Here is a 115343-nt window from a genome sequence, read left to right as displayed (position 1 = left end):
ACGAGGCCCGAGCAGTCCCAGGAGTTGGGGCCGGTGCCGCCGGAGACGTAGGCGTCACCGACCTGTGCCTTCACGAAGGCGATGACGGCCGCGGCCGAACCGGTGGCGGTGGACGAGCTCGTGGAGACACTGGCGCTCGCCGAGGCGGACAGCGTGGTCCGTTCGGCGCTGCGCGAGGCGGCTTCCTCGGCTGCGGCCTTGCGGGCCTCCTCGGCCTTCTTCTTGGCCTCCGCCTTCTTCTTGGCCTCCGCGAGGTCCGCCTTGGCCTGCTTCGCGGCCTTTGCGGCGGCCGCGTCACGCTCGGCCTGCAGCTGGTAGTTGGCGGCCGCCTGCTGCATCGCGTCGGCGGACTCGGCGACCTGGCTGCCCAGATCGGCCGACAGGGTGGGCAGTTCGAGGGTCTGCGTCGTCGACTCGGCGGCGAACGCCGAAGCCGACGCGCCCGCCGCTGCCATGCTGAGCACGCCACCGGCGACGCCGGCGCGGACGGCGATCGAAGTCGTCGCGCTGCGGCGGGGTTTCCGGTGACTGCGTATGTGAGCGGTGTGGGACATGAGACCAACTGGTATCAGGGGCTCCTCCATACCTTCAAGAAACGTGTGCTGCGCCACAGTTGTTCAATCGGTGGCCCGAATCTCCGGTGCCCCACTCTTTATTGACGCCGTAACGGACATTGCGGACGCTCGTGATCAAGCCTGTGATCATGGCCTTTCGCTGTTACGCCCTAATTGCCCCGCATCTACCATCGGTTGAGGCCGATGGCCAAGCCCCCTTCTTAGGAACCTCTCATGTGTGTGGTGGAGGTCACGCAACGGTTACGGCGGCGGCTGCGTCCGGAGGTGGCCGGTGCTCGTGAATGTGTGCACGCGTCCACATCGGTCCTCGCGGGTCCCACTGAGGTGTGAATGCGGTCCTCTATCAAGCACTCGCGTCCAGCACCAATTTGCATGCAGGGGAAGTCTCTTGATATGGAGACGCCTCTTCCGACCTGCGCCGACTAGCGGAAATGTCACCTCTGGTGATCACTTGGACGCTTCTCGTGTGAAGATCACCACCGATCCGACGTCATGATCCTTCGTCTGGTGGTGGAGATCACAAAGCTTGTGCAATACCCCGTGTCGCAGATCACAGACCGGCAGGCATAGGATGCGGGTCAGTTGGGCTTGTGACCTGCTTCACATGTTCGCGATCTTCGTCGAGACGGACGGAGGTCAGAGGGACGTGTGAGTCGGGTGTGAGTCCGATGCCATCGCCAGCAGTCAGTGCCGACTGAGAGGAGCGAGGAGCGGTGAACGCTTATGCGCCCATCCTCGTACTGGGAGCCCTCGGGGCAGGCTTTGCGATCTTCTCCGTGGTCATGGCCACGCTGATCGGTCCGAAGCGGTACAACCGGGCCAAGCTCGAGGCCTACGAGTGCGGGATCGAGCCGACCCCCACGCCGGCCGGCGGCGGGCGCTTCCCCATCAAGTACTACCTGACGGCGATGCTCTTCATCGTCTTCGACATCGAGATCGTCTTCCTCTACCCCTGGGCCGTCACCTTCGACGCCCTGGGTGTTTTCGGGCTCGTGGAGATGCTGCTCTTCGTGCTCACCGTCTTCGTCGCGTACGCGTACGTATGGCGGCGCGGCGGCCTGGAATGGGACTGAGGGGCCTTTAACTCATGGGACTCGAAGAAAAGCTGCCGAGCGGCTTCCTGCTGACCACCGTCGAGCAGGCCGCGGGCTGGGTGCGTAAGTCGTCCGTCTTCCCGGCCACCTTCGGCCTGGCCTGCTGTGCCATCGAGATGATGACCACGGGCGCCGGACGCTACGACCTGGCCCGCTTCGGCATGGAGGTCTTCCGCGGCTCACCCCGCCAGGCGGACCTCATGATCGTCGCCGGCCGGGTCAGCCAGAAGATGGCGCCGGTGCTCCGGCAGGTCTACGACCAGATGCCGAACCCCAAGTGGGTCATCTCCATGGGGGTCTGCGCCTCCTCGGGCGGCATGTTCAACAACTACGCGATCGTGCAGGGCGTCGACCACATCGTCCCGGTCGACATCTATCTGCCCGGCTGCCCGCCACGGCCCGAGATGCTGATGGACGCGATCCTCAAGCTCCATCAGAAGATCCAGACCTCCAAGCTCGGCGTGAACGCCGAGGAGGCGGCCCGCGAGGCGGAGGAGGCGGCGCTCAAGGCCCTGCCCACGATCGAGATGAAGGGGCTGCTGCGGTGAGCGACGCGAACGGCACGAGCAACGGCGCGGGCGGGGCGTCGAACGGGGTGAACCCCGAGAAGGACCTCGCCGCCTCCAACCTCCCCGGCCAGCGCGGCGACGGCGGTGAGGAGATCCGCGTCCAGCGCGGCATGTTCGGCGCCAACAACGGCGGCGACACCTCCGGCTACGGCGGCCTGGTCCGCTCGGTCCGCCTCCCGGGACCGGCGGCCCGCCCCTACGGCGGATGGTTCGACGAGGTCGCCGACGAGCTGGAAGGCGCCCTGGAGGAGCAGGGACTGCTCCCCGGCAACGCGATCGAGAAGACGGTCGTCGACCGCGACGAGATCACCTTCCACATCGAGCGCGAGCACCTGCTCCGCGTCGCCCGCACCCTGCGCGACGACCCGGCCCTGCGCTTCGAGCTCTGCACCGGCGTCAGCGGGGTCCACTACCTCCACGACAAGGGCCGCGAGCTGCACGCCGTCTACCACCTGCGCTCGATCACCCACAACCGGCTGATCCGCCTGGAGGTCAGCGCTCCGGACGCCGACCCGCACATCCCGTCCCTGGTCTCCGTGTATCCGACCAACGACTGGCACGAGCGCGAGACCTACGACTTCTTCGGGATCGTCTTCGACGGTCACCCGGCCCTGACGCGGATCATGATGCCGGACGACTGGCAGGGCCATCCGCAGCGCAAGGACTACCCCCTCGGCGGCATCCCCGTCGAGTACAAGGGCGCCCAGATCCCGGCTCCGGACCAGCGGAGGTCGTACTCATGAGCACGCAGCACGCAACTCCGCGTGAGACCACCGAGGGCACCGTGTACACGGTCACCGGTGGCGACTGGGACGAGGTCGTCCAGTCCGCGGCCCGCGCCGACGACGAGCGCATCGTCGTCAACATGGGCCCGCAGCACCCCTCCACCCACGGAGTGCTCCGCCTGATCCTGGAGATCGACGGCGAGACGGTCACCGAGGCCCGCTGCGGCATCGGCTACCTGCACACCGGCATCGAGAAGAACCTCGAGTTCCGCACGTGGACGCAGGGCACCACGTTCGTGACGCGCATGGACTACCTGACGTCCTTCTTCAACGAGACCGCCTACTGTCTCGCCGTCGAGAAACTCCTCGGCATCGAGGACCAGATCACCGAGCGGGCCGAGATCATCCGGGTGCTCCTGATGGAGCTGAACCGGCTCTCCTCGCACCTGGTGTGCATCGCCACCGGCGGCATGGAACTCGGCGCCACCACGATCATGATCTACGGATTCCGTGATCGTGAAATGATTCTCGACATCTACGAGCTCATCACGGGCCTGCGGATGAACCACGCGTACATCCGCCCCGGCGGACTCGCGCAGGACCTGCCGCCCGGCGCGGTGGACCACATCCGCGAGTTCGTGAAGAAGATGAAGAAGAACCTCCCGGAGTACGACAAGCTCGCCACCGGGAACCCCATCTTCAAGGCCCGCATGCAGGACGTCGGCTACCTCGACCTGGCGGGCTGCATGGCCCTCGGCGCCACCGGTCCGATCCTGCGCTCCACCGGCCTGCCGCACGACCTGCGCAAGTCGCAGCCCTACTGCGGCTACGAGAACTACGAGTTCGACATCCCGACCGCCGACACCTGCGACTCCTACGGCCGCTTCCTCATCCGGCTCGAGGAGATGCGCCAGTCGCTCAGGATCGTCGAGCAGTGTCTGGACCGGCTGCAGCCCGGCCCGGTCATGGTCGCCGACAAGAAGATCGCCTGGCCCGCCCAGCTCGCCCTGGGTCCTGACGGGCTCGGCAACTCCCTCGACCACATCAAGAAGATCATGGGCACCTCCATGGAGGCCCTGATCCACCACTTCAAGCTGGTCACCGAGGGCTTCCGCGTCCCGCCGGGACAGGCGTACGTGGCCGTCGAGTCGCCCAAGGGCGAACTCGGGGTGCACGCCGTGTCCGACGGCGGCACCCGCCCCTTCCGGGTCCACTTCCGGGACCCGTCCTTCACCAACCTTCAGGCCATGGCGGCGATGTGCGAGGGCGGCCAGGTCGCCGACGTCATCGTCGCTGTCGCGTCCATTGACCCCGTGATGGGAGGCGTCGACCGGTGACCACCAGTTCTTCCGAGCGGGGCGTCAGCCTGGGCATGCCCGAACTGCCCGCGCCCGCGTACCCGGACGACGTTCGAGAGAGGCTCGAGACGGACGCGCGCGAGATCATCGCCCGCTACCCGGACTCCCGCTCGGCGCTCCTGCCGTTGCTGCATCTCGTGCAGTCGGAGGAGGGGCACGTCACGCGCACCGGAATGCGGTTCTGCGCGGACGTGCTGGAGCTGACCACGGCCGAGGTCACCGCGGTGGCCACCTTCTACACCATGTACCGGCGCAAGCCCTCGGGTGACTACCAGGTGGGTGTGTGCACCAACACCCTCTGCGCGGTGATGGGCGGCGACGCGATCTTCGCGGAGCTCCAGGAGCACCTGGGCGTCGGCAACGGCGAGACCACCGACGACGGCAAGGTCACCCTGGAGCACATCGAGTGCAACGCGGCCTGCGACTTCGCGCCGGTCGTGATGGTCAACTGGGAGTTCTTCGACAACCAGACCCCGGCGAGCGCGAAGGCCATGGTCGACGACCTGCGCGCGGGCCGTCCGGTGGAGCCCACGCGCGGGGCCCCGCTGTGCACCTTCAAGGAGACCGCGCGGATCCTCGCCGGTTTCCCCGACGAGCGGCCGGGGGCCGTCGAGGCGAGCGGCGGAGCGGGACCCGCGTCGCTGGTGGGCCTCCGCCTGGCCAGGGGAGAGACCGCACCCGCGCGCGTGGTCCATCCGCGCGACGGCGCACCGCAGGACCGGGACGTCCACGAGCCGTCCCCGTCGGAGCACCTGAGCTCACACGACGCGCCACAGGACACGTCGGCCTCCGACCCGGCCCATCCGGCCGGGCCCGCCGCCGAGGAGGGGGAGTGATGACCTTGGCACCCGAACTGAAGGACACCAGTCCCGAGAAGCTGCTCGCACCCGTGCTGTCGGCCTTCTGGGACGAGGACAAGTCCTGGTCGCTGGACGTCTACAAGAGGCACGAGGGGTACGAGGGGCTCCGCAAGGCGCTCGCCATGTCGCCGGACGACCTGATCGCGTACGTCAAGGACTCCGGTCTGCGCGGCCGCGGCGGTGCGGGATTCCCCACGGGAATGAAATGGCAGTTCATTCCGCAGGGCGATGGAAAGCCGCACTATCTAGTTGTCAACGCCGACGAGTCGGAGCCCGGGACGTGCAAGGACATCCCGCTCCTCTTCGCGAACCCACATAGCCTCATCGAGGGCATTGTCATCGCGTGTTATGCCATCAGGTCGTCGCATGCCTTCATCTATCTGCGGGGTGAAGTCGTCCCAGTACTGCGGCGGCTGCACGCGGCCGTGAGCGAGGCCTACGCGGCCGGCTACCTCGGACAGAACATCCTGGGCAGCGGCCTCGATCTCGAACTCACCGTGCACGCGGGCGCAGGCGCGTACATCTGCGGTGAGGAGACCGCACTGCTCGACTCGCTCGAAGGCCGCCGTGGTCAACCGCGGCTCCGTCCCCCTTTCCCTGCGGTCGCGGGCCTGTATGCATGCCCGACTGTGGTGAATAACGTGGAATCGATCGCGTCGGTTCCCGCGATTCTGACCCGGGGCAAAGAATGGTTCCGGTCGATGGGCAGCGAGAAGTCCCCGGGCTTCACGCTCTACTCGCTCAGCGGCCATGTCGCCAGTCCCGGACAGTTCGAGGCCCCGCTCGGCATCACGCTGCGCCAGCTCCTGGAGATGAGCGGCGGGATGCGGCCGGGGCACCGGCTCAAGTTCTGGACGCCCGGCGGTTCCTCGACGCCGATGTTCACCGACGAGCACCTCGACGTCCCCCTCGACTACGAGGGTGTCGGCGCCGCCGGCTCGATGCTCGGCACCAAGGCCCTGCAGTGCTTCGACGAGACGACCTGTGTCGTGCGCGCCGTCACCCGCTGGACCGAGTTCTACGCCCACGAGTCCTGCGGCAAGTGCACTCCGTGCCGTGAAGGCACGTACTGGCTCGTGCAGTTGCTGCGCGACATCGAGGCCGGCAAGGGCGTCATGTCCGACCTCGACAAGCTGAACGACATCGCCGACAACATCAACGGCAAGTCGTTCTGCGCCCTCGGTGACGGCGCCGCCTCGCCGATCTTCTCCTCGCTCAAGTACTTCCGCGAGGAGTACGAGCAGCACATCACGGGCCGCGGCTGCCCCTTCGACCCGGCCAAGTCGACGGCCTGGGCCGACCGCACGGAGGTGAACGCATGACTGTGACCACCAACGCTCCCGCAGGCGGGGGAGAAGCGGCGGTCCCGCCGGAGGATCTCGTCACGCTGACGATCGACGGCGCCGAGATCAGCGTGCCCAAGGGCACCCTGGTCATCCGGGCCGCCGAAGAGCTCGGCATCGAGATCCCCCGGTTCTGCGACCACCCCCTCCTCGACCCGGCCGGCGCCTGCCGCCAGTGCATCGTCGAGGTCGAGGGCCAGCGCAAGCCGATGGCCTCCTGCACCATCACCTGCACCGACGGGATGGTGGTGAAGACCCACCTCACCTCGCCGGTCGCCGAGAAGGCCCAGCACGGTGTGATGGAGCTCCTCCTCATCAACCATCCGCTGGACTGCCCGGTCTGTGACAAGGGCGGCGAGTGCCCCCTGCAGAACCAGGCGATGTCCCACGGCCAGGCCGAGTCCCGGTTCGAGGGCAAGAAGCGGACGTACGAGAAGCCCGTCCCGATCTCCACACAGGTGCTGCTCGACCGCGAGCGGTGCGTGCTGTGCGCCCGCTGCACCCGCTTCTCCAACCAGATCGCGGGCGACCCCATGATCGAACTGGTCGAGCGGGGCGCGCTCCAGCAGGTCGGTACCGGCGAGGGCGACCCCTTCGAGTCGTACTTCTCCGGCAACACCATCCAGATCTGCCCCGTCGGCGCGCTGACGTCGGCGGCGTACCGATTCCGCTCCCGCCCCTTCGACCTGGTGTCCTCCCCGAGCGTGTGCGAGCACTGCTCCGGCGGCTGCGCCACCCGCACCGACCACCGGCGCGGCAAGGTCATGCGCAAGCTCGCGGCCAACGACCCCGAGGTCAACGAGGAGTGGATCTGCGACAAGGGGCGCTTCGCCTTCCGGTACGCGCAGCAGCGGGACCGGCTGGAGCACCCGTTGGTCCGCAACCCCGAGGGTGAGCTGGTGCCGGCCTCCTGGCCGGAAGCCCTCCAGATCGCCGCCCAGGGACTGCTCGCCTCGCGCGGCCGGGCCGGAGTCCTCACCGGCGGCCGCCTCACCATCGAGGACGCCTACGCGTACAGCAAGTTCGCGCGTGTGGCGCTCGACACCAACGACATCGACTTCCGCGCGCGCGTGCACAGCAGCGAGGAGGCCGACTTCCTGGCCGCGCGGATCGCGGGCCGCGGACGTGACCTCGACGGTACGGGCGTCACGTACTCCGCTCTGGAGAAGGCACCGGCGGTCCTGCTGGTCGGGTTCGAGGCCGAGGAGGAGGCGCCCGGCGTCTTCCTGAGGCTGCGCAAGGCCTGGCGCAAGCACGGACAGAAGGTCTTCTCGCTCGCCACCCACGCCACCCGCGGTCTGGAGAAGGCCGGCGGCACGCTGCTGCCCGCCGCTCCCGGCACCGAGACCGAGTGGCTGGACGCGCTGGCCGGCGAAGTCGGACTGGAAGGCGACGGCAGCAGGGCCGCCGAGGCGCTGCGCACCGCGGGCGCGGTGATCGTCGTCGGCGAACGGCTCGCCGCAGCGAAGGGCGGACTGACCGCCGCCGTACGGACCGCCTCCGCGACCGGCGCTCAGCTGGTGTGGATCCCGCGGCGGGCCGGAGAGCGCGGCGCCCTCGAGGCGGGCGCGCTGCCCTCGCTCCTACCGGGTGGCCGTCCGGCCACCGACCCGCGCGCGCGTGAGGAGGTCGCCTCGGTCTGGGGCGTGGCCGACCTCCCGCACCGCTACGGGCGGGACACCGGTCAGATCGTCGAGGCCGCCGCATCCGGCGAGCTCCAGGCCCTGGTGGTCGCGGGCGTCGAGCTCGCCGACCTGCCCGATCCGGCACGCGCGCGAGAAGCGTTCCAGGAGGTCGGGTTCGTGGTGTCGCTGGAGTTGCGGCCCGGTGAGGTCACCGCGCTCGCGGACGTCGTCCTGCCGGTGGCCGCGGTCGCCGAGAAGGCCGGCACCTTCCTCAACTGGGAGGGCCGGGTGCGCTTCTTCGAGGCCGCGCTCAAGCCCGACCAGATGACCCGCGGCCTCGCACCCACCGACGCACGGGTCCTCCAGATGCTGGCCGACGCCATGGACGTACACCTGGGCCTGCCCGATCTGCGCACCACGCGCGCGGAGATCGACCGGCTCGGTCCCTGGGACGGACCGTACGGCACCGAACCCCTGGAGACCGGGGCCCAGTTGCCGCGGCCCGCCGCCGGAGAGGCCGTACTGGCCGGGCACCGGCTGCTGCTCGACCAGGGTCTCCTCCAGCAGGGCGACGAGGCGCTCGCCGGGACCCGGCACGCGGCACGCGCGCGTGTGTCGGCCGCGACGGCCGCCGAGGTGGGCGTCAAGGAAGGCGACCTCCTCGCCGTGACCGGCAAGACCGGAGTCGTCGAACTGCCTCTGCAGATCACCGAGATGCCCGACCGCGTGGTCTGGCTCCCGCTGAACTCCACCGGCGGCGGCGTCGCCTCCGACGCCGGGGCCCTGCCCGGCTCCCTCGTCCGCATCGGCCCGGCCTCGCTCGCCACCGAAGCCCCCAAGGAGGTGGAGGCATGAGCCCGTACCTCGCTGCGGAAGACCTCTCGATGTTCGGCACCGACCCCTGGTGGCTCGTCGTCATCAAGGCCGTCTTCTGCTTCGCCTTCCTGATGCTGACCGTGCTGTTCTCCATCGTGTGGGAGCGCAAGGTCGTCGCCTGGATGCAGCTGCGCATCGGCCCCAACCGGCACGGCCCCTGGGGCATGCTCCAGTCGCTCGCCGACGGCATCAAGCTGATGCTCAAGGAAGACGTCATCGTCAAGCGCGCGGACAAGGTGGTGTACATCCTCGCGCCGATCGTCGCGGCCATCCCGGCCTTCATGGCGATCGCGGTGATCCCCTTCGGCCCGTCCGACAACGAGGTCTCGATCTTTGGCCACCGCACGGCGATGCAGCTCACCGACCTCCCGATCGCGATGCTCTACATCCTCGCGGTCGCCTCGGTCGGCATCTACGGCATCGTCCTGGCGGGCTGGAGCTCCGGCTCCACGTATCCGCTGCTCGGCGGTCTGCGCTCCTGCGCGCAGATGATCTCGTACGAGATCGCCATGGGCGCCGCCTTCGCCTCGGTGTTCCTCTACTCCGGGTCGATGTCCACCTCGGCGATCGTCGAGGCCCAGCAGGACCGCTGGTACATCGTCCTGCTGCCGGTCTCCTTCATCATCTACGTCATCACGATGGTCGGCGAGACCAACCGCGCCCCCTTCGACATGCCGGAGTCCGAGGGCGACCTGGTCGGCGGCTTCAACACCGAGTACTCGTCGATCAAGTTCGCGCTGTTCATGCTCGCCGAGTACGTGAACATGGTGACGGTCTCGGCCGTGACGACCACGCTCTTCCTCGGCGGCTGGCGGGCTCCCTGGCCCATCAGCACCTTCTGGGAGGGCGCGAACCACGGCTGGTGGCCGCTCCTCTGGTTCGTGATCAAGGTGCAGCTGCTGCTGTTCTTCTTCATCTGGCTGCGCGGCACGCTCCCGCGGGTCCGCTACGACCAGCTGATGAAGCTCGGCTGGAAGGTCCTCATCCCGGTCTCCGTGGTGTGGCTGATGCTCGTCGCGACCGTGCGGACCCTCCGCAACGAGAACTACGACTTCGCCGACATCGCCCTCTACGTGGGCGGCGGAGTCCTGGTCCTGCTGCTGCTCTCCTTCGTCGCCGACATGTTCCGCGAGAAGTCGAAGGCGGCAGCGCAGCCCGCCGAAGAACCGGCCGGATTCGACCCGATGGCGGGCGGATTCCCCGTCCCGCCGCTGCCCGGACAGGAGTTGCCGCCGGTACCTCGACGCCCCTCGCGCCAGGAGCGGGAGCTCATTGTCAGTGGCGGGCCCGATACTCAGAGTGACGGATCTCTGGATGGAAAGGAGGCGTCCGATGGCTGAGGAGCCCAAGGAAACCAAGCCCGGTTTCATGAACCCCGTCGCCGGCTTCGGCGTGACCTTCAAGGCCATGTTCAAGAAGCGGCTGACCGAGCAGTACCCGGAGCAGCAGAAGACCACCGCTCCGCGGTTCCACGGACGGCACCAGCTCAACCGCCATCCGGACGGCCTGGAGAAGTGCGTCGGCTGCGAGCTGTGCGCCTGGGCCTGCCCCGCCGACGCCATCTATGTGGAGGGTGCCGACAACACCGACGAGGAGCGCTACTCGCCGGGCGAGCGGTACGGCCGCGTCTACCAGATCAACTACGCCCGCTGCATCCTGTGCGGCCTGTGCATCGAGGCGTGCCCCACGCGCGCGCTGACGATGACCAACGAGTTCGAGCTGGCCGACAGCAGCCGCGCCAACCTCATCTTCACCAAGGACCAACTGCTCGCCGGCCTCGAGGACGGCATGGTCGACTCGCCCCACGCCATCTACCCCGGCACGGACGAGCAGGACTACTACCGGGGCCTGGTGACCGAGGCCGCACCCGGCACCGTCCCCCAGGTCGCCGTCTCCAAGGGCGAGGTGGTCCAGGAGGCCGACTCCACCTTCGGTGAGGACGAACCGGCGTCGGAGAAGGTGATCGGGCGATGACCGCACCCCTTCAGCTCGCCGCCACAACCACCCTGGCTGCCGGCACCTCCACCGGCGAGGCCTTCCAGTTCTGGATCCTCGGCACTGTCGCCGTGATCGGCGCCCTGTGCACCGTCTTCATGAAGAAGGCCGTGCACAGCGCGCTCTGTCTCGCCGGCACCATGATCATCCTGGCGGTGTTCTACCTCGCCAACGGCGCCTACTTCCTCGGCGTCGTACAGATCGTCGTCTACACCGGCGCGATCATGATGCTGTTCCTGTTCGTGGTGATGCTCGTTGGCGTGACCGCGGCGGACTCCCTGAAGGAGACCATCAAGGGGCAGCGCTGGCTGGCCCTGGTGTGCGGGCTCGGCTTCGGCATCCTGCTGTTCGCGGGCATCGGCAACGCCTCCCTCAACGAGTTCAACGGCCTCACCCAGGCCAACTCCGGCGGCAATGTCGAGGGCCTCGCCACCCTCATCTTCACCAAGTACGTCTTCGCCTTCGAAATCACCGGCGCTCTGCTGATCACGGCCGCCGTCGGCGCCATGGTGCTCACCCACCGCGAGCGCACCGAGCGCGCCCTGACCCAGCGTGAGATGGCCGAGAAGCGCGTCCGCGACGGCAAGCACCTCCCGCCGCTGCCCGCCCCCGGCGTCTACGCCCGGCACAACGCGGTGGACATCGCGGGCCTGCTGCCCGACGGCACCCCCTCCGAGCTCACGGTCAGCAAGATGCTGCGCCAGCGCGGTCAGATCCGTGACGTCTCCGCCGAAGCTCTCAACGACCTCAAGGCGTTGGAGCAGCGCGCGGAGGAGCGCCTGGATCGGACCGAGATCGAACCGGCCACCTTCAAGAGGGAGGCGTCGAAGTGAACCCGGTCAACTACCTCTACCTCGCCGCCCTGCTGTTCACGATCGGCGCCACCGGCGTGCTGATCAGGCGCAACGCCATCGTCGTGTTCATGTGCATCGAGCTCATGCTCAACGCCTGCAACCTCGCGTTCGTCGCCTTCTCCCGGATGCACGGCAATCTCGACGGCCAGATCATCGCGTTCTTCACGATGGTCGTCGCCGCCGCGGAGGTCGTGGTCGGGCTCGCGATCATCGTGTCGCTGTTCCGTTCCCGCCACTCGGCCTCGGTCGACGACGCCAGCCTGATGAAGCTGTAAGGGGTCGCTGAATCGTGGAGAACCTGATCGCGCTGCTCATCGCGGCGCCTCTGCTCGGAGCGGCGGTCCTGCTGACCGGCGGCCGGCGGCTGGACGCCGTCGGCCACTGGATCGGCACGATCCTCGCCGCCGTTTCCTTCGTGTTCGGCGCCATCCTCTTCGCCGACCTGCTCGGCAAGAACGCCGAGGACCGCACGCTCATCCAGCACCTGTGGACCTGGATCCCGGTCGAGGGCTTCCAGGCGGACGTCACCTTCCGCCTCGACCAGTTGTCGATGACGTTCGTGCTGCTGATCACCGGCGTCGGCTCGCTGATCCACCTGTACTCGATCGGGTACATGGAGCACGACGAGCGCCGCCGCCGCTTCTTCGGCTATCTGAACCTGTTCCTCGCGGCGATGCTGCTGCTCGTCCTCGCCGACAACTACCTGCTGCTGTACGTCGGCTGGGAGGGCGTCGGTCTCGCCTCCTACCTGCTGATCGGCTTCTGGCAGCACAAGCCGAGTGCGGCCACCGCGGCCAAGAAGGCCTTCCTGGTCAACCGCGTCGGCGACATGGGCCTGTCGATCGCGATCATGCTGATGTTCACGACGTTCGGCACCTTCGCCTTCGGCCCGGTCCTCGGCAGCCACGAGAAGCCCGGACTCGTCGAGGGCGCCTCCGAGGCCACGCTCACGGGCATCGCCCTGATGCTGCTGCTGGCCGCCTGCGGCAAGTCCGCCCAGGTGCCGCTGCAGTCCTGGCTCGGGGACGCCATGGAGGGCCCGACCCCGGTCTCGGCCCTCATCCACGCGGCGACCATGGTGACCGCGGGTGTCTATCTGATCGTCCGTTCCGCCAACATCTTCAACCTCGCTCCGGACGCCCAGCTCGTCGTCACCGTCGTCGGTGGCGTCACGCTCCTGTTCGGTGCGATCGTCGGTTGCGCGAAGGACGACATCAAGAAGGCACTGGCCGGCTCGACCATGTCGCAGATCGGCTACATGGTCCTCGCCGCGGGCCTCGGCCCCATCGGCTACGTCTTCGCGATCATGCACCTGGTGACGCACGGCTTCTTCAAGGCCGGGCTCTTCCTCGGCGCCGGCTCGGTCATGCACGGCATGAACGACGAGGTCGACATGAGGAAGTACGGCGGCCTGCGCAAGTACATGCCGGTCACCTTCGTCACCTTCGGCCTCGGCTACCTCGCCATCATCGGCTTCCCGGGCCTGTCCGGCTTCTTCTCCAAGGACAAGATCATCGAGGCCGCCTTCGCCAAGGGCGGCACCGAGGGCTGGATCCTCGGGGGCGTGGCCCTGCTGGGCGCGGCCATCACCGCCTTCTACATGACGCGCGTGATGCTGATGACGTTCTTCGGCGAGAAGCGCTGGCAGCCGGACGCCGAGGGCCACGAGCCGCACCCGCACGAGTCCCCGAAGTCCATGACGATCCCGATGATCGTGCTGGCGTTCGGATCGGTCTTCGCCGGTGGGTTCTTCAGCATCGGCGACCGCTTCCTGCACTGGCTGGAGCCGGTCACCGGGCACTCCCACGGCGACTCCCCGGTCAGCGCCCTTACCGTCACCCTCGCCACGATGGTGGTCCTGGTGATCGGCGTGGCGATCGCCTACGCCCAGTACGGCCGCCGCCCGGTCCCGGTCGTCGCCCCGCGCGGGTCGCTGCTCACCCGGGCCGCCCGGCGCGACCTGCTCCAGGACGACTTCAACCACGTCGTCCTGGTCCGCGGCGGAGAGCACCTCACGCGCTCCCTGGTCTACGTCGACCACACCCTGGTCGACGGTGTGGTCAACGGCACGGCGGCCTCGGTCGGCGGCCTCTCCGGGCGGATGCGCAAGCTGCAGAACGGCTACGCGCGGTCGTACGCGGTCTCGATGTTCGGCGGCGCGGCGATCCTCGTCGCCGCGACCCTGCTGATGAGGGCGGTCTGATACCGATGTCCTTTCCTCTGCTGACAGCGACGGCGGCGCTCCCGGCGATCGGGGCGATCGCCACGGCCGCCGTGCCGGCCGCGCGACGCACCGCCGCCAAATGGCTGGCGCTGCTCGTCTCCCTCGCCACACTCGCCCTCGCGATCATCGTCCTGGTCCGCTTCGACCCGGACGGCGCCCGCTACCAGCTCACCGAATCGCACGCCTGGATCGCGGACTTCGGGGTCCGGTACGAACTGGGCGTGGACGGCATCGGAGTGGCGCTTCTCGCGCTGACCGCGCTGCTGATCCCGTTCATCATCCTGGCGGGCTGGCACGACGCCGACCCGCTGGAGACCGGAAGCAAGCGGTGGCGGCCGACACAGGGCTTCTTCGCCCTGATCCTGGCCGTCGAGGCGATGGTGATCATCTCCTTCGAGGCCACCGACGTCTTCCTCTTCTACATCTTCTTCGAAGCCATGCTCATCCCGATGTACTTCCTCATCGGCGGCTTCGGGGACCGTGCCCACGCGGGCTCCGACGAGAAGGCGGCGGCCCAACGCTCGTACGCCGCCGTGAAGTTCCTCCTCTACAACCTGGTCGGCGGTCTGATCATGCTGGCCGCGGTGATCGGCCTCTACGTGGTCGCCGGGAACTTCAGTCTCCAGGAGATCGCCGAAGCGCGTGCCAACGGCTCGCTCGACATGGCGACGAACACCGAACGCTGGCTGTTCCTCGGGTTCTTCTTCGCCTTCGCGGTGAAGGCGCCCCTGTGGCCGCTGCACACCTGGCTGCCCAACGCGATGGGGGAGGCCACCGCCCCGGTGGCCGTGCTCATCACGGCGGTCGTCGACAAGGTGGGCACCTTCGCGATGCTCCGCTTCTGCCTCCAGCTCTTCCCGGAGGCCAGCAAGTGGGCGACGCCCGCGATCCTGGTCCTGGCGGTGATCAGCATCATCTACGGGGCGCTGCTCGCGGTCGGCCAGCGGGACATCAAGCGGCTGGTGGCCTACGCGTCGATCTCGCACTTCGGCTTCATCATCATGGGCATCTTCGCGATGACCAGCCAGGGCCAGTCCGGCGCGACGCTCTACATGGTCAACCACGGGATCTCGACGGCCGCGCTGATGCTGGTGGCCGGCTTCCTGATCTCGCGGCGCGGCTCGCGGCTCATCGCCGACTACGGCGGTGTCCAGAAGGTCGCCCCGGTGCTCGCCGGCACCTTCCTGATCGGCGGTCTGGCGACCTTGTCCCTGCCGGGACTCGCACCCTTCGTCAGTGAGTTCCTGGTCCTGGTCGGCACGTTCGCGCGCTACCCGGTGATCGGCATCATCGCGACGTTCGGCATCGTGCTCGCCGCGCTCTACACCCTCGTCCTCTACCAGCGGACGATGACGGGCCCGGTGAAGCCGGAGGTCTCCGCGATGCCCGACCTGCGCGCGCGTGAGCTCCTGGTCGTCGCCCCGCTGGTCGTCCTGTTGATCTTCCTGGGCGTCTACCCGAAGCCCGTCACGGACATCGTGAACCCGGCGGTGAAGTCGACCATGTCCGACGTACACAAGAAGGACCCCAAGCCCGAGGTGGAGGCGGCCAAGTGAGCGCAGTAGCCGTCCACAGCCTGTGGACAACCGCGGCCGACCCGATCTCCAAGATCGACGCGCCGAAGATCGAATACGGGCAATTGTCACCCACCCTGATCATCCTGGGTGCGGCGATCATCGGAGTGCTGGTCGAGGCGTTCGTCCCGCGCAAGTCCCGTTACTACGCCCAGCTGTTCGTGTCCGTCGTGGCGCTGTGCGCCGCCTTCGCGGCGGTCGTCGCCCTCGCCTCCGACGGGTACGCCACCACCAAGGCGGGCATCGCGGCGATGGGCGCGATCGCCGTCGACGGACCGGCCCTGTTCCTCCAGGGCACGATCCTGCTGGCGGGCCTGGTCGGCCTGTTCACCTTCGCCGAGCGCCGGCTCGACCCCGAGACACACGGCAACCGCGTCGACTCGTTCGCCGCCCAGGCCGCGTCCGTGCCGGGCAGTGACAGCGAGAAGGCCGCCGTGAAGGCCGGGTTCACCACCACCGAGGTGTTCCCGCTGCTGCTCTTCGCGGTCGCGGGCATGCTGATCTTCCCGGCGGCCAACGACCTGCTGACGCTGTTCGTGGCCCTGGAGGTCTTCTCGCTCCCGCTGTACCTGCTGTGCGCCCTGGCCCGCCGCAAGCGGCTCATGTCGCAGGAGGCCGCGGTCAAGTACTTCCTGCTGGGCTCGTTCGCCTCCGCGTTCACCCTGTTCGGCATCGCGCTGCTGTACGGCTACGCGGGCTCGGTGTCGTACGGCACCATCGCGAAGGTCGTCGATGGCACGATCACCACCGTGGACCCGGCGCTCGTGGACACCATGGGCAACGACGCGCTGCTGCTGATCGGCGCCGCGATGATCGTCATGGGCCTGCTGTTCAAGGTCGGCGCCGTCCCCTTCCACATGTGGACGCCGGACGTCTACCAGGGTGCGCCGACCCCGGTGACCGGCTTCATGGCGGCGGCGACCAAGGTGGCCGCGTTCGGCGCGCTGCTGCGTCTGCTGTACGTGGTCCTGCCCGGCCTGCGCTGGGACTGGCGGCCGGTGATGTGGGCCGTCGCGATCGTCACCATGCTCGGCGGTGCGATCGTCGCGATCACGCAGACCGACATCAAGCGGCTGCTGGCGTACTCGTCGATCGCGCACGCGGGATTCATCCTCGCGGGCGTCATCGCGACCACGCCGGACGGGGTGTCGTCCGTCCTCTTCTACCTGGCGGCGTACTCGTTCGTGACGATCGGCGCGTTCGCCGTGGTGACGCTGGTGCGCGACGCCGGTGGTGAGGCGACACACCTGTCCAAGTGGGCGGGCCTGGGCCGTCGTTCGCCGCTGGTGGCCGCCGTGTTCGCGGTGTTCCTGCTGGCCTTCGCCGGTATCCCGCTGACCTCCGGCTTCGCCGGGAAGTTCGCCGTGTTCAAGGCGGCGGCGGAAGGCGGCGCGGCGCCGCTCGTCGTGGTCGGTGTGATCTCGTCGGCCATCGCCGCGTTCTTCTACATCCGGGTGATCGTGCTGATGTTCTTCAGCGAGCCGCGCCCGGAGGGGCCGACGGTCGCCGTGCCGTCACCGCTGACGATGACGGCGATCGGGGTCGGCGTGGCCGTCACGCTGGTGCTCGGTGTGGCGCCGCAGTACTTCCTGGACCTGGCGAACCAGGCGGGAGTGTTCGTGCGCTGATCCGCGGTGCCTGAACCGTGTTTCATGCGGCGGGCCCCGGTTCCCTTCGAGGGAGCCGGGGCCCGCCGCGTACGGTCAGGGGGCCGGGGTCGCCGGACACGTCACGTCGGGGTGCGTGGCGTTGAAGAGACCGCTCGGGTTCGGCTTGTAGAGCCAGGCGTGCAGGGTGTGGCCGGAGCCCACGTCGGGCACGTTCTCGCGTACCTGGAACGTCTGGCCGAACATCGTCGGCGGGGTGACGCCCGACCCGGCCTTCACGACCCACTCCACGGCGACGAGCCGGAGTCCGTCCGGGCCCTTCTCGTAGAGGAGCGCCGCGGGCTTCTCGGGGTCCGTCTCCCCGACGTTCTCCTCGTTGACGTAGGGGTAGCCCATGCCGGGCACGCAGCTCGTGGGGGTGTAACCGTCGGCGACGGCGTACGGCTCGTAGCCGTACATGCCGGTGGCCACGTATGTGCCGGCCAGCTCGGTCCAGACGAACGGGTCCGGCTCGGCCGCCTGTGCGGGTGCGGCGGTCAGTGTGACGGCGGCCGCCGATGCGACGGTGAGGGCTGCCTTCAGGGGCCGAGGGGCCATGGTGGTTCTCCTTGAGGCGGGCGAGGCGCGCGCACGGTGCGCCGGTCCGTGGCGAGGGGAGCGGGTCTCCCCGGCCCGCCCCAGCAGCATGTCCCCGCCTCGAACGAATGCGCCATGTGACAGCAGCCGATCGAATGACCACGGAACGTCACAGATCCGGCCTGTGGATAACTCCGACGCTGTCGGTCCCGGCACCTATCGTGGAGGCAGTGGTCGAGGGACGACGTACGGGGGACGGGACTATGGGCGGGATGGGCGGTATCAGCGAGATGCCAGGGATCACCGGGACACCGGACGCGAGCGACAGCGAGGCACTGGCCACGCTGCAGCGGGTCTTCGGATACGACGCCTTCCGCGGCGAGCAGGAAGAGATCATCGAGCATGTCGTGGCCGGCGGCGACGCCGTCGTGCTCATGCCGACCGGCGGCGGCAAGTCGCTGTGCTACCAGATTCCGTCCCTGGTCAGACCCGGCACGGGCATCGTCGTCTCACCGCTCATCGCGCTCATGCAGGACCAGGTGAACGCGCTCAGGGCACTCGGCGTGCGCGCCGGGTTCATGAACTCCACGCAGGACTTCGACGAGCGCCGCGTGGTGGAGGCCGAGTTCCTGGCCGGAGAGCTGGACCTGCTCTACCTCGCGCCGGAGCGGCTGCGGCTGGACGCCACTCAGGACCTGCTCTCCCGCGGCAAGATCGCCGTCTTCGCCATCGACGAGGCGCACTGCGTCTCGCAGTGGGGCCACGACTTCCGTCCCGACTATCTGACGCTGTCGGTGCTCGGCGAGCGCTGGCCCGACGTCCCGCGGATCGCGCTCACCGCGACGGCCACGCGTGCCACGCACAACGAGATCACCCAGCGGCTGAACATGCCGACGGCCCGGCACTTCGAGGCGAGCTTCGACCGGCCCAACATCCAGTACCGGATCGTGCCGAAGGCCGACCCCAAGAAGCAGCTGCTGGCCTTCCTGCGCGAGGAGCACGCGGGCGACGCGGGCATCGTGTACTGCCTGTCCCGCAAGTCGGTGGAGGCCACGGCCGAGTTCCTCTCCCGCAACGGCATCGAGGCGGTCCCGTACCACGCGGGCCTGGACGGGGGCACCCGCGCCGCCCACCAGTCCCGCTTCCTGCGCGAGGACGGCCTGGTGGTGGTGGCGACCATCGCCTTCGGCATGGGCATCGACAAGCCGGACGTCCGGTTCGTCGCCCACCTCGACCTGCCGAAGTCGGTCGAGGGCTACTACCAGGAGACGGGCCGCGCGGGGCGGGACGGACTGGCGTCCACGGCCTGGATGGCCTACGGCCTCAACGACGTCATACAGCAGCGCAAGATGATCCAGTCGAGCGAGGGCGACGAGGCGTTCCGGCGCCGGGCCGCCGCCCACCTGGACTCGATGCTCGCGCTGTGCGAGACCGCCCAGTGCAGGCGCGGACAGCTCCTGAACTACTTCGGCCAGGAACCGGAGCCGACGGGCTGCGGCAACTGCGACACCTGCCTCACACCGCCGGAGACCTGGGACGGCACAGTCGCGGCCCAGAAGGTGCTCTCGACGGTGGTGCGGCTGCAGCGGGAGCGCGGGCAGAAGTTCGGGGCGGTGCAGATCGTCGACATCCTGCTCGGCAAGCGCACCGGCAAGGTCATCCAGTTCGACCACGACCAGTTGTCGGTGTTCGGCATCGGCGAGGAGCTCTCCGAGGGCGAATGGCGAGGTGTCGTACGGCAGTTGCTGGCCCAGGGGCTGCTCGCGGTCGAAGGGGACTACGGCACGCTGGTGCTGACCGAGGCGAGCGGTGCGGTGCTGCGGCGGGAGCGGGAGGTGCCGCTGCGCAAGGAACCGAAGAAGCCGGTGAGCGCCAAGGGCTCCTCGTCCTCTTCCGGTCGGGGCAAGGCCAAGGCCGTGGTGGCCGAGCTGCCCGAGGCGCTGGTGCCGGCGTTCGAGGCACTGCGGGCCTGGCGCGCCGAGCAGGCCCGTGAGCAGGGCGTCCCGGCGTACGTCATCTTCCACGACGCCACGCTCAGGGAGATCGTCACGGTGTGGCCCACGTCCGTGACGCAGCTCGGAAGCGTCGGCGGGGTCGGTGAGAAGAAGCTGGTGACGTACGGAGAGGGTGTGATCGAGGTGCTCGCCGGGCTGGCCGACGGCGGTGCGGCCGCGAAGACACCGGACCAGGCCGGCGACGCGGATCCCGGCGCGGACCACTGGCCCGAGATGGACGCGGAGCCGGCGCCCGAAGACGACTGGATATAGCCGCCGCCGGGCGCCGGCGGGGGGGGGCGACGGCTGTGCCGCGCGGGCCTCACATCACAAGGCCCGCGCGGCATACGCCCTGACGTCCGCGTCCGAGTCCGTCGTCGCTGTGGCCAGGGCCGCGCGGGCGTCGTCGGTGCTCGTGTGCCGGGTCAGGGCGAGGACGGCGGCCTTGCGGACGTCGGCGTTCGGGTCGGCGAGAGCCTTGGCGAGGGCGGGGACGGCCACGTCGGAATCGGCGGCGGACAGCGCCGTCGCAGCACCCGACCTGACCTGCCACGCGACTGCCGACAGGGCGGCGACGGCGCGGGTGGCGAGAGGTGCGGGGCAGCCGGTGGTGCCCAGTGCTCCGTAAGCGGCCCCCCGTACCAGGGCATCGGGGTCCTCGGTGAGACGGGCCAAGGCGTCGAGGACGACGTCGAGCGGGCGCTCCGCCGACACCGTGGCCAGTGCCTTGGCGATCGTCACGCGGACCTCGCGGGACGGGTCGGTGGTCGCAGCCTGGGCGAGTTCCGTGGCGGCGTCCACCGAGACGAGGGCACGAACGGCCTCGATGCGGACGGCGATGTCCGAGTCGGTGAGGACCGCGGCGAACAGTGCCGTGTCGCCGAGGCGCAGGGCACGCAGCACGTCGAGGGCGGCGGCGCGGACGACCGGGTCGGACTCGGCCAGGGCGGCGGCGAGACCCTCGCGGAGGGCGGGCTCGGGCGGGAGCGTCTCGACGAGTTCACGCAGGGACGCGGCCGCGGCGGCACGGACACCGGGGTCGTGGTCGGTGAGGGCCTTGGCGAGGACCGGCCCGGTACCCGGTGGCGCGGTCTCCGTCAGGACGGTGACGGCCGTACGGCGGACAGCGGGCTCGGGATCGGACAAGTAGGCCCGGACGACAGCGAGTTCGGGTTCCTGCTCGGCGAGAGCGAGGAGCTCGAGCAGACGGGGTGAGACCGGCGCGGAAGAGCCGGGGGCGACCGGGGCGTCCGTCACGGTGTCGGCACCGGGGCGGTCGGCGGCCGTGTCGCTCGTGGCACCGAACTGCCCGACGGCGACCGGAGCCACCTCCCGCGCCCCCGCCGTCGCCACCACCTCGGCGTGCACCTCGCCGAGGTGCCGGGAGGCGCCGCCGACGGGGGTGAACTCGTCGATCGGGACCAGGTAGGGAGCCACGGGGCGGGCCGTGAACTCCATCGCACCGGAGGGGGACTTGTGCAGGTCGAGATGGTGGAACCAGGAGGTGTCGTCGCGATGGGGGTGGTCGAGACGGTCGTGGTAGAGGCCCCAGCGGGACTCCGTGCGGGCGAGGGAGGCGCGCGCGGCCATCTCGGCGCAGTCGCGGATGAAGGAGACCTCGGCGCAGCGCATCAGCTCGTGCGCGGTGCGGGCACCCATCGAGGCGATGTCGGTGCGCATCCGCTCGAAGGACTCCAGGGCCAGCGACAGCCGCGCCCCCGACTTCGGTGGGGCCACGTAGTCGTTCACGAAGCGGCGGAGCTTGTACTCGACCTGTGGTTGCGGCGGGCCGTCCGGGTTGCGCAGCGGGCGGTAGATCAGTTCGTGCGCCTCACGGAGCTGGTCGAGCGGCAACTCCCCTTCGTACGGCGCGTACTGGGAGGCGTCCGCGCCCGCCAGGTCACCGAAGACGAATGCGCCGATCATGTAGTTGTGCGGGACGCAGGCCAGGTCGCCGGCGGCGTAGAGGCGGGGGACGGTCGTACGGGCGTGGTCGTCGACGCGGACACCGGAGGCCGAGTGGCCGCCGCACAGGCCGATCTCGGAGATGTGCATCTCGATGTCGTGGGTGCGGTAGTCGTGACCGCGGCCCTCATGGAACGTCCCGCGCGTGGGCCGTTCCGTGGAGTGCAGGATCGACTCCAGGGACGAGATCGACTCCTCGGGGAGGTGGCTGAGCTTCAGGTACACCGGTCCCCGGTCGGACGCGACCTCCGCCGCGAACTCGGCCATCATCTGACCGGACCAGTAGTCGGAGTCGACGAAGCGCTCGCCGTGCCGGTTGACCTGGTAGCCGCCGAAGGGGTTGGCGACGTAGGCGCAGGCGGGCCCGTTGTAGTCCTTGATCAGCGGGTTGATCTGGAAGCACTCGATGCCGGTGAGCTCGGCGCCCGCGTGGTAGGCCATGGCGTAGCCGTCACCCGCGTTGGTCGGGTTCTCGTAGGTGCCGTACAGGTAGCCGGAGGCGGGCAGGCCCAGGCGGCCGCAGGCGCCGGTCGCCAGGATCACCGCTCCCGCGCGGACCGTGACGAACGCGCCCGTACGCGTGTTGAAGCCGACCGCGCCCACCGCACGGCCGTCCTCGGGAGAAGTCAGCACCCGCACCGGCATCACCCGGTTCTCGATGCGGATCCGCTCCCGCATCTCGCGCCGCCGCAGCTGCCGGTACAGGACCTTCTTGACGTCCTTGCCCTCCGGCATCGGCAGCACGTACGAACCGGAGCGATGGACCTGTCGGACCGCGTAGTCGCCGTGCTCGTCCTTCTCGAACTTCACGCCGTACGACTCCAGACGCTGCACCATCCCGAAGCCGCGGGTGGCGGTCTGGCGGACGGTGGACTGGTCGACGATGCCGTCGTTGGCGCGGGTGATCTCGGCGACGTAGTCGTCCGGTTCGGCGCGGCCGGGGATGACCGCGTTGTTGACGCCGTCCATGCCCATGGCGAGGGCGCCGGAGTGCCGGACGTGGGCCTTCTCCAGCAGCATCACGTCCGCGCCGTGCTCGGCGGCGGTCAGGGCGGCCATGGTGCCGGCGGTGCCGCCGCCGATGACAAGGACGTCGCAGGTGAGTTCCTCGGCGTCGGTGAGCGCGGGGATCTCCAGGGGCGGGTTCACGGAGGTGGTCACCGGGGGGCCTTTCAGGTACCGAGCGAGGAGAGGACGTCGCGCCGCAGCGCCAGGCGTGCCGGGTCGTCGTGCGCCGAGCGGTCGCGCGGGCGGGGCACGTCGCGTACGGCGGTCAGGCGGCCGGAGCCGATGAGCGCGACCCGGTCGCCCAGGAAGAGGGCCTCGTCCACGTCGTGGGTGACGAAGACGACGGTGGCCCCGGTGCCCCGCAGCACCTCGACGAGGAGGTCCTGCATTCCGGCGCGGGTCTGGGCGTCCAGGGCGCCGAAGGGTTCGTCCATGAGGACGGCGCGCGGCGCTCCCGCGAGGGCGCGAGCCAGCTGGGCGCGCTGGCGCTGTCCGCCGGAGACGCGGTGCGGCAGGTGCCGGGCGTGTTCGGCGAGGCCGACGCGCTCCAGCCACGCCGCCGCCTGCCGCCTGCGCTCCGCACGCGGCAACCCCTTGATGGCGAGGGGGAGTTCGACGTTCGCGCGCAGGGTGCGCCAGGGCAGGAGGGCGTCCTCCTGGAAGATCAGGGCGCGGTCGGCGGCGGGGCCCGTCAGCGGGCGTCCGTCCTGGCCGACCTCTCCGGCGAGCGGAGACAACAGTCCGGCCAGCGTGCGCAGCAGCGTCGACTTGCCGCACCCGGAGGGCCCGACGAGGGTCAGGATCTCGCCGGGAGTCACCACGAGGTCCACTCCGTCGAGTACGGGCGCGTCGGGCCGCCCGAGGGTGGCGCCGCGCAGCGCCAGTGCCGCGCCGGTGCGGGCGGGCGAACGGACGTCAGACGAGCTGGTCATGGGGCACGCCCTCCCGAGTCGTGGGACTCACCGGCACGGCGGCCGCGGCACGGTCCACCCGCCGCGGGGACCTGCCGGCGGCGACGTACGACGTCCTCGGCAGCCATCGCGTCAGGCGGCGCCCCAGGAGTTCCACGGCCGTGGAGGTGAGCCAGCCGAGGACGCCGATGGTGACCATGCCGACGAAGACACCCGCGTAGTTGACGACCGTGTAGTCCTGCCAGGTGCGGTAGCCGACGCCGTACTGGCCGGAGATCATCTCGGCGGAGATCACACAGATCCACGAGACGCCGATACCGACGGACAGGCCGCCGAAGATGCCGGGCAGGGCGCCCGGCAGGACGACCGAGGCGAGGATCCGCCACCGGCCGCCGCCCATGGTCAGCACCGCCTCCTCCCACATGGGGGTCAGCGCGCGGACCGCGTGCCGGGTGGAGACCAGGACGGGGAAGAAGGCGGCGGTGAAGGTGATGAAGACGATGCCCTGTTCGTTGGAGGGGAACAGCAGGATCGCGACGGGTACCAGGGCGATCGCCGGGATCGGGCGGACCACCTCCAGGACCGGGCCGAGCAGGTCCTCGGCGAGGCGGGAGCGCGCCACGAGCACGCCCACCGCCACACCGAGCACCGCGGCCAGCAGGAAGCCGGTGAGGATGCGGGTGAGGCTGTCGGTGAGGTCCGTCCAGTAGTCCGGGCCGGACAGCCGGTCGGCGAAGGTACGGGCCACGTCGGCGACCGTGGGGAACTGCGAGAAGCGCAGCCACAGGTCGATGTCGAGACTGGTCAGCAGCTGCCACACGCCGAGGGCGACCGCGAGCGAGGCCGCCCGCAGCGCGTACCGGCCGAGCCGGGGCACCCCCCGGCCCCGGCTCGCGCGCTCCTTCCCGCTCACGACGCCTGCTCCAGCGCCTCGGCGTACGTGACGACACGGGCGCCGCCGTGCGTGGAGACGTAGGCCCGCGCGGTCTCCGGGGCGACGAAGGGCAGCAGTTCGTCGCCGTCGGCCACCCAGACCGCCTTGTCGGCGAACCAGAGGGTGCCGGTGGTGGCGTCGGGGACGTAGGCGGCGCGGATGCCGTCCTGGTGCGCGGAGACGTACGCGAGGAGTTCGGCGGGCGTCTTGAAGCTCTGCGTCCTGGAGGCGCCCTTGGGCCAGACCTCGCTCGCGGAGGCGGACGGCTTCAAGGCGAGGCGACCGGCGTAGTCGGACCCGAGGGCCTTCTTGACGTACTGGTCGTCGACGAAGGAGTCCACGTCCACGTCACCGGTCAGCTTGGCCGCCTTCAGGACCGACACGTCGGCCTTCAGGGCGGAGACCAGCTGGGGCTTGATCGCCGGGTCGAAGGTGGCGATGCCGTGGGCGCCGTTGTAGAGGTAGACGACCTCGGCGGGCAGGCCGGTGGCCTTCGCGACCGACTCGGCGGCGGCGACCGGGTGGGCGTTGAGGTAGTCGGTGGCCTCGGCCTGGGCTTTGAGGAACGCCTCCAGGACCGTCGGCCGCTGCTTCGCGAAGTCCTCGCGGGCGGTGACGCCGTGGAAGGTGGGGAGGTCCAGCTCGGCACCGTCGTAGAGCGCCTTCGCCTTGCCCTGGTAGGCGAGCAGACCGGGCCAGGCGACGAACTGCGACAGGGCGTCCGCGCTGCCCGCCGACAGGGCCGAAGCACCCACCGCGGGCTGCTGGTTGAGCTTCTCGATGCCCTTGTCGGCGTCGATGCCGGCGCGCTGGAGGGCCCGCACGAGGGTGCCGTCGGCGGCGGAGCCGACGCTCGTGGAGACCTTCTTGCCCTTCAGGTCGCCGAGGGAGGCCAGTTTCGAGTTCGGGGAGGTGACGATCGTGTTGAGACCGCCGCGCAGGTTGTAGCCGGTGACCGAGACCAGGCGGGTGGGCTTGCCGAGCTGCTTGCCGCGGGCCGCGTTGATGAGGAGCGGGAAGTCGCCCATCGAGCCGATGTCGATCTTCCCGGCGGTCATCTGGGCGGTGATGGGGGCGCCGGTGGCGTAGTCCTGCCAGTCGACCTTGTAGGTGTGGCCGTCGTGGAGGGAGTTGAGCTGCTTCTCGAAGGAGCCGAGTGAGCGAAGCAGCGTCCCGGCCGTGACCGTGTTGATGGTCTTGGACTGGTAGCCGACGGTGACGGTGACCGTGGAACTGTCGCCCGCCTGGGCACTGCCGCAGGCCGTGGCCGTCAGCGGCGCGAACAGCAGCAGTGCGGCGACAACCGGTTTGTGTTTCATGGGAGTTCTGGACCTCTCACCGGAGCAGATAGGGCATGTTGACCGTGACGGCTCCGGTGGGACAGCGGGCCGCGCACGGGCCGCAGTACCAGCACTCGTCCACGTGCATGTAGGCCTTGCCGCTGCTGGTGTCGATGGCCAGGGAGTCCAGCGGGCACATGTCCACGCAGAGCGTGCAGCCGTCGATGCACTTCGACTCGTCGATGGTCACGGGCACATCGGCCCGCTGGGGCGCCAAGGGCATGGCTGTCTCCAGGAAACGGCTCGGAAAGAGGTCAGAGGGAGCGGTGCAGCAGACCGCTCATCGTGATGCGGTCGCCGCGGAAGCGGATGAACTCCAGGTCGACGGGGCGGCCGTCGGCGAGGTGGGTGAGGCGTTCCAGCATCAGGACGGCCGCGCCGCGCGGGGCTTCCAGTACGGCGGCGGAGTGGGCGTCCGCGTTCACCGCCTCCAGGGTGATCTCGGCGTGGCCGAGGCCCTGGCCGGTGATCGTCTCCAGGAGGCGGAAGACGTCGGTGTTCTCCAGGTCGGCGCCGAGCAGGGCGGTGCCGATGTCGAGGGGGATGTAGGTGAGGTCGAGGGAGAGGGGCAGGCCGTTCAGGCGGCGCAGACGTTCGATGTAGAGGACGTCGGTGCCGGGGGCGATCTGGAGGCGCTGGGCCACCGGGTGGGGGGCGGGGGCCGGGCCCATGGTGCGGACCTCGTTGGTGACCGTGCCGTGTTCGTGCAGGGTTTCCGCGAGGCCCATCAGACGGTCCAGGCCATGGGGGTACTTCTGGCCCACGACCACGGTGCCGACGCCGGGGAGGCGTTCGACCAGGCCTTCGGCGCGGAGCAGGTCCAGGGCTTGGCGGACCGTGTTGCGGGAGGCGCGGTAGTCGGTGGCGAGGGTCGTCTCGTGGGGGAGGGTGCCGTCCTCGAAGCCGCCGGTCAGGAGCTGGTGGCGCAGAAGGTCGGCGAGTTGTCGTGCCTGGTCCGCACGCAGCCGGCGCCGGGCGCGGGCGGCGACGGTGGTCGCGCCTTGGCCGGCGTGGTCCCGGACACGGTCGGTGGGTGACATGGCTGGAACCATACCGAGCTGGTAGGAAAAGCAGTGTTGCCGGATTGTTGCGCCACCTGACGGTGTGACGGTTTGGTGGCTGACCTGCGGTTTCTGCAGCTGTGGGGTGAGATGTGCCACCTGGCACCGCTACACCAGCGCCGACAACCCCGGCCCGAAAACGATCAGCAGCGGCAGCAACGGCACCAGCGCCGCCGTCGCGGACGTGAGTGCCCGCTGCCGGCGCAGCAACCGCGGCGGCGGCTCCAGCAACCGGTCCACCCGCTCACCCAGCAACCGATGACTGGAGGCGCACGACAGCACCCCCCGATGCTGGTTCAGCTCGATCAGCGCCAACGCCGTCGTCAGGTGGCCGCACCGCCGCGACGCCGTGTCGTCCGCCGCCAGCTCCACCAAGCGGTGCGTCTGGTCGCAGAAGTGGGCGAAGAGCGGCACCCGGGGAAATCCCGTGGCCAGCGCGGTCGACAGATGCAGCAGCCAGTCGTGGCGGGCCCGCGCATGTCCGCGCTCGTGGGTGAGGACGGCGTCCAGCTGGTGATCGGTCAGCCGGTGCAGCGCACCGGTCGTCACGATCAGCTGCGGCGGATTCCCCGGCATCCACCAGGCGTCCGGATACTCGTCCTCCAGCACCAGCAGGGGACCGCGCGCGACAGCACCCAGCCCGGCCGGCAGATCCGGCGCCCGCTCCCGCAGATGCTCACGGGCGAGCCCCTGGCGCCGACGGGCCTCGACCAGTTCACGGGCCAGCATCGCCGTGGTCCACGCGGCCCCGCCCGCCAGCAGCAGGGTCAGGGCGACCGCCCAGAGCGGCGCCGCCGAGAGGTCGTACGCCGCGGTGACGGCCGGCGGCGCCGGGGCGAACACATGGTCGCGGACCGTGTGGAAGACCGCCGCCGCCCCCAGCACCAGCGCCGTCAGACAGCACAGCAGCACCGTGGCGACCAGGCACTGCCACACCCACAGCCCGACCACCGGTTCCCGTTCGGGCCACGCTGACCGGGTGAGCGCACGCGGCACCGGCACGGCGGCCGCTACGGCGACGGTGCTCAGCAGGAGCAGGCAGAGAGTCATGCCACGGGCTCCGCTTCCTGATCGGAGACAGGGAAGGTGGGGCAGGGTGGTGAGGTGCTGCGGGGCGGCCGGTACGTCGTCCCACGTATGCCGCCCGCCGCCAGTATGCCGTGAGCGGACGCCCTGCGGCAGGACTCGAACAGCACCGGACGCCTCACACCTCCCCGGGCACCACCCGTCCCGTCACTTCCCCGAGCCCCACCCGGACCCCGCCCGGGCCGGGAGCCCACGCCGACAGCGTCACCACGTCCCCGTCCTCCAGGAACGTCCGCTTACCGTCGGGGAGTTCGAGCGCGTCCCGGCCGTTCCAGGTCAGCTCCAGCAGCGAACCCCGCTCGCCCGCCGAGGGCCCGCTCACGGTCCCCGAGCCGTACAGGTCACCCGTCCTCAGCGACGCCCCGTTCACCGTCATGTGAGCCAACTGCTGGGCCGCCGTCCAGTACATGGTGGAGAACGGCGGCTCCGACACCACGTGGCCGTTGACCGCGACGGAGATCCGCAGGTCGTAGCCACCCGGTTCCACGTCGGACGCGGTGTCGTCCAGATACGGCAGCAGCTCGTGCGTCCGCTCCGGCGGCGCCACCCGCGCCTCCTCCAGCGCGTCCAGCGGGGTGATCCACGCCGACACCGACGTGGCGAAGGACTTGCCGAGGAACGGGCCGAGCGGGACGTACTCCCAGGCCTGGATGTCCCGCGCGGACCAGTCGTTGAGCAGACACAGCCCGAAGACGTGCTCCCGGAAGCCGTCGAGCCCGACCGGCCGGCCCAGCTCCGAGGGTGTCCCGACCACGAAACCGACCTCCGCCTCGATGTCGAGCCGCACGGACGGCCCGAAGACGGGAGAGGCGTCGGAGGGGGCCTTCCGCTGCCCCGAGGGCCGTACGACATCCGTCCCCGACACCACCACCGTGCCCGCGCGGCCGTGGTACCCGATCGGCAGGTGCTTCCAGTTGGGGGTCAGGGAGTCGGCGGCGTCGGGCCGGAACATCTGGCCGACGTTTCGCGCGTGGTTCTCCGAGGCGTAGAAGTCGACGTAGTCCGCGACCTCGAAGGGCAGATGGAGGGCGACCGACGACAGCGGGTGGAAGAACCCCGCGACGGCCTCCTGGTGCGCCGGCACGGTCACCCACGCGGTGAGCGCGCGCCGCACGTCCGACCAGGCCGTGCGGCCGGCGGCGAGGAGCGGGCCCAGGGAGGGCCGGGCGAGCAGGGAGACGTACGGGGAACCGAGGGCGGCGGCCGCCGCGCCCGCGTCGAGGACGTGGTCACCGAGGCGGACGCCGACGGTCCGGTCGGACGAACCCGGCGGCGAGAACACTCCGTACGGAAGGTTGTGCGGGCCGAAGGGGTCGCCCTCGGGCACGTCGAAGGGGACATCGAAGGGGGGCATGAGGTGCTGCCTCACTCTCGCGCATGCCGTGCGGTGCAGGTGGTCGCGGCACACGTTACGTCCGAGTCGCCTGTCGCGGCAGTGCATGAAGGGACAGCAATGCGGCTAAAGAGTTCGCAATGTCCTGTTACGGGACACTCGGAGGCTTCCATTCCGGCTTAGCGTCCTTTGCGAGTACGGACGGGATGGGTGGGGTCGCGTCCGTGGGGGGACGCGTGGGGGGACCGTGGCCAGGAGCGCGAGCAGTGTGCCATTCGAGGCCGATCGTGAGGTACCGGCCCTGATCGTCAAGTTCGGCGACTACCCGCTGCACCACGGCGGAGTCGGCGCGATCCGCAGTCTGGGCCGCCTCGGCGTGCCCATGTACGCCATCACGGAGGACCGCTACACGCCCGCGGCCGCCTCCCGGTATCTCACCCGCGCGTTCGTCTGGCCGACGACCGGCACCGAGGACCCGGGCCGGCTGATCGAGGGACTGATCCGGATCGGGCGCCGCATCGGCCGTCCCGCCGTCCTCGTACCGACCGACGAGGAGGCGGCGGTCCTGATCGCCGAGCACCAGAGCGACCTCTTCGGCCGCTTTCTCTTCCCGCGCGTGGAGCCCGGCCTGCCACGCCGGCTGGCGAGCAAACAGGGCCTGCACGAACTGTGCGTGGAACACGGGATCGCGAGCCCGGAGGCCGCCTTCCCGCAGTCGTACGACGACATCGTGGACTTCGCCGAGAAGGCCCGCTTCCCGGTGGTGGCCAAGAACCGCGAGGCGTTCGTACGGCGCCGGCGACCCGCGGTGAACGGCACCACGCGCATCGCCACCCGTGAAGGGCTGCTCGCCCTCGCCCGTGACTGGGGCGAGCGGCCCGGGGTGATCCTCCAGGAGTACCTGCCGCGAGAGGAGGCCGAGGACTGGATCGTGCACGCCTATTTCGACCGCAACTCCACACCGCTGGCCCTGTTCACCGGCGTCAAGGTGCGCTCCTGGCCGCCGCACGCGGGCATGACGGCCAACGCGTACGTCGTCGACAACCCGGAACTCGCGGATCTCGCCGCACGTTTCATCAAACAGATCGGCTACACCGGCATCATCGACCTCGACCTGCGCTTCGACCGGCGCGACGGTCAGTACAAACTGCTCGACTTCAACCCACGCATGGGCGCCCAGTTCCGGCTCTTCGAGAGCGAGTCGGGGGTGGACGTCGTCCGCGCCATGCACCTGGATCTGACCGGGCGTGCCGTTCCGGAGGGGGAACAGCGGGCCGGTCACCGCTATGTCGTGGAGAACATCGACCTGCCCGCCCTGCTCGCCTACCGCCGCAGCGGCTATACGACACCGCACGCGCCGAAGCGGCCCAGCGGGACCGAGCTGGCCTGGTTCGCGGGTGACGACCCGCTGCCGTTCCTCACGATGCTCGGGCGCTTCGTGCGGCCGGGCGCCAAGCATCTCCACCAGCTGTGGCGGGCCAACCGCCGTGGCAGCGCGACCAGTTGAACAGCGGAACCACCACGAAGTGACGAAGTGACGTCCTGGGGAGGGACTTCGTGATCCATCCGGTAGCAGTCATCGGCGCCGGGCCCTTCGGCCTGTCGACCGCGGCCCATCTGCGGGCGCGCGGCATACCCGTGCGCGTCTTCGGCGACCCCATGGTCAGCTGGCGCGACCACATGCCCGCGGGCATGCTCCTCAAGTCGACCCCGGCCGCCTCCAACCTCGACGCGCCCCAGCCCGGGCACACCCTCGTCGACTACTGCGACGCGGCGGGGATCCCCCGGCTGGTGACGGACGAGGACATCGTCCCCGTGGAGACCTTCATCGCCTACGGCCAGTGGTTCCAGCAGAAGCTGGTGCCCGGGCTGGAGCAGGTGCGGGTGGTGTCCGTGGACCGGAGCGAGCAGGGGGGTTTCCCGCTCAAGCTCGACTCGGGGGAGTCGTTCACCGCGCGGGCGGTCGTCGTCGCCACCGGTCTGTCGGGGCTCTCCCACCTGCCCCCGGAGCTGGCCGCCGCCGCGGCCGACGGACCCGCCCCGACCGGCCCGGTATCCCACAGTTCCCAGCACCACGACCTCACCCGCTACTCCGGCAAGGAGCTGATCGTCGTCGGCGCCGGCCAGTCGGCGCTGGAGACGGCCGCCCTGGCGGCGGAGGCGGGCGCGCAGGTCAGGGTGGTCGCCCGCGGCCGCGGCAACGTGGACTTCGGCGCACCGCCGTGGAAGCAGCCCAGGCTGCGCCCCGAGTCGCCCTTCGGCCGGGCCTGGTCGCTGTGGGCCCTGACCTACTACCCGCACCCCTACCGCCACCTCCCGGCCGGCACCCGCCACTACCTGGTCCGACGGGTCCTCGGCCCGCTCGGCGCGTGGTGGCTGCGCGACCGTTTCGAGGGGAAGGTGCGGGTCACCGAGGTGGACCGCATCCTCAAGGCGGACACGTCACAGGGGCACCCGAGCCTGGAGGTCCTCACGGACGCCGGGACCGTGGACCGCCTCGCCGCCGACCACGTCATCGCGGCCACCGGTTACCGCGTCGACCTCGCCGCGATGGGCTTCCTCGGGCATGAACTGCGCACCGCCCTCGCCGTCAGCCGGGGCACGCCCCGGCTCGGCGCCGGATACGTCTCCTCCGTACCGGGCCTGTACTTCACCGGTCTGCCGGCGGCGGCGTCCTACGGCCCGGTGATGCGCTTCGTGTGCGGCACGGAATTCGCCTCCCCGAGGCTCGCCCGGCATTTGGCGGCGGCCCACGGCTAGTGCCTCGGCAGGCACCGTTCGCCCCGTCGCGACGCCCGGCACGCCGAGAGCACGCTCCCCCACGAGGGGGCTCCTCGACGGGCCAACGTCACGTGGCGGCGGCCCACGGCCGGCCTCACGACGTGCACACGTCCTTCAGCCGGTCGGCCGCCGCGTCGATCCTGCCGGTGTCCGGGTGGGTGTCTCCGTCAAGGATGGACCTGTTGTAGTCCTCGATCGCCTGGTCGAGGTCCTTGACGGCCTTGTCGACCTTGCTGCCGGCCGAGTCGTCGTGGGCCTTGTTGATCTCGTCGACGTTCTTGTCGATCGTGGCGATGGATTCGTCGGTCTTGGAGGGGTCCTTCACCGCGTCCCAGCCGGCCTCGTGGATGGCCTTGACGCTGTCGGCGATGGTGTCGGCGTTCGACACGCAGTCCAGGGAGTTGTCCACGTCGTCGGGGTCGCAGCCGGTGGCGAGGACGGCGGTGAGGGCGACGGCGGTCAGGGCGGTGGCGATGGTGAGGCTACGGCGCATGGCTGTGGCCAACCCTTTCTCGGGGCGGATTCGATACCGTCCACGATTCCGTCGCCCGCCCACCGCCACGAGGGAGCTGCCCGGCGTATGCACGGTGTAGCGGGCTACACCGCTCCTCTTGACTGAGCAGGAGTGAGTCCGGCTCAGCCGCACGCCCCGAACGGTCTTGGGCGAACCATCACACGATCGAGCTGGTACGGGGTTCTTCAACGAGCCGTTGCAACCCCGCGGCCCGCCCTACGACCGATAGCGCCCCAGCGTCCGCAGCCCCGGCAGCGCCCGGTCCTGGAAGTCGAACAGCGCCAGGTTCTCCCACGCGTTGCCCGAGGAGGAGTCCGTCGGGTCCCAGCCGCTGCCCGCGCGGTAGGTCCACAGGCCCTCCCAGTAGCAGTAGCCCAGCCCCTGCCCGTCCGGCACACCGGCCGCGAGGTCGGCCACCTCGCGCAGCCATGCGGCCTGGCCGGCCGGAGTGGCGGGGAAGCCCTCGGTCAGCTGCGAGGGGTCGTTCAGGATGTCGTTGACGTCGTCCTCGCTCTCCAGCATGAACGGGTACGCCGTCTCGGCTATCACACACGGCTTGCCGTAACGCGCGGTGATGTCCGCTATGTTGGCGGCCGCGTTCGCGATCGGGCCGTGCCAGAACGGGTAGTAGGAGAGCCCGATGATGTCGAAGTCGACGCCGTACGCCACCATGTTGTCGAACCACCAGCGGTACAGCCCGTTGTCGCCGCCGTTCGCCAGGTGCAGGATCGTGCGGATCCGCGGGGTGGTGTCGTGCGCCGCGCTCAGACCGGCCTTGAGGAAGGCGGTCATGGTGTCGAAGTGCTCCCAGTTGCCCTCGGGCCAGATCAGACCGCCGTTCAACTCGTTGCCGATCTGAACGAGTTGAGCCGGGGTGCCCTGCCGCTTCAGCGCTCCCAGGACGTCGGCCGTGTGGTCGTACACCGCGCGCGTCAGGCCCGCCACGTCCAGGTCCGCCCAGGCGGCCGGCTTGGTCTGGTGGGCAGGGTCGGCCCAGCTGTCCGAGTAGTGGAAGTCGATCCAGATGCCGACCCCGGCCCGCTTGAGGCGCCGGGCGAGCGGCAGGACGTGCGCCTTGTTGTTGTAGCCGTCGGCCGGGTTCACCCACACCTTGAGGCGGGCGTGGGTGACGCCGGCCTGAGCGAGCAGGCGGACGGGGTCCTCGCGGCGGCCGTCGGCCGTGCGGTAGACGGCGCCGTGGGCCTCGTTCTTCGGCAGCGAGGAGATGTCGACGCCCCGGATCTCCAGGCGACCGCCGCCGGAAGAGCTGGACGAGCCGGACGCGCCGGGAGCTGCCACGGCCTGGGTCGCCCCCAGCACCGGAACGGCCAGCGCGGCGGCTCCGGCAGCGGTGAGAACACTGCGTCTGCGCATGTCAAGGGGTCCTTTCGCGGACGGTCACGGGGATACCGGCCCTGCGGTGACTTCGGCGGCCGGGGGTAGGCCGGGGAGCGGGGCGAGGGGAGTCGGCGTAACGCCTGACGATCACAGAAAACCCTCATTTTCTGTGATCGTGCACAGCTCCCCTCGCCCCTGTCATCGGCGAGCAACAAGTAGGTAACCCCACGCCCCCGCCATTGACAAGGGGCCGAAACAATTCTCTACTGTGCACGATCACAGAGCCGCGCGGCCCTCGCGCACAGCCTCTCGGTCACGTCCGCAGAACCTCCCCCCACGGCGGTTGCCGCGTACGCGGGACGTGCGGGACGGCTGGTTCCAAGTCAGGGGAGATGAAGATGTCGATCAACCGCCGCCAGATCAGCAGGCGCAGCATCCTTGCCGGGGCCACAGCCCTCGGCCTCACGAGCACCCTCGCCGCCTGCGGCGGTTCCGACGACAAGGACTCCGGCGGGAGCAGCGGACCGGTCAAGCTGACCTACTGGTCCTGGGCTCCGAACATGGAGAAGGTCGCCGCGATCTGGAACAAGAAGAACCCGGACATCACGGTGACCGTGTCCAAGCAGGCCAGCGGTGGCGAGATCGTCTCCAAGCTGATCACCGCGAAGAAGGCCGGCAACGCCCCCGACCTCATCCAGGTCGAGTACCAGTCCCTGCCGACCCTGGTCTCCAACGACGTCCTGGCCGACATCACCAAGTACGCGGGCAGCACCAAGTCCGAGTTCGCCGAGGGCCTTTGGGGCATGGTCACCCTCGGCACGGACGCGCTCTACGCGATCCCGCAGGACGCCGGGCCGCTGATGTTCTACTACCGCGAGGACCTCTTCAAGAAGCACGGACTCAGCGTCCCGAAGACCTGGACGGAGTTCGCCGAGACCGCCCGCGCCGCCAAGAAGGCCGTCCCGGACGCCTACTTGACCACGTTCTCCTCCAACGACCCCGGTCTGTTCGCGGGCCTCGCCCAACAGGCCGGCGGCAAGTGGTGGACCGTCGACTCGGCCGGCAAGTGGACCGTCGGCATCGACGACGCGGCCACCAAGCAGGTCGCCGAGTTCTGGGGCGGCCTGGTGCAGGAGGGCGTCATCGACAACCAGCCGATGTACACCCCGGCCTGGAACAACGCCCTCAACAAGGGCACCCACCTGGCCTGGGTCTCCGCCGTCTGGGCGCCCGGTGTGCTGGTCTCCTCCGCCCCCGACACCAAGGGCAAGTGGCGCATGGCCCCGCTGCCGCAGTGGAAGTCCGGCGAGAACGTCACCGGCAGCTGGGGCGGTTCGTCCACCGGTGTCTCCACCGACTCCCAGCACGCCGAGGCCGCCGCCAAGTTCGCCACCTGGCTGAACACCGACCCGGAGGCGCTGGCCGCCCTGGTCAAGGAGGTCGCGATCTACCCGGCCGCCACGAAGGGCCAGTCCGGGAACGTCCTCACCACACCGGAGTTCTTCTCCAACCAGGCGGACTTCTACACGACGGCCGGCGAGATCGCCGCGACCACCGCCGCCGCGGCCTGGGGCCCCAACGTCAACACGGCCTACACCACCTTCCAGGACGCGTTCGGCAAGGCCACCAAGGCGAAGAAGGAGTCCCAGTTCGACTCCGCCCTCGCCACCGTGCAGTCGAAGACCTTCGGCGACATGAAGAAGCAGGGCTTCGAGGTGACCGAGGCATGACCAGCGCTCCGCTCAAGGGCTCCGACCTCACCGAGGTCGGGCCCTTGGCGGACGGCACCGGCACCGCCCAGTCCGTCCGCCCCAGCCGCCCCCGCCGCCGTGGTCGCGGTCGCAGCGCACCGTACTGGTTCCTGGTGCCCACCCTGACCCTCTTCGCCGCCTTCACCGTGGTGCCCATCGGGTACGCGATCTGGCTGAGCCTGCACAGGGTCCAGGTCAAGGGCATCGGCCTCGGCAAGGGTGCCCGCTCACAGGTCTGGAACGGCATCGGCAACTACACCGACGTCCTCAAGGACTCCGAGTTCGGCCACAGCGTCCTGCGCGCCTTCGGCTACGGCCTCATCGTCATCCCGACCATGCTGGGGCTCGCGCTGCTGTTCGCGCTGATGCTGGACACCCCGAAGGCGCGCAGCGCGCCCTTCGCCAGGCTGATGATCTTCCTGCCCTACGCGGTGCCGGGCATCATCGCCGCCCTGATGTGGGGCTTCCTCTACCTGCCGGACGTCAGCCCCTTCTACTACCTGCTCGACAAGTTCGGCCTCCCGCAGCCCGACCTGTTCGACGGCGGCAACCTCTACCTCTCCTTCGCGAACATCGCGGTCTGGGGCGGCACCGGCTTCAACATGATCGTCATCTACACCGCCCTGCGGGCGATCCCGCCGGACATCTACGAGGCGGCCAGGATCGACGGCGCGTCCAACCTCAACATCGCCCTGAGGATCAAGATCCCGATCGTGATGCCCTCCCTGGTGCTCACCTTCTTCTTCTCGGTGATCGCCACCCTCCAGGTCTTCACCGAGCCGATGGCCCTCAAGCCCCTGACCAACGGGCTGCCCAGCTCGTGGAGCCCGCTCATGGCCATCTACGACAAGGCCTTCCTGCAGTCCGACATCTACGGCGCCTCCGCCACCGCGGTCGTCCTGGCCCTGGCCACGTTCGTCCTCTCCTTCACCCTGCTGCGCATCTCCGACCGCTACACCCGGGAGGACCGGGCATGACCCCCCTCACCCTCACCGCCGACACCACCGGCAGGGCCGCCAAAGCACGGCGCACGGCCTGGGTGCCCACGCTCGTCCTGCTCCTCGGCGCCCTGTACTGCCTGATCCCCATCGCCTGGGTGGTCATCGCGGCGACCAAGGACCGGTCGGAGCTCTTCTCCACCTTCACCTTCGCTCCCGGCAGCGGCTTCCTGCAGAACCTGAGCGACCTGACGGACTACCGCGACGGCATCTTCTGGAAGTGGATGGCCAACTCGGCCTTCTACGCCGGTTTCGGCGCCCTGCTCTCGGCCGCGGTCTCCGCCGCCGGCGGCTACGCGCTCGGCCGGTTCGCCTTCCGGGGCCGTGAGGCCATCTTCAAGATGATCCTGGCCGGCGTCCTGGTGCCGTCCATCGTGCTCGCCGTACCGCAGTACCTGCTGCTGTCGAAGCTGGGCATGGCCGACTCGTACTGGTCGATGCTGCTGCCCTCGATCCTCTCGCCGTACGGCGTCTACCTGGTCCGCATCTACGCCGCCGCCTCGGTGCCCGCCGAGCTGATGGAGGCGGCCCGCATGGACGGCGCGAGCGAGTGGAGGATCTTCTCGCGGATCGCCGTACCGATGATGATGCCGGGCCTGATCACGGTGTTCCTCTTCCAGTTCGTCGGCATCTGGAACAACTTCCTGCTGCCCTACGTGATGCTCGCCGACGACGAGAAGTTCCCGATCACCCTCGGCCTCTACACGCTGCTCGCGCAGGGCGCCTCGCAGCCGGCCCTCTACACCCTGGTCATCACCGGCTGTCTGCTCGCGATCCTCCCGCTGATCGGGCTCTTCCTGGTGATCCAGCGGTTCTGGTCCCTGGACCTGCTCAGCGGCTCGGTCAAGGCCTGAGGCCCCGGACCCCCTTTCACGAACGAGGAACATGACCACCAGCGCGAACGGACGCCGAAGGCCCCCGACCATCCACGACGTGGCCCGGGAGGCGGGCGTCTCGCGGGGCACCGTCTCCCGCTTCCTGAACGGCGGCCACTACGTCTCGCCCGCCGCCCGGCGGGCCGTGGAGGCCGCCATCAGGAAGACCGGTTACGTGGTCAACCGGCATGCGCGCAGCCTCAGCACGGGCCGGTCGGACTCGGTGGCGTTCCTGCTGACGGAGCCCCAGGAGAAGTTCTTCGAGGACCCCAACTTCAACGTCCTGCTGCGGGGCTGCACCGAGCGGCTCGCCGGGCACGACATCCCGCTGCTGCTGATGCTGGCCGAGAGCGACGACGACCGGCGCCGGCTGACCCGGTACATCACCTCGGGTCACGTCGACGGCGTGCTGCTGCTCTCCAACCACAGCGGTGACCCGGTCGCCGCCGAACTCCACGACGCCGGGATCCCGTTGGTGGTCTGCGGCAAGCCGATAGGGCTCGGTTCCAAGGTGAGTTACGTGGCGGCCGCCGACCGCGAGGGCGCGCAGGAGATGGTCCGCCATCTGCTCACGGGGGGCCGGCGCCGCGTCGGCATGGTCACCGGGCCGCTGGACATGCCGGGCGGCCCCGACCGGCTGGCCGGCTACCGGGACGTGCTCGCCGAGGCGGGCCTGCCCTACGACCCGGCGCTCGTGGTCGAGGGCGACTTCCGGCGCAGCGGCGGCGAACGGGCGGCCCGTCGCCTGCTGGCCCAGGCCCCCGACATGGACGCCGTCTTCGTCGCCTCCGACCTCATGGCCCTGGGAGTCGTCAACGTCCTTCAGCAGGCCGGGCGTTCGGTTCCCGGTGACATCACCGTCGGCGGCTTCGACGACTCACCCGCGGCCACCGCCATCGCCCCCGCCCTCACCACCATGCGCCAGCCCTTCGACCGCATCAGCGCCGAGATGGTCCGCATGCTCCTCGCCCAGATCGCCGGCGAGGACACGGCCGGGGTGATCCTCCCGACGGAACTGGTGGTCCGGGACTCGGCGTAGGCGCTCCGCCGGCGGCGCGGTGTGATGGGTGAGCCGCACGACGCAGGTGGGGGCACGGCGACGCGGCGCACGCCGGCCTTGGCCGTTGCGCGCCGCTCCCCGGCCGACCGCCGCGTCAACAGGGCGGAGCCGCACGGGACATGCCCCTGCCCGGCCCTGCCCGCTCTCGTGGCGCATGCCGGCGGGCCGTCAGCGCTGCCGCACCCCCGGAAACCGGAACTGCGGTCAACGGATGTGAAAGCAGCAGCCGTCCGGTTCGCGTCGAGTCGCAGGGGCCAACCATCCGTATTCTCTGATCATGGCCGCCTCCCCCGCATATGCACTGATCGCCACCGACCTGGACGGCACGCTGCTCCGCGCCGACGACACCCTCTCCGACCGGTCGTTGACCGCGCTCGCGCGGGCGGCCGCGAGCGGCGCCCGGCATCTCGTCGTGACGGGACGGCCGGCGCCCAGAGTGCGGCCGCTGCTCGACGACCTGGGCAGTACGGGGCTCGCGGTGTGCGGGCAGGGCGCGCAGGTGTACGACGCCGGCGCGGGCCGTCTGCTGTGGTCGGTGACCCTGGACCGGGAGCTGGCCGAGACCGCCCTCGGGAAGATCGAGGCCGAGGTCGGCCAGGTGTACGCGGCCGTCGACCAGGACGGTGTCGACGGGCTCACGCTCATCGAGCCGGGCTATCTGATGCCCCATCCGACCCTGCCGGCCGTGCGGGTCGGCCGGCGCGACGACCTGTGGTGCGAGCCGATCAGCAAGGTGCTGCTGCGCCATCCCTACCTGTCCGACGACGAGTTGGCGGTGACGGCGCGCTCGGTGGTGGGCTCGCTGGCCACGGTCACCATGTCGGGGCCCGGGACCGTCGAACTCCAGCCATGCGGCATCACCAAGGCGACCGGTCTCGCGCTGGCCGCCGAACACCTGGGCCTGGGACCGGAGATGACGATCGCCTTCGGGGACATGCCCAACGACATCCCCATGTTCGACTGGGCGGCCCACGGCGTCGCGATGGCCAACGCCCACCCCGAACTCAGGGCCGTGGCCGACGAGGTGACCCTGTCGAACGAGGACGACGGCATCGCCGTCGTCCTCGAAAGACTGTTTCCCGAGGCCTAGTAGGCGCCCCAGACGTTGTCGATGGACCCGTACCGCTGGGCCGCGTAGTTGCAGGCCGCGGTGATGTTCGCGACCGGGTCGTACGGGTCCCACGACGTGTTGGCCACGTGGTAGGCGTTGAAGGTCGGGTCGATCACCTGGAGCAGGCCCTTGGAGGGGGTGCCGGCGGCCGCGTTGGAGTCCCAGAGGTTGATGGCCCAGGGGTTGCCGGAGGACTCACGGATGATGTTGCGGTAGATGCTGTCGTAGGAGCCGGGAATCCCGTGCTCCGCCATGACGGCGAGCGAGGCGCGGATCCAGCCGTCCAGGTTGTTGGGGTAGCCGAGCGTGGCTGCGGTCTGCACGGTCGGGGTGGCCGCGGACGCGCTGGTCGCGCCGATCAGGGGGAGCGCGAGCACGGCGACTCCGGTGCCGGCGACGGCGAGCTTGCGGACGAGACGGCTGGTGCGGGTACGTCGGTGCTGAGCGGCAGCAGACATGGCGAAGTTCCTCTCCGGCGCCTGCGAGGTGAGCTGTCGGGTTCGGGCTGGAGTTGCCCGGCCACGCCTACGAAAGGCGTGACTTCACCCCGAGCCGTACCGGTATGTCCGAAGACGCCCGGTCCGGCGGCTTACCTGGGTCCCCCGCTCCTGCCCTGGTTTCTCGGTGGGTGTACGGGCGGTGGCAGGATTCGGCGTCCGCCCGACAGGCCGGGAACGTATGCGAGAGCACATGTCCGGAACAAGTGGCGAATTCACATGCGATGCCTATTGACCTTGGTCTGAGGCATTTGGGGCACTTGATCCTTTGCGGTCGCCAAGCTCAACTGATGCTTTGGCAAAGGCGGATCGCAAGATTCCGGATCGGTGTCTGTTCACCTGCCCGCGTGGGCCAAGTCACAGCCGAGCACAAGAGGGGTAAAACGGTCAAGAGTGCCCAACTCGTGGTCAACCGCCCGTCCGTGGGATCCGCTTCTCCCAGGTCCGGTGGAAGACCACCTCACCGCCGTCGGTGCAGACGACCTCGTTCGAGGTGTGGAAGTCCGTCCCGTCGCAGGTGATCTCCGAGCGGGTCCGGACCGTCGTGTCCCAGGCGAGCTCCGGGCGGTGCAGCCGGATCGACCAGTCCGAGCGGGTGCGGGCGGACAGCGGGTCGTGCTCGTCGATCGTGTACGTCTCCCGCGCGTCCTCGGTGAACTCCAGACCGTCGGGGTACACGCGCGTGCCGCCGTACCGCGGGTCGACCTCGAGACGCCACTCGCCCTTGGCCACGTCACGGACGACCAGGCGCTCGGGGCGCGGCTCGTCGAAGGTCGCGGGGTGGCTGACGCCGAGCGGCTCGGACTGCTCCGGCTCCTCGAACGCGATGTCCGAGGCGGCTTCACGCGCGCGTACCGGCAGTTCGAGGAAGCTCCCCGCGGGCTCCAGCGTGAATCCCGCCTGTGAACCGGGCTGCGGCCAGATCCACGGCCAGTACGCCGAGGAGACGGCGAGCCGGATGCGGTGGCCGGGCGGGAACGCGTGCCCGATGCCGTTCAGTTCGAAGCTCACCTCCTGCGTCGCGCCCGGCTCCCAGGGCACCGCCCGGTCCCGCCCATGGCGTGCCGAGAGGTTCAGTACGCCCCGTGTGACCAGGGTCGACGACCCGTCCGGGGCGACATCGCACAGCCGCGCGACGACCTGCCCGCGCGACACCTCCGAGGTCACCCGAAGCCGCACCCGCGGCCGCCCGAGGACCCACGTCTCCTCACCCACCGCGAACTCGAAGCAGGCCGAACGCGCGTCCTCCTCCCGCTGGTCCGGCGGCAGGTCGGCGTCGTTCCCGAACGGGAAGAAACGGCCGGCGTCCACGCCCGTGTGCTGCGGGGAGCGGACCTGGACAGCGGGGCCCTGGAGGCCGTACGACACCGTCGTCACGTTCGGGGAAGGCCACGCCGGCTCGCCGACCCAGCGGCCGGGCAGGGTGTCGTAGACCGTGGCCGGGGGATGGGAGTCGCTCACGTAGGCCCTCAGGAGCGGTTCCCGCATGACGCCGGTGTCGACGCCCTTCAGGTGCTGGTCCCACCAGCGCAGGGTCTCCTGGAGGAAGCCGATCGCCGGGCCGGGCGGCAGACCGCGGTCCGGGTACTGGTGGGACCACGGACCGATGAGCCCCCGTACGCGCTCGGCGGGGAGGTGCTCGACGAGTCTGAGGACCGTGTCGCGGTACGGGTCGTGCCAGCCGCCCACCGCGAGGACGGCCGCGTCGATCGCGCCGTAGTCCTCGCAGACGCTGCCGTGGCGCCAGTAGGCGTCGCGGGTCTGGTGGTCGAGCCAGGTGTGGATGAACGGGTCGACCTGTTCGAGCCGCCCCAGCCACATGTCCCGCCACGCGTCGCCGACATGGAGCGGATCCGGCGGCCGGGAGACGAAGGCGAGCATCGTCGCCGCCCAGGCGTGCATGTCCACTGCCAGGACGGAACCACCCATGTAGTGCACGTCGTTGTCATAGCGGTCGTCGGTGGAGCAGACCGTGACGACCGCCTTGAGCGGCTCGGGCGCGAGGGCCGCGACCTGGAGGGAGTTGAAGCCGCCCCAGGAGATGCCGAACATGCCGACCCGGCCGTCGCACCAGGGCTGCGCGGCCAGCCAGTTGACGACCTCGACCCCGTCGGCGAGCTCGGTCGCGGAGTACTCGTCACCCGGCACGCCCTCGCTGTTGCCGTGCCCACGCACGTCGACGCGGACGGAGGCGTAGCCGTGGCCCGCGTACCAGGGGTGGCGCTGCCCGTCGCGGGGAGCGGTCCAGTCGGTGAGCCGATGGGGCAGGTATTCGAGGATCGCGGGTACCGGTTCGGGGGTGAGGGGCCGCCACACGCGTGCGTACAGGAGCGTCCCGTCCGGCAGCGGGATGCGGACGTCGTCGTGGGTCGTCTCGTAGGGGAAGGACGTACGGATGTGCATCGGTGGGGTCCCGTCGGTTTCAGTGCACCGGGTGCATGGTGCGGCGCAGCCGGGGCGCGGCGGCCATCACCGCGACGATCAGCCGCACCGCCCGCCTCATCGCCGCGGGCGCGAGGGCGAGCTCGGCGGTCTCCCTGCGTTCGGCCAGGTGGCGGCGGCCCAGGACGTACTGGATCAGGCCGAAGGTCAGGCCGATCGCGGCCGCCGAGAAGCCCCAGTGCCAGCCCTTGTGGTCGCCGAGCCGGCCGGTGATCAGCAGGCCCGCGAAGGCGCCGATGTTGATCGCCATGCAGTACGGCGCGAAACCCGCGTCCCGGCGGTCGTCGTCCGTGGCGTAGAGCTTGCCGACCATGGTGGCCGCGTTGGGCTTCAGGAGTCCGGTGCCGGCGCCGATGAGGCCGAGGCCCACCCAGGTCATGGTGCCGGTCGGGACGGACATGGCGTAGTGGCCGCAGGCGATCAGGACGCCGCCGCACAGCGCGGCGCGGTACGAGCCGAGGATGCGGTCGGCGAGCCGGCCGCCCGCGACGGAGACCGGGTGGACGAGGGTGCCGTGGGCCGCCGAGACGGACGCGGCGGTTCCGGCCGACATGCCCAGACCGCCGTGCGCGAGCGTGTCGGCGAAGTACAGGACGAGGATGGCCTGCATGCCGCTCGATCTCGACTGCGGTTCGGGACACGGGCGGCTACTTCCCTACAAGTCGATAGATATCCGTTCTTTTCAGGTGATCAAAAACATACCGGTCGTGATCCGATACCGCCTGGCATGGACGGGGCGGGCGCTATCGGTGATCCAAAGATGACCGGATACGCTGACTTGAGTGATGGCAGCGACCTATCGACATTCCGTATAACCGCCAGTGGGACACCAGCAGACAGGAGACCCCTCGTGACCGTCGTCGGGCCGTTCGGGCTGAGCGTGCGGGACCAGGCTCTGGAAGCCGATGTCCAGGCCGGAATGGCGGCTGTCGAGGAGGGATTGCTCGAAGCCACCAAGAGTGAGGTTCCCTTCATCACCGAGGCCGCCCAGCATCTGGTGCGCGCGGGTGGAAAGCGGTTCCGTCCGCTCCTCGTGATGCTCGCTGCCCAGTTCGGGGACCCCTATACGCCGGGCGTGGTGCCATCGGCCGTGGTGGTGGAGCTGACCCACCTCGCGACGCTCTACCACGACGACGTCATGGACGAGGCCGAGGTCCGGCGCGGCGTCGACAGCGCCAACACCCGCTGGGGCAACTCGGTCGCCGTACTGACCGGCGACTTCCTGTTCGCCCGCGCCTCGCACATCCTGGCCGACCTCGGGCCCGAGGCGGTCCGGGTGCAGTCGGAGGCGTTCGAGCGCCTGGTCACCGGCCAGATCCTGGAGACGGCCGGGCCGCAGGACGGCCGGGACCCGGTCGAGCACTACCTCGACGTGCTCGGCGGCAAGACGGGCTCGCTGGTCGCGGTCTCGTGCCGCTTCGGGGCGATGATGTCCGGTGCCGACGAGACGGTCGTGGACGTCCTGACCCAGTACGGCGAGCGTCTCGGCGTCGCCTTCCAGCTCGCCGACGACGTCCTGGACATCGCCTCCGACTCCCACGAGTCCGGCAAGACGCCGGGCACGGACCTGCGCGAGGGCATCCCCACGATGCCGGTACTGCGGCTGCGCGAGCGGGCCGCCCGCCTCGGTCTGGCCGACGACATCGCCCTGTGCGAGCTGCTCGACTCCGACCTCACCGACGACGCCCGGCACGCGGAGGCGCTGGCCGCCCTGCGGACGCACCCCGCGCTGGAGCAGGCCCGCAAGGACACCGTGCGCTACGCCGAGGACGCGCGCGCGGCGCTGGCCCCGCTGCGGGAGTGCGATGCGAAGGCGGCGCTGATGGAGCTGTGCGACGCGGTGGTGCACCGCGCGGGCTAGGACCCGCTGACCTTCCGGCAGAGCGACGCCCCCTACGGGTAGTAGGGGGCGTCCGCATGTCGTGTCATACCCCAGGTGTACACGGAGTTGGCCCCGAGGGCTGACGCATGCTCATGGCCGATTTGGTCAGATGGACATCACAGAAAACACCACTCCTCACCGATTCGGGTGAGAATGGCGGCTACAGGGTGGACGCACGGGAGTGGAAAGCCGCCGCCGACGACGGAGGTAAGGCACACATGGCACCGTACGAATCCGACGACAACGTGACCGCCGCGGACGCCGAAGAGCTGCGCTCCGCGCGCCGCCGCAAGGCCGCGCGATACGTCGTGCCGGCCACGGTGGTGGGCATCGCCGCGGCGACCATCGGGCTCGTCCCGGCGCTCGCCGACTCCGGCGACCCCGACCTGCCGAAGATCAGCGCACAGGAACTCATCGAGAAGATCGCCGCATCGGACGTACAGCAGCTGTCCGGCACGGTGAAGATCACCACGGATCTGGGACTGCCGGACCTCGGCGGCCTGGAGAGCTCGCTCGGCTCCGCCGCCGGGCCCTCCGGCTCGGGCGACGGCTCGTCCGCCGACCCCTCCACCAAGCTCACCGAGCTCGCCTCCGGCACGCACACGCTGCGCGTCGCGTCCGACGGCGAGGACAAGCAGAAGGTCTCGCTGCTGGAGGACGCGGCCGAGTACAGCCTCATCCACAACGGCAAGGACGTCTGGGGCTACGACAGCAAGTCCAACTCGGTCTTCCACACCACGGCCTCCGAGAGCGACGGGAAGCAGAAGGAAGAGCTCCCCGCCACGCCCAAGGACCTCGCCGAGGAGGCTCTCAAGGCCGCCGACAAGACCACGTCGGTGACGGTGGACGGCACCGCGCAGGTCGCGGGGCGGGACGCCTACCGGCTCGTCATCAAGCCCAAGGACGAAGGGTCGACGGTCGGCCAGATCACCGTGGCCGTGGACTCGAAGACCGGGCTGCCGCTGAAGTTCACGCTGACGCCGGCGAGCGGCGGCTCCGCCGTCGTGGACGCGGGCTTCACCCAGGTCAGCTTCGCCAAGCCGGCCGCCTCGACCTTCGACTTCACCCCGCCGAAGGGCGCGAAGGTCGAGGAGGGGGACGCCGCGAAGGCGCCCGAGCGCTCCGAGCGTTCCGAGCACCCCGGGGACTTCGGCAAGGGTTCGGTCGACGAGCTTGGCAAGGGCGGCCCCGAGGGTCTGAACGTCATCGGGGACGGCTGGGACTCCATCGCCACCTTCGACACCGGCGGCCAGGGCGTCCCGTCCGGCTCCGAGGTCGGCGGTGACGTCGGCGGCTTCCTGGACTCGCTCGGCGACAAGGTCTCCGGCAAGTTCGGCGAGGGCACCGTCTTCAAGACCCGCCTGATCAACGCCCTGATCACCGACGACGGCAAGGTCTACGTCGGCGCGGTCACCAAGGACGCGCTGGTGAAGGCGGCCGAAGCGGCGAAGTAGGACTCGGCACGACGAATCGAGGGAGCCGATGGACCAGCCGTCCGCCACGGAGCCGGATCCGGAGGGGGCCGGCGGGGGCGCGGGTGACGGCGTCATCCACACCCACGCCCTCACCAAGCGCTACCGCGGCGGACAGCTCGCCGTGGACGGTCTCGACCTGACCGTCCCGGCGGGCAGCGTCTTCGGCTTCCTCGGCCCGAACGGCTCCGGCAAGACCACCACCATCCGCATGCTGATGGGCCTCATCGAACCGACCTCCGGCTCGGCGCGCGTCCTGGGCCATCCCATGCCGCGCGCCTCCCGGACCGTGCTCCCGCAGGTCGGCGCGCTCATCGAGGGCCCGGCCCTCTACGGCTTCCTCTCCGGCCGCGACAACCTCATCCGCTACGACGCCGCGGACCCCACCGCCGACCCCCGCACCCGCGGCACCCGCGTGGCAGCGGCCCTGGACCGGGTGGGCCTGGCAGCCGCCGCCGGCAAGAAGGCGAAGGCGTACTCACTGGGCATGAAGCAGCGCCTCGGCCTGGCGGCGGCCCTGCTCCAGCCCCGCAGACTCCTGGTCCTGGACGAACCGACCAACGGCCTGGACCCGCAGGGCATGCGCGAGATCCGTTCCCTGGTGAGGGAGCTGGCCTCGGACGGCACCACCGTCTTCCTCTCCTCCCACCTCCTCGACGAGATCGAACAGGTCTGCACCCACGCAGCGGTGATGGCCCAGGGCCGCCTGATCACCCAGGGTTCGGTGAGCGACCTGGCGGGGGGCGCGAGGGGCAGGCTGGTGGTCACGACACCGGACACGGCGGACGCGGCGCGGGTGCTGAAGGAGCAGGGGGTCGGTGATGTGGTCATCGCCGAGAACCGGGTGACGTCCGACCCTCCGGAAGGCGAACCGGCCGCCATCAACGCCGCGTTGGTGACGGCGGGGGTACGGGTACGGGGCTTCGGTGTCGAACGAGCCTCCCTGGAGGACGCATTCGTGGCGCTGACGGGGGAGGGCTTCGATGTCGCAGGTTGAGGCAGGGGCTCTCGGTCCACAACCGGCCCGCAGCCGCCGTACGACCTTCCGGGCCACCCTCTTCCGCAACGAACTGCTCACCACCTTCCGCCGCTGGCGAACCCTCGCCCTCCTCGCCGTACTCGCGGCGGTCCCGATCCTCGTGGGCATCGCGGTGAAGATCGAAACCGGTGACGGCGACTCGGCCGGCGGTGGTGGCGGACCCGCCTTCATCTCGCAGATCACGAACAACGGCCTCTTCCTGGTCTTCACCGCCCTCGCCGCGACCCTCCCCTTCTTCCTTCCGATGTCCATCGGCGTCATCGCGGGGGACGCGATCGCGGGCGAGGCCAACGCCGGCACCCTGCGCTATCTCCTGGTCGCCCCGGCGGGCCGCACCCGTCTGCTCCTCACGAAGTACACGACGGTGATGGCCTTCTGCCTGGTCGCCACCCTCGTGGTCGCGCTCTCGGCGCTGGCCGTGGGGGCCATCCTCTTCCCGCTCGGGGACCTGACGACGATCTCCGGCACCCGAATCACGTTCGCGGAGGGCCTGGGAAGAGCCCTGCTGATCGCCCTGGTGGTGGCCGCCTCACTGACCGGGGTGGCGGCGCTGGGCCTGTTCGTCTCGACGCTCACCAACAGCGGCATCGCGGCGATGGCCACGACGGTCGGCCTGCTGATCACGGTCCAGATCCTTGACCAGATCCCCCAGCTGCACGCGCTGCAGCCGTACTTCTTCTCCCACTACTGGCTGTCCTTCGCCGACCTCATGCGCGAACCGGTCTACTGGGACGACCTGGTGAAGAACCTCGGCCTGCAGGCCCTGTACGCGGCGGTGTTCGGCTCGGCGGCGTGGGCGAGGTTCATGGCGAAGGACATCACGGCGTGAGCTGCTCATAGGGGAAGCGCGCGAGCGGTGCCTCCTGCTCGAAGAACGTCTTGGCGCGGCTGAGGGCATCGGTGTCCCTCAGCACGTCACCCGGCTTGCTGCCGTTGCCGAGCAGTACCCCGCCGAAGCGCATGCCCATGTACGCGGCCGAGTTGGTGAGGGTGCCGACCAGCGGGTCGGCGACCTCGGACTCCTCGTGGGCCAGCGCGGTGACACCCCACAGCGTGCGTCCCGCCATGGTCGCCTTGAACTCGACGCCCGGAGTGCGCAGCCAGCCCGCCCAGTGGTCCAGATAGCGCTTGACGTGGGCGGAGACCGAGTACCAGTACAGCGGGGAAGCGATCACGATGTCCGTCGCCGCGAGCGTCGCATCGAACAGCAGCGCCGTGTTGCCGATCGTCGGACGCACGTGGTCGGTGTCGTGGCGGAGGTCCTCGAAGTCGGGCAACGGATGCTCCGTGAGGTCGATCCAATGCTGCTCGACATCAGGGGGCAGTTGTTCGGCGGCCCGGCGGGCCAGCAGTTCGGTGTTGCCGTCGCTGCGGCTGCTGCCGAGCACGAACAGGAAACGGCGTGTCATGGAGATCCCCCAGGTGATCCACGGTGATCGACGGTGATCGGCGGTGATCGCCGTACGGCAAATACTCGCACATGCATTATATGCGTGCGCAATTACTTGTCCAGGGGTTGGTCCCAGACCTGCGCCTGTGCCGCCCGCGCCACCTCCAGCAGCAGCGCTTCGCCGCCGTGCCGGGCCACGAGCTGCAGTCCCACCGGGCAGCCGTCGGGGCCGAGACCGGCCGGGAGGCTGAGCGCCGGGTGCCCGCTGAGGTTGAACGCCCAGGTGAGGGCGGTGGAGTAGCGCTCACCCGGGCCCTCGTGACCGTGCGGCGGATGGGGGGTCGTGGGTGTCAGCAGCAGGTCGGCGTGGTCGAAGAGGTCCTGGAGACGACGGTCGTTGGCGGCCCGGATCCGGTAGGCCTCCCGCAGGTCGGAGCCGGGGGTGCGCAGGGCGAGCCAGGCTGGGGCGGGGTCGAGCAGGCGGAAGGGGGCGCGGGACCGGGCCGGCCGTACGACACCGGCGTCGGCCAGCCGCCCGGCCGCCGCGCGGGCGATCCGGACGATGTCGGGGTCGGGGTCGGCGAAACCGAGATCGGGGGACCAGACGACGGTGAAGGGAAGAGCGGCGGGGGGTGCGGTGCGGGCCCCGTCGCCGTTGCTGTCTCCGTCCGCTGAGATCGCGTGCCAGTAGGCGGCCGCGTCGGCGGCGTGGCGGGCGAGGATGCCGGGGGCGGTGAGGTCGGTGCCGCCGCGGCTGAAGTTCGTGGTTTTCAGGCCGATCACCCCGCACCACGCCGCAGGGATCCGTACCGACCCCGCCCCGTCGCTCCCCGTCGCCATCGGGACGAGGCCCGCGGCCACCGCGGCCGCGGAGCCCGCCGAGGAGCCACCCGGGGTGCGGTCGGCACGCCAGGGATTGACGGTACGGCCGTGGGCGCCGAGTCCCCAGGTCTGCCAGGGAGTTCCGGGACCCGGCACGGAGGTCGTGCCGACGGGCACACAGCCGGCCGCGAGGAGCGGTGCCGCACTGCGCAGCCCGTGCCGCCCCTTCACCCCGAGCGGCACCCCGGCGAGCGGCGGCCGCTCACCCGCGTCGACGCGGAGGTCTACCTCACGGGCCCGCCGTAGTCCCTCCTCCTCCCACACCTCGGCGAACGCGCACAGCTCCGCATCCACCCGCCGGATCCGCTCCAGGGCGGAGGCGACGACGTCGACGGCCCGCAGCGAGCGCGCACGTACCGCTGAAGCGATGTCCCGGGCGGACAGGGAAGCCAGGTCGGAGTCCCCGGCCGTCACGGGGCGGCGGCCCGGGTGAGCCGGACCAGCGCCTCGGTTCCGCGAGGCGGGGTTCCGTTCAGGTCGCCGAGGCGCCACGCGGGGACCCAGGGCACGCGGTACACGTCCACCGTGGACTCGATCTCCTTGACCTGCCGGGCGAGCGGGCGGGGGAGCCGGCCAGGGGCGTCCGCGACGAGGACGACGGCGTCCAGATCGAGCCCGGGCGGGTGCTCCCCGCGCCGGAAGAGCTCCAGGCCGCGGCGGGCGGCGAGCAGACCCGAGGCGTGCGTACGGGCGACGAGCAGGACGGAGGTCGGAGCACCAGGGCCCGGCCAGTCACGTCCGCTGTCGTGGCCGCCGTAGACGGCGGCCAGGGTGGAGACACCGGCGCCGCCGTGCGTGCCGACCCACGCGAACCGCCTCCCGGGCGGGGCCACCGGCCCGCGGATCCAGATCTCCGGCCCCTGCTGCACGCTCTCCACCTCTCGCCGCACGTCGGTCCGCATGCCCGCGCCCCGACCCTGTCATCCCACTCGCCTCCACCCGCTGGGACAGGCCTGTGACATCACGGTGACGTGAGAACCGGGGGCGAGCGGCGAGACTCGACAGTACGTGCACGACCGTGAGGGATGAGATGTCTCGACTCAGCCGCGAAAAGAAGCGGGACCAGCAGCGGGGGACGACCCCGATCGACGTCCGCGTCCCCCTGACGGGTGAGTCCGCGACGGTGGCCGGAACACCGGTCACCGCCCCGCCCGGCGAGGACCTGCACCAGACCGTCCTGACCCACCTCCACCATCTCGCCCTCACCGGTGGCCACCCCGTCCACGCCACGATCCACGACGCCCGCATCGGGTACGTGGTCCCGCTGGAGGTCACGACGGACGGCTCCAGCCGCTTCACCGCGGAGCCGGTACGGATGGCTTCGCCGGAGGGCCCGCCGTCCGCCGGGGGCGAGGAGGCCGCGGAGACGCCCTGGCCGTCCGCAGGCGCTGCTCCGGACGAGGAGCCCCCGCAGCTCCCGCGGTCACTCGACGAGCCCACGCGGGACCCGGCTCCCACGTTCCGGCTGCGGAACGTGCCCGAGCCGCAGCCGGCGGACGCCGAACCGTCCCCGACCCAGGTCCTGCGACAGCTGCCGCACCCTCGGCGCGCCGACCCGGCTCCGGCTCAGCCCCCCGGGACGGTCGCACCCCCGATGGGCGAGTTCGGCCCGCCCCCCGTCATGGACGCGAGCCCGACCCCGCCCCCCGCACCACTGTCACCGACCGACTTCGCCTACACCCCCAGGCCCCTGCCCCAGCCCGCCCCCGCTCCGACACCGGCCGCGCCGCCGTCGGACGCCGTCCCCGCCCCCCAGCCGCCGAGCACCTCGGCGCCCGGGCCCGCGATCGAGCCCAGGCCCCTGCCCACGGCCGGTTTCGCCGATGTGCCGCAGCCGCTCCCGTCGGCCTCTGCCGCTCCTCGTCCCGCCGCCCCGCTCATCGATCCCGTCCCGCTCCTGGACGACCCCGGTCCCAAGCCGACGCCCGTGCGGGGGTTCGACGCCGTGGCCGAGGCCTTGCTGGGGGAGGGGCTGGCGGTGGAGGACAGCGCCGTTCTCGCGGAACCCGTCGCGCGGATCAGTGAGGCGGTGCAGGAGGGGCGGACGGACGTTGCCGCCGAACTGGCCGAGCGGGTGGTCGGTGAGGCGTCCGAGACCTTGGGCGCCGAGCATCCCGATGTGCTGAGAGTGCGTGAACTCGCCGCCTACATCGCCTACTTGGGCGGCGAGCCGGTCCGTGCCGCGGAGATCTCCCTCGATCTGGCCGACATTCACCACCGCGCCGGAGACGACGAGTCGGCCTACGGCAACGTACAGAGCGCGGCCACCGCGTGGAAGGCCGTACGGGATCCGCTGCGGGGCCTGGAACTCGGCCGCGACCTGCTCACCCTGTGGACGGACCTGGCCGCCGGAGAAGGCCCGGCGGCCGAGGACCCCGACAAGCTGGAGTCGGCCCGCGCCCGCATGCTCCGCCTCGCGGAACGCGCACGGAACGCGGACCAGTGACGCGGGAAGGCCTGTTACTGCGACAGCTCCCACACCGCGTACGCCACCGCGTCACTGTTGCGGTCCAGGGCCGTGTCGTTGATGTTGGCCGTGGTGTCGCACGACGAGTGGTAGCAGCGGTCGAAGGCCAGCCCCGACGTCCCGCCCCATTTGGCCGCCTGCGCCGCCGTCTTGACGTAGTCCGCCCCGCTGAACAGCCCGCCGACCGGCACGCCCGCGTTCTTGAAGGGCGCGTGGTCGGAGCGGCCGTCGCCCTCGGTCTCGATCTCGGTCGGGACGCCGAGGCCGGCGTAGTACGCCTTGAAGGTCTTCTCGATGGCCGGGTCGTCGTCGTACACGAAGTACCCGGGGTTCGGCGAGCCGATCATGTCGAAGTTGAGGTAGCCGCTGATCCGTGAACGGTTGGCGGTGGAGAGGCCGTTGACGTAGAAGCGGGAACCGACCATGCCCAGCTCCTCCGCGCCCCACCAGGCGAATCTCAGATGCTTGGTGGGCTGGTAGCCGGCCCGGGACACGGCGAGCGCGGTCTCCAGTACGGCCGCCGAACCGGACCCGTTGTCGTTGATGCCCGCGCCCGCCGTCACGCTGTCGAGGTGCGAGCCGGACATGACCACCTGGTTGGTGTCTCCACCCGGCCAGTCGGCGATCAGGTTGTAGCCGGTGCGGCCGGACGACGTGAACTGCTGGACCGTCGTGGTGAATCCGGCGGCGTCCAGCTTGGCCTTCACATAGTCGAGCGAGGCCTTGTAACCGGCGCGGCCGTGCGCGCGGTTGCCGCCGTTGGCGGTGGCGATGGACTGCAGCTGGGTCAGATGCGCCTTCACGTTGGCCACCGGGATGTCCGGGGCCGCGGCCACCGCGGGCTGTCCCGCGGGGGCCGCGCCGGCTATGGATCCGCCGGCCAGGAGGGAGACGGTGGCGACGACGGCGGTGGCCGTGACGCGTCCGGGAACCGAGAGCTTCATGTGGGGGGCTCCGAATTCCGTGGGAATCCCTGAAGTCACAGGGATTCCACAGCGAATGGGTGCCTGGATGGTGAAGCTGAGGTTGACTCACCGTCAAGGGCGGAATCCGGTCACGCCCGTTCGCATAACGGACCGCATCGCTCGCATGGGCTCATTGCACGCAGAACTCGTTGCCCTCCGGATCCGCCATCACCACCCATTCGCCGCCCTGCTCCCTCACCTCCCGCAGCACGCTCGCCCCGAGTCCCGTCAGCCGCTCGACCTCGGCCGCCCGCTGTCCGTCGGCGGCGTGCACGTCGAGGTGGAGCCGGTTCTTGACCGTCTTCGCCTCCGGCACCCGCTGGAACAGCAGCCGCCGGCCGAGGCCCGTGCCGCTGTCCTTGTCGTACGGATCGTCGGGATGCCGTACGGCGATCAGGTCCCGGAAGGCGAGGCGCGCGTGGTACTCGACGGTGGCCTCGCGCGGCAGCGCACCGAGCTCCAGCAGCCGCTGGACGAGCGCGTCGTTGTCCTCGGTCACGTAGTGCAGAGCGGCAGCCCAGAAGTCGGCCTGTGCGTGCGGGTCGCCGGCGTCGACGACCAGTTTCCAGTGCAGGGGTGCGGGTGTGGTCTGCGTCATGGAGCCACTTATAGCCGCCGATCAGGTCCCGGAGCGTCCTAAACGGCTTCCGCCGCTCGCCGGTCGTAGGCCTCTCGGGCCACCGCGATCTCGTCCTGATGCGCCTCGGTCCAGGTCACCAGCGACCGGATCGTCGCGTGCAGGGTGCCGCCGAGCGGGGTCAGTTCGTACTCCACCCGGGGCGGTACGACCGGATGGACCGTCCGCTTCACCAGCCCGTCCCGCTCCAGCGAACGCAGCGTCACCGTCAGCATCCGCTGACTGACCCCGTCGATCTCCCGGCGCAGCTCGGTGAAGCGCAGCCGCCGGTTCTCCAACAGGGCGATGACAAGAAGGGACCACTTGTCGGCGACCCGGTCGAGGATCTGCCTTACCTGGCAGTCCTCGCGGGTGTCCCATTGGAAGGGGTCGGCGTCGCCGGGGTCGGTACCCGCGCAGTTACTCGGTGACTTCGAAGTGCCTTCTTCCATGTCCGTCGATGCTGCCGGAGGCTGGAGGTGGTTACAAGAGGGAACTGACCCTCACTCGAGTAACTCCCCTCTACCGATGGAGTGTTGTCATGGGCGCACGCGCCTGGGCGCTGTTGCTCGTCCTCTGCGGAACGATCTTCCTGGAGGGCGCCGACATCGCGATGATGGCCGTCGCGATCCCGTCGATCCGGTCCGATCTGGGCCTCGCGACCGACACCGCGGCCTGGGTGATGAGCGCCTACGTGCTCGGCTACGCAGGCTTCACCCTCCTCGGCGGGCGCGCGGCCGACCTGCTCGGCCGCCGCCGGATGTTCCTGATCTGGCTGACGGTCTTCCTCGCCTTCTCCGGCCTCGGTGGCTTCGCGACCGAGGGCTGGATGCTGGTGGTCGCCCGCTTCGTCACCGGCGTCTCCTCCGCCTTCATGACGCCGGCCGCGCTGTCCCTGATCACCACGTCGTACGAGGAGGGCCCGCGGCGCAACAAGGCCCTGCTGGTCTTCGCCGGCACCGGCGCCGGCGGTTTCTCCCTCGGCCTGGTGATCGGCGGCCTGCTCACCGCGCTCGGCTGGCGCTGGGTGTTCTTCGCTCCGGTGCTGATGGCCGCCGCCCTGCTCCTCGCGGCCTTCCGGCTGATCCCGCGCCGGCCCGCCCCGCCGCCGACCGGGCACGGCTTCGACCTGCTCGGCGCCCTGACCGCCGCCGGCGCCATGCTGCTGGCCGCCTACACCGTCGTACGCCTGGAACACGGCCTGGACGCGTGGCGGTCGACGACGGCGTCCGCTCTCGGGGCCCTGCTCCTCGGGGCCGCCTTCGTCGGCGTGGAGCGCCGGGCGGCGAACCCCCTGGTCCGGCTCGGGATCCTGCGCACGGGACCGGTCGTGCGGGCCGACCTCGGGGCGCTGCTGTTCGTCGGGGCGTTCTTCGGCTTCCAGTTCGTGGTGACGCTCTATCTTCAGGAACTGCGCGGCTGGTCCTCGGTACAGACCGCGATCGCCCTGGTGATCATGGGCTGCGACGCGGTGCTCGCGCCCACCCTCACCCCGAGACTCGTCGCCCGCTTCGGCAACGTACGCGTGATCGTCGGCGGCTTCCTGCTGGCGGTGCTCGCCTACGGCCTCTTCCTGCCGGTCGGCATGGACTGGCCCTACCTGGCGATGTTCCCGACGCTGATCATCGCGGGCACCGCCTTCGCACTCGCCTACGGGCCGCTGACCATCGCGGCGACGGACGGGGTGGCCGAGTCCGAGCAGGGCCTGGCGGGCGGGCTGCTGCACACGGCGACGCAGTTCGGCTCGGCGATCGGGATCTCCGCGGTGACGGCGGTCTACGGCCTGGCACTGGGCGAGGCCGGCGGCTCCGCACCCGAGGCCAGACTCTCCGCCTTCCGAACGGCGCTGACGGTGCCCGTCGTCATGGTGGTGCTGGGCCTCGTGATCTCCCTCCTGAGCGTCCGCGCGGTGCGCAGGGCGTCCCAGGTGAGCAGCGTCAGCGCCAGCCAGACCAGCGCGAACCCGGCCCAGCGCTCGGGTGGCATGGCCTCGCCAAAGTAGAAGATGCCGAGCAGGAACTGGAAGACCGGGGCCAGGTACTGAAGCAGTCCCAGCGTGGACAGCGGCACGCGGATCGCCGCCGCGCCGAAACAGACCAGGGGGAGCGCGGTGACGATGCCGGTCGAGGCGAGCAGCGCCGCGTGCCCCGGCCCCTCGGAGGCGAAGCTCAGGTCGCCGTGCGAGCTCAGCCACAGCAGGTAGCCGAGCGCGGGCAGGAACTGGATCGCGGTCTCGGCGGCCAGCGACTCCACGCCGCCGAGGTTCACCTTCTTCTTGACCAGGCCGTAGGTGGCGAAGGAGAAGGCGAGGGTGAGGGAGATCCACGGGGGCCGGCCGTATCCGATGGTGAGGACGAGCACGGCGGTGGCGCCCACCCCGACCGCCGTCCACTGCACGGGCCGCAGCCGCTCCTTGAGCAGCAGCACTCCCATCGCGATGGTGACCAGCGGATTGATGAAGTACCCGAGCGAGGCCTCGACCACGTGACCGCTGTTGACGGCCCAGATGTAGACGCCCCAGTTCACGGTGATGACGGCGGCGGCCACGGTGATCAGCGCGAGCCTGCGCGGCTGCCGCAGCAGCTCACCGGCCCAGGCCCAGCGCCGTACGAAGACCAGCGCGACGGCGACGAAGACGAGCGACCACACCATCCGGTGGGCGAGGATCTCCGCGGCCCCGGCGGGCTTGAGCAGTGGCCAGAAGAGGGGGACGAGCCCCCACATGCCGTACGCGGCGAAGCCGTTCAGCAGACCTATGTGCCGCTCGCCCCTCGACTTCACGGACTCTCCTCCTCGCACCGTCCTCGCCTGCAAGAAGGTAACGCCGAGCACCCCCGGCTGTCATGCCCGTATCGCTATACGGTCATGACAGCCGGGGGTGCTGGTCCCAGGGGCCCGTGGGGAGTGTCAGCCCTTGAGCGCGACCGCGATCGACTCGGCGATCGGGGTGGCCGGACGGCCGGTCAGCCGGGACAGGTCACCGGAGGTGACGACCAGCTCGCCCTTCTCGATCGAGGCGTCGACACCGGCGAGAATCGCGGCGAAGGGTGCGGGCAGCCCGGCACCGGACAGGATCTCGATGAAGGTCTCGACGGGGACGGCGTTGTAGGCGATCTCCTTGCCGGTCTGCCTGCTGAGCTCGGCCGCGTACTCGGCGAAGCCCCAGGGCTCGTCGCCGCCCAGCTCGTACGTCGTGTTCTCGTGCCCCTCGCCGGTCAGCACGGCCACGGCGGCGGCCGCGTAGTCGGCGCGCGAGGCGGAGGAGAGGCGCCCGTCACCGGCCGCCTGCACCACGGCACCGTGCTCCAGGGCGGGGGCGAGGTTCTCGGTGTAGTTCTCGTTGTACCAGCCGTTGCGCAGCAGCGAGTAGGTCACGCCGGAGGCGAGGAGCGCCTTCTCGGTGGCCCGGTGGTCGTCCGCGAGCGCGGCGGTGAGGCTGCCCGGGGCGCTGGTGTACGCGAGGAGCGCCACGTTCGCGGCCTTGGCGGCGTCGATGACGACCTGGTGCTGGGCGGGGCGGCCCTTGTCGAACTCATTGCCGGAGATCAGCAGCACCTTGTCGCCGGCCGCGAAGACCTTGTCGAAGGTCTCGGGGCTGTTGTAGTCGGCGACCGCTATGTTCACGCCCTTGGCGGCGAAGTCGGCGGCCTTCTCCGGGGTGCGGACGACGGCGGTGATCTGCTCGGCCGGGACCTTCTCGAGCAGCTGCTCGACGACGTGGCGGCCGAGGTGTCCGGTGGCTCCGGTGACGACGATGCTCATGATGTGCGATCTCCTTGTGGGGTGCGGTGGCACTAACCATAGGTGAAGCGCTAACTCTGCGAAAGTACCCACTTTGAAGTAAGGTACTGGCATGTCGGTAAGTGCTGAGATGAACGCCCCGGAGGTGTCGGGCGAAGCGATGTGCCCCCACCGCCTCGTCCTGGAACACGTGACGAGCCGGTGGGGCGTCCTGGTCCTGATCCAGCTTCTGGACCGCCCGCACCGCTTCAGTGAACTCCGCCGGGCGATCGGCGGCTTCGGCCGCGGCGTCAGCGAGAAGATGCTGACCCAGACCCTCCAGACCCTGGAACGGGACGGCCTGGTCCACCGGGACGCCAAGCCGGTGATCCCACCGAGGGTCGACTACTCGCTGACCGACCTCGGGCGCGAGGCGGCGGAACAGGTGCGCGGGCTGTCGGAGTGGACCGCGAGGAGGATGGCGGCGGTGCAGGAGGCGCGGGAGAGGTACGACACGCGGAAGAAGGCCTCTGAGCAGGACTGATGTACCTCGGCGGGCTCACCTGAAGGCATGTACACGGCGCCAGGGGGCACACATGAATCAGGGCGTTGGTCGACATGCGAGCCCTGTCCACCCATGCGCCCCCTCTCCGCCTCCCGCGTCGACTTGAGTCGACGGGCACGCTGGATGCGGAGTGCTACGCCCACCGTGCACCGACCCGCCACCTCTCGGCGCACGGTCACCGGATCCAGGGGGATGCCTTGACATGGCCACACAGACTCCGGCCGTCGATTGCAGCAGGATCGGTTCTGCTGTCGAGGCGGGACGCGGCCTGATGAGGGCCCTCTTCACCTGGGGTGCAGGGCGTCGACGCCGACAGGAGCTCCTGCTGGCACTCGTGGATCAGCTGGGCCGGCTCGCGGAGGAGATGCATCGGGCCAACCTCATCCAATTTCACCAGATGATCACTGGACAACTGGACAGGGCGATCGATGATCCGGCGCTGGCCGCCGTGCTGAGTACCCTGGACGATCTTTCCGACGGCGAGCGCCGTCAGATGCTGTTCGCCAATCGCGAGTACGCGACCAACGTTCTCGCGTACCGGGTGGGCATGTATGACTGGGGCGAACTGGTGGGTGCCCTGCGCGTCCTCTGCCGCAATGGAGTGTTCGCAACCTACTGGAGGCGCACGGTGGAGCACCGGCTGAGTCTCCCGGACGACTCTCTGGAGGGGCGCATCGCCAAGGCCGTCGACGCCGTGCTGGAGGAGCTGGATGAGGACCCCGACGAGTGGTGGGTTGTCGGGCTCTCCGAGGAGCCGTCCAGCTAGCGCTCGGCGCATGCGATGGGGCATTTTGTGTTCAGGTGTTTGGTACGTTCCGCTGAAAAAGCGGAAAGTTGGGATGCGGCCGTAACCGAATGGGGAGCAAGTCGTTCGCGGGGTTCTCGGACGGCCCCGCAGCGATCGCCACGAGAAGGGGCCTGCTCTTGCATCAGGGAATCCCGGCCGCACATGTCACTCGCCGTCTCGGCGTCTCCCCTCGGGAAAGAAGTTGTACGACCGGTGAGACATGCCCCGATCTGTTTGAACTCAGCGACGGCAACTTCGCCGTGATGGGCACCGAAGCCACTGCCGCCCTGGAGTCCTCGCTACCACCCGACGCGGCCCGAGCCGACTACGAACGCATCGTCGTCATCAGCCGTGAGACCCTCATTCGCGCCAAGAAGGACATCCCCGACGTGTGAATGGTGAAGGGCCCGGATGCTGTCCTGCTCCATCCGGGCCCTTCGTTCACGTCTCCGTCACCCCACGACCGTCCAGGTGTCCCCCCCGGCCAACAGGGCCGCCAGATCCCCCTTGCCGTTCTGCTCGATCGCCGCATCCAGCTGGTCCGCCATCTGCGTGTCGTACACCGGCCGGTCCACCGACCGGAAGACCCCGATCGGTGTGTGGTGGAGCGTGTCCGGGTCGGCCAGGCGGGACAGGGCGAAGGCTGTCGTCGGGGACGCGGAGTGCGCGTCGTGGACCAGGATCTGCGCCTCGTTCGACGGCGTCACCGTGACCACCTTCAGGTCACCCGTCGCCGCATCCCGCACCACGCCCTTGGACAGGTCCGTTCCGAAGCGGATCGGCCTCCCGTGCTCCAGGCGGATCACCGCCTCTTCGGCCTGCTGCTTGTCCTTCAGGGCCTCGAAGGCGCCGTCGTTGAAGATGTTGCAGTTCTGGTAGATCTCGATCAGCGCGGTACCCGGATGGGCGGCCGCCTCCCGCAGCACCTGTGTCAGGTGCTTGCGGTCCGAGTCCACCGTTCGCGCCACGAAGGACGCCTCGGCCCCGATGGCGAGGGACACCGGGTTGAAGGGGGCGTCCAGCGAGCCCATCGGTGTCGACTTCGTGATCTTGCCGACCTCGGAGGTGGGGGAGTACTGGCCCTTCGTCAGGCCGTAGATCCGGTTGTTGAAGAGCAGGATCTTCAGGTTCACGTTCCGGCGCAGGGCGTGGATGAGGTGGTTGCCGCCGATGGACAGCGCGTCTCCGTCGCCCGTGACCACCCACACCGACAGGTCGCGGCGCGACGACGCCAGCCCCGTCGCGATCGCCGGCGCCCGGCCGTGGATCGAGTGCATGCCGTACGTGTTCATGTAGTACGGGAACCGCGACGAGCAGCCGATGCCGGAGACGAAGACGATGTTCTCCTTGGCCAGCCCGAGCTCCGGCATGAAGCCCTGGACGGCGGCGAGGATCGCGTAGTCACCGCAGCCGGGGCACCAGCGGACTTCCTGGTCGCTCTTGAAGTCCTTCATGCTCTGGCGGGCCTCGGCCTTGGGGACGAGCGTGAGTGCTTCGATCGTGCCCGTGCCTTCCGTGGACGTCTCAGCCATCGATGGCCTCCTTGAGAGCCGTGGCGAGCTGTTCGGCCTTGAACGGCATGCCGTTGACCTGGTTGTAGCTGTGCGCGTCGACCAGGTACTTCGCCCGGATGAGCGTGGCGAGCTGTCCGAGGTTCATCTCCGGGATGACGACCTTGTCGTACGCCTTCAGCACCGCGCCCAGGTTGCGCGGGAAGGGATTGAGGTGGCGGAGGTGCGCCTGCGCGATCGACTCACCGGCCGTGCGCAGCCGTCGTACGGCCGCCGTGATGGGCCCGTACGTCGATCCCCAGCCCAGCACCAGCGTGCGCGCCTCGTGCGGATCGTCCACGTCCAGATCCGGTACGTCGATCCCGTCGATCTTGGCCTGGCGGATACGGACCATGAAGTCGTGGTTGGCCGGGGCGTAGGAGATGTTGCCCGACCCGTCCTCCTTCTCGATCCCGCCGATGCGGTGTTCGAGACCCGGTGTGCCGGGCACCGCCCAGGGGCGGGCGAGGGTCTGCGGATCGCGCTTGTAGGGCCAGAAGACCTCGGTGCCGTCGGCCAGGGTGTGGTTCGGGCCCTGCGCGAACTGCACGCTCAGGTCCGGGAGTTCGTCCAGCTCGGGGATGCGCCACGGCTCGGAGCCGTTGGCCAGGTAGCCGTCCGAGAGCAGCATCACCGGCGTGCGGTAGGTCAGCGCGATCCGGGCCGCCTCCAGCGCCGCGTCGAAGCAGTCGGCCGGGGTGCAGGGGGCGACGATCGGCACCGGTGCCTCGCCGTTGCGCCCGAACATCGCCTGCAGCAGGTCCGCCTGCTCGGTCTTGGTCGGCAGACCGGTCGACGGGCCGCCTCTCTGGATGTCGATGACGAGAAGCGGCAGCTCCAGGGAGACCGCGAGACCGATGGTCTCCGACTTCAGGGCCACGCCGGGCCCGGAGGTCGTCGTCACGGCCAGTGAGCCGCCGAAGGCCGCGCCCAGCGCCGCGCCGATGCCCGCGATCTCGTCCTCGGCCTGGAAGGTCCGCACCCCGAAGTTCTTGTGCTTGCTCAGCTCGTGCAGGATGTCCGAGGCCGGCGTGATCGGGTACGAGCCCAGGAACAACGGCAGGTCCGCCTGGCGAGACGCGGCGACCAGTCCGTAGGACAGTGCGAGGTTCCCGGAGATGTTGCGGTAGGTGCCGACCGGGAAGGCCTTGGTCGCCGGGGCGATCTCGTAGGAGACGGCGAAGTCCTCGGTGGTCTCGCCGAAGTTCCAGCCCGCCCGGAAGGCCGCCAGGTTCGCCTCGGCGATCTCCGGCTTCCTCGCGAACTTCGTCCGCAGGAACTTCTCCGTGCCCTCGGTGGGCCGGTGGTACATCCACGACAAGAGGCCGAGCGCGAACATGTTCTTGCTGCGCTCGGCCTCTTTGCGACTGAGGTCGAAATCCTTGAGGGCCTCGACGGTCAGCGTGGTCAGGGGGACCGGATGAAGGCTGTAACCGTCGAGCGATCCATCTTCCAGCGGCGAGGCCGCGTACCCCACTTTCTGCATCGCCCGTTTGGTGAACTCGTCCGTGTTGACGATGATCTCCGCACCGCGCGGCAGATCGGCGATGTTGGCTTTGAGAGCGGCGGGGTTCATGGCCACCAGCACGTTGGGCGCGTCGCCCGGCGTGAGGATGTCGTGGTCGGCGAAGTGCAGTTGGAAGGAGGAGACACCCGGCAGGGTTCCGGCAGGGGCCCGGATCTCGGCGGGGAAGTTGGGAAGCGTGGACAGGTCGTTGCCGAAGGACGCGGTCTCCGAGGTGAAACGGTCCCCGGTGAGCTGCATCCCGTCACCGGAGTCCCCCGCGAAACGAATGATCACCCGGTCGAGGCGGCGGACGTCCTTCACGCCGGCCTCTTTGCGCTGCTCTCCTACGACGGCTTCGTCGGCCTGCTCCGCTGGGCTGCTGACCTGACTGGTCACTGAACTGGACCTCCCTCGAGGCGGCTGTTCGGGAGCGGCCTTCCCGCAGGCCTTCCCAGGATCAACCCTACGACCGCAGGGGTCGCCTTCCCTCGGCCATTCGCATGACGGACGTGCTTTTGAGACGTTACGGCGCCCTGAATTGTCACCATTTACTCGCCCCCCGGCGCTTTCCTTGAAGACGCTCCCTCATCGGTCTTTGGTTCTCGCTCCCGGGCGGCACTCCGTCCCGCTGGCCGGCCGCCACCCCGGCATCTGACACGGTGTCAGATTGTCAGGAGTTCAGATAGGTCAGCACCGCCAGCACCCGCCGGTGGTCCCCGTCGCTCGGGGACAGCCCGAGCTTCAGGAAGATGTTGCTGACATGCTTCTCCACGGCCCCGTCGCTCACGACGAGCTGCCGCGCGATCGCCGAGTTGGTGCGCCCCTCGGCCATGAGTCCCAGGACCTCCCGCTCCCGGGGCGTGAGATGGGCGAGCACGTCCTGCTTACGGCTGCGTCCCAGCAGCTGAGCGACCACCTCGGGGTCGAGGGCGGTACCTCCCTCGGCCACCCGCACCACCGCGTCCACGAACTCACGCACCTCCGCGACCCGGTCCTTGAGCAGGTACCCCACTCCGCGACTGGACCCGGCCAGCAACTCGGTGGCGTACCGCTCCTCCACGTACTGCGACAGTACGAGTACCCCGAGTCCGGGATGTGCCTTGCGCAGTTGTACGGCGGCTCGCACGCCCTCGTCCGTGTGCGTCGGAGGCATCCGCACATCGGCGACGACGACGTCGGGCAGCTCGCCCTGAGCGTCCAGCTCACCGATCGTCTTGATCAGTGCCTCCCCGTCGCCCACCCCGGCCACGACGTCGTGCCCGCGGTCGGTCAGCAACCGGGTCAGGCCCTCCCTCAGCAGCACTGAATCCTCGGCGATGACCACCCGCACCCTGTCCTCCACGACTCTCGGCCCCCCAGCCCACTCCCTGTCCACCCGCTGGACAAGTCCAGCATTCCAGCATTCGGATCCGGGTGGGCGCGGGCAACGGGATTAGGACCCCAGGAATACGAACAAGGGCCCGATAACACGGGACCACACTCGAAATCCGGCCATCCTCGCCGCGGGGCTCCGGCGGGGGCGGAGAGATGCCGGGGGTTTGGGGGAGGGCGGGGCGCCGGGTTTTGCGGGGGCGGGCGTCGCGCAGGGCGTCGAGTCGTGCGGGGACAGGCGGCTCGCAGGGCGCCGGGTGTGCGGGCCGGGTACCTCGCGGGCGCTGGGTTTTGCGGGGTCCAGGCACCTCGCCGGGCGCCAGTCCTTGCGGGCCCCGGGACCCGCCGCAGGGGCAGACCTGCGGACCCCCCGCGGGGTCGAAGGGACGGCAGCCCCTGGGGGAGGGGAATGGCCAAGGGCGGCGGGGGCGAACACCCCCACCGCCCTCTCACGCCGTACCCGTCACACCCGCTCGTCCCGCCACGGCAACTCCGCCGTCACCCGAGTGGGCCCCCCGACCGGCGAATCCACCACCAGGATCCCGTCCACCGCGTCCAGCCGCTCCGCCAACCCCGCAAGCCCGGACCCGGAGGACACATCGGCCCCACCCACCCCGTTGTCCACGACCTGGAGCATCAACCGGTTCTCCACCCGCCACACATCCACCGCGGCGAACGTCGCCCGAGAGTGCTTGCTGATGTTCTGCAGCAGCTCCGACACCGTGAAGTACGCGATCCCCTCGATCGCCGGCGCGGGCCGGGCCGGCAGATCCACCTCCACCTGCACCGGCACCGTGCACCGGGAAGCCACCGCCGACAGCGCGGCGTCCAGCCCCCGGTCGGTCAGCACCGCCGGATGAATCCCCCGCGCCAGATCCCGCAGCTCCTGAAGCGCCGTCTTCACCTCACCGTGCGCCTCGTCCACCATCCGCGCCGCCGCGGCAGGATCCTCCGTGAGCTTCTCCTTCGCCAGCCCCAGATCCATGGCCAGCGCCACCAGCCGAGCCTGCGCACCGTCGTGCAGATCCCGCTCGATCCGACGCAGATCCGCGGCCGCCGTGTCCACCACGACCCCCCGGTCGGACTCCAGCTCCACCACCCGTGCCGTCAGCCGGGTCGGCCCGAGCAGCCCGTGCACCATCACCCGGTCCACCATCGTCAGCGCCCGCACGATCCACGGCGTGGCCAGCGTGAACAGCAGTCCCACCAGCGCGGTCACACCGATCTCGAACGGGTTGTCCAGGTAGATGTGGTGCGTCTGGTCGCCGTAGAGCTGAAGCCCGTCCTGACCGACGTACGCCGGGAAGACCCAGAACCACAGCGGATACGTCAGCAGCGCCCACCCGTACACCCAGAAGTTCACCGCGACGACGAACGAGAACGCCGCCCACGGCAGGTGCAGCACCGAGTACAGCAGCGTCCGCCACGACGTCCCGCTCTTGAGCACCGCCCCCATCCACGCCATGAACCCGGACTTCCGCATCCTGAGCGGCTCCGGATCGCCGACCTCGAGACCCAGCAGCCCCCGGGCCCGTGCCCGCTCCAGTGCCCCGAGCCCACGGCATCCGGCGAGCCCGGCCGCGAAGACCGGAATCCCGAGGAAGGTCACGAGGAGGCCCGCGCCGAGCGAGATCATCGTGACGGCGTACGTGAACATCACGATGCTGATCGGCAGGCTCAGCAGCACATAGCCGAACTCCCGCCAGGTCCGCCCCTCGAACGGCGCCCGCAGCCCGGCCGGCACCCGGTGCCGCCGTACCGTCTCGGGGAACCCGAGCCCACTGTCGTACCCGTAGTCCGTGGCCATCGACGTCGTCCTTCTTCTCTCGTCCCGCGCCTGTGGTGTCGTATCTCCACCCTGCTGGGCCGCAGCTCAACGGACCATGGAGGCCGTCGGCCTCTTGAAAGGGGGGTTTTCCCTACCCCTTCTCCAGGCCACGGTCCCGCCACGGCAGCTCCGCCGTGACGACCGTCGGCCCGCCCGGCGGCGAGTCGATGACGAACAGCCCGTCGACCGCGTCGAGGCGCTCCGCGAGCCCGCGCATACCGGTGCCACCGTCGAGCCGGGCCCCGCCGCGGCCGTCGTCCCACACCTGGATGAGCAGCCTGTTCTCCGAGCGCCACACGTCGACCGACGCCGACCGGGCCCCGCTGTGCTTGCTGATGTTCTGGAGCAGCTCGGAGACGGTGAAGTAGGCGATCCCCTCGATCGCCTGGACCGGGCGCGCGTCGAGGTCGGCGGTCACCTTCACCGGGACCGTGCAGCGCGAGGCGACACTGGACAGCGCCGCGTCGAGGCCTCGGTCGGTCAGTACGGCCGGATGGATGCCCCGCGCCAGATCCCGCAGCTCCTGCAGCGCCAGCTTCACCTCGCCGTGGGCCTCCTCGACCATCGCCTGTGCGTACTCGGGGTCCTCCAGGAGCTTTTCCTTCGCGAGGCCGAGACCCATGGCCAGGTTGACCAGCCGGGCCTGCGCCCCGTCGTGCAGGTCGCGCTCGATACGCCGTAGATCGGCCGCGGCCGTGTCGACGACGACCCCCCGGTCGGACTCCAGTTCGGCGATACGGCGTTCCAGCTCGTCGGAGGGCGACAGCAGACCACGCACCATCGCCCGGTCCACGTTGGCGAGCCCCCGCGCGATGAACGGCAGGACCGGCCACAGCACGAACAACGAGGTCAGCGTGATGGTGAAGGTGAGCACCCCCCAGGGCAGCCGGATGAAGTCGTACAGCACCGTCCGCCAGCCCACGGGGTCCTTCACCCCCATCCACAGCTGGGCGAAGAAGCCGTTGCCGCCGTTCTGGGTACGCCACGGCAGACGGCTCGGTTCGTCCACCCGCACGCCGAGCAGTGCCCGGGCCCGCGCCCGCTCCAGCTTGCCGAGCTGCCGCGCGCCCAGCAGACCCGCCGCGAGCAAGGGGAATCCGATCACCGTGACGGTCAGCCAGAAACCGGTGAACAGCACCGTCACGACGTAGGTGAAGCCCAGGATCGACACCGGAAGGTTCGCCAGGAGATGGGCGATCTCCTTCCAGGTGTGCGCGTCGTAGGCGAAACGGGCCGGCGGCGGCCGGCCGTCGTCGGTTCCGCCGTGTCTGCCGGTGGTCACGGCGCGGCTCGGGGACGAATGGCGTTCGGTCATATGGGCTAGCGTGCCGCCCCGGACCGCCGTGCGCCATGAGGCGGGCCGCCGCGGCTTGCGGGGGAAAACCCCACCCCGGCCTTTCGGATGGCTTTCCGGGGGTGACGGGCTGCTTACCGTCCCTTTATCAGGGCCTAGACTCCCGAGCGTACAGATCGTCGAACAGTGGTGTTCAGCGTGACCACTGTGTTCAGCGTGCTCACAGGGAGTGAGGGGCGGACGTGCCGGAACCGACCGTCGTCGATGCAACCGTCGTCGATCCGACCGTCGTCGCGGCGGACTACTTCCAGTCGTACTCGGTCGTCGGACTGCTCGCCGTCGTCGGCGTGCTGTTCGTCGCGGTCGCCTTCGGCGCCGGCCGTCTGCTGCGACCCGTGGTGCCCACCCCCGAGAAGCTCCTGACGTACGAGTGCGGAGTCGACCCCGTCGGCGAGGGCTGGGCCCACACCCAGGTCCGCTATTACGTCTACGCCTTCCTCTACGTCATCTTCGCCGTCGACTCGATCTTCCTGTTCCCGTGGGCGACGGTCTTCGCGGCTCCCGGCTACGGCGCGACGACCCTCGTCGAGATGTTCATCTTCCTCGGCTTCCTCGCCGTGGGACTGCTGTACGCGTACAAGAAGGGTGTCCTGACATGGACGTGAACCCTGCGGTCGACTCCGCTGCCACGGAGCCCGTGCTGCTCCCGGAGCCGCAACGGCTGGGCGCCCTCGCCCGCCTCGCCCCCGAGCCGATGAAGGTGATCCTCAACTGGGGCCGCCGGTACTCCCTGTGGGTCTTCAACTTCGGTCTCGCCTGCTGCGCCATCGAGTTCATCGCCGCGTCGATGGCCCGCCACGACTTCATCCGCCTCGGCGTCATCCCCTTCGCACCGGGCCCGCGACAGGCCGACCTGATGGTCGTCTCCGGCACGGTCACGGACAAGATGGCACCGGCGGTGAAACGTCTGTACGAGCAGATGCCCGAGCCCAAGTACGTCATCTCCTTCGGCGCCTGTTCCAACTGCGGCGGCCCGTACTGGGACTCGTACTCCGTGACGAAGGGCGTCGACCAGATCATCCCCGTCGACGTCTACGTCCCCGGCTGCCCGCCCCGCCCCGAGGCCCTGCTCCAGGGAATCCTGAAGCTCCAGGAGAAGATCGCCCGGGAGTCGCTGGAGGAGCGGTACGGGCCGTCCACGGCGCGTCCGTCGGCGGCTGCGCTGCAGAGCGGGTTGGTGAAGCCGCCTGCCTCTGCCTCTGCCTCTGCCCCTGCGTCGGCTTCGGCTCCGGCTTCGGATCCGGCTTCGGGCAAGGGGGAGTCACAGTGACCGCCGTCGGTTGGCTCCCCGCCCCCGCCGAGGAACTCTTCGGCCCCGCGGCCACCGCCGAGGAGTCGTACGAGGTCCTGACCGTGGACGTCCCGCCCACGACCTGGGTCACGGCACTGCGCGTCGCCCGCGACGAGTTGGGTTGCACCTACTTCGACTGGCTCAGCGCCGTCGACGAACCGGGCACCGGCTTCCGCGTGGCGGCCCACGTGGCGGCCCTCTCCCCGGTACGACGCCTGCTGCTGCGTACGACGATCTCCCACGAGACCCCGGTGCTGCCCACCGCCGTCGACGTCTACGCGGGTGCCGCCTGGCACGAGCGCGAGACCCACGAGATGTTCGGCGTCACCTTCGAGGGCCACCCCTCCCTGAATCACCTCCTCCTGCCGGAAACCTTCGAGGGCCATCCCCTCCGCAAGGACTTCGTCCTGGCCGCCCGCGTCGCCAAGGCCTGGCCCGGCGCCAAGGAGCCGGGCGAGTCCGAACACGGCGGCCCCAAACGCCGCCAGATGCTCCCCCCAGGAGTCCCCGACCCGAACGAATGGGGCCCCCTGAAGGGCCAACTCCCCCCGGCCCCGACCCGCCCCACCCGCACAGCGGGCCGCCCCCCGACCGAACGCCCACCCCGCGCCACGGGCGACCGCCCCGTGCGCCGGGCGCGTTCGGCGGCGGAGGGTTCGGCGAGTCAGGGGGAGGTTTCTGGGACTTCGGGTGCGGCGGATGCGACCGGGGCTGGGCCTCGTGGGGCGCGTTCGGCGGCGGAGGGTTCGGCGAGTCAGGGGGAGGTGTCAGGGGCGTCGGGTGCGACGGGTGCGTCGGAGGCTGGGCCTCGTGGGGCGCGTTCGGCGGCGGAGGGTTCGGCGAGTCAGGCGGAGGTTTCTGGGACTTCGGGTGCGGCGGATGCGACCGGGGCTGGGCCTCGTGGGGCGCGTTCGGCGGCGGAGGGTTCGGCGAGTCAGGCGGAGGTGTCAGGGGCGTCGGGTGCGGCGGATGCGACCGGGGCTGGGCCGCGGCGGGCGCGTTCGGCGGCCGAGGAGTCGGCGAGCCAGACCACGCCGGGGGCGACGGAGGGGGCTCCCCCCGTGTCGCCGACGGGGGGCCCCCGGCGCACCCGTAGCGCTGCGCAGGGCTCGGCCAGCCAGGCGGCACCGGAGGCCGACGACACCGGCGCCGGTTCCGCAGTCCCAGCCGACGGAGCGCCCGAGTCCGAAGCACCGGCAACCGGCTTGCCCGCGTCCTCATCGGACTCCCAGCGGAAGGGTTCGCCCACACCCGCCTCGGACTCCCCGGCGCCGCCTGCCCCCTCACCTCAGCGTCCGGGAGCGACGGGCGGTGCACCGGCCGGACCTCGCCGGGCGCGCACCGCCTCGAGCGGTTCCGCGAGTCAGCGCGCCGCGGCGGCCCCGACCGAGCCGACGACCGACGACGCGAGCACGAACCCCGTGCCGCCCAAGCCCCCCACCACCCCCCGCAGCCCGGACGCACCGTGGCACCATGCCCGCCCGGCCTTCGACGACCAGGAACCGAAGCGGCCTCCCACACCCGGGGACCCCGGAGTCTCCGAGCGCCCCTCCGCATCTGAGGCCGGCGGAGTCTCCGAGCGCCCTTCCTCATCCGAGGACCCCGGAGTCTCCCAGCGCCCTTCTCCATTGGGGAACAGCGGAGTCTCCATGCGTCCCGGGGACCCCGGCGTCTCCGAACGCCCCGAGGAGCCGGAGGTGCGCAAGGCCTCCCAGAAGCCCACAGCCTCGAGAGCCTCCACGGCCCCAGAAGGTCCCGCAGCTTCCGAAGACCTCCAGGTTCCGGAGGAGTCACCGGCTTCCGGTGGTCGTGGGGTTGCGGAGGAACTGTCGGCTTCCGACGGTCGCGAGACCCCGGAAGAGCCGCAGGCTTCCGATGCTCCCGAGGTTCCGGAAAAGCCCCCGGCTTCCGAGCCGACCCCCGCCCCCGACGAGTCCACGACCTCCGAGGGATCCAAGACCCCCGAGCGGCCCCAGACTTCCGGGCGCCCCCCGACATCCGAGGCACCTGAGGCCCCCGAGGACACCCAGGACCCGGAACGCCCAGATGGCGCCGACGGGAGCCCTGATCGCGCCGCCCAGGCCTCCGAGGACCCGGCCCCTGACGAGCCCTCCAGCCCCGACACTCACACCCCCACTCCCGACAAGCCCGAAGGAGGCCCGCAGTGAATGACGCTCTCGACGTCGCCCTGCGACTCCTGATCGTCTTCGTCGTCTTTCTCACCTTCCCCCTGCTCATCGGCCAGACCGAGCACAAGGTGATGGCCCACATGCAGGGCCGCCTGGGCCCGATGTACGCCGGCGGCTTCCACGGCTGGGCCCAACTCGTCGCGGACGGCGTGAAGTTCGCCCAGAAGGAAGACGTCGTACCGGCGGGCGCGGACCGCCGTATCTTCCAACTTGCCCCCGCCGTCGCCCTCCTGCCCTACCTCCTGGTCCTCCTCGCCATCCCGATCGGCCCCGGCGAGGGCGCCGTCGGTGAGGTCGTCGACGCGGGCGTGTTCTTCGTGCTCGCCGTGATGGGCGTGGGCGTCCTCGGCTCCCTCATGGCCGGCTGGGCCTCCGCCAACAAGTTCTCCCTCCTCGGCGGCCTGCGCACCGCCGCACAGCTCCTCGCCTACGAACTCCCGATGCTGCTCACCGCCGCCTCGGTGGCGATGGCGGCCGGAACCGTCTCCCTCCCCGGCATCCTCGACGCCTTCGAGTGGTGGTGGCTGCCCTGGCAGATCGTCGGCGCGATCGTGTTCTTCGTCGCCGGTCTCGCCGAACTCCAGCGCCCTCCCTTCGACATGCCGGTCGCCGACTCGGAGATCATCTTCGGCGCCTACACCGAGTACACCGGCCTGCGTTTCGCCCTGTTCCTCCTCGCCGAGTACGCCGGAATCGTCGTCCTGTGCGGCCTGACCACCGTCCTCTTCCTGGGCGGCTGGCACGGCCCCTGGGGCGCCGACGGGCTCGGCTGGGTCTGGACCCTCCTCAAGGCGGCCGTGCTCGCCTTCGTCGTCATCTGGCTCCGCGTGACCTATCCCCGCCTGCGCGAGGACCAGCTCCAGAAACTCTCCTGGACCCTCCTCGTCCCCCTCTCCCTCGCCCAGATCGCCCTCACCGGCATCGTCAAGGTGGTGATCCAGTAACCATGGCCCCCATTCCTGGCTCGGGTCTTGCCAAGGGCCTGGCCGTCACCCTGCGCACGATGACGAAGAAGACCGTCACCGAGCAGTACCCCGACGCCCAGCCCGACCTCCCGCCCCGCACCCGCGGGGTGATCGGACTGTTCGAGGAGAACTGCACCGTCTGCATGCTGTGCGCCCGTGAGTGCCCCGACTGGTGCATCTACATCGACTCCCACAAGGAGACGGTCCCGGCGGCGGCCCCCGGTGGCCGCGAACGCAGCCGCAACGTCCTCGACCGCTTCGCCATCGACTTCTCCCTCTGCATGTACTGCGGTATCTGCATCGAGGTGTGTCCTTTCGACGCCCTGTTCTGGTCCCCCGAGTTCGAGTACGCCGAGACCGACATCCGCGAGCTCACCCACGAGCGGGACAAGCTCCGTGAGTGGATGTGGACCGTCCCGGCCCCACCTGCCCTCGACCCCGGTGCGGAGGAACCGAAGGAGATCGCCACCGCCCGCAAGGCCGCCGAGAAGCTGGCGGCGGCCCAGGCCGAGCCGGCCCCGTCGGCCGATCCCCAGGGGGAGGAGTCGTGACCCTCGCCCAGGCAGCGCACGGCTTCCTTTCCCCGACCGGCGTCGAGATCGCCTTCCTGCTCGTCGGCCTGGTCACCTTCGGAGCCGCGATCATCACCGTCACCACCAAGCAGCTGGTGCACGCCGCCCTGTGGCTGGTGGTGGCCCTCGGCGGCCTCGCCGTCGAATACCTCCTGCTCACCGCCGAGTTCATCGCGTGGGTGCAGGTCCTCATCTACGTCGGCTCCGTCGTCGTCCTCCTTCTGTTCGGTCTGATGCTCACCAGGGCTCCCATCGGCCGCTCCCCGGACGCCGACTCCGGCAACCGCTGGGCCGCCCTCGTGGTGGCCCTTGCCGCAGCGGCCGCTCTGGTCTGGGTGGTCGTCGACGCCTTCCGCACCACCTGGATCGACCTGGACGGCCCCGCCGCCGGCTCCACCGAGGCAACCGGCGCGAGCCTGTTCCAGAATTGGGTCCTCCCCTTCGAGGCCCTCTCCGTCCTGCTCCTCGCGGCGCTGGTCGGCGCGATCGTCCTGTCCCGCAAGGCGAAGGCGGAGTCGAGCTCTCCCCCTGTGAACTCCCGAGCCTCGACCGGTAGTTCCCCATCCGTCCCTGATTCCCGCAATCACACGATCGGGCGAAATGGGCCGGTCGCGGGAACCGAGTCGGCCAAGGGAACCAAGTCGGCCAGGGAAACAGACTCGACTGAGCAGGAAGGCGCCCGCTGATGCACCTCGCCTATCCCGCCGTACTCTCTGCCCTCCTCTTCTGCACCGGCCTCTACGGCGTCCTGGCCCGCCGTAACGCGATCCTCGTCCTGATGTCGGTCGAGTTGATGCTCAACGCCGTCAACCTGAACCTGGTCGCCTTCGACGTCTGGCTCAGCAGGGCCGCGGAGGAGACCCTGCACTCCGGCCAGGCCCTGACCCTGTTCACCATCGCCATCGCCGCCGCCGAGATCGGCATCGGCCTCGCGATCGTCCTCGCCGTCCACCGCAACCGCGGCACCGCCGACATCGACAAGCTCCGCGACACGGCCGAGGGCCACGACCCCGACACCTCCGACGACGACGCCCGCACGGCCGAACAGGCCGCAGAGTCCGGGCGGACCGGGAAGGCTGAGGCCACCGCGTGACCACGACCACCCTCGCCGTCCTCGTCCCCCTCCTTCCCTTCCTGGGGGCCGCAGCCGGCCTGCTCCTGGGCCGCACCGCCCCCGGCTTCGCCCGCCCGCTCGCCGTTCTGCCGCCTCTGGTCGCCCTTGCGCTCGCCGCCGTGGTCGCCGTACGCCAGGGCGGCGACCAGACGGTGAACGCCGCCACCGAACTCACCCCGACCGGCTCGGTCCCGATCGAACTCGCCCTGTACATCGACGGCTTCGCCGCCCTCGTCGCCGTCCTGGTCGCCTTCGTCGCCACCTGTGTGCAGATCTACTCGACCGGCTATCTGCGCGACGACCCGCGCTACCCCTCCTACGCCGCTCTCGTCTCCCTCTTCACCTCCGCGATGCTGCTCGTCGTCTACTCCGGCGACCTGATCGTGCTGCTGGTCGGCTGGGAGATCATGGGCATCTGCTCGTACTTCCTGGTCGGCCACTACTGGGAGACCCCGGAGGCCCGCGCCGCCTCCCTCAAGGCATTCCTGGTGACCAAGCTCGGTGACGTCCCCTTCCTGATCGGCCTGTTCGCCCTGGCCACCGACGCAGGCTCCTTCCGGATCACGAAGGTCCTGGACGCCGTCGCGCACGGCGGGCTCGACCACCCGACCCTGATCGCCCTGCTCCTCCTCGCGGGCGTGGCGGGCAAGTCGGCGCAGTTCCCGCTGCACACCTGGCTCCCCGACGCGATGGCGGGCCCCACGCCCGTCTCCGCGCTGATCCACGCCGCGACGATGGTTGCCGCCGGTGTCTACTTCATCGCCCGTCTCCTCCCGGTCTTCGAGGCCTCTCAGGCCGCGATGGTGGTCCTGGCCGTCATGGCCGCCGTCACGATGATCGGTTCGGGCCTCGCCGCGCTCGCCCAGGACGACATCAAGCGTGTCCTCGCCTACTCGACGATCGGCCAGCTCGGCTACATGACCGGCGCCCTCGCCGTCGGCGACCGCGGTGCCGCCGTCTTCCACCTCCTGTCCCACGGCGCCTTCAAGGCGCTGCTGTTCCTCGCGGCCGGCGTGATCATCCACGCCGCCGGCACCAACTCCCTGGCCGCCATGTCCCGTATGAAGGACCTCAGCGCCCGGGTCCCCGACGCCTACTGGACGATGACCGTGGCGCTCCTCGCGCTCGCCGCGATCCCGCCCTTCAGCGGCTTCTTCTCCAAGGAGTCCGTCCTCGGCGCGGCCGAGCACGTCGCGACCGGCCACACCGAACACGCCCCCGGCGCCGCAGGCTGGATCACCCTCGTCGCAGGCCTCCTCACGGCCCTGCTCACAGCCGCGTACGCGACGCGGCTGTGGCTGCTGGCCTTCCGCGGGCGTGGCACCGAAGCCCCCGATCACGGACGCCAGCCTTTGACGATGACCGTGGTCCTCTGGGTCCTCGCGGCCCCGTCCCTCGCCCTCGGCGCGTTCTCCTACCGCGTGCTGCCCGACTGGTTCGACGGCCGCGACCTCACCCCGACCCTCACCACCTCCGTCGTCGGCACGGGCGTGGCCCTGATCGGCGGCCTCGTCACCTACGCGGCCTGGCGGCACACCAGTGCGGTCACGGCCCGCGTCCCGCTGGGTGCGGTCGCCGCCCACCCCGAGGGCGACGCCGGACTGGTCGAGGCCGAGGCCATCGCCACCCACGAGCCCGCTTACGGAGACGTGGCCTACGCGCCCGACCCCGCGGACCCCGGACGGTTGCTGCTCGGCCCACTGCACCGTCACGCGGCCGTCGGCTTCCACCTGGACGCCCTGTACACGGCCCTCTTCGTCCGCCCGGTCCAGGCCGGAGCCACCCTCGTCCGGTTCCTGGACCGCGAAGTCGTAGAGACCTACGTGCGCGGCGCGGGAACACTGCCCCGCTGGCTCGGCACCGCCGTACGACGGGCCCAGACCGGCAATCTGCAGACCTATGTGAGCGCGCTGCTCGCCGGCACCGTCGTCCTCGCGGTCGCCGTCGTCCTCGTCGCCACGGGAGCGTGAGCAGGCGTGATCGATATCAACGAGTCCGTGATGCAGTTCCTTCTGGCGTTCGTCGTGGCCGGTCCGCTCCTGGGCGCCGTCACGGCTCTGCTGCCGGCCCCGCCCGGACTGAAGGGGAAGTCACCGGACCAGGCCGTACTGCGGCACGGCGTGACGGTCACCGGCGTGATCCTCATCGCCGCGATCGTCCTGGCACTCGGCTTCGACCACGACCATCCGTCGAAGATGCAGGCCACAACCGACATCAGCTGGATCCCGGCGCTCGACGTGCGCATCCACCTCGGCATCGACGGCATCTCCCTCCCCCTTCTGGTCCTGACGGCGCTGCTGACCTTCCTCTGCGCGCTCTACTCGTACTTCAAGATGCCCGCGGGCCCCACCCCGAAGGCCTTCGTCGCACTGCTGCTCATGCTCGAGTCCGGCACCCTCGCGAGCTTCGCCGTCCTCGATCTGCTGCTGTTCTTCCTCGCGTTCGAGATGGTGCTCGTCCCGATGTACTTCCTCATCGCCCGGTGGGGCGGCGAGGACCGTCAGGCCGCCGCCTGGCGCTTCATCCTCTACACACTGCTCGGCTCGGTCGTCATGCTGCTGGGCCTGCTCCTGATCGGGATCAAGGCGGGCACATTCGACATGGTGGCACTCGCCACTGACAACGGCCGGTCACTGTCCGCATCCGTGCAGGTCATCGCCGTTCTGGCGATCGGGATCGGGCTCGCGGTCAAGACCCCGATGTGGCCGCTGCACAGCTGGCTGCCCGACGCCCACACCGCCGCGCCGACCGTCGGCTCGGTCCTGCTGGCCGGCGTCCTGCTGAAGATGGGAACGTACGGGTTCGTCCGGATTTTGCTGCCGATCGCCCCCGACGGCTTCCGCGACTTCGCGCCCTACCTCGCCGCCTTCGCCGTGGTCGGGATCATCTACGGATCCCTGGCCTGCCTCGCCCTCGCCAAACGTGGCGCGAAGGGCGATCTCAAGCGCCTCATCGCCTACTCCTCCGTCGGGCACATGGGCTTCGTCCTCCTCGGCATCGCCACCATGACCCCGACCGGCGTGAACGGCGCCCTGTTCGCCAACATCGCCCACGGCCTCATCACCGGCCTCCTGTTCTTCCTGGTCGGCGCCCTGAAGGACCGCACCGGCACCACCGACCTCGACACCCTGGCCGAGGAGACCGGCGCCGCCCTGTACGGCAAGGCCCCGCGCCTCGGCGGCCTGCTGGCCTTCGGTGCGGTCGCCTCACTCGGCCTGCCCGGCCTCGCCGGATTCTGGGGCGAGATGCTGGCCCTGTTCGGCGCCTTCAAGCCCGCCGACGACCTCAGCCGCCCCGCCTTCCTCACCTTCATGGCGATCGGCGCGTTCGGCACCCTCCTGACGGCCGCGTACATGCTCGTCGTGGTCCGCCGCGTCTGCATGGGCGCCGTACCCCAGGACGCCCCCCAGCTCGCCGACGTCCACACGTACGAGTTCGCGGCCTGGACGCCGCTCGTCGCCCTCACCGTCGCGGCGGGCCTGTGGCCGAAGGCCCTCCTCGGCCTCACCGACCCGGCCGTCCAGCAGCTCCTCGCAGGAGGCAACCGATGAGCACCCTGGCCGCCATGGCTCAGCCACTGGCTTCTTCGGCCGAGCCCCTGGCCGCGAACCTCGTGCAGTCCGTCGACTGGCTCGCGATCGCGCCACCCACCCTCGCGGCGGTCGTCGGACTCGTCGTCCTCGTCGCAGACCTGTTCGTCGGCGAGCAGAAGAAAGCCCTGCTCGGGTGGGTCTCGGTCGCGGGCCTGGCAGCCTCCGTGCTCCTGCTGCTGCCCCTCCTGGACGGCGACCGCAGCACCTTCTGCCTGACCGGCGACGCCGACGTGTGCAGCTATGCGGCCGACCGCTTCACCCTCGTCATCCAGTTCCTCGTCCTGGGCGGCGCCCTCCTGGCGGCCCTCCTGTCGGTCACCACCCTCAAGGACGCCGACAAGAGACTCCCCGAAGGGGAGTACTGGTTCCTGCTGCTCTCTTCGGCCGCCGGCGCCGCACTCCTGCCCGCCTCCCGCGACCTGGCGACCCTCGTCGTCGCCCTGGAAGTCGCCTCCCTGCCCGCCTTCGCCCTCGTCGGCATCCGGCACGGCGACAGGAAGTCCTCCGAAGCGGCCCTGAAGTTCTTCCTGTCCTCGGTCACCGCGACCGCGGTCAGCCTCATGGGCATCAGCTTCGTGTACGCCTCCACGGGCACCCTGTACCTCACACAGATCGCCGACCGCATCCAGGACGTCGACGGACAGCTCCACACCCTCGCCCAGACCGGCGTCGTCCTCACCCTCGTCGGCTTCGCCTTCAAGACGGCCGCCGTCCCCTTCCACTTCTGGGTGCCCGACACCTACGTCGGCGCACCCCTCCCCATCGCCGCCTACTTGTCGGTCGTCGGCAAAACGGTCGGCTTCTCCGGCCTGATCCTCGTCACCGTCGTCGCCCTGCCGTCGTACGCCGACGTCTGGGGCCCGGCGCTCGCCACGCTCGCCGCCTTCACCATGACCGTCGGCAACGTCGGCGCGCTCCGACAGCAGGCCACGCGCGCGTACAGCGCCGTACGGCTGCTCGCCTGGTCCTCCGTCGGCCAGGCCGGCTACCTCCTCGTCCCGATCGCCGCCGCCGCCTACTCCGACGACGCCGAGCGGTCCGTCGGCTCCACCGTCGCCTACGCCCTCATGTACGCCGCCGTGAACCTCGGTGCCTTCGCGGTGGCCGCGCTGGTGGGCCGAACGAGGGCCGCGAACCGCATCACCGACTATCGCGGCCTCTACGCGACCAACCCGCTCGCCGCGCTCCTCCTGGCCTTCTTCCTGCTCTGCCTGGCAGGGCTGCCGCCGGGCATCATCGGCCTGTTCGCCAAGGTCACCGTCTTCTCGGCGGCCGTGGACGCCGGCCTCGGATGGCTCGCCGTGGTCATGGCCGTCAACGTCGTGATCGCGCTCTTCTACTACCTCCAGTGGACGACACTGCTGTTCAGGGCGCCCGAGGGCGAACCCGCCGCGCACCGCGTCCCCGCCCCCCTCACCGCCGCGCTCGCCCTGACCGGCGTCCTCGGCGTCGCCCTTTCGGGCGCGCCCCAGCTGGTGTTGCGCTTCACCGACACCGGGCTCTTCTGACCCGGTCCTCCCGAACCTGAACAGCCACCCTTGGATCATCACCCGGACGGCCCACCTGGGCCTCCGCGCGCACAAGGGAACTAGTGACCCTCGCCTGGCGTTGAGCAAAACGGGAGGGTCCACTGGACGTGACATCACGGACCGGTGGCATCGGAAGACATCGGAGATCAGCAAGCAAAAGGGTTCCCCTGCTGCACCACTTGGAGGGCGTACCGTGCACCGCCGGCACAACGGGCTCAGGACCGCAGTCCTCCTCGGGGGACTGTCCGCACTCATCATCGTCATCGGCAGCTTCTTCGGCCGTATGGGGCTGGTTGTGGCCGTCCTGATCGCGCTGGGCACCAACGCGTACGCGTACTGGAACAGCGACAAGCTGGCTCTACGCGCGATGCGTGCCCGCCCGGTGAGCGAGTTCGAGGCACCGGCCCTGTACCGCATGGTCCGCGAACTCTCCACCCAGGCCCGTCAGCCCATGCCGCGCCTGTACATCTCTCCGACCGAGGCGCCCAACGCCTTCGCGACCGGCCGCAATCCGCGCAACGCCGCCGTGTGCTGCACCGACGGCATCCTGCGCATCCTGGACGAGCGCGAACTGCGCGGTGTCATCGGCCACGAACTCAGCCATGTCTACAACCGCGACATCCTGATCTCGTCGGTCGCCGGCGCCCTCGCCTCCGTGATCATGTTCCTGGTCAACTTCGCCTGGCTGATCCCGATCGGCCGCTCCGACGACGATGACGGCCCGGGTCTCCTCGGCATGCTGATGATCATGATCCTCGGACCGCTCGCGGCCGGTCTCATCCAGATGGCCATCAGCCGCTCCAGGGAGTACGAGGCGGACGCGTCCGGCTCCCAGCTCACCGGCGATCCCCTCGCGCTCGCCAGCGCCTTGCGTAAGCTCGAAATGGGCACCAAGCAACTGCCGTTGCCCCCCGAACCGCGCATCGAGACCGCGAGCCACATGATGATCGCGAACCCCTTCCGCCCTGGCCAGGGACTGTCCAAGATGTTCTCGACTCACCCGCCGATGGCGGAGCGCATCGCCCGGCTCGAGAAGATGGCAGGTCGCCCCCAATGAAAACCATCCTGAACGTCATTTGGCTCGTCCTGAGCGGCTTCTGGCTGTTCCTCGCCTACCTGGCCGCGGGCGCGCTGCTCTGCATCACCATCATCGGCATCCCGTTCGGCATTGCAGCCTTCCGCATCGGCGTCTACGCCCTGTGGCCCTTCGGGTACACCACGGTCGAGCGCCGCGACGCGGGCTCACCCTCCTGCGTCGGCAACGTCCTGTGGCTGGTCCTCGCCGGCTGGTGGCTGGCCCTGGGCCACATCGCGACGGGCCTCGTCCTCTGCGTCACGATCATCGGTATCCCGTTCGGCATCGCCAACTTCAAGCTGATCCCCGTGTCCCTGTTCCCACTGGGCCGCGAGATCGTCCCCACGGACGAGCCGTTCGCGACCCGCTGACGGACGGGCCGGGGGAGTGGGGGCGCCCAAGTACGTCCTCCTGTCGTATGACCGGGAGGCCGAGTTCGAGGGCGAGGGGGGCTACGAGGAGACGTGGGCGTTGTGCCAGGACGCCGAGGATCTCTTCGCCGACCCGCCTCCTCCCCTCCGAGACGTCTACGAACTTCTCGGCTGCACTCCCCAGGGCCGCTTGAGCGAAGCCCTCACACACGCGCGTGCCGAGGGATCGGCGCCTCTCGGGACCCTCACCCTGCAGATTCTCGACAAGACCGGCGCGGCGGTCGGTGAATGGCATCTGGAAGAGGCGCGCCTCCTCGGCGACCGCCCCTGCGCTCACGACCTGACACTGCGGGACGTCACGATCGAGGGAACGCAACCGGACCACAACCTCTGCGACTACCCGCGGCGACCGCCGCTCTCCCCGGGCTACCGCCTGCTGGGTGTCCACGGTGAACCGCACGGCACCTGCCGCGACCTGGCCTGCATACGAGAGGTCCCGGACGAAACCATGGAACCCCCGCTGCGCCTGCTGGGCTGCTCTCCACAGGGCGCCCTGCGGACCGCGCTGGACGCGGGGGAGGAGGACCTCGGTCATGCCAAGGTCCTGCGCATCGACACCTCCGGTAGGCCCCTGCAGTCCGCAGCTGAGGGTGAACTGCGGGCCTGGATCCCGTCAGCGCGCGGTCCCGGTCTGGTGGACCTCACCCTGGACCTGTGGTCGGAACGCCCGCCCTTCGCGGCCGACGAGGTGTGGGAACTGTGGACCCAGGGACGCCCGACGGAGCCCAACCGCTGGGCGCGATGCGACAACGAGGGACGGCAGTTCTGGCTTCGCACGGCGCTCGACAACCACGTCCACGGCGGCCAGGACCGGCCGCCCGGCACGACATACCACCTCGACGGCCGCCACATCACCGATCTGCCCGGCTTCTTCTGCGCCCTGGGCGAGGCGGTGAACGGCCCCGGCGGTTACTTCGGCTGGGGCCTGGACGCCCTGGACGACTGTCTGATGGGCCGCTGGGGTGCCACCCCGCCCCTCAGCTTGGTCTGGCACGATTCCGAAGTCGCCCGCAGGTCTCTTGGTGTCACCTCGCAGACCCTCCACAGGCCGCCTGCCTTCGAGGAACTCCTCGCCTTTCTCGCCGAGGGCGATCGCGTCGATGTCCACCTCGCCTGAGCCGAGGTTGCCCCGGGTTTTCCACAACCCGGATGTTGTCCACAGGTCTGCCCGGGTGTCAGTGCCACCCTGCATCATGAATGCATGACCGAGAGCGAGCAGTTGCTGGCACGGGTGGCGGACAAGGCCCGCAACACCCGGCCGTGGGGTTGGACTTCCCTCCCCGAGCCGGTGGAAGCGGAGACCCTCTCCCGCGCCGAGGCAGCGCTGGGCTTCCAACTGCCCGCGCTGCTCGCCGACCTCTACCTGCGTATAGGGGACGGCGGATTCGGCCCGGAGTACGGCCTGTTGCCCCTGCTCGACAGCCCTCCGTCCGGCGAGCCCGCGGCCGTCGTGCAATACCTGGCCAACCGCAAGAGCAGCCGTAAGGACCCCGACTGGCCCTGGCCCGAGGGCGTCCTGCCGATATCCCACTGGGGCTGCGCGATGTACGCGTGCGTGGACTGCCACAGCCCGGAAGCCCCCGTTCTCCTCTTCGAGCCGAACGCCGGTGACTGCGACCACTCCTGGTTCGTGGACGCCCCCACCCTCACGGACTGGCTGCAAGCCTGGGTCGACGGCACTGGCTGGTACGAGGAGATGAACGAGGAGTTGGAGATGACTCCCTGGGCACAGTTCCGGATACGTACGGCACCCCCGGCCCACGCGTCCTGACGCTCCCTTGAGGGGGACGCGGCCGCCGACCTACCGCCCCGCCCACCACTTCCGTACGCCATACGCCACCACCCCGACCGCCAGCACACCCGCTCCCACGACCACCGAAACCCCGGGCAACGCGAACGCCAGCACCACACACCCGAGCAGCCCCACCACAGGCACCACCCGGGCCGCCGGAGCCGAACCGAGTGTCCACGCCGACGCATTGGCGACCGCGTAGTACGCGAGCACACCGAAGGAGGAGAAACCGATCGCGCCCCGCACGTCGACCGTGGCGGCGAGGACCGCGACCACCGCGCCCACGGCCAGCTCGGCCCGGTGCGGCACCTGGAAACGGGGGTGGACGGCCGACAGCGCGCCCGGAAGATGCCGGTCCCGGGCCATGGCCAACGTCGTTCGTGAGACGCCGAGAATCAGGGCGAGCAGCGAACCCAGCGCGGCCACGGCAGCACCCACCCGCACCACCGGCACGAGCCCCGGCACTCCGGCCACTCGCACCGCCTCGGCCAGCGGCGCGTCAGCGCGGCCCAGAGCAGCAGCACCCAGCACGGAAAGGACAGCCACCGCCACCACCGCGTACACCACCAGCGTGATGCCCAGGGCCAGGGGGATCGCGCGGGGGATGGTGCGCGCGGGATCCCGTACCTCCTCACCGAGGGTCGCGATGCGCGCGTACCCCGCGAACGCGAAGAACAGCAGACCGGCCGCCTGCAGCACCCCGCTCACACCGCCGGAGACCCCGGTGTCCAGCCGCCCGGCCTCCGAGGCCCCGGACCCAAGACACACGACCACCACGGAAGCGAGGACAGCGAGGACCACCGCCACGATCGCCCGGGTCAGCCAGGCGGACTTCTGGATCCCGCCGTAGTTCAGCGCGGTCAGCGCCACCACGGAGGCGACGGCCACGGCATGGGCCTGCCCCGGCCAGACGTACGCACCCACCGTCAGCGCCATCGCCGCACAGGAGGCCGTCTTCCCGACCACGAACGACCAGCCCGCGAGATAACCCCAGAACGGCCCGAGCCGCTCCCGCCCGTACACATAGGTGCCGCCCGAGACCGGGTACAGGGCGGACAGACGTGCCGAGGACGTGGCGTTGCAGTAGGCAACCACGGCGGCGACCGCGAGCCCGAGCAACAGCCCGGAACCGGCCGCGCGCGCCGCCGGGCCGAGGGCGGCGAAGATCCCGGCACCGATCATCGAGCCGAGACCGATGACCACGGCGTCGCCTGTGCCCAGCGTGCGCCGCAGTTCGGCACCGGAACCTGTCATGCGCCGCACCCTACTGATCTCTGCAACCGCAGGGTGCAGTACGGACGTCCTCTTCATCAACGGGACACGAACACCCGAACGAAGAGCACCTCATGCGAGTTGCACGAGCACGTCGTCCAACCCAAGCGCTTCAGTACACGCACAGCCGGCCGGGACGTAGATCACAGACCACGGACAGTGCGGGCACAGCGCGGAAGGGCAGGTTCAGGGCATGAGCATCATCGGCTGGATCATCCTGGGGCTGTTGGCCGGAGCCATCGCCAAGTTCCTGCTGCCGGGCCGGGACCCGGGCGGCTTCATCGGGACGACCCTCATCGGCATTGCGGGCGCGTTCATCGGCGGCTGGATATCGGCCCGTTGGCTGGACCACCCGGTCACCAAGAGCTTCTACGACGGAACCACCTGGGCCGCCGCTATCGGCGGCTCCCTCGTGCTTCTGATCGCCTACCGTCTCCTATTCGGCAACTCGCGCGACTGACACCCCGAACCGCAGCCAGCAGGCGAGAAGGGTGGGCACCGGCCAGGTGCCCACCCTTCCTCGTGAATCACCGGATCAGCGGCTCACCGGTAGTTCACGAACTGGATCGCGAAGTCGAAGTCCTTGCCCTTCAGCAGGGCGATGATGGCCTGCAGGTCGTCACGGCTCTTCGAGCTGACCCGCAGCTCGTCGCCCTGCACCTGGGCCTTCACGCCCTTCGGGCCCTCGTCACGGATGATCTTCGCGACCTTCTTCGCGTTGTCCTGGGAGATGCCCTCCTCGATCGACGCGAAGATCTTGTACTCCTTGCCGGAGAGCTGCGGCTCGCCCGCGTCGAGCGCCTTCAGGGAGATCCCACGCTTGATCAGCTTGGACTGGAAGACGTCGAGGACGGCATTGACCCGGTCCTCGGAGTTCGCCTCCATCAGGATCTTGTCGCCGGACCACGAGATCGAGGCACCCACGCCCTTGAAGTCGTAGCGCTGGGAGATCTCCTTGGCGGCCTGGTTGAGGGCGTTGTCGACCTCCTGCCGCTCGACCTTCGAGACGATGTCGAAACTGGAGTCGGCCATGTCCTGTGGCTCCTTGTATCCGGGTGCGTGTCGGCGTGCGTACGGATGCGTATCGGCGTACGTGGGGGCGGGCGCCGAGCCCGGCGTGGACCCGGGCCGCATCCGCCCAAGCCTAGTCACCACATACCCTCCGGGCGCAGATCAATCGGGTGGCGAAGCACCCCTCGGCATCGGGTATTGTTTACGTCGTTGCCACGGAGCACCGCCAAAAGACGGTTCGAAGGGCAGCAAACCCCGGCGGTGTGCCCGAGCGGCCAAAGGGAGCAGACTGTAAATCTGCCGGCTCAGCCTTCCCAGGTTCGAATCCTGGCGCCGCCACACTGGGGAAGACCCCCTCTCAACTGCGGAAACGCGGTCCGGAGGGGGTCTCTTCATGTTTCGGGGCCGATCTTTCGAGCAGAATCGAAACAGCGTGACTTGTCTCACACTGTGACGCATGGATCCCGGGGCTGGTCAGGGTTTTCGGGTCACGCGAGGGCCAAGTCGGGCGCGCTGATGTCCGCCTGGACGTAGAGCGGGTGCCCGCGTGGGCGAGATGCGGACGGTGTTCAGCCGGCGCACGCGGAGGTCATGAAGGCCGGCACACCACCAGGGCCGCCGAAGCTCCGCTGTTGCTGGAAGAGCGGCGGGAGAGCCGTGCTTCCAGACCGCGGTGGGGGAGGCTGAGCAAAGGCGTCCTCACGCACGTGGCGACCGCCGTGGTTGCGTTCTCCGTGGGCGCCCTCGCCGGTCACGCGGGAGCCGACGACGCTGCAGACACTCGGGCGACGGCGACTACGACCGCTACGACAACGGCCGTGGCCGCTAGGAGCCTGGGCGTCGACCTTCAGCCACGGTGCCGGCTGCCTCGCTGCCGGGGCCGTCTCCCGCAGCGCGCGGTCACAAGGCCCGCAGACCGATTCGAAGTTGGCGCAGCCTGACCGTGTTCCACAGCGGGTGCAGGCCTTGCTGCCTGGCAGCGCGGCTGTCATAGGGCCTTGCCCCGTCGGCATGGTCTCTGGTCACAGCATGAGTACTTGGATCAGCATGCCTGCTTCGTGGGGCCTGCGAGAGAGTCGTCGGCGAACGACATGTGGCACAGCTGGGGCACACGCTCCGTCGGTGGTGGTCGTGCCGGGGCCGGTGTCGTTGTTGCTGTACTTCGTCGCTGTACAGCAACCGGCAGGCGCACCACCAGCCACGGCCGCGGTCGGCGCGCGGACGGGGTACCGCCACAGCAGGCGGCTGTGGCGGTGGTTCGTTCCCCCACGGCGCCGACCGCAGCCGCACCTGTCCAGGGCGATGGACGCCGTCGTGTCCGGTCCAGGGATCGCCGGGACTACTCATCCAGTTACACCGGCGGCGAATCCTATTTACGCCTAAAGTGGAGTCTGGAAGAAGAATTAATCGACCAATAGGGTGCGGAGTTAGATGTGTAGCGTAATTGATTGAGAACCCTTTTCTCAGGTTTTCTGCCTGCGTAAGCTCACTCTTTTGCCGCACGCCCTGAAGGAGGGGAGCCGCGTTATCAAGCTATGACGACATCAAGGACCCATGGCCTGCCTCGGCGCACCACGAGGACGGATAATATTTCTGTGGTCCGCGATCTGACAGTGGGGAAGTACACTTTCCAGCCTGGTGCGGAGTACGCGGCGCTGACGGTACAGGGCGCGGTGGCCGGGGGCGACGTGCAGTCCGAGCGTCAGGTCACCGAGCCACTCCTTCGCGAGTTCCTCGCCCTACTGGAGGAAGTCCAGGAGGAACTCAATTCACGATGGAACGGTCAGAAGAACTCCGGCCGCCGCGGACAGCCTGACGGGTCGCATTTTCGTGAATCATGATTATGTCGATCCTGCCTTTGCGCAGCGTGAGTACTACTCCGACGCGTACGCGTACGGGTCGAGTACTGGCTGGGACGGGGGACGTGCCGACAGCGTCCACTCAGGAGTTCCCCTGACCACACCCGCCGGAGGCTGGGACCCGGTCGAGGAACTTGCCTATCTCCTGCAGGAGGCTGTTCCGGAGGAGTCGACGGCCAGGATCCCGCAACCTCGCAGCGAGCCCGCGTCCGGCGGCGCCTTCAGCGACCCGATGGAGAACCTGGCGCAGATCACCGCTCAACTGCCGCCTACCCGACGCTCCTCTGCCGGGCACCGGAAGCTCCACGTCCGCAGAGCCCGGTTCAAGTGGTTGCAGACCGGCAGCTTCTTCATCGTCGCGCTCGTTGCCGTCATCGTAGCGATGGTCAGCGTCTTCGGTGGCATGGTGGCCTACAAGCCCCTGCAGAACATCACCTCCGGGACGGGAGGCGCCATGGTCCCGTCGTGGCCTCTTCTCGTATATGGCCCCTGGATGGTGGCGTCTCTCTCCATCCTCCGGACTGCCCTGCACCAGCGCCGAGCTGTGCACTCGTGGTTCATCGTTCTGCTGTTCTCCTCCGTCGCGATAATGCTGTGCGTGGCTCAGGCGGACAGAACCGTCACCGGTATCGCCGGAGCATGTCTACCGGCCCTCGCCTCCCTCGCCTGCTTCCAGCAACTCGTCCGGCAAATCACGCTGACTCTGCCACCGCGACAGGGCACGCGGCGCCACCGCCGGTAGCAGTATGGTTCTCGGCGCACGGGTGCCGGTTTCCTCCCTCACGCTTTTGGCGTCGCTTTGGATGACCGGTCGAGTGGGCTTTCCTCGGGGCGTACTGGTGGAATCGATTGATTCGATGCCGACTTCCACCGCCGGCCTGATTGGGCCGGCATGGAGCTCCGAGTGCAGTTTCGCTGCCCAGCCGTAGCCGATGGTGCTGCTTCGGTGGACCCTCGTGATTGGGCAGGCCGCCAGGCCACGCTTCTCCCGGCGGCGAGACGATCCGACTGTTCCAGTAGGTCTGTGGCGATCGCGCCCCGCCATGCCCAGCGGCCGACCTGGGACGTCAAACGCCGCCGGCCCGGGGCACACTGACTGTATGTCCAGTCGTCGCAGGCTCTGCCCCGAATGCCGTCGCGAGATCGCCGTCGTCGCCGGCCGCTTCGCCCGGCACGACCCGCCCGGAGCACGCGCGAGAGGTCAGCTGGTCTCCTGCCCGGGCTCCCGCAGACAGGCCGAACTCGGAGCGGCGCAGCCGTCGTTGGATGGGTACGCGCTACCCGTCGTCCCCGGCCAGCTGCCCCTTTTCTGAGCGTTCGGCTGCCCTACGCCCGTCAGAGCACCCCGCGCCCGCGGTCGCCCTCCTCCGGCCCCCGTGCCGAGCGTTCAGCCGCCCCACGCCCCCGACTCAGACCCATAACCCCGACCCCTCGCGCAAGCGCATCCGCACCCCGAGCCGTACGGTCACCACCACCGCCCCAGCGAGCCAGTCCGACCCCAGCCCCTCCAGCCGTACGAGGGGATGCCCCGCCGCGAACTGCCGTGCCCAGTAAGCCCGTACCGCCTCACCCGCGCAGCCGGTCGCCGGCCGTCGGCCGGCATGCTCGGTCAGTCCACGTCCGGGGCCAGGCAGTGCGGTACGGAGGCGCCCCGCTCGTCCGTCGCGAAGACTCGCACATCCGCCGCCGCAGCAGGCCTCTTGCGCGGCCGGCACCCCGGGGCGGCCTTCCTCAGTTGCCCGCCACCGACTTCACTGCGACCGAGACCGGCGTGGAACCGCTGATCAGCTCCAGCGTCAGCCCTGCCGTCGCCGGCGTGTCCAGCAACTCGGCCAGTACGGCGGCCACGTCGTCGCGTGGAATCGAGCCCCGGCCGGTGTGCGCCTCCAGGCGTACGAGGCCGTTGCCCGCGTCGTCCGTGAGTGCGCCGGGACGCAGAACCGTCCAGTCCAGCGCGTCCAAGCCGCTCACATGTGCGTCGGCTTCGCCCTTGGCGCGCAGGTACACGTCGAAGATCTCGTCACCTTCGTGCCGTGGATCCGCGCCCATGGACGACACGATCACGAAGCGCCGTACGCCCGCCAGGACCGCCGCGTCCGCGAACAGCACCGCCGCGGCCTTGTCCACCGTGTCCTTGCGGGCCGCGCCGCTTCCCGGACCCGCGCCCGCAGCGAAGACCGCCGCGTCCGCGCCCCGCAGATGGGCGGCGACCTCCTCGACCGAGGCCGACTCCAGGTCCAGCAGGACCGGTTCGGCACCGACGTCCCGCAGGTCGTCGCCCTGTTCCGCGCGACGGATGATCCCCGCGACCTCGTCCCCGCGCGCGGCGAGCAGTCGCTCCAGCCGCAGCGCGATCTGACCATGACCACCAGCGATGACAATGCGCATGTCTTCGACCGTACGCCCGTCCAGGCGCATCCGCCGCGTGGGTCCGGCGACGCCTCACGGGGTGCGGGATGAGGTCGAGGAGCGTCTGCGCGTCCGTCGTGGCTGGTCGCACAGTTCCCGGCGTCCCACAGCGGGTTGCATGCAGCGACGCGCGCCACAATGCGCCCCCCACGCCCCCACCGACACCACAGGCACTCGCCCTACGACACACTCCCCCGCCCCTGCCGAGGCAGCCCCGACTCCACGCCCGCCGCCGAGTTGCAGTACTCCCGTACCGCGCTCGTCCGTGCCACCACGCGCCCTCGGTGCACCACGATCCGGCTGTACGCCAGGGAGAGCGCGCCGGCGAGGCGGTCGCCGCGTACGGCGAGCAACTCGGCCGGGAAGCCCGCCTCCACGCGGACTTCGGGCAACCCGAGCACCGTCCGCGCCGACGTGCTCACCGCGTCGTAGGCGTCCTCCGGGCGCAGCCCGTACCGGGAGGCGAGAAGGTACGCGGCCTCAAGGGGGTCGCCGCGGCCCACCGGGTTGCAGGCGTCCCGCAGAGCGCCGCTGCCCGCGGCCACCCGGACCCCGGCCGCACGCAGCAGCCGTACCGGAGCCGTGCCCCGACGGTCGACGCCCGCGCAGCCGCCCTGCGGCAGGCACACCACGGCGACTCCGGCCGCCCCGAGCTGGTCGGCCGTGCGGGAGACCACCTCGGCGGGGAGGCGGTCGAGACCCGCGCAGGGGCCGAGGGTGACGCCGGGCCGCAGCCCGCCGGCCATGGCGGCGAGCCGGGCGAGCCGGGCCGGATCGGTGGCGTCCGTGTGCAGATCGACGGGGCAGCCGTGCTCAGAGGCCACCTCCAGGACCGCCTCCGCGTAACCCGTCGGATCGGGGTCGAGATCCGGACAGCCGCCCACCACCGAGGCACCCATCTTCAGCGCGTCCCGCAACATGGCGAGCCCCTCTGCCCCGGCCACCCCGGTCAACACCCTCGGCATCGCCACGGCCGTCAGCTCGGTGAGCCCGTGCAGCGACCGCCGCGCCTGCAGTACGGCGGCCAGCGCGCCCAGCCCCTGGACGTCCCCCACGCGCACGTGTGCCCTGAGCGCGGTCGCCCCGTGCCCGAGCTGGAGCAGGGCGGCCTCCGTGGCCCGGCGCTGGACGTCGTGGGGGTCGGGGGAGACCGGCCCCTCGGCGTCGGCCGACAGCGCGGTGTCGCCGTGGGCGTGCGGCTCGGCCGGGGCCGGCAGGAGCAGATAGCCGCTGAGGTCCACGCGCGCGCCGCACGCGCGCGTGCGGCCGCCCACGGCCAGACTGCCGGCCGTACCGACCGCCTCGATGCGCCCGCCGCCCAGCCGTACGTCCACGGTCCTGCCGTCGGTGAGGCGCGCCCCGCACAACAGGAGACCGGCCCCCTCGGACCGGCCCGAGGACGAGGCACCCGACGAGGACGAGGAGTGGGGCGGCTGCGGCTGGCTGTCGGGCATCGCGCTCCAGGGGCTCGGGACTACGCAAGCTCAGGACTGCGCGAACCCGGACTGCGCAAGGGGACGCAAGATCACGCAGAGTGAGTCGAGCCTAGGGTGGCCGCGCACCCGTCTCGGGGAGGAGCGCAATAGTCGTACCGGTGTGGTCCGCCGTACCGGAGAGGCAGTTGAGGCCTGCGGGAACCCCGTGGATCAAGGCGTCCAGGGCGCCGCGAAACGGATTTGGGCGAACGGCGGCAGAGCGTGTAATGTCTTCATCGCTCGCCCCAATAGCTCAGTCGGTAGAGCGTCTCCATGGTAAGGAGAAGGTCTACGGTTCGATTCCGTATTGGGGCTCTGGTGTGAGAGGTTCCCGCCGCGAGGCGGGAACCGATCGCATCACAGCGGTGTAGCTCAGTCGGTAGAGCAAGCGGCTCATAATCGCTGTGTCACCGGTTCAAGTCCGGTCACCGCTACTGACAGTAGCCGATTGCGGGGTCGGTCCTTCGATCGGCTACTCTTCTATGCGTTGAACCCGTCCTATCCGTTCGTCAAGGAGCACTCACGTGGCTGCCACCGACGTCCGCCCGAAGATCACGCTGGCCTGCGTGGAGTGCAAGGAGCGGAACTACATCACCAAGAAGAACCGGCGTAACAACCCGGATCGAATGGAGATGAAGAAGCACTGCCCGCGTTGCAACGCGCACACCGCGCACCGCGAAACGCGATAAATCAGGCTCGTACACGAGGCCGTCCCCGAGAGATCGGGGGCGGCCTCGCGTCGTTGAGAGACCCGATACCGGTCAGTAGAGCAAGCAGGAGGTGCCGAGCCCATGGCGCTCGACCAGTCCTTCGTGGGGCGGACCTACCCGCCCACCGACCCCTACGAGGTGGGCCGGGAGAAGATCCGCGAGTTCGCCGAGGCAGTGGGGGACTCCAACCCCGCGTACACGGACCCGGAGGCCGCCAAGGCGCTCGGCCACCCCGACGTCGTCGCCCCGCCGACCTTCGTGTTCTCGATCACCTTCAAGGCCGCGGGACAGGTCGTGCAGGACCCGCAGCTCGGCCTGGACTACAGCCGCGTGGTGCACGGCGACCAGAAGTTCGCCTACGTCCGCCCCGTGCGCGCCGGTGACCGTCTGACCGTCACCTCCACCATCGAGGCGATCAGGTCGATGGCCGGAAACGACATCCTGGACATCCGCGGCGAGGTCCACGACGAGGCCGGCGAGCACGTCGTGACCGCCTGGACCAAGCTCGTCGCGCGCGCGGCCGAGGAGGCGTGAGAAAGAAGATGACGGCGAAGATCGCATACGGCGACGTCGAGGTCGGCACCGAACTGCCGGCCCAGACCTTCACCGTGACCCGCGCCACCCTCGTCCAGTACGCGGGCGCCTCCGGGGACTTCAACCCCATCCACTGGAACGAGAAGTTCGCCAAGGAGGTCGGGCTGCCGGACGTCATCGCGCACGGCATGTTCACCATGGCCGAGGCGATCCGCGTGGTGACGGACTGGGTCGGCGACCCGGCGGCCGTCGCCGAGTACGGCGTCCGCTTCACCAAGCCCGTCGTCGTGCCCAACGACGACCAGGGGGCCACGATCGAGGTCAGCGGCAAGGTTGCCGCCAAGCTCGACGACAACACCGTCCGCGTGGACCTCACGGCGACCAGTGCGGGGCAGAAGGTGCTGGGGATGTCGCGGGCGGTCGTACGACTGGCCTGAGGGGCGGGTACGGCTGCTGAGGTAAGGGGTGCTCTCCATGGTGGGGCGCCCCTTACCGCATCACGGCCCCCTGCTGCGACAACGCTCGGTGGTGGTGGGGCGTTCCAGAGAGGGCTGCCGGTAGGCGGACCCGGCGTCCTTGCCAAGTTAGTGATTGAGTACTAACTTAGGTGCATGGTCAGGATGAGTGCAGAAGAGCGGCGTGAGAGCGTCATCCGTGCGGCGACGGCCGAGTTCGCCCGCGGTGGCTACCACGGGACGTCGACCGAGGCGATCGCCAAGCGGGTCGGGGTGTCGCAGCCGTATCTCTTCCGGCTCTTCCCGGGCAAGAAGGCGATCTTCCTGGCGGCGGCCGAGCGCTGTGTGGAGGACACCATCCGCACCTTCGGGGAAGCCTCGAAGGGGCTGGAGGGCGAGGAGGCCCTGCACGCCATGGCTGACGCGTACACCCGGGTCATCGCGGAGCGGCCCGAGTGGCTGATGATGCAGATGCAGATGTACGTCGCGGTGGGGGCTGCCGAGCAAGAGGGTGACACCGAGTTCGGAGAGGCGGTGCGGGCCGGCTGGATGCGGCTGTGGGACACCGTCCATCTGCCGCTCGGCGCCGACGCCAACGAGACGACGACCTTCCTGGCGTACGGGATGCTCGTCAACTGCCTGACGGCGATGGGCTTTCCGCCCGGGCACCGGGTCTGGGAGGGCATGTACCCGTCGGCGCGGATCAAGGGCCGGCTGGAGCACTGAGCACGCGAGGCGTCATGGGCGCCTTTTCATGATCGAGAAACTTAGTAATCACTAACTACCCACTGATCACACCCGCTGGGGGAGCGATGTCACAGCAAAAGCAAGCCGCACCGACCGCAAGGCGCGGGGGAGCCGTCTGGGCCCTCGTCATCACCAGCGTCGCCGGATTCATGGCGGCCCTCGACAACCTCGTCGTCACCACCGCCCTGCCGTCCATCCGTGAGGACCTCGGCGGGGGACTGCACGACCTGGAGTGGACGGTGAGCGCGTACACGCTCACCTTCGCCGTCCTGCTCATGACCGGCGCGGCACTCGGAGACCGCTTCGGCCGGCGACGCCTCTTCCTGACCGGCCTCACGATCTTCACCGGCGCGTCGGCCGCCGCGGCACTGGCCCCCGGCATCGACTCCCTCATCGCCGCCCGCGCGGTCCAGGGCGTGGGGGCGGCGATCATGATGCCCCTCACGCTCACCCTCCTCACGGCGGCCGTGCCCGCCGCCAGGCGCGGAATGGCGTACGGCATCTGGGGCGCCGTCAACGGACTCGCGGTGGCCTCCGGGCCACTGATCGGCGGCAGCCTCACCGAGCACATCTCCTGGCAGTGGATCTTCTGGCTGAACGTCCCCCTCGGCGTCGCCCTGCTGCCCCTCGCCCGCCTGCGCCTCGCGGAGTCCCACGGCACCGGCGCGCGCCTCGACATCCCCGGCACACTGCTCGCCAGCGGCGGTCTCTTCGGCATCGTGTACGGCCTGGTCCGCGGCCCGTCCGACGGCTGGGCCGACACAGTGGTCCTTCTGGCCCTGTTCGCCGGGGCCGCGCTGCTCACCGCGTTCGTCCTCTACAGCACCCGGGCCAAGAACCCCATGCTCCCCATGCGGCTGTTCCGCTCCCGGGCCTTCTCCGGGATCAACGCGGCCAGCCTGCTCATGTTCCTCGGGATGTTCGGCTCGATCTTCCTGCTCAGCCAGTACATGCAGGGTGTGCTCGGCTACTCGCCGACCGAGGCGGGGCTGCGGATGCTCCCCTGGACCGGCATGCCGATGCTCGTCGCGCCGATCGCCGGGATCCTCTCCGACCGCATCGGGGGCCGGCCGGTCGTGGCCACGGGTCTCTTCTTCCAGGCGGCGGGTCTCGCGTACATGGCGTCCGTGGTCACGGTCGACGCGTCCTACTCCGCGCAGCTCCCCGGACTCATCCTCAGCGGCATCGGCATGGCGCTGTTCTTCGCGCCGGCGTCCAACCTGGTCATGTCGAGTGTCCGGTCCGAGGAGCAGGGGATCGCTTCCGGGGCCAACAACGCGCTGCGCGAGGTGGGTGGAGCGCTCGGGATCGCGGTCATGGCGTCGATCTTCTCCGCGCAGGGCGGATACGAGAGCGGGCAGTCCTTCGTGGACGGCCTGCGGCCGGCCCTGGTCACGGGCGCGGCGGTGGTGGCGGTCGCCGGGGTCGCGGCTCTGCTGATCCCCTCGGCGAAGAGGGGCACGGTGGTGACGTCCTCCGAGCGGGCGCGGTCACTGGAGACGGTGGCCGGCTGAACGCGTGCGATGGGCTTGGGCGGGGCGCCTAGGGGGTGCTGGGTCGGGTTGTCGGGCGTCTGCGGGCCGGTGGGGGCTGGTCGCGCAGTTCCCCGCGCCCCTGGGGAGTTGCAGTCGCCCGCACCATGGACGGACCGTTCGCCACCCCCGCGTACCACGACGGACCGATTCCCATCCCGCGCGCCCGAACGGGCCGTTCGCCGCACCGTGCGCCCCGACGGGCCGGTAGCCGCGTACGGCGGCAAGGGGACGGGGTGGGGGTGTCCGCCCGATAGCGGCCGGCGTCCGATACCGGGCACCGCCGAAGCAACAGCAACCGCCGGACCGAGGACGGATACCCCCACCCCGGCCCCGACCCACAACACACCCGCACGCGCTACACCAGCCCCCACCGGAACCGGAACAGGCCGCCGCAGGCACTCAGGGGCGCGGGGAACTGCGCACCACGCCCGCCCCCACCCAACCCGCACAGGCCGCCGCAGGCACCCCCACCCCACCCGCACAGGCCGCCGCAGGCACCCCCGCCCCACCGCCGGAGGCCCCCGTAGGCTGTACCGCGTGCAGGAACGACACGACGCCCCCCTCGCCCCCCTGACCACCTTCCGTCTCGGCGGCCCCGCCACCCGGCTCGTCACCGCGACGACCGACGCCGAGGTGATCGAGGTCGTCCGTGAGGCCGACGCCACCGGCACGCCGCTCCTCGTGATCGGCGGCGGGTCCAACCTCGTCATCGGGGACAAGGGGTTCGAGGGCACCGCACTCGTCATCGCCACCAAGGGGTTCGAGCTCACCGGCACCCACCTGGAGCTCGCCGCCGGCGAAGTGTGGACCGACGCCGTCGCCCGCACCGTGGACGCCGGACTCGCCGGTGTCGAGTGCCTCGCCGGCATCCCCGGTTCCGCGGGCGCCACCCCCATCCAGAACGTCGGCGCCTACGGCCAGGAGGTGTCCTCCACCATCACCGAGGTCATCGCCTACGACCGCCACACCGGCGAGACCGTCACCCTCACCAACGACGACTGCGCCTTCTCCTACCGCCACAGCCGCTTCAAGGAAGACCCCGCCCGCCACGTCGTCCTGCGCGTCCACTTCGACCTGGAAGACGCCGACGGCCTCTCCGCGCCGATCAAGTACGCCGAAACCGCCCGCGCCCTGGGCGTGGAACCCGGCGACCGCGTCCCCCTCACCGACGCCCGCGCAACCGTCCTGAAGCTGCGCGCGGGAAAGGGGATGGTCCTGGACCCCGACGACCACGACACATGGTCGGCGGGCTCGTTCTTCACCAACCCCATTCTCACGGCCGCCCAGTTCGCTGAGTTCCACGCGCGCGTGAAGCACCGCCTCGGCGAGGACGCCGAACCCCCCGCCTACCCCGCGGGCGAGGGTCACACCAAGACCTCCGCGGCCTGGCTGATCGACAAGGCCGGCTTCACCAAGGGCTACGGCACCGGCCCCGCCCGCATCTCCACCAAGCACACCCTGGCCCTCACCAACCGGGGCGACGCCACCACCGAGGACCTCCTCACACTGGCCCGGGAGGTCGTGGCGGGCGTACGGGACACCTTCGGGATCACGCTGGTCAACGAGCCGGTGACGGTGGGCGTCAGCCTCTAGCCGACCAGGTCCGCCAGCGTCACTACCGGCAGCACCGAAGCACCATCAGTACGCCACCCCCACCCCCTGCTTCACGACCCCCGCATCCCCGACCATCCCCAGCATCGCGTGCGCCACATCCGCCCGCGAGATGAACCGCCCCCGAGCCGGAAACCCCCCGGCCACCACCCGGTACACCCCCGTCACCGGCTTGTTCTGAAGACGCGGCGGGCGCACGACCGTCCAGTCCGTACCGCTCGCCGCCAGCTCCGCCTCCATCTCGCTCAGATCGGCGTAGACGTCCTTCAGTACGGCGGACACGAGCCCCCGCATCCACCGGTCCACCACCCCCTCGTCCACCGGCGCCGGCCCGACCGGCCCCGCGCTGACGGCCAGCACCCGCCGGACCTGCTCCGCCTCCATCGCGGCCAGCACCACGCGGGTCAGCCGCGCCGCGATCCCGGCGTCCTTGCGGGCGCGCGGGCCGAGCCCTGACAGCACCGCGTCCCGCCCGGCCACGGCCGGCCGCAGCACCTCCGGGTCGGTGAGGTCCGCCCGGACCACCTCCAACCGCGCGCCCGTGACGGTCAGCCGACCAGGATCCCGTACGACCGCCGTGACCTCATGGCCTGCCTCCAGGCCCTGCCGGACGAGCTCGCGCCCTATGCCCCCGGTGGCACCGAAAACCGTGAGTTTCATGGGTACTCCCGTACTCGAAGGAGGTGGGTGAGTATTCACTCACCCCTGCCTCCCTCTAGAGTGGGTAAGTACTCACCCACCCGTCAAGCCCGCCAACCGATCCAAGGGGACCGAACAGCATGGAGCCCAAGTCCGGCCCGGCCCGCGTCCGCATCCTCGACGCCGCCCATGAGCTGATGCTCACCGTCGGGCTGGCGCGTGCCACGACCAAGGAGATCGCCAAGGCGGCCGGCTGCTCCGAGGCGGCGCTGTACAAGTACTTCGCCAGCAAGGAGGAGGTGTTCATCCGCGTCCTCGCGGAACGCCTCCCGAAACTGGCCCCCCTGCTGCACGCCCTTGCCGCCGAGCCGGGCCGGCACACCCTGGAGGAGAACCTCACCGAGATCGCCCGCCAGGCCGCCCTCTTCTACGAGCAGAGCTTTCCGATCGCCGCCTCGCTGTACGCCGAGACCCAGCTCAAGCGCCGCCACGACGACGCGATGCGTGAGATGGAGTCCGGCCCGCACAAGCCGATCGAGTGGCTCGACGCCTACCTCAAGTCCGAGCAGTCCATCGGCCGGGTCGCCCCCACCGCCGACACCTTCGCCGCGGCCTCCCTGCTCCTGGGCGCCTGCGCGCAACGGGCGTTCGCCTACGACGCCACACCGGACGGTGTACGGCCGCCGGTGGAGGAGTTCGCCGCCCGGCTGGCCCGGACCCTGCTGGGCGGAATCTCGGTAGCCGGGGAATCGGCGTGACGACCAGGACCCCAGCATGCGGCTGAGGCTCGCGGAGTTCAGGCCCCAAACCGGTCCTCATGAACACCGCGTCGTCCAGCCCCGCCCCACCCTGCGCCCCACATCGCTGACCGCACCGGAATCGATCGGCCCGCTCGCCGGCGACCACGACGGTCTGAACCGGCTCGCGGCCCTGTTCTCCTTCGCCGCCTACTCACGCCACACGATCGTCCGGCACTTCAGGAGACCGGCTGGCTGAGCCAGTCGTCCACTCCCGACAGCAGCTTGGCCTTCATGTCCTCCGGCGCCGCCGAAGCCCGTACCGACTGCCGGGCCAGTTCCGCGAGCTCCGCGTCCGAGAAGCCGTGATGCTGCCGGGCGATCTCGTACTGCGCGGCCAGCCGGGAGCCGAACAGCAGCGGGTCGTCGGCGCCCAGCGCCATCGGCACCCCGGCCTCGAACAGCTTCCGCAGCGGCACATCCTCATGCTTCTCGTACACACCGAGCGCCACATTGGACGCCGGGCACACCTCGCACGTCACCTGCCGGTCCGCCAGCCGCTTCAGCAGCCGCGGGTCGTCCGCCGCGCGCACCCCGTGCCCGATCCGGTTCGCGTCAAGGTCGTCGAGACAGTCCCGTACCGACGAGGGCCCGGCCAGCTCGCCACCGTGCGGCGCCGACAGCAGCCCGCCCTCGCGCGCGATGTTGAAGGCCCGGTCGAAGTCCCGTGCCATGCCCCGGCGTTCGTCGTTCGAGAGGCCGAAGCCGACCACGCCCTTGTCCGCGTACCGCACCGCCAGCCGGGCCAGCGTGCGGGCGTCCAGGGGATGCTTCATCCGGTTCGCGGCGACCAGCACCCGCATCCCGAGCCCGGTCTCGCGCGAGGTCGTCTCCACCGCGTCCAGGATGATCTCCAGCGCCGGGATCAGCCCGCCGAGCCGGGGCGCGTACGACGTCGGGTCGACCTGGATCTCCAGCCACCCCGAGCCGTCGCGCACATCCTCCTCCGCGGCCTCCCGCACCAGCCGCCGGATGTCCTCGGGCTCGCGCAGACACGAGCGGGCCGCGTCGTACAGCCGCTGGAAACGGAACCAGCCCCGCTCGTCCGTCGCCCGCAGCTTCGGCGGTTCCCCGCTGGTCAGTGCTTCGGTCAGCGCCTCGGGCAGCCGTACTCCGTACTTGTCGGCCAGTTCCAGAACCGTCGCCGGGCGCATCGACCCGGTGAAGTGCAGGTGCAGATGGGCTTTCGGCAGCTCAGAGACATCACGTACACGCTCCATTCGAGGATCCTGCCGTACGTCACCGGTGTCCCGGTACCGCTTTCCCCTTTAGTGGTCTTGCTCGCACAAAAAAGCACCCCCTCATGTGAGGGGGTGCTCTTTCACGGCGGGCTCAGTCCTGCGCCTCCGCCAGCAGCTTCTGGATCCGCGAGACGCCCTCGACGAGATCCTCGTCACCCAGGGCGTACGACAGCCGCAGGTAGCCCGGCGTGCCGAAGGCCTCGCCCGGGACGACCGCGACCTCGGACTCCTCCAGGATCAGCGCGGCCAGCTCGACCGTGTCCTGCGGGCGCTTGCCGCGGATCTCCTTGCCGAGCAGGGCCTTGACCGACGGGTAGGCGTAGAAGGCGCCCTCGGGCTCCGGGCAGAGCACGCCGTCGATCTCGTTGAGCATCCGCACGATGGTCTTGCGGCGGCGGTCGAAGGCCGTGCGCATCTCCGCCACCGCGTCGAGGTTGCCGGAGACCGCGGCGAGGGCCGCGACCTGGGCGACGTTCGACACGTTGGACGTGGCGTGCGACTGCAGGTTGGTCGCGGCCTTGACGACGTCCTTCGGGCCGATGATCCAGCCCACCCGCCAGCCCGTCATGGCGTACGTCTTCGCGACACCGTTGACCACGACGCACTTGTCGCGCAGCTCGGGCAGGAGCGCGGGCAGCGAGGTGAACTTCGCGTCGCCGTAGACGAGGTGCTCGTAGATCTCGTCGGTCAGCACCCACAGGCCGTGCTCGACCGCCCAGCGGCCGATCGCCTCGGCGTCGGCCTGGCTGTAGACGGCGCCGGTCGGGTTGGAGGGGGAGACGAAGAGGACGACCTTCGTCTTCTCGGTGCGGGCCGCCTCCAGCTGCTCGACGGAGACCCGGTAGCCGGTCGTCTCGTCGGCGACGACCTCCACCGGGACACCGCCGGCCAGCCGGATCGACTCCGGGTACGTCGTCCAGTACGGCGCCGGGACGATGACCTCGTCGCCCGGGTCGAGGATCGCGGCGAAGGCCTCGTAGATCGCCTGCTTGCCGCCGTTGGTCACCAGGATCTGGGACGCGTCGACCTCGTAGCCGGAGTCACGCAGCGTCTTCGCGGCGATCGCGGCCTTCAGCTCGGGGAGGCCGCCGGCCGGGGTGTAGCGGTGGTACTTGGGGTTCGAGCAGGCCTCGATGGCGGCCTGGACGATGTAGTCCGGGGTCGGGAAGTCCGGCTCGCCGGCGCCGAAGCCGATCACCGGCCGCCCGGCGGCCTTCAGGGCCTTGGCCTTGGCGTCCACGGCGAGAGTGGCGGACTCGGAGATCGCGCCGACTCGGGCGGAGACCCGGCGCTCGGTGGGAGGGGTTGCAGCGCTCATGGGGCCCATCGTTTCAGACCGGAAACTCCCCCGGCACGCGGGTTTCACAGACTGAACAACTGCTGAACAACCGTCCGGATTCGCCTCGCACGCTGGGCGATCTTCCTTCCCCAAGCCCCCTACGGGCGCTTTCTGTTCGACGAGGGCTCGCGGACCACGTACACTCTCACCTCGTTGGCCTTCAGCAGCCCACCCAGCCGGTGCACACCGAGCACCCGGTCGGATGCGGTACGTTGGGGGACGCACAAAGGGTCGTAGCTCAATTGGTAGAGCACCGGTCTCCAAAACCGGCGGTTGGGGGTTCAAGTCCCTCCGGCCCTGCTACACACACCTTCGCCAGGATGTGTGCGCATGTACGTACAGCAATGCACCGCCGTGCGGCTCCAACCGGGCGCGGCACGGCCACGACCCGGGAACAGGTGAGGACGAATGGCGGACGCCGTGGGCTCCATTGATACGCCTGATGCCCAGGATGAGGCGCCGGAGTCCAAGAAGACCCGTAAGGGCGGCAAGCGTGCCAAGAAGGGCCCGCTGAAGCGCCTCGCGCTCTTTTACCGGCAGATCGTCGCAGAGCTCCGCAAGGTCGTCTGGCCGTCGCGGAACCAGCTGACGACGTACACGACCGTGGTGATCGTCTTCGTCCTCGTCATGATCGGTCTGGTGACCGTGATTGACTATGGACTCAACCACGCCGCCAAGTACGTATTCGGCTGAGCACAGAGCGAAGGGCGCCGAGGTTACCGGCGCCCCTTTTCGCATGTTCCACCCCAAAGTATCCAGGAAGAAGCAGCCACCGTGTCTGACCAGAACCTGAACGACGCCATCGAGCCCGACGAGTCTGTCGACGACGAGCTCGACATCGTCGAGGGCGCGGACGAGGACCTGGACGAGGTCGAGGCTGCCGACGCCGAGGCGGGCGAGCCCGCCGAGGAATCCGCCCTCCACGTCGAGGACGAGTCCGGCGGTGACGTCGAGGCCGTCGAGGACGAGGACGAAGAAGAGGTCGAGGAAGAGCCGGCCGAGCCGGTCGACCCCGTCGCCGCCCTGCGCGAGGAACTGCGGACCCTTCCCGGCGAGTGGTACGTCATCCACACCTACGCCGGTTACGAGAACCGCGTGAAGACCAACCTCGAGCAGCGTGCCGTCTCGCTGAACGTCGAGGACTTCATCTTCCAGGCCGAGGTGCCGCAGGAAGAGGTCGCGCAGATCAAGAACGGCGAGCGCAAGACCATCCGTCAGAACAAGCTCCCCGGCTACGTGCTGGTGCGCATGGACCTGACGAACGAGTCCTGGGGCGTCGTCCGCAACACCCCCGGCGTCACCGGCTTCGTGGGCAACGCCTACGACCCGTACCCGCTGACCCTGGACGAGATCGTCAAGATGCTCGCCCCGGAGGCCGAGGAGAAGGCCGCCCGCGAGGCCGCCGAGGCCGAGGGCAAGCCGGCTCCGGCCCGCAAGGTCGAGGTCCAGGTGCTGGACTTCGAGGTCGGCGACTCGGTCACCGTCACCGACGGCCCCTTCGCCACCCTCCAGGCCACGATCAACGAGATCAACGCCGACTCGAAGAAGGTCAAGGGTCTCGTCGAGATCTTCGGCCGCGAGACCCCGGTCGAGCTGAGCTTCGACCAGATCCAGAAGAACTGAGGTTCTGCGGACCGCATGCTTCCGAGCAGGTCAGACGGGCTTTCGCAGCCTGTCTGACCTGCTCGGTTTTTGGCCGCGCATCTATACCCGCTATCGTTGTGCGGTATGCCTGCGTCCAGAGGAGCAATCTGGGCCCGGGTAGGACCCGAAGAGAGGAACCGGAGAGCTATGCCTCCCAAGAAGAAGAAGGTCACGGGGCTCATCAAGCTCCAGATCCAGGCCGGTGCCGCCAACCCGGCTCCGCCGGTCGGCCCCGCGCTGGGTCAGCACGGCGTCAACATCATGGAGTTCTGCAAGGCGTACAACGCCGCGACCGAGTCGCAGCGTGGCTGGGTGATCCCGGTGGAGATCACGGTCTACGAGGACCGCTCCTTCACCTTCATCACCAAGACGCCGCCGGCCGCCAAGATGATCCTCAAGGCCGCGGGCGTGGACAAGGGCTCCGGCGAGCCGCACAAGACCAAGGTCGCCAAGATCACCCAGGCGCAGGTCCGCGAGATCGCCACCACCAAGATGCCCGACCTCAACGCCAACGACCTGGACGCCGCCGCGAAGATCATCGCCGGTACCGCGCGTTCCATGGGCGTCACGGTCGAGGGCTGAGCCCCAACCCCCCGTACAAAGCAGAAGTGGCAGGGCCTGCTCGGCCCGTACCACGACTCCTTTCAGAACACACAGGAGCAGTTGTGAGCAAGCGCAGCAAGGCCCTTCGCGCTGCGGACGAGAAGATCGACCGGGAGAAGCTGTACGCCCCGCTCGAGGCCGTCCGTCTCGCCAAGGAGACCTCCACGTCCAAGTTCGACGGCACCGTCGAGGTCGCCTTCCGTCTGGGTGTCGACCCGCGCAAGGCCGACCAGATGGTCCGTGGCACCGTGAACCTCCCGCACGGCACCGGTAAGACCGCCCGGGTCCTGGTCTTCGCGACCGGTGACCGTGCCGAGGCCGCTCGTGCCGCGGGCGCCGACATCGTCGGCGCCGACGAGCTCATCGACGAGGTGTCGAAGGGCCGTCTGGACTTCGACGCCGTCGTCGCCACCCCGGACCTCATGGGCAAGGTCGGCCGCCTCGGCCGCGTGCTCGGTCCCCGTGGCCTCATGCCGAACCCCAAGACCGGCACCGTCACCCCCGATGTCACCAAGGCTGTCACCGACATCAAGGGCGGCAAGATCGAGTTCCGCGTCGACAAGCACTCGAACCTGCACTTCATCATCGGCAAGACGTCGTTCGACGACACCAAGCTGGTGGAGAACTACGGCGCGGCGCTGGAGGAGATCCTCCGTCTGAAGCCGTCCGCCGCCAAGGGTCGCTACATCAGGAAGGCCGCCATCAGCACCACGATGGGCCCCGGCATTCCGCTGGACTCCAACCGCACCCGCAACCTCCTCGTCGAGGAGGACCCGGCCGCGGTCTGAGACACCGGCAGGTTCCCGGGCCCCGCACCTTTCCAGGTGCGGGGCCCGTTGCCATGTGCGGGTGCTGCGCTCTGGGTTAGCGTGCGAGCAGGGCACTTGCACCAGGGGGACGCATGAAGAGGACGACGGTCTGGGTCACGACGGCCGCCGCGCTGACGGGACTGGCCGCCTGCACGTCCTCGGGCTCCTCCGACGAGCCGCAGGACAAGCGCCCCGCCTCGGCCCCCGCCGCCCTCCCGGCCCTGCGCACCGCCGAGCGGTCCACCGAGCGGGCCGAGACGGCCCGGGTGAGGTCCACCACCGTGATGGGCACCCAGCTGTCCCTGACCGCCGACGGCGTCCTCGCCTGGCGCGACGGCCTCTCCGGCAGCCTCACCATCGACTACACCGGCGGCACGGCGGCCGAGGCGATGCGCGACCTCGGCGTCACCTCCATGGAGGCCCGCTACCTCTCCGACGCCTACTACGCGCGCATGGGCGACACCTTCGCCGCCAAAATGGGCGGCAAGCACTGGCTCAGGTACGCCTACGACGACCTGAAGACACTCGGCGGCGGCGCCGACCTCGCCGACCAGATGCGCTCCACCACCCCCAACCAGTCGGTGAGACTGCTGCTGGACTCCGGGGACGTGCGCGAGGTCGGCCGGGAGACCGTGGACGGCCAGGCCGCCACGCACTACGCCGGCACCGTGCGGGTCGGGGACGTCACCGACACCGAGCTCCGGCAGCGCCTCCAGGACGCCGACGTCACCGCCGAGACCGTCGACATCTGGATCAACGAGAAGAACCTCCTGGTCAAGAAGGTCGAGAAGACCAGCACGACGAACGGCAGGGTGACCCAGACCGCCCACTACAGCGACTACGGCGTCAAGGTCGCGGTACGGAAGCCGCCGGCCGCCGACACCGAGGACTTCAAGGCCCTCCTGTCACAGTCGAGCACCAACCCCACCTGAGCCACAGGGAATTCGCGGATCCCAGGCGTCCCTCTCGGATAGGCTCGCGGTCTTGCTGTGAATCGACCATGTGTTCCTTGGGGGGAATCAATGGCTACTTCTGTACGACGTTCCGCGCACCGCCGGACCATCGGCGCGGGGCTCGCCGCCGCGGCCCTCGCCGCGGGTGCGGTGAGCTGTTCCAAGGGGGGCGAGGAATCGCCCGAGATGACGCCCGCGGCGGCGGTCGCCAAGGCGGCGAAGAACACGGAGGAGATCACCTCCTTCCGCTACCGCATGAAGGGCGAGATGCCCGAGCAGGGGCAGGTGGTGGCCGAGGCCTCCATGCGGACCAAGCCCGACCTCGCGATGAGCATGAAGATGACCGCGCCCAAGCAGGGCTCCGCTGAGATCCGGCTCGTCGACAAGGCCATGTACATCGGCGGCAACGCCGAGCTGGCCAAGGAGATGGACGGCAAGAAGTGGATGAAGTTCGACCTGTCCTCGCTCGGCAAGGACGGTGACCTCGGCGCCACCGCGCCCGGCGCCGGCCAGGCCGACCAGAACCCGGCCTCCATGTCCTCCTTCCTCAACGGGGCCAAGGACGTGAAGAAGGTCGGCACCGAGACGGTCGACGGGGTCAAGACGACCCACTACGCGGGCGACGTCACGCTGGCCGAGCTCAAGGCCTCCTACAAGGACGCCGACAAGTCGGTCCGCGAGCAGCGCGAGAAGAGCACCGAGCAGCTGGAGAAGCTGGGCCTGGACAAGTTCACGATGGACATGTGGGTCGACGGTGAGGACCACGCCAAGCAGTTCCGCATGCAGGGTGACGCGGACAAGGGCAAGTTCGACATGACCTTCACCTTCCTCGACTACAACAAGCCGGTGACCGTCACGGCGCCGCCCGCCAAGGACACCGCGGACCTGGCCGAGATGATGAAGGAACTCCAGAGCAGCTGAGCGTCGTAGGACCGGATTTGCTTGACAGGGATCCGGTCACGTACGCTCCTACAGAAGCCAAAGACCGCTGGTCGTTGCTGTGTTCTCGCAAGAGGGTGCAGTGGCCGAAGGATCCGCTGTAACCGCGGACGACCCGCGCAGGTGAATGTGGAAGTCGCTCCTGGACCACATGCATTGCGTATGTGATGCCGGTCGAGCTACGCCCCGTGCGCCTGCGCCGGGGCGTTTCGTTTGTTCAGCCCCTTCTGAGCGGTCCTCATCACCCGGAAGGAGGCCGACGCTCTATGGCAAGGCCCGACAAGGCTGCCGCGGTAGCCGAGCTGACGGAGCAGTTCCGCAGCTCGAACGCCGCCGTGCTGACCGAGTACCGGGGTCTCACCGTGGCGCAGCTCAAGACGCTGCGTCGTTCGCTCGGTGAGAACGCCCAGTACGCCGTGGTGAAGAACACGCTGACCAAGATTGCGGCCAACGAGGCCGGGATCACGACGCTCGACGACCTGTTCAACGGTCCGACGGCGGTCGCCTTCGTCACCGGTGACCCGGTGGAGTCGGCGAAGGGTCTTCGTGACTTCGCCAAGGACAACCCGAACCTCGTCATCAAGGGCGGTGTCCTTGACGGCAAGGCGCTGTCCGCCGACGAGATCAAGAAGCTTGCGGACCTCGAGTCCCGCGAGGTTCTGCTCGCCAAGCTGGCGGGCGCCTTCAAGGGCAAGCAGACTCAGGCTGCTCAGGTCTTCCAGGCGCTCCCGTCGAAGCTCGTCCGCACCGTGGACGCGCTTCGTGCCAAGCAGGGCGAGCAGGGCGGTGCCGAGTAATTCGGCTCCCGAAATGATCGCTGCCTGAGGCGTCCCGCCTGAGGTGACGGTCGTCGCGGGCCGAACGTACGCCCGCCAGACATGTACATACCGGCACCAGCCGAATTAGTGGAAGGATCGCCCATCATGGCGAAGCTCAGCCAGGAAGACCTGCTCGCGCAGTTCGAGGAGATGACCCTCATCGAGCTCTCCGAGTTCGTGAAGGCCTTCGAGGAGAAGTTCGACGTCACCGCCGCCGCCGCGGTCGCCGCAGCCCCCGCCGGCCCGGCCGCCGTTGCCGAGGCCCCCGAGGAGCAGGACGAGTTCGACGTCATCCTCACGGGTGCCGGCGAGAAGAAGATCCAGGTCATCAAGGTCGTGCGTGAGCTGACCTCCCTGGGTCTGAAGGAGGCCAAGGACCTCGTGGACGGCGCCCCGAAGCCCGTTCTCGAGAAGGTCGCCAAGGAGGCCGCCGAGAAGGCTGCCGAGTCCCTCAAGGGCGCCGGCGCCTCCGTCGAGGTCAAGTAACACCTCTCACAGGTTCCGCGGGACCTGTAACGCGCAAGCACCGAAGAGCGATCATCCATCCGGGTGGTCGCTCTTCGGCGTTCCTGGGGGCGCGGCCACGGTTACCTTGCCGCCTCCGGGGCGGGGGGTATGGTGATCTTCGTCGTGTCTCCCGAACGCCCTGGTTCGGGCTGGGGGGCCTTGACGAACCGCACGCAGCGCGCAATTCTCAGGACGCGTCGCCAGAACGGTCCGAATCCGAGGCATGGATCGGTGACGAAGAGGGCAGTATCAACGTGCGTTGAGGGCAGGCATGCCGAGGACGTTGAGGGCAGCGAGAGTTTTTGAAGACTGGGCAGAAAAGCAGGGCTGGACATCAGTGCGCCAAGTGGCTACACTGACCCTTTGCGCTGCCTGTTAGCTGCCCCCTGCCCGTCACCAGGGGTCTGCCCTCGCCTGAGCATCGATGATCGGACCATCTCTGAGCTGGCCATTCGGCCGAACCGGAGATACCTGTCTCTGTGCCGTGGGTGAGGGTCCGGGGAGCGCGTAGTGAGTCCGAGCCCTCGGAAGGACCCCCTCTTGGCCGCCTCGCGCACTGCCTCGACCGCGAATACGAACAACGCCGCCAGCACCGCCCCGCTGCGCATCTCTTTTGCAAAGATCAAGGAGCCTCTCGAGGTTCCCAACCTGCTCGCGCTGCAGACCGAGAGCTTTGACTGGCTGCTCGGGAACACCGCTTGGCAGAGTCGGGTCGAGGAGGCTCTGGAGTCAGGTCAGGACGTCCCCACCAAGTCCGGTCTGGAGGAGATCTTCGAGGAGATCTCCCCGATCGAGGACTTCTCCGGGTCGATGTCGCTGACGTTCCGTGACCACCGTTTCGAGCCGCCGAAGAACAGCATCGACGAGTGCAAGGACCGCGACTTCACGTACGCGGCCCCGCTCTTCGTGACGGCCGAGTTCACCAACAACGAGACCGGCGAGATCAAGTCCCAGACGGTCTTCATGGGCGACTTCCCGCTCATGACCCACAAGGGCACCTTCGTCATCAACGGCACCGAGCGTGTCGTGGTGTCGCAGCTGGTCCGCTCGCCGGGCGTCTACTTCGACTCCTCCATCGACAAGACGTCCGACAAGGACATCTTCTCGGCCAAGATCATCCCCTCCCGGGGTGCCTGGCTGGAGATGGAGATCGACAAGCGCGACATGGTCGGTGTCCGTATCGACCGCAAGCGCAAGCAGTCCGTCACCGTGCTCCTGAAGGCTCTCGGCTGGACCACCGAGCAGATCCTCGAGGAGTTCGGCGAGTACGAGTCGATGCGCGCCACCCTGGAGAAGGACCACACCCAGGGCCAGGACGACGCGCTGCTCGACATCTACCGCAAGCTGCGTCCGGGCGAGCCCCCGACCCGTGAGGCCGCGCAGACGCTGCTCGAGAACCTCTACTTCAACCCGAAGCGCTACGACCTCGCCAAGGTCGGCCGTTACAAGGTCAACAAGAAGCTGGGTGCGGAGGCTCCGCTCGACGCGGGCATCCTGACCGTCGAGGACATCATCTCGACGATCAAGTACCTGGTGAAGCTGCACGCGGGCGAGACCGAGACGGTCGGCGACAGCGGCACGAACATCGTCGTCGAGACCGACGACATCGACCACTTCGGCAACCGTCGTCTGCGCAGCGTCGGCGAGCTCATCCAGAACCAGGTCCGCACGGGTCTGGCTCGTATGGAGCGCGTCGTGCGTGAGCGCATGACGACCCAGGACGTCGAGGCGATCACGCCGCAGACCCTGATCAACATCCGGCCGGTCGTCGCCTCCATCAAGGAGTTCTTCGGCACCAGCCAGCTGTCGCAGTTCATGGACCAGAACAACCCGCTGTCGGGTCTCACCCACAAGCGCCGTCTGTCGGCTCTTGGCCCGGGTGGTCTCTCCCGTGAGCGGGCCGGCTTCGAGGTCCGTGACGTGCACCCGTCCCACTACGGCCGCATGTGCCCGATCGAGACGCCCGAAGGCCCGAACATCGGTCTGATCGGTTCGCTCGCCTCCTACGGCCGCGTCAACGCGTTCGGCTTCGTGGAGACGCCGTACCGCAAGGTCGTCGAGGGCATCGTCACCGACGACGTCGACTACCTGACGGCCGACGAGGAGGACCGCTTCGTCATCGCGCAGGCCAACGCCACGCTCGACGACGACATGCGCTTCACCGAGAACCGCGTCCTGGTCCGCCGTCGTGGCGGCGAGGTCGACTACGTTCCCGGTGACGACGTGGACTACATGGACGTCTCGCCGCGCCAGATGGTGTCGGTCGCGACCGCCATGATCCCGTTCCTCGAGCACGACGACGCCAACCGTGCCCTCATGGGCGCGAACATGATGCGTCAGGCCGTGCCGCTCATCAAGTCCGAGGCCCCGCTCGTCGGCACCGGCATGGAGTACCGCTCCGCCGTCGACGCCGGTGACGTGGTCAAGGCCGAGAAGGCGGGTGTGGTCCAGGAGGTCTCCGCGGACTACATCACCACCGCCAACGACGACGGCACGTACATCACGTACCGCCTGGCCAAGTTCGCCCGCTCCAACCAGGGCACCTCGGTCAACCAGAAGGTCATCATCGACGAGGGCGACCACGTCATCGAGGGCCAGGTCCTCGCCGACGGCGCGGCCACCGAGAACGGCGAGATGGCGCTCGGCAAGAACCTGCTCGTGGCGTTCATGCCGTGGGAGGGTCACAACTACGAGGACGCGATCATCCTGTCGCAGCGCCTCGTGCAGGACGACGTCCTCTCCTCGATCCACATCGAGGAGCACGAGGTCGACGCCCGTGACACCAAGCTCGGCCCCGAGGAGATCACCCGGGACATCCCGAACGTCTCCGAGGAGGTCCTCGCCGACCTCGACGAGCGCGGCATCATCCGCATCGGTGCCGAGGTCATCGCCGGTGACATCCTCGTCGGCAAGGTCACGCCCAAGGGCGAGACCGAGCTGACGCCGGAGGAGCGCCTGCTGCGCGCGATCTTCGGTGAGAAGGCCCGTGAGGTCCGTGACACCTCGCTGAAGGTGCCGCACGGCGAGACCGGCAAGGTCATCGGTGTGCGCGTCTTCGACCGCGAGGAGGGCGACGAGCTTCCCCCCGGTGTGAACCAGCTGGTGCGCGTGTACGTGGCGCAGAAGCGCAAGATCACCGACGGTGACAAGCTCGCCGGCCGACACGGCAACAAGGGTGTCATCTCCAAGATCCTGCCCATCGAGGACATGCCGTTCCTCGAGGACGGGACCCCGGTCGACATCATCCTCAACCCGCTCGGTGTGCCGTCCCGAATGAACCCGGGACAGGTTCTGGAGATCCACCTCGGCTGGCTCGCCAGCCGCGGCTGGGACGTCTCCGGGCTCGCCGAGGACTGGGCGGAGCGGCTTCAGGTGATCGGCGCCGACCAGGTCGCCCCGGGCACCAACGTCGCCACCCCGGTGTTCGACGGTGCGCGTGAGGACGAGCTCGCGGGTCTGCTGAACCACACCATCCCGAACCGTGACGGCGAGCGCATGGTGCAGCCGACCGGTAAGGCGAGGCTGTTCGACGGCCGCTCCGGCGAGCCGTTCCCGGAGCCGATCTCGGTCGGCTACATGTACATCCTCAAGCTGCACCACCTGGTCGACGACAAGCTGCACGCCCGGTCGACCGGTCCGTACTCGATGATCACCCAGCAGCCGCTGGGTGGTAAGGCCCAGTTCGGTGGCCAGCGCTTCGGTGAGATGGAGGTGTGGGCGCTGGAGGCATACGGCGCCGCCTACGCCCTCCAGGAGCTGCTGACCATCAAGTCCGACGACGTCACCGGCCGCGTGAAGGTCTACGAGGCCATCGTCAAGGGCGAGAACATCCCCGAGCCCGGCATCCCCGAGTCCTTCAAGGTGCTCATCAAGGAGATGCAGTCCCTGTGCCTCAACGTGGAGGTGCTGTCCTCGGACGGCATGTCCATCGAGATGCGCGACACCGACGAGGACGTCTTCCGCGCGGCGGAAGAGCTCGGCATCGACCTGTCCCGGCGCGAGCCGAGCAGCGTCGAAGAGGTCTGACGGGAGTCCGGCCGGAGGACCTGGTGAGGAACCTCCGGCCGGCCCCTGGACCCCCGTTTCAGACCCCAAGACTTACAACCCTGAGAGGGATTGACGCATAGTGCTCGACGTCAACTTCTTCGATGAGCTCCGGATCGGTCTGGCCACCGCTGACGACATCCGTCAGTGGAGCCACGGCGAGGTCAAGAAGCCCGAGACCATCAACTACCGCACCCTCAAGCCCGAAAAGGACGGACTCTTCTGCGAGAAGATCTTCGGTCCGACCCGGGACTGGGAGTGCTACTGCGGCAAGTACAAGCGTGTCCGGTTCAAGGGCATCATCTGTGAGCGCTGCGGCGTCGAGGTGACTCGCGCCAAGGTGCGCCGTGAGCGGATGGGCCACATCGAACTGGCCGCCCCCGTCACGCACATCTGGTACTTCAAGGGCGTTCCGTCGCGCCTCGGTTACCTGCTCGACCTCGCTCCGAAGGACCTGGAGAAGGTCATCTACTTCGCGGCGTACATGATCACGTACGTCGACGAGGAGCGCCGCACCCGCGACCTGCCCTCCCTGGAGGCGCACGTCTCCGTGGAGCGTCAGCAGGTCGAGAACCGGCGTGACGCCGACCTCGAGGCCCGCGCCAAGAAGCTGGAAAGCGACCTGGCCGAGCTGGAGGCCGAGGGCGCCAAGGCCGACGTGCGCCGCAAGGTGCGCGAGGGTGCCGAGCGTGAGATGAAGCAGCTGCGCGACCGTGCGCAGCGCGAGATCGACCGTCTCGACGAGGTGTGGACCCGCTTCAAGAACCTCAAGGTCCAGGACCTCGAGGGCGACGAGCTGCTCTACCGCGAGCTGCGGGACCGCTTCGGCACGTACTTCGACGGTTCGATGGGTGCCGCGGCGCTGCAGAAGCGCCTGGAGTCCTTCGACCTCGACGAGGAGGCCGAGCGCCTCCGCGAGATCATCCGTACCGGCAAGGGCCAGAAGAAGACCCGTGCGCTGAAGCGGCTGAAGGTCGTGTCTGCCTTCCTGCAGACCTCCAACAGCCCCAAGGGCATGGTCCTCGACTGCGTCCCGGTCATCCCGCCGGACCTTCGCCCGATGGTGCAGCTGGACGGTGGCCGCTTCGCGACCTCCGACCTGAACGACCTGTACCGCCGTGTGATCAACCGCAACAACCGCCTGAAGCGACTCCTTGACCTCGGTGCGCCCGAGATCATCGTGAACAACGAGAAGCGCATGCTTCAGGAGGCCGTCGACGCGCTCTTCGACAACGGCCGTCGTGGTCGCCCGGTCACGGGCCCCGGCAACCGTCCGCTGAAGTCGCTGTCCGACATGCTCAAGGGCAAGCAGGGCCGCTTCCGTCAGAACCTGCTCGGCAAGCGCGTGGACTACTCCGCGCGTTCCGTGATCGTCGTCGGTCCGCAGCTGAAGCTGCACCAGTGCGGTCTGCCGAAGGCGATGGCGCTGGAGCTCTTCAAGCCGTTCGTGATGAAGCGCCTGGTCGACCTGAACCACGCGCAGAACATCAAGAGCGCCAAGCGCATGGTGGAGCGCGGCCGCACCGTCGTGTACGACGTCCTCGAAGAGGTCATCGCCGAGCACCCGGTGCTGCTGAACCGTGCTCCCACCCTGCACCGCCTCGGCATTCAGGCCTTCGAGCCGCAGCTGGTCGAGGGCAAGGCCATCCAGATCCACCCGCTCGTCTGCACCGCGTTCAACGCGGACTTCGACGGCGACCAGATGGCCGTACACCTTCCGCTGTCCGCGGAGGCGCAGGCCGAGGCCCGCATCCTGATGCTGTCCTCGAACAACATCCTCAAGCCCGCCGACGGCCGTCCGGTGACGATGCCGACCCAGGACATGGTCCTCGGTCTGTTCTTCCTCACCACCGACGGCGAGCTGCGTGACACCAAGGGCGAGGGCCGGTCCTTCGGCTCCTCGGCCGAGGCGATCATGGCGTTCGACGCCGGTGAGCTGGCGCTCCAGTCGCAGGTCGACATCCGCTTCCCGGTGGGCACCATCCCGCCGCGTGGCTGGACGCCGCCGGCGCGGGAGGAGGGCGACCCGGAGTGGCAGCAGGGTGACACCTTCCGCCTGCGCACCACCCTGGGCCGCGCGCTCTTCAACGAGCTGCTGCCCGAGGACTACCCGTTCGTCGACTACTCGGTGGGCAAGAAGCAGCTCTCCGAGATCGTCAACGACCTGGCCGAGCGCTACCCCAAGGTCATCGTGGCGGCGACGCTCGACAACCTGAAGGCGGCCGGCTTCTACTGGGCGACCCGTTCCGGTGTCACCGTGGCCATCTCCGACGTCGTCGTTCCCGAGGCGAAGAAGGAGATCGTCAAGGGCTACGAGGCGCAGGACGAGAAGGTCCAGAAGCAGTACGAGCGCGGTCTGATCACCAAGGAAGAGCGCACTCAGGAGCTCATCGCGATCTGGACCAAGGCGACCAACGAGGTCGCCGAGGCGATGAACGAGAACTTCCCCAAGACGAACCCCATCTTCATGATGGTTGACTCGGGTGCCCGAGGAAACATGATGCAGATGCGGCAGATCGCCGGTATGCGTGGTCTGGTGTCGAACGCCAAGAACGAGACGATCCCGCGTCCGATCAAGGCGTCCTTCCGTGAGGGCCTGTCCGTGCTGGAGTACTTCATCTCCACCCACGGTGCCCGTAAGGGTCTGGCCGACACCGCCCTGCGTACCGCCGACTCGGGTTACCTGACCCGTCGTCTGGTGGACGTCTCGCAGGACGTCATCATCCGCGAGGAGGACTGCGGCACCGAGCGCGGTCTGCGGCTCCAGATCGCGGAGGTCGGCGCGGACGGTGTGCTGCGCAAGGCGGACAACGTCGAGACCAGCGTGTACGCCCGTGCGCTGGCCGAGGACATCACCGTCGACGGCAAGGTGCTGGCCCCGGCCAACACCGACCTCGGCGACGTCCTCATCGACGAGCTCGTCAAGCACGGTGTCTCCGAGGTCAAGACCCGCTCGGTCCTGACCTGCGAGTCCGCCGTCGGTACCTGCGCGATGTGCTACGGCCGCTCGCTGGCCACCGGCAAGCTGGTCGACATCGGTGAGGCGGTCGGCATCATCGCCGCCCAGTCCATCGGTGAGCCCGGTACCCAGCTGACGATGCGTACCTTCCACACCGGTGGTGTGGCCGGTGACGACATCACGCAGGGTCTGCCGCGTGTCGTCGAGCTCTTCGAGGCCCGTACCCCGAAGGGTGTCGCCCCGATCTCCGAGGCCCAGGGCCGCGTGCGGATCGAGGAGACCGAGAAGACCAAGAAGATCGTCATCACGCCGGACGACGGCAGCGACGAGACGGCGTTCCCGATCTCGAAGCGCGCCCGACTCCTGGTCAGCGAGGGCGAGCACGTCGAGGTGGGCCAGAAGCTCACCGTGGGTGCCACCAACCCGCACGACGTGCTGCGCATTCTGGGCCAGCGTGCCGTCCAGGTCCACCTGGTCGGCGAGGTCCAGAAGGTCTACAACTCGCAGGGTGTGTCGATCCACGACAAGCACATCGAGATCATCATCCGGCAGATGCTGCGCCGTGTGACGATCATCGAGTCCGGCGACGCCGAGCTGCTGCCCGGTGAGCTGGTCGAGCGCTCGAAGTTCGAGACCGAGAACCGTCGTGTGGTCCAGGAGGGCGGTCACCCGGCCTCCGGTCGTCCGCAGCTGATGGGTATCACCAAGGCCTCGCTGGCGACGGAATCCTGGCTGTCGGCCGCCTCCTTCCAGGAGACGACCCGAGTCCTGACGGACGCGGCGATCAACGCCAAGTCCGACAGCCTCATCGGCCTCAAGGAGAACGTCATCATCGGTAAGCTCATCCCGGCCGGTACGGGCCTGTCCCGCTACCGCAACATCCGGGTCGAGCCGACCGAGGAGGCCAAGGCCGCGATGTACTCGGCCGTCGGCTACGACGACATCGACTACTCGCCGTTCGGCACGGGCTCCGGGCAGGCTGTGCCGCTGGAGGACTACGACTACGGGCCGTACAACCAGTAGGGCCTGCGTCTGAACGACTGAAGGGCGGTCACCCCGTTTCGTACGGGGTGGCCGCCCTTCGGCATGCCTCCTGGCGGTCGGCAGACCGTCAGGAGGGCTCTGGGAGCGCCTCGACGGCCCCACCGGCCAGCCGGGAGCCCCGCGGAGCCGCCCGCGCCCGCAGCGTGGCGTACCGGTCGAGGAGGAGGGTGACCCGTCCGGGCGTTTCCGGCTGGGGATGCGGGAACCTGTCCCGGTATCGGAGCGTTGGAGCATCATGGAGGCATTCGACCGCCCAGGGGGTGCTCCTGTGTCGCAACCGTGGCAACCATGGCAGGGCAAGGACGAGTCGGCGTCAGGGCCGGGCCGGGACGGTCCGGCAGCACGGCCCTGGACCGGCGCGCACGCCCCTGTGGCGCGCCCCTGGCCCGCGTATCCCGTCCCGCAGGCCCAGCCGAGTGCCTCGGCCATGCTCGCCTCGCACGCCGACCGTGAGCGTGCCGTCGATGTGCTGCGGGCCGGCTACGGGGAGGGGCGGCTGGAGAAGGCCGAGTTCGACAAGCGCGTGGAGCGGGCGTACGGCGCCCGTACGGTCGGGGAGCTGGCGCTGCTCGTGTCCGATCTGCCGCTCGGTCCCGTGCCGCAGCCGGCGCCCGTCACCGCCGTACCGCGGACCTTCCTGCCCGCCCCGCGACCGCGGGCGAACGGGAAGGCGGTCGGAGCCGCCGTGTGCGGGCTGCTGTGTGTGCCGACCTTCGGGTTCACCGGGATCCCGGCGGTGATCCTCGGGCACGCGGCGCGTGCGGAGATCGACCGGACGGGAGAGGGTGGCGACGGGCTCGCGCTGACCGGGCTGGTGCTCGGCTGGCTGTCGATCGCGGCGTGGTCGATCCTGATGACGCTGCTGATCGCCGTGGGACTCGCCTCCGGATGAGCCCGGTGGGCGGCGGGCCGGTCGGCGTCCGAGGGTTCGGCTTTCACGTGTGCGCAGTGTGAAATCGAAGATCATCCACGGCGTAGGGGCTTGACATCGGCCGCCCCGAGAGGTTGCCGCCGTCCATCTGTTTTGACCGCAGCGAATCAGCTGGGTACGCTCAGACCTTGTGCCTGGGGTGTGCCCTGGCTCTCGTGCGTGCCTTCAACCGCACTAGGGGAGCCTCGAGCGGCCACCGTAATCTGCGCCCTTTTCGCCTCGCGGCGGGAGTCCGCCGGATTCGACACACCCGACCGCGTGGGTCGGCGAAGTTCCAGGTTAGCTTCACCATTCGGCACACAGAAACCGGAGAAGTAGTGCCTACGATCCAGCAGCTGGTCCGGAAGGGCCGGCAGGACAAGGTCGAGAAGAACAAGACGCCCGCACTCGAGGGTTCCCCTCAGCGTCGTGGCGTCTGCACGCGTGTGTTCACGACCACCCCGAAGAAGCCGAACTCGGCCCTGCGTAAGGTCGCGCGTGTGCGTCTGACCAGCGGGATCGAGGTCACTGCTTACATTCCGGGTGAGGGACACAACCTGCAGGAGCACTCCATCGTGCTCGTGCGTGGCGGTCGTGTGAAGGACCTGCCCGGTGTTCGCTACAAGATCATCCGCGGTTCGCTCGACACCCAGGGTGTCAAGAACCGCAAGCAGGCCCGCAGCCGCTACGGCGCCAAGAAGGAGAAGTAGAAATGCCTCGTAAGGGCCCCGCCCCGAAGCGCCCGGTCATCATCGACCCGGTCTACGGTTCTCCTCTGGTGACCTCCCTCATCAACAAGGTGCTGCTGAACGGCAAGCGCTCCACCGCCGAGCGCATCGTGTACGGCGCCATGGAGGGCCTGCGCGAGAAGACCAGCAACGACCCGGTCATCACGCTGAAGCGCGCGCTGGAGAACATCAAGCCGACCCTCGAGGTCAAGTCCCGCCGTGTCGGTGGCGCGACCTACCAGGTCCCGATCGAGGTCAAGCCGGGCCGTGCGAACACGCTCGCCCTGCGCTGGCTGGTCGGTTACTCCCGCGCCCGTCGCGAGAAGACCATGACCGAGCGTCTGCTCAACGAGCTTCTCGACGCTTCGAACGGCCTCGGTGCGGCCGTCAAGAAGCGCGAGGACACCCACAAGATGGCCGAGTCCAACAAGGCCTTCGCGCACTACCGCTGGTAGTCGCAGACCCCATCGAGACCGAGAGAAGACCGAAGCCTTATGGCTACCACTTCACTTGACCTGGCCAAGGTCCGCAACATCGGGATCATGGCCCACATCGACGCGGGCAAGACGACCACCACCGAGCGGATCCTCTTCTACACCGGCGTCAGCTACAAGATCGGTGAGGTCCACGACGGCGCTGCCACCATGGACTGGATGGAGCAGGAGCAGGAGCGTGGCATCACGATCACCTCTGCTGCCACCACCTGTCACTGGCCGCTCGAGGACAACGACTACACGATCAACATCATCGACACCCCCGGGCACGTCGACTTCACGGTCGAGGTGGAGCGTTCGCTCCGCGTGCTCGACGGTGCCGTCACGGTGTTCGACGGTGTCGCCGGTGTCGAGCCGCAGTCCGAGACGGTGTGGCGTCAGGCCGACCGTTACGGCGTGCCGCGCATCTGCTTCGTGAACAAGCTGGACCGTACCGGCGCCGAGTTCCACCGCTGTG

The 115343-nt window shown here is 69.5% G+C and carries 102 protein-coding genes, 4 tRNA genes, 4 pseudogenes and 1 riboswitch (2 of these 111 cut by a window edge); of the genes and pseudogenes, 75 read left to right on the top strand and 35 right to left on the bottom strand.

The genetic code is table 11. The features are described 5' to 3' along the window. Positions 1–554: the 5' portion of a C40 family peptidase gene (locus AQJ46_RS08845; RefSeq protein WP_059204992.1), read on the bottom strand. 253 nt of this gene lie to the left of the window's left edge; the window shows 554 of its 807 coding nt (coding positions 1–554); it begins with the start codon at positions 552–554; its stop codon lies off the left edge, out of view. A gap of 734 nt (positions 555–1288) precedes the next feature. Between AQJ46_RS08845 and AQJ46_RS08840 the strand changes: the two genes are divergently transcribed. The 14 genes from AQJ46_RS08840 to nuoN are packed head-to-tail and all read left to right on the top strand — an operon-like array spanning position 1289 to position 17300. Continuing rightward, positions 1289–1648: an NADH-quinone oxidoreductase subunit A gene (locus tag AQJ46_RS08840; RefSeq protein WP_007383963.1), complete on the top strand. Its 360-nt coding sequence runs from the start codon at positions 1289–1291 to the stop codon at positions 1646–1648. A 14-nt stretch (positions 1649–1662) separates the two neighbouring features. Continuing rightward, positions 1663–2217: a NuoB/complex I 20 kDa subunit family protein gene (locus AQJ46_RS08835; protein WP_010041554.1), complete on the top strand. Its 555-nt coding sequence runs from the start codon at positions 1663–1665 to the stop codon at positions 2215–2217. Beyond that, positions 2214–2981 (top strand): NADH-quinone oxidoreductase subunit C, encoded by a 768-nt coding sequence (locus tag AQJ46_RS08830; RefSeq protein WP_059204991.1) that lies wholly within the window; start codon positions 2214–2216, stop codon positions 2979–2981. The genes AQJ46_RS08835 and AQJ46_RS08830 overlap by 4 nt, the downstream gene beginning before the upstream one ends. Next, positions 2978–4300 (top strand): NADH-quinone oxidoreductase subunit D, encoded by a 1323-nt coding sequence (locus AQJ46_RS08825; RefSeq protein ID WP_059204990.1) that lies wholly within the window; start codon positions 2978–2980, stop codon positions 4298–4300. The genes AQJ46_RS08830 and AQJ46_RS08825 overlap by 4 nt, the downstream gene beginning before the upstream one ends. Further along, positions 4297–5157: an NADH-quinone oxidoreductase subunit NuoE gene (nuoE, locus tag AQJ46_RS08820; RefSeq protein ID WP_057608003.1), complete on the top strand. Its 861-nt coding sequence runs from the start codon at positions 4297–4299 to the stop codon at positions 5155–5157. Before AQJ46_RS08825 ends, nuoE begins: the two co-directional genes overlap by 4 nt. Then, entirely contained in the window at positions 5157–6503 is a 1347-nt protein-coding gene (gene nuoF, locus AQJ46_RS08815; protein WP_057608002.1) for an NADH-quinone oxidoreductase subunit NuoF, read from the top strand. Before nuoE ends, nuoF begins: the two co-directional genes overlap by 1 nt. Next, on the top strand, positions 6500–9004 hold the full coding sequence (locus AQJ46_RS08810) for an NADH-quinone oxidoreductase subunit G (protein WP_059204989.1): 2505 nt from the start codon (positions 6500–6502) through the stop codon (positions 9002–9004). The genes nuoF and AQJ46_RS08810 overlap by 4 nt, the downstream gene beginning before the upstream one ends. After that, positions 9001–10365 (top strand): NADH-quinone oxidoreductase subunit NuoH, encoded by a 1365-nt coding sequence (gene nuoH / locus AQJ46_RS08805; RefSeq protein WP_057608000.1) that lies wholly within the window; start codon positions 9001–9003, stop codon positions 10363–10365. The genes AQJ46_RS08810 and nuoH overlap by 4 nt, the downstream gene beginning before the upstream one ends. Beyond that, positions 10358–10999: an NADH-quinone oxidoreductase subunit NuoI gene (gene nuoI / locus AQJ46_RS08800; RefSeq protein ID WP_057607999.1), complete on the top strand. Its 642-nt coding sequence runs from the start codon at positions 10358–10360 to the stop codon at positions 10997–10999. Before nuoH ends, nuoI begins: the two co-directional genes overlap by 8 nt. Continuing rightward, positions 10996–11853 (top strand): NADH-quinone oxidoreductase subunit J, encoded by an 858-nt coding sequence (locus AQJ46_RS08795; protein ID WP_059204988.1) that lies wholly within the window; start codon positions 10996–10998, stop codon positions 11851–11853. The genes nuoI and AQJ46_RS08795 overlap by 4 nt, the downstream gene beginning before the upstream one ends. Continuing rightward, a complete protein-coding gene (gene nuoK, locus AQJ46_RS08790; RefSeq protein WP_003974374.1) occupies positions 11850–12149 on the top strand; it encodes an NADH-quinone oxidoreductase subunit NuoK in 300 nt (99 codons plus the stop codon). Before AQJ46_RS08795 ends, nuoK (AQJ46_RS08790) begins: the two co-directional genes overlap by 4 nt. A 14-nt stretch (positions 12150–12163) precedes the next feature. After that, positions 12164–14077 (top strand): NADH-quinone oxidoreductase subunit L, encoded by a 1914-nt coding sequence (gene nuoL, locus AQJ46_RS08785; RefSeq protein WP_059204987.1) that lies wholly within the window; start codon positions 12164–12166, stop codon positions 14075–14077. 5 nt (positions 14078–14082) lie between these two features. Beyond that, positions 14083–15654, top strand: a complete 1572-nt coding sequence (locus AQJ46_RS08780) for an NADH-quinone oxidoreductase subunit M (protein WP_059204986.1) — start codon at positions 14083–14085, stop codon at positions 15652–15654. After that, the gene (nuoN, locus tag AQJ46_RS08775; protein ID WP_057607995.1) at positions 15651–17300 is read left to right on the top strand and encodes an NADH-quinone oxidoreductase subunit NuoN; all 1650 of its coding nucleotides are present in this window, start codon (positions 15651–15653) and stop codon (positions 17298–17300) included. Before AQJ46_RS08780 ends, nuoN begins: the two co-directional genes overlap by 4 nt. A 75-nt stretch (positions 17301–17375) precedes the next feature. Here the strand turns inward: nuoN and AQJ46_RS08770 are convergent, their stop codons facing one another. Then, the gene (locus tag AQJ46_RS08770; RefSeq protein ID WP_059204985.1) at positions 17376–17876 is read right to left on the bottom strand and encodes a hypothetical protein; all 501 of its coding nucleotides are present in this window, start codon (positions 17874–17876) and stop codon (positions 17376–17378) included. 242 nt (positions 17877–18118) lie between these two features. On the opposite strand from AQJ46_RS08770, the gene recQ reads away from it, so the two are divergent. Continuing rightward, a complete protein-coding gene (gene recQ, locus AQJ46_RS08765; RefSeq protein ID WP_059204984.1) occupies positions 18119–20122 on the top strand; it encodes a DNA helicase RecQ in 2004 nt (667 codons plus the stop codon). Positions 20123–20176: 54 nt separating this feature from the next. On the opposite strand, the gene AQJ46_RS08760 is transcribed toward recQ, so the two are convergent. From AQJ46_RS08760 to fahA, 8 genes are all read right to left on the bottom strand, one after another. Beyond that, entirely contained in the window at positions 20177–22975 is a 2799-nt protein-coding gene (locus tag AQJ46_RS08760; RefSeq protein WP_059204983.1) for a fumarate reductase/succinate dehydrogenase flavoprotein subunit, read from the bottom strand. An 11-nt stretch (positions 22976–22986) separates the two neighbouring features. Continuing rightward, positions 22987–23754, bottom strand: coding sequence for an ABC transporter ATP-binding protein (locus tag AQJ46_RS08755; protein WP_059204982.1), 768 nt, complete (start codon positions 23752–23754; stop codon positions 22987–22989). Then, positions 23738–24646, bottom strand: a complete 909-nt coding sequence (locus AQJ46_RS08750; protein ID WP_059204981.1) for an ABC transporter permease — start codon at positions 24644–24646, stop codon at positions 23738–23740. The genes AQJ46_RS08755 and AQJ46_RS08750 overlap by 17 nt, the downstream gene beginning before the upstream one ends. Beyond that, positions 24643–25986 carry an ABC transporter substrate-binding protein gene (locus AQJ46_RS08745; protein ID WP_059204980.1) on the bottom strand — a complete coding sequence of 448 codons (1344 nt, stop codon included), beginning with the start codon at positions 25984–25986 and terminating at the stop codon, positions 24643–24645. Before AQJ46_RS08745 ends, AQJ46_RS08750 begins: the two co-directional genes overlap by 4 nt. A 16-nt stretch (positions 25987–26002) precedes the next feature. Beyond that, positions 26003–26230 (bottom strand): 4Fe-4S dicluster domain-containing protein, encoded by a 228-nt coding sequence (locus tag AQJ46_RS08740; protein ID WP_018568287.1) that lies wholly within the window; start codon positions 26228–26230, stop codon positions 26003–26005. 31 nt (positions 26231–26261) lie between these two features. Continuing rightward, the gene (locus AQJ46_RS08735) at positions 26262–27047 is read right to left on the bottom strand and encodes a GntR family transcriptional regulator (RefSeq protein ID WP_059204979.1); all 786 of its coding nucleotides are present in this window, start codon (positions 27045–27047) and stop codon (positions 26262–26264) included. A 129-nt stretch (positions 27048–27176) separates the two neighbouring features. Beyond that, positions 27177–28118 (bottom strand): M56 family metallopeptidase, encoded by a 942-nt coding sequence (locus AQJ46_RS08730; RefSeq protein ID WP_057607987.1) that lies wholly within the window; start codon positions 28116–28118, stop codon positions 27177–27179. Positions 28119–28272: 154 nt separating this feature from the next. After that, on the bottom strand, positions 28273–29508 hold the full coding sequence (fahA, locus tag AQJ46_RS08725; protein WP_057607986.1) for a fumarylacetoacetase: 1236 nt from the start codon (positions 29506–29508) through the stop codon (positions 28273–28275). A gap of 247 nt (positions 29509–29755) precedes the next feature. Here fahA and AQJ46_RS08720 point away from each other — a divergent pair, with 247 nt between their 5' ends. Further along, positions 29756–30994 carry a carboxylate--amine ligase gene (locus tag AQJ46_RS08720; RefSeq protein WP_059204978.1) on the top strand — a complete coding sequence of 413 codons (1239 nt, stop codon included), beginning with the start codon at positions 29756–29758 and terminating at the stop codon, positions 30992–30994. A gap of 50 nt (positions 30995–31044) precedes the next feature. Beyond that, entirely contained in the window at positions 31045–32247 is a 1203-nt protein-coding gene (locus tag AQJ46_RS08715; protein WP_059204977.1) for an FAD-dependent oxidoreductase, read from the top strand. A 115-nt stretch (positions 32248–32362) separates the two neighbouring features. On the opposite strand, the gene AQJ46_RS08710 is transcribed toward AQJ46_RS08715, so the two are convergent. Beyond that, complete coding sequence (locus AQJ46_RS08710) at positions 32363–32761, bottom strand: hypothetical protein (protein ID WP_059204976.1); 399 nt, start codon at positions 32759–32761, stop codon at positions 32363–32365. A gap of 237 nt (positions 32762–32998) precedes the next feature. Beyond that, positions 32999–34156 (bottom strand): glycoside hydrolase family 53 protein, encoded by a 1158-nt coding sequence (locus tag AQJ46_RS08705; RefSeq protein WP_059204975.1) that lies wholly within the window; start codon positions 34154–34156, stop codon positions 32999–33001. Positions 34157–34512: 356 nt separating this feature from the next. On the opposite strand from AQJ46_RS08705, the gene AQJ46_RS08700 reads away from it, so the two are divergent. From AQJ46_RS08700 to AQJ46_RS08680, 5 genes are all read left to right on the top strand, one after another. Further along, positions 34513–35850 carry an ABC transporter substrate-binding protein gene (locus AQJ46_RS08700; RefSeq protein ID WP_059204974.1) on the top strand — a complete coding sequence of 446 codons (1338 nt, stop codon included), beginning with the start codon at positions 34513–34515 and terminating at the stop codon, positions 35848–35850. After that, positions 35847–36848 carry a carbohydrate ABC transporter permease gene (locus AQJ46_RS08695; RefSeq protein WP_208612863.1) on the top strand — a complete coding sequence of 334 codons (1002 nt, stop codon included), beginning with the start codon at positions 35847–35849 and terminating at the stop codon, positions 36846–36848. The genes AQJ46_RS08700 and AQJ46_RS08695 overlap by 4 nt, the downstream gene beginning before the upstream one ends. Continuing rightward, the gene (locus tag AQJ46_RS08690; RefSeq protein ID WP_057607980.1) at positions 36845–37723 is read left to right on the top strand and encodes a carbohydrate ABC transporter permease; all 879 of its coding nucleotides are present in this window, start codon (positions 36845–36847) and stop codon (positions 37721–37723) included. The genes AQJ46_RS08695 and AQJ46_RS08690 overlap by 4 nt, the downstream gene beginning before the upstream one ends. Before the next feature lie 31 nt (positions 37724–37754). Next, positions 37755–38783: a LacI family DNA-binding transcriptional regulator gene (locus AQJ46_RS08685; protein ID WP_057607979.1), complete on the top strand. Its 1029-nt coding sequence runs from the start codon at positions 37755–37757 to the stop codon at positions 38781–38783. Positions 38784–39081: 298 nt separating this feature from the next. Beyond that, entirely contained in the window at positions 39082–39894 is an 813-nt protein-coding gene (locus AQJ46_RS08680; protein ID WP_057607978.1) for an HAD family hydrolase, read from the top strand. Here AQJ46_RS08680 and AQJ46_RS08675 read toward each other — a convergent pair. The 3 genes and pseudogenes from AQJ46_RS08675 to AQJ46_RS08665 all read right to left on the bottom strand — a co-directional run. Further along, entirely contained in the window at positions 39891–40373 is a 483-nt protein-coding gene (locus AQJ46_RS08675; protein ID WP_057607977.1) for a transglycosylase SLT domain-containing protein, read from the bottom strand. The two genes, AQJ46_RS08680 and AQJ46_RS08675, sit on opposite strands and share 4 nt — an antisense overlap. Before the next feature lie 3 nt (positions 40374–40376). Next, positions 40377–40552: riboswitch (cyclic di-AMP (ydaO/yuaA leader) on the bottom strand. A 268-nt stretch (positions 40553–40820) separates the two neighbouring features. Further along, entirely contained in the window at positions 40821–42815 is a 1995-nt protein-coding gene (locus tag AQJ46_RS08670) for a CocE/NonD family hydrolase (RefSeq protein WP_059204973.1), read from the bottom strand. 55 nt (positions 42816–42870) lie between these two features. Beyond that, positions 42871–43467: pseudogene (locus AQJ46_RS08665) on the bottom strand (oligopeptide:H+ symporter); the annotation flags it as partial. 237 nt (positions 43468–43704) lie between these two features. Here AQJ46_RS08665 and AQJ46_RS08660 point away from each other — a divergent pair. The 4 genes from AQJ46_RS08660 (at position 43705) to AQJ46_RS08645 (ending at position 48076) form a co-directional block, all read left to right on the top strand. Continuing rightward, complete coding sequence (locus AQJ46_RS08660) at positions 43705–44715, top strand: polyprenyl synthetase family protein (RefSeq protein ID WP_059204972.1); 1011 nt, start codon at positions 43705–43707, stop codon at positions 44713–44715. A 239-nt stretch (positions 44716–44954) separates the two neighbouring features. Continuing rightward, positions 44955–46190, top strand: coding sequence for a LolA family protein (locus tag AQJ46_RS08655; protein WP_059204971.1), 1236 nt, complete (start codon positions 44955–44957; stop codon positions 46188–46190). 28 nt (positions 46191–46218) lie between these two features. Continuing rightward, positions 46219–47205, top strand: a complete 987-nt coding sequence (locus AQJ46_RS08650; RefSeq protein WP_059204970.1) for an ABC transporter ATP-binding protein — start codon at positions 46219–46221, stop codon at positions 47203–47205. After that, positions 47192–48076 carry an ABC transporter permease gene (locus AQJ46_RS08645; protein ID WP_059204969.1) on the top strand — a complete coding sequence of 295 codons (885 nt, stop codon included), beginning with the start codon at positions 47192–47194 and terminating at the stop codon, positions 48074–48076. The genes AQJ46_RS08650 and AQJ46_RS08645 overlap by 14 nt, the downstream gene beginning before the upstream one ends. Here AQJ46_RS08645 and AQJ46_RS08640 read toward each other — a convergent pair. The 3 genes from AQJ46_RS08640 to AQJ46_RS08630 all read right to left on the bottom strand — a co-directional run bounded on the left by AQJ46_RS08640 (position 48066) and on the right by AQJ46_RS08630 (position 50421). Continuing rightward, positions 48066–48656 (bottom strand): flavodoxin family protein, encoded by a 591-nt coding sequence (locus AQJ46_RS08640; RefSeq protein WP_059204968.1) that lies wholly within the window; start codon positions 48654–48656, stop codon positions 48066–48068. The genes AQJ46_RS08645 and AQJ46_RS08640 overlap by 11 nt on opposite strands. A 92-nt stretch (positions 48657–48748) precedes the next feature. After that, positions 48749–49933, bottom strand: coding sequence for an amidase (locus AQJ46_RS08635; RefSeq protein ID WP_225887273.1), 1185 nt, complete (start codon positions 49931–49933; stop codon positions 48749–48751). Continuing rightward, a complete protein-coding gene (locus AQJ46_RS08630) occupies positions 49930–50421 on the bottom strand; it encodes a DUF6668 family protein (RefSeq protein WP_059204967.1) in 492 nt (163 codons plus the stop codon). Before AQJ46_RS08630 ends, AQJ46_RS08635 begins: the two co-directional genes overlap by 4 nt. A gap of 128 nt (positions 50422–50549) precedes the next feature. On the opposite strand from AQJ46_RS08630, the gene AQJ46_RS08625 reads away from it, so the two are divergent. After that, a complete protein-coding gene (locus AQJ46_RS08625) occupies positions 50550–51965 on the top strand; it encodes a hypothetical protein (RefSeq protein ID WP_059204966.1) in 1416 nt (471 codons plus the stop codon). Positions 51966–51979: 14 nt separating this feature from the next. Here AQJ46_RS08625 and AQJ46_RS08620 read toward each other — a convergent pair whose 3' ends face one another. The 3 genes from AQJ46_RS08620 to AQJ46_RS08610 all read right to left on the bottom strand — a co-directional run bounded on the left by AQJ46_RS08620 (position 51980) and on the right by AQJ46_RS08610 (position 54019). Beyond that, positions 51980–52930, bottom strand: a complete 951-nt coding sequence (locus AQJ46_RS08620) for a M28 family metallopeptidase (RefSeq protein ID WP_057607967.1) — start codon at positions 52928–52930, stop codon at positions 51980–51982. A gap of 151 nt (positions 52931–53081) precedes the next feature. Further along, complete coding sequence (locus tag AQJ46_RS08615) at positions 53082–53549, bottom strand: VOC family protein (RefSeq protein WP_059204965.1); 468 nt, start codon at positions 53547–53549, stop codon at positions 53082–53084. 38 nt (positions 53550–53587) lie between these two features. After that, positions 53588–54019 carry a winged helix-turn-helix transcriptional regulator gene (locus tag AQJ46_RS08610; RefSeq protein ID WP_059204964.1) on the bottom strand — a complete coding sequence of 144 codons (432 nt, stop codon included), beginning with the start codon at positions 54017–54019 and terminating at the stop codon, positions 53588–53590. A gap of 8 nt (positions 54020–54027) precedes the next feature. On the opposite strand from AQJ46_RS08610, the pseudogene AQJ46_RS08605 reads away from it, so the two are divergent. Next, a pseudogene (locus AQJ46_RS08605) lies at positions 54028–55263 on the top strand (MFS transporter); the annotation flags it as partial. A gap of 80 nt (positions 55264–55343) precedes the next feature. On the opposite strand, the gene rarD reads toward AQJ46_RS08605, so the two are convergent. Together rarD and AQJ46_RS08600 are read right to left on the bottom strand one after the other, a co-directional pair. Then, on the bottom strand, positions 55344–56348 hold the full coding sequence (gene rarD / locus AQJ46_RS51950; protein ID WP_079072180.1) for an EamA family transporter RarD: 1005 nt from the start codon (positions 56346–56348) through the stop codon (positions 55344–55346). A 126-nt stretch (positions 56349–56474) separates the two neighbouring features. Then, the gene (locus AQJ46_RS08600; RefSeq protein ID WP_059204962.1) at positions 56475–57329 is read right to left on the bottom strand and encodes an SDR family oxidoreductase; all 855 of its coding nucleotides are present in this window, start codon (positions 57327–57329) and stop codon (positions 56475–56477) included. 91 nt (positions 57330–57420) lie between these two features. On the opposite strand from AQJ46_RS08600, the gene AQJ46_RS08595 reads away from it, so the two are divergent. From AQJ46_RS08595 to AQJ46_RS08585, 3 genes are all read left to right on the top strand, one after another. Then, positions 57421–57831, top strand: a complete 411-nt coding sequence (locus AQJ46_RS08595) for a winged helix-turn-helix transcriptional regulator (protein WP_057607962.1) — start codon at positions 57421–57423, stop codon at positions 57829–57831. A 223-nt stretch (positions 57832–58054) separates the two neighbouring features. Beyond that, on the top strand, positions 58055–58618 hold the full coding sequence (locus AQJ46_RS08590) for a DUF6082 family protein (protein ID WP_059204961.1): 564 nt from the start codon (positions 58055–58057) through the stop codon (positions 58616–58618). 170 nt (positions 58619–58788) lie between these two features. Next, positions 58789–59034 carry a hypothetical protein gene (locus AQJ46_RS08585; protein ID WP_057608158.1) on the top strand — a complete coding sequence of 82 codons (246 nt, stop codon included), beginning with the start codon at positions 58789–58791 and terminating at the stop codon, positions 59032–59034. Positions 59035–59091: 57 nt separating this feature from the next. Here AQJ46_RS08585 and AQJ46_RS08580 read toward each other — a convergent pair whose 3' ends face one another. The 5 genes from AQJ46_RS08580 to AQJ46_RS08560 form a co-directional block, all read right to left on the bottom strand. Beyond that, positions 59092–60171, bottom strand: coding sequence for a 2-oxoacid:ferredoxin oxidoreductase subunit beta (locus AQJ46_RS08580; protein ID WP_059204960.1), 1080 nt, complete (start codon positions 60169–60171; stop codon positions 59092–59094). Further along, positions 60164–62092 carry a 2-oxoacid:acceptor oxidoreductase subunit alpha gene (locus AQJ46_RS08575; RefSeq protein WP_059204959.1) on the bottom strand — a complete coding sequence of 643 codons (1929 nt, stop codon included), beginning with the start codon at positions 62090–62092 and terminating at the stop codon, positions 60164–60166. Before AQJ46_RS08575 ends, AQJ46_RS08580 begins: the two co-directional genes overlap by 8 nt. A 274-nt stretch (positions 62093–62366) precedes the next feature. Further along, positions 62367–63026 (bottom strand): response regulator transcription factor, encoded by a 660-nt coding sequence (locus AQJ46_RS08570; RefSeq protein ID WP_028808164.1) that lies wholly within the window; start codon positions 63024–63026, stop codon positions 62367–62369. Between the two features lie 504 nt (positions 63027–63530). Beyond that, entirely contained in the window at positions 63531–64874 is a 1344-nt protein-coding gene (locus AQJ46_RS08565; protein WP_059204957.1) for a sensor histidine kinase, read from the bottom strand. A gap of 112 nt (positions 64875–64986) precedes the next feature. After that, positions 64987–66210 (bottom strand): sensor histidine kinase, encoded by a 1224-nt coding sequence (locus tag AQJ46_RS08560; RefSeq protein ID WP_059204956.1) that lies wholly within the window; start codon positions 66208–66210, stop codon positions 64987–64989. Positions 66211–66431: 221 nt separating this feature from the next. Between AQJ46_RS08560 and AQJ46_RS08555 the strand changes: the two genes are divergently transcribed. The 14 genes and pseudogenes from AQJ46_RS08555 to AQJ46_RS08490 all read left to right on the top strand — a co-directional run bounded on the left by AQJ46_RS08555 (position 66432) and on the right by AQJ46_RS08490 (position 80779). After that, positions 66432–66854, top strand: coding sequence for an NADH-quinone oxidoreductase subunit A (locus AQJ46_RS08555; RefSeq protein ID WP_057607955.1), 423 nt, complete (start codon positions 66432–66434; stop codon positions 66852–66854). After that, a complete protein-coding gene (locus AQJ46_RS08550; protein WP_059204955.1) occupies positions 66845–67519 on the top strand; it encodes an NADH-quinone oxidoreductase subunit B in 675 nt (224 codons plus the stop codon). Before AQJ46_RS08555 ends, AQJ46_RS08550 begins: the two co-directional genes overlap by 10 nt. Then, a pseudogene (locus AQJ46_RS58995) lies at positions 67516–68529 on the top strand (NADH-quinone oxidoreductase subunit C); the annotation flags it as partial. The gene AQJ46_RS08550 and the pseudogene AQJ46_RS58995, both read left to right, overlap by 4 nt. A 1175-nt stretch (positions 68530–69704) precedes the next feature. Next, positions 69705–70673, top strand: coding sequence for a complex I subunit 1/NuoH family protein (locus tag AQJ46_RS08540; RefSeq protein WP_057607952.1), 969 nt, complete (start codon positions 69705–69707; stop codon positions 70671–70673). 2 nt (positions 70674–70675) lie between these two features. Continuing rightward, positions 70676–71245 carry a NuoI/complex I 23 kDa subunit family protein gene (locus AQJ46_RS08535; RefSeq protein ID WP_059204953.1) on the top strand — a complete coding sequence of 190 codons (570 nt, stop codon included), beginning with the start codon at positions 70676–70678 and terminating at the stop codon, positions 71243–71245. Continuing rightward, positions 71242–71952: an NADH-quinone oxidoreductase subunit J family protein gene (locus AQJ46_RS08530; protein WP_059204952.1), complete on the top strand. Its 711-nt coding sequence runs from the start codon at positions 71242–71244 to the stop codon at positions 71950–71952. The genes AQJ46_RS08535 and AQJ46_RS08530 overlap by 4 nt, the downstream gene beginning before the upstream one ends. Next, positions 71952–72359, top strand: coding sequence for an NADH-quinone oxidoreductase subunit NuoK (nuoK, locus tag AQJ46_RS08525; protein WP_059204951.1), 408 nt, complete (start codon positions 71952–71954; stop codon positions 72357–72359). The genes AQJ46_RS08530 and nuoK (AQJ46_RS08525) overlap by 1 nt, the downstream gene beginning before the upstream one ends. Then, positions 72356–74350, top strand: a complete 1995-nt coding sequence (locus AQJ46_RS08520) for an NADH-quinone oxidoreductase subunit 5 family protein (protein ID WP_059204950.1) — start codon at positions 72356–72358, stop codon at positions 74348–74350. Before nuoK (AQJ46_RS08525) ends, AQJ46_RS08520 begins: the two co-directional genes overlap by 4 nt. Positions 74351–74356: 6 nt before the next feature. Further along, the gene (locus AQJ46_RS08515; protein ID WP_057607947.1) at positions 74357–75931 is read left to right on the top strand and encodes an NADH-quinone oxidoreductase subunit M; all 1575 of its coding nucleotides are present in this window, start codon (positions 74357–74359) and stop codon (positions 75929–75931) included. After that, the gene (locus AQJ46_RS08510) at positions 75928–77481 is read left to right on the top strand and encodes an NADH-quinone oxidoreductase subunit N (protein ID WP_263972860.1); all 1554 of its coding nucleotides are present in this window, start codon (positions 75928–75930) and stop codon (positions 77479–77481) included. Before AQJ46_RS08515 ends, AQJ46_RS08510 begins: the two co-directional genes overlap by 4 nt. Positions 77482–77695: 214 nt before the next feature. After that, the gene (gene htpX, locus AQJ46_RS08505) at positions 77696–78559 is read left to right on the top strand and encodes a zinc metalloprotease HtpX (RefSeq protein WP_059204949.1); all 864 of its coding nucleotides are present in this window, start codon (positions 77696–77698) and stop codon (positions 78557–78559) included. Then, a complete protein-coding gene (locus tag AQJ46_RS08500; RefSeq protein ID WP_059204948.1) occupies positions 78556–78948 on the top strand; it encodes a YccF domain-containing protein in 393 nt (130 codons plus the stop codon). The genes htpX and AQJ46_RS08500 overlap by 4 nt, the downstream gene beginning before the upstream one ends. Before the next feature lie 16 nt (positions 78949–78964). Next, complete coding sequence (locus AQJ46_RS08495) at positions 78965–80125, top strand: barstar family protein (protein WP_059204947.1); 1161 nt, start codon at positions 78965–78967, stop codon at positions 80123–80125. Between the two features lie 84 nt (positions 80126–80209). Beyond that, the gene (locus AQJ46_RS08490) at positions 80210–80779 is read left to right on the top strand and encodes an SMI1/KNR4 family protein (protein ID WP_059204946.1); all 570 of its coding nucleotides are present in this window, start codon (positions 80210–80212) and stop codon (positions 80777–80779) included. Between the two features lie 30 nt (positions 80780–80809). On the opposite strand, the gene AQJ46_RS08485 is transcribed toward AQJ46_RS08490, so the two are convergent. After that, a complete protein-coding gene (locus tag AQJ46_RS08485; RefSeq protein ID WP_059204945.1) occupies positions 80810–82054 on the bottom strand; it encodes an APC family permease in 1245 nt (414 codons plus the stop codon). A 211-nt stretch (positions 82055–82265) separates the two neighbouring features. Between AQJ46_RS08485 and AQJ46_RS08480 the strand changes: the two genes are divergently transcribed. After that, positions 82266–82532, top strand: coding sequence for a GlsB/YeaQ/YmgE family stress response membrane protein (locus AQJ46_RS08480; protein ID WP_057607941.1), 267 nt, complete (start codon positions 82266–82268; stop codon positions 82530–82532). Between the two features lie 83 nt (positions 82533–82615). Here AQJ46_RS08480 and AQJ46_RS08475 read toward each other — a convergent pair whose 3' ends face one another. Continuing rightward, positions 82616–83104, bottom strand: a complete 489-nt coding sequence (locus AQJ46_RS08475; protein WP_057607940.1) for a YajQ family cyclic di-GMP-binding protein — start codon at positions 83102–83104, stop codon at positions 82616–82618. 236 nt (positions 83105–83340) lie between these two features. Here AQJ46_RS08475 and AQJ46_RS08470 point away from each other — a divergent pair. The 4 genes from AQJ46_RS08470 to AQJ46_RS51940 all read left to right on the top strand — a co-directional run bounded on the left by AQJ46_RS08470 (position 83341) and on the right by AQJ46_RS51940 (position 86255). Beyond that, positions 83341–83422 (top strand) — tRNA-Tyr (locus AQJ46_RS08470). Positions 83423–84678: 1256 nt separating this feature from the next. Next, positions 84679–84924, top strand: a complete 246-nt coding sequence (locus tag AQJ46_RS55390) for a hypothetical protein (protein WP_159064005.1) — start codon at positions 84679–84681, stop codon at positions 84922–84924. After that, entirely contained in the window at positions 84914–85684 is a 771-nt protein-coding gene (locus AQJ46_RS56140) for a DUF2637 domain-containing protein (RefSeq protein WP_225887272.1), read from the top strand. Before AQJ46_RS55390 ends, AQJ46_RS56140 begins: the two co-directional genes overlap by 11 nt. A 358-nt stretch (positions 85685–86042) precedes the next feature. Next, positions 86043–86255, top strand: a complete 213-nt coding sequence (locus tag AQJ46_RS51940; RefSeq protein ID WP_079072179.1) for a hypothetical protein — start codon at positions 86043–86045, stop codon at positions 86253–86255. A 418-nt stretch (positions 86256–86673) separates the two neighbouring features. Here the strand turns inward: AQJ46_RS51940 and AQJ46_RS08460 are convergent, their stop codons facing one another. Further along, positions 86674–87330, bottom strand: a complete 657-nt coding sequence (locus tag AQJ46_RS08460) for an NAD(P)H-binding protein (RefSeq protein WP_059205147.1) — start codon at positions 87328–87330, stop codon at positions 86674–86676. Positions 87331–87530: 200 nt separating this feature from the next. Beyond that, a complete protein-coding gene (locus AQJ46_RS08455; RefSeq protein ID WP_059204944.1) occupies positions 87531–88805 on the bottom strand; it encodes an amidohydrolase family protein in 1275 nt (424 codons plus the stop codon). A gap of 263 nt (positions 88806–89068) precedes the next feature. On the opposite strand from AQJ46_RS08455, the gene AQJ46_RS08450 reads away from it, so the two are divergent. The 8 genes from AQJ46_RS08450 to AQJ46_RS08415 all read left to right on the top strand — a co-directional run bounded on the left by AQJ46_RS08450 (position 89069) and on the right by AQJ46_RS08415 (position 94400). Beyond that, positions 89069–89141: transfer RNA gene (locus AQJ46_RS08450), tRNA-Thr, on the top strand. A 46-nt stretch (positions 89142–89187) separates the two neighbouring features. Continuing rightward, a tRNA-Met gene (locus AQJ46_RS08445) sits at positions 89188–89260 on the top strand. A 90-nt stretch (positions 89261–89350) separates the two neighbouring features. After that, positions 89351–89515: a 50S ribosomal protein L33 gene (gene rpmG / locus AQJ46_RS08440; protein ID WP_018834916.1), complete on the top strand. Its 165-nt coding sequence runs from the start codon at positions 89351–89353 to the stop codon at positions 89513–89515. Between the two features lie 102 nt (positions 89516–89617). Continuing rightward, positions 89618–90070, top strand: coding sequence for a MaoC family dehydratase N-terminal domain-containing protein (locus tag AQJ46_RS08435; RefSeq protein WP_057607938.1), 453 nt, complete (start codon positions 89618–89620; stop codon positions 90068–90070). A gap of 8 nt (positions 90071–90078) precedes the next feature. Then, on the top strand, positions 90079–90507 hold the full coding sequence (locus AQJ46_RS08430) for a MaoC family dehydratase (protein ID WP_057607937.1): 429 nt from the start codon (positions 90079–90081) through the stop codon (positions 90505–90507). 174 nt (positions 90508–90681) lie between these two features. Beyond that, a complete protein-coding gene (locus tag AQJ46_RS08425; RefSeq protein ID WP_208616894.1) occupies positions 90682–91251 on the top strand; it encodes a TetR/AcrR family transcriptional regulator in 570 nt (189 codons plus the stop codon). A gap of 86 nt (positions 91252–91337) precedes the next feature. Next, complete coding sequence (locus AQJ46_RS08420) at positions 91338–92786, top strand: MFS transporter (protein ID WP_059204943.1); 1449 nt, start codon at positions 91338–91340, stop codon at positions 92784–92786. A gap of 558 nt (positions 92787–93344) precedes the next feature. Continuing rightward, positions 93345–94400: a UDP-N-acetylmuramate dehydrogenase gene (locus AQJ46_RS08415; protein ID WP_059204942.1), complete on the top strand. Its 1056-nt coding sequence runs from the start codon at positions 93345–93347 to the stop codon at positions 94398–94400. A 45-nt stretch (positions 94401–94445) separates the two neighbouring features. Here the strand turns inward: AQJ46_RS08415 and AQJ46_RS08410 are convergent, their stop codons facing one another. After that, positions 94446–95078: an NAD(P)-dependent oxidoreductase gene (locus AQJ46_RS08410; protein WP_059204941.1), complete on the bottom strand. Its 633-nt coding sequence runs from the start codon at positions 95076–95078 to the stop codon at positions 94446–94448. Between the two features lie 119 nt (positions 95079–95197). Between AQJ46_RS08410 and AQJ46_RS08405 the strand changes: the two genes are divergently transcribed. Together AQJ46_RS08405 and AQJ46_RS08400 are read left to right on the top strand one after the other, a co-directional pair. Further along, positions 95198–95815: a TetR/AcrR family transcriptional regulator gene (locus AQJ46_RS08405; protein WP_057607932.1), complete on the top strand. Its 618-nt coding sequence runs from the start codon at positions 95198–95200 to the stop codon at positions 95813–95815. 16 nt (positions 95816–95831) lie between these two features. Then, a pseudogene (locus AQJ46_RS08400) lies at positions 95832–96026 on the top strand (hypothetical protein); the annotation flags it as partial. A 7-nt stretch (positions 96027–96033) separates the two neighbouring features. On the opposite strand, the gene AQJ46_RS08395 reads toward AQJ46_RS08400, so the two are convergent. Beyond that, entirely contained in the window at positions 96034–97074 is a 1041-nt protein-coding gene (locus tag AQJ46_RS08395) for an adenosine deaminase (protein WP_059204939.1), read from the bottom strand. Positions 97075–97186: 112 nt separating this feature from the next. Beyond that, on the bottom strand, positions 97187–98413 hold the full coding sequence (locus AQJ46_RS08390) for a pyridoxal phosphate-dependent aminotransferase (protein ID WP_059204938.1): 1227 nt from the start codon (positions 98411–98413) through the stop codon (positions 97187–97189). A gap of 248 nt (positions 98414–98661) precedes the next feature. Here AQJ46_RS08390 and AQJ46_RS08385 point away from each other — a divergent pair. The 15 genes from AQJ46_RS08385 to fusA form a co-directional block, all read left to right on the top strand. Next, positions 98662–98734 (top strand) — tRNA-Trp (locus AQJ46_RS08385). A 108-nt stretch (positions 98735–98842) separates the two neighbouring features. Continuing rightward, positions 98843–99127, top strand: coding sequence for a preprotein translocase subunit SecE (secE, locus tag AQJ46_RS08380; RefSeq protein ID WP_057607929.1), 285 nt, complete (start codon positions 98843–98845; stop codon positions 99125–99127). An 81-nt stretch (positions 99128–99208) separates the two neighbouring features. After that, positions 99209–100057 carry a transcription termination/antitermination protein NusG gene (nusG, locus tag AQJ46_RS08375; protein ID WP_057607928.1) on the top strand — a complete coding sequence of 283 codons (849 nt, stop codon included), beginning with the start codon at positions 99209–99211 and terminating at the stop codon, positions 100055–100057. Positions 100058–100225: 168 nt separating this feature from the next. Further along, positions 100226–100660 (top strand): 50S ribosomal protein L11, encoded by a 435-nt coding sequence (gene rplK, locus AQJ46_RS08370; protein WP_057607927.1) that lies wholly within the window; start codon positions 100226–100228, stop codon positions 100658–100660. A gap of 83 nt (positions 100661–100743) precedes the next feature. Then, the gene (gene rplA / locus AQJ46_RS08365) at positions 100744–101469 is read left to right on the top strand and encodes a 50S ribosomal protein L1 (RefSeq protein WP_057607926.1); all 726 of its coding nucleotides are present in this window, start codon (positions 100744–100746) and stop codon (positions 101467–101469) included. A gap of 113 nt (positions 101470–101582) precedes the next feature. Further along, positions 101583–102422, top strand: a complete 840-nt coding sequence (locus AQJ46_RS08360) for a hypothetical protein (RefSeq protein ID WP_059204937.1) — start codon at positions 101583–101585, stop codon at positions 102420–102422. A gap of 90 nt (positions 102423–102512) precedes the next feature. Continuing rightward, positions 102513–103364 carry a hypothetical protein gene (locus AQJ46_RS08355; RefSeq protein WP_059204936.1) on the top strand — a complete coding sequence of 284 codons (852 nt, stop codon included), beginning with the start codon at positions 102513–102515 and terminating at the stop codon, positions 103362–103364. Between the two features lie 284 nt (positions 103365–103648). After that, positions 103649–104179 (top strand): 50S ribosomal protein L10, encoded by a 531-nt coding sequence (gene rplJ, locus AQJ46_RS08350; protein WP_057607923.1) that lies wholly within the window; start codon positions 103649–103651, stop codon positions 104177–104179. A 126-nt stretch (positions 104180–104305) separates the two neighbouring features. Continuing rightward, positions 104306–104686, top strand: a complete 381-nt coding sequence (rplL, locus tag AQJ46_RS08345) for a 50S ribosomal protein L7/L12 (protein ID WP_059204935.1) — start codon at positions 104306–104308, stop codon at positions 104684–104686. A gap of 561 nt (positions 104687–105247) precedes the next feature. Further along, positions 105248–108733 carry a DNA-directed RNA polymerase subunit beta gene (gene rpoB, locus AQJ46_RS08340; protein ID WP_059204934.1) on the top strand — a complete coding sequence of 1162 codons (3486 nt, stop codon included), beginning with the start codon at positions 105248–105250 and terminating at the stop codon, positions 108731–108733. A gap of 100 nt (positions 108734–108833) precedes the next feature. After that, positions 108834–112733 carry a DNA-directed RNA polymerase subunit beta' gene (locus AQJ46_RS08335; protein WP_059204933.1) on the top strand — a complete coding sequence of 1300 codons (3900 nt, stop codon included), beginning with the start codon at positions 108834–108836 and terminating at the stop codon, positions 112731–112733. Positions 112734–113022: 289 nt separating this feature from the next. Next, on the top strand, positions 113023–113646 hold the full coding sequence (locus AQJ46_RS08330) for a DUF1707 and DUF4190 domain-containing protein (RefSeq protein ID WP_404828388.1): 624 nt from the start codon (positions 113023–113025) through the stop codon (positions 113644–113646). A gap of 356 nt (positions 113647–114002) precedes the next feature. Beyond that, positions 114003–114374 (top strand): 30S ribosomal protein S12, encoded by a 372-nt coding sequence (gene rpsL / locus AQJ46_RS08325; RefSeq protein ID WP_003948652.1) that lies wholly within the window; start codon positions 114003–114005, stop codon positions 114372–114374. 2 nt (positions 114375–114376) lie between these two features. Next, positions 114377–114847: a 30S ribosomal protein S7 gene (gene rpsG, locus AQJ46_RS08320; RefSeq protein WP_005481264.1), complete on the top strand. Its 471-nt coding sequence runs from the start codon at positions 114377–114379 to the stop codon at positions 114845–114847. A gap of 39 nt (positions 114848–114886) precedes the next feature. After that, positions 114887–115343: the beginning of an elongation factor G gene (gene fusA / locus AQJ46_RS08315; protein WP_057607918.1), read on the top strand. Its footprint extends 1670 nt past the window's final position; only the first 457 of its 2127 coding nucleotides appear in the window; it begins with the start codon at positions 114887–114889; the stop codon falls past the right edge of the window.

The organism is Streptomyces canus, from assembly GCF_001514145.1.
In the GTDB taxonomy this organism is placed as follows: Bacteria; Actinomycetota; Actinomycetes; order Streptomycetales; family Streptomycetaceae; genus Streptomyces; species Streptomyces canus.
The sequence above is the reverse complement of the archived record's forward strand: the minus strand, read 5'-3'. Positions and strand labels throughout refer to the sequence as shown.

Excerpts from the sequence above, each read along its gene's own strand:
- AQJ46_RS08835 (WP_010041554.1), top strand. The coding sequence starts at position 1,663 with ATGGGACTCGAAGAAAAGCTGCCGAGCGGCTTCCTGCTGACCACCGTC.
- AQJ46_RS08825 (WP_059204990.1), top strand. The coding sequence starts at position 2,978 with ATGAGCACGCAGCACGCAACTCCGCGTGAGACCACCGAGGGCACCGTG.
- nuoF (WP_057608002.1), top strand. The coding sequence starts at position 5,157 with ATGACCTTGGCACCCGAACTGAAGGACACCAGTCCCGAGAAGCTGCTC.
- AQJ46_RS08810 (WP_059204989.1), top strand. The coding sequence starts at position 6,500 with ATGACTGTGACCACCAACGCTCCCGCAGGCGGGGGAGAAGCGGCGGTC.
- nuoH (WP_057608000.1), top strand. The coding sequence starts at position 9,001 with ATGAGCCCGTACCTCGCTGCGGAAGACCTCTCGATGTTCGGCACCGAC.
- nuoI (WP_057607999.1), top strand. The coding sequence starts at position 10,358 with ATGGCTGAGGAGCCCAAGGAAACCAAGCCCGGTTTCATGAACCCCGTC.
- AQJ46_RS08795 (WP_059204988.1), top strand. The coding sequence starts at position 10,996 with ATGACCGCACCCCTTCAGCTCGCCGCCACAACCACCCTGGCTGCCGGC.
- AQJ46_RS08780 (WP_059204986.1), top strand. The coding sequence starts at position 14,083 with ATGTCCTTTCCTCTGCTGACAGCGACGGCGGCGCTCCCGGCGATCGGG.
- AQJ46_RS08770 (WP_059204985.1), bottom strand. The coding sequence starts at position 17,876 with ATGGCCCCTCGGCCCCTGAAGGCAGCCCTCACCGTCGCATCGGCGGCC.
- recQ (WP_059204984.1), top strand. The coding sequence starts at position 18,119 with ATGGGCGGGATGGGCGGTATCAGCGAGATGCCAGGGATCACCGGGACA.
- AQJ46_RS08755 (WP_059204982.1), bottom strand. The coding sequence starts at position 23,754 with ATGACCAGCTCGTCTGACGTCCGTTCGCCCGCCCGCACCGGCGCGGCA.
- AQJ46_RS08745 (WP_059204980.1), bottom strand. The coding sequence starts at position 25,986 with ATGAAACACAAACCGGTTGTCGCCGCACTGCTGCTGTTCGCGCCGCTG.
- AQJ46_RS08740 (WP_018568287.1), bottom strand. The coding sequence starts at position 26,230 with ATGCCCTTGGCGCCCCAGCGGGCCGATGTGCCCGTGACCATCGACGAG.
- AQJ46_RS08735 (WP_059204979.1), bottom strand. The coding sequence starts at position 27,047 with ATGTCACCCACCGACCGTGTCCGGGACCACGCCGGCCAAGGCGCGACC.
- AQJ46_RS08730 (WP_057607987.1), bottom strand. The coding sequence starts at position 28,118 with ATGACTCTCTGCCTGCTCCTGCTGAGCACCGTCGCCGTAGCGGCCGCC.
- fahA (WP_057607986.1), bottom strand. The coding sequence starts at position 29,508 with ATGCCCCCCTTCGATGTCCCCTTCGACGTGCCCGAGGGCGACCCCTTC.
- AQJ46_RS08710 (WP_059204976.1), bottom strand. The coding sequence starts at position 32,761 with ATGCGCCGTAGCCTCACCATCGCCACCGCCCTGACCGCCGTCGCCCTC.
- AQJ46_RS08705 (WP_059204975.1), bottom strand. The coding sequence starts at position 34,156 with ATGCGCAGACGCAGTGTTCTCACCGCTGCCGGAGCCGCCGCGCTGGCC.
- AQJ46_RS08700 (WP_059204974.1), top strand. The coding sequence starts at position 34,513 with ATGAAGATGTCGATCAACCGCCGCCAGATCAGCAGGCGCAGCATCCTT.
- AQJ46_RS08695 (WP_208612863.1), top strand. The coding sequence starts at position 35,847 with ATGACCAGCGCTCCGCTCAAGGGCTCCGACCTCACCGAGGTCGGGCCC.
- AQJ46_RS08690 (WP_057607980.1), top strand. The coding sequence starts at position 36,845 with ATGACCCCCCTCACCCTCACCGCCGACACCACCGGCAGGGCCGCCAAA.
- AQJ46_RS08685 (WP_057607979.1), top strand. The coding sequence starts at position 37,755 with ATGACCACCAGCGCGAACGGACGCCGAAGGCCCCCGACCATCCACGAC.
- AQJ46_RS08680 (WP_057607978.1), top strand. The coding sequence starts at position 39,082 with ATGGCCGCCTCCCCCGCATATGCACTGATCGCCACCGACCTGGACGGC.
- AQJ46_RS08675 (WP_057607977.1), bottom strand. The coding sequence starts at position 40,373 with ATGTCTGCTGCCGCTCAGCACCGACGTACCCGCACCAGCCGTCTCGTC.
- AQJ46_RS08670 (WP_059204973.1), bottom strand. The coding sequence starts at position 42,815 with ATGCACATCCGTACGTCCTTCCCCTACGAGACGACCCACGACGACGTC.
- AQJ46_RS08655 (WP_059204971.1), top strand. The coding sequence starts at position 44,955 with ATGGCACCGTACGAATCCGACGACAACGTGACCGCCGCGGACGCCGAA.
- AQJ46_RS08650 (WP_059204970.1), top strand. The coding sequence starts at position 46,219 with ATGGACCAGCCGTCCGCCACGGAGCCGGATCCGGAGGGGGCCGGCGGG.
- AQJ46_RS08645 (WP_059204969.1), top strand. The coding sequence starts at position 47,192 with ATGTCGCAGGTTGAGGCAGGGGCTCTCGGTCCACAACCGGCCCGCAGC.
- AQJ46_RS08640 (WP_059204968.1), bottom strand. The coding sequence starts at position 48,656 with ATGACACGCCGTTTCCTGTTCGTGCTCGGCAGCAGCCGCAGCGACGGC.
- AQJ46_RS08630 (WP_059204967.1), bottom strand. The coding sequence starts at position 50,421 with ATGCGGACCGACGTGCGGCGAGAGGTGGAGAGCGTGCAGCAGGGGCCG.
- AQJ46_RS08625 (WP_059204966.1), top strand. The coding sequence starts at position 50,550 with ATGTCTCGACTCAGCCGCGAAAAGAAGCGGGACCAGCAGCGGGGGACG.
- AQJ46_RS08620 (WP_057607967.1), bottom strand. The coding sequence starts at position 52,930 with ATGAAGCTCTCGGTTCCCGGACGCGTCACGGCCACCGCCGTCGTCGCC.
- AQJ46_RS08615 (WP_059204965.1), bottom strand. The coding sequence starts at position 53,549 with ATGACGCAGACCACACCCGCACCCCTGCACTGGAAACTGGTCGTCGAC.
- AQJ46_RS08610 (WP_059204964.1), bottom strand. The coding sequence starts at position 54,019 with ATGGAAGAAGGCACTTCGAAGTCACCGAGTAACTGCGCGGGTACCGAC.
- AQJ46_RS08600 (WP_059204962.1), bottom strand. The coding sequence starts at position 57,329 with ATGAGCATCGTCGTCACCGGAGCCACCGGACACCTCGGCCGCCACGTC.
- AQJ46_RS08595 (WP_057607962.1), top strand. The coding sequence starts at position 57,421 with ATGTCGGTAAGTGCTGAGATGAACGCCCCGGAGGTGTCGGGCGAAGCG.
- AQJ46_RS08590 (WP_059204961.1), top strand. The coding sequence starts at position 58,055 with ATGGCCACACAGACTCCGGCCGTCGATTGCAGCAGGATCGGTTCTGCT.
- AQJ46_RS08580 (WP_059204960.1), bottom strand. The coding sequence starts at position 60,171 with ATGGCTGAGACGTCCACGGAAGGCACGGGCACGATCGAAGCACTCACG.
- AQJ46_RS08565 (WP_059204957.1), bottom strand. The coding sequence starts at position 64,874 with ATGGCCACGGACTACGGGTACGACAGTGGGCTCGGGTTCCCCGAGACG.
- AQJ46_RS08560 (WP_059204956.1), bottom strand. The coding sequence starts at position 66,210 with ATGACCGAACGCCATTCGTCCCCGAGCCGCGCCGTGACCACCGGCAGA.
- AQJ46_RS08550 (WP_059204955.1), top strand. The coding sequence starts at position 66,845 with ATGGACGTGAACCCTGCGGTCGACTCCGCTGCCACGGAGCCCGTGCTG.
- AQJ46_RS08535 (WP_059204953.1), top strand. The coding sequence starts at position 70,676 with ATGGCCCCCATTCCTGGCTCGGGTCTTGCCAAGGGCCTGGCCGTCACC.
- nuoK (WP_059204951.1), top strand. The coding sequence starts at position 71,952 with ATGCACCTCGCCTATCCCGCCGTACTCTCTGCCCTCCTCTTCTGCACC.
- AQJ46_RS08510 (WP_263972860.1), top strand. The coding sequence starts at position 75,928 with ATGAGCACCCTGGCCGCCATGGCTCAGCCACTGGCTTCTTCGGCCGAG.
- AQJ46_RS08500 (WP_059204948.1), top strand. The coding sequence starts at position 78,556 with ATGAAAACCATCCTGAACGTCATTTGGCTCGTCCTGAGCGGCTTCTGG.
- AQJ46_RS08490 (WP_059204946.1), top strand. The coding sequence starts at position 80,210 with ATGACCGAGAGCGAGCAGTTGCTGGCACGGGTGGCGGACAAGGCCCGC.
- AQJ46_RS08485 (WP_059204945.1), bottom strand. The coding sequence starts at position 82,054 with ATGACAGGTTCCGGTGCCGAACTGCGGCGCACGCTGGGCACAGGCGAC.
- AQJ46_RS08480 (WP_057607941.1), top strand. The coding sequence starts at position 82,266 with ATGAGCATCATCGGCTGGATCATCCTGGGGCTGTTGGCCGGAGCCATC.
- AQJ46_RS08475 (WP_057607940.1), bottom strand. The coding sequence starts at position 83,104 with ATGGCCGACTCCAGTTTCGACATCGTCTCGAAGGTCGAGCGGCAGGAG.
- AQJ46_RS51940 (WP_079072179.1), top strand. The coding sequence starts at position 86,043 with ATGTCCAGTCGTCGCAGGCTCTGCCCCGAATGCCGTCGCGAGATCGCC.
- AQJ46_RS08460 (WP_059205147.1), bottom strand. The coding sequence starts at position 87,330 with ATGCGCATTGTCATCGCTGGTGGTCATGGTCAGATCGCGCTGCGGCTG.
- AQJ46_RS08455 (WP_059204944.1), bottom strand. The coding sequence starts at position 88,805 with ATGCCCGACAGCCAGCCGCAGCCGCCCCACTCCTCGTCCTCGTCGGGT.
- AQJ46_RS08435 (WP_057607938.1), top strand. The coding sequence starts at position 89,618 with ATGGCGCTCGACCAGTCCTTCGTGGGGCGGACCTACCCGCCCACCGAC.
- AQJ46_RS08430 (WP_057607937.1), top strand. The coding sequence starts at position 90,079 with ATGACGGCGAAGATCGCATACGGCGACGTCGAGGTCGGCACCGAACTG.
- AQJ46_RS08425 (WP_208616894.1), top strand. The coding sequence starts at position 90,682 with ATGGTCAGGATGAGTGCAGAAGAGCGGCGTGAGAGCGTCATCCGTGCG.
- AQJ46_RS08420 (WP_059204943.1), top strand. The coding sequence starts at position 91,338 with ATGTCACAGCAAAAGCAAGCCGCACCGACCGCAAGGCGCGGGGGAGCC.
- AQJ46_RS08410 (WP_059204941.1), bottom strand. The coding sequence starts at position 95,078 with ATGAAACTCACGGTTTTCGGTGCCACCGGGGGCATAGGGCGCGAGCTC.
- AQJ46_RS08405 (WP_057607932.1), top strand. The coding sequence starts at position 95,198 with ATGGAGCCCAAGTCCGGCCCGGCCCGCGTCCGCATCCTCGACGCCGCC.
- AQJ46_RS08395 (WP_059204939.1), bottom strand. The coding sequence starts at position 97,074 with ATGGAGCGTGTACGTGATGTCTCTGAGCTGCCGAAAGCCCATCTGCAC.
- AQJ46_RS08390 (WP_059204938.1), bottom strand. The coding sequence starts at position 98,413 with ATGAGCGCTGCAACCCCTCCCACCGAGCGCCGGGTCTCCGCCCGAGTC.
- secE (WP_057607929.1), top strand. The coding sequence starts at position 98,843 with ATGGCGGACGCCGTGGGCTCCATTGATACGCCTGATGCCCAGGATGAG.
- rplK (WP_057607927.1), top strand. The coding sequence starts at position 100,226 with ATGCCTCCCAAGAAGAAGAAGGTCACGGGGCTCATCAAGCTCCAGATC.
- AQJ46_RS08360 (WP_059204937.1), top strand. The coding sequence starts at position 101,583 with ATGAAGAGGACGACGGTCTGGGTCACGACGGCCGCCGCGCTGACGGGA.
- AQJ46_RS08355 (WP_059204936.1), top strand. The coding sequence starts at position 102,513 with ATGGCTACTTCTGTACGACGTTCCGCGCACCGCCGGACCATCGGCGCG.
- rplJ (WP_057607923.1), top strand. The coding sequence starts at position 103,649 with ATGGCAAGGCCCGACAAGGCTGCCGCGGTAGCCGAGCTGACGGAGCAG.
- rplL (WP_059204935.1), top strand. The coding sequence starts at position 104,306 with ATGGCGAAGCTCAGCCAGGAAGACCTGCTCGCGCAGTTCGAGGAGATG.
- rpsG (WP_005481264.1), top strand. The coding sequence starts at position 114,377 with ATGCCTCGTAAGGGCCCCGCCCCGAAGCGCCCGGTCATCATCGACCCG.